The sequence below is a fragment of the Fulvimarina uroteuthidis genome, from assembly GCF_034321785.1.
Lineage (GTDB): Bacteria > Pseudomonadota > Alphaproteobacteria > Rhizobiales > Rhizobiaceae > Fulvimarina > Fulvimarina uroteuthidis.
This window is the reverse complement of sequence record NZ_JAXLPB010000005.1, coordinates 113,572-227,318: the sequence shown is the minus strand read 5'-3', so window position 1 is coordinate 227,318 and position 113,747 is coordinate 113,572. Positions and strand designations below refer to the sequence as shown.

Annotated in this window: 104 protein-coding genes, 1 tRNA gene and 1 riboswitch (2 of these 106 only partly in view); of the genes, 62 read left to right on the top strand and 43 right to left on the bottom strand. The window is 64.1% G+C overall.

Translation table 11 applies throughout. From position 1 onward, the window contains the following. From U0C82_RS15375 to U0C82_RS15325, 11 genes are all read left to right on the top strand, one after another. Positions 1 to 1,067: the 3' portion of an aspartate kinase gene (locus tag U0C82_RS15375; protein WP_322188210.1), read on the top strand. Its footprint begins 187 nt before the window's first position; 1,067 of the gene's 1,254 nt are visible here — the last part of the coding sequence; its start codon lies beyond the left edge, outside the window; the stop codon is at positions 1,065 to 1,067. A 312-nt stretch (positions 1,068 to 1,379) separates the two neighbouring features. Further along, positions 1,380 to 3,641 carry a phosphoenolpyruvate--protein phosphotransferase gene (gene ptsP, locus U0C82_RS15370; protein WP_416186700.1) on the top strand — a complete coding sequence of 754 codons (2,262 nt, stop codon included), beginning with the start codon at positions 1,380 to 1,382 and terminating at the stop codon, positions 3,639 to 3,641. A 162-nt stretch (positions 3,642 to 3,803) separates the two neighbouring features. After that, entirely contained in the window at positions 3,804 to 4,883 is a 1,080-nt protein-coding gene (prfA, locus tag U0C82_RS15365; protein WP_322188206.1) for a peptide chain release factor 1, read from the top strand. Further along, a complete protein-coding gene (gene prmC, locus U0C82_RS15360) occupies positions 4,876 to 5,754 on the top strand; it encodes a peptide chain release factor N(5)-glutamine methyltransferase (RefSeq protein WP_322188205.1) in 879 nt (292 codons plus the stop codon). The genes prfA and prmC overlap by 8 nt, the downstream gene beginning before the upstream one ends. Before the next feature lie 373 nt (positions 5,755 to 6,127). Further along, the gene (locus U0C82_RS15355; protein ID WP_322188203.1) at positions 6,128 to 7,336 is read left to right on the top strand and encodes a DUF4167 domain-containing protein; all 1,209 of its coding nucleotides are present in this window, start codon (positions 6,128 to 6,130) and stop codon (positions 7,334 to 7,336) included. Positions 7,337 to 7,626: 290 nt separating this feature from the next. Further along, complete coding sequence (locus U0C82_RS15350; protein WP_322188201.1) at positions 7,627 to 8,007, top strand: hypothetical protein; 381 nt, start codon at positions 7,627 to 7,629, stop codon at positions 8,005 to 8,007. A 207-nt stretch (positions 8,008 to 8,214) separates the two neighbouring features. Then, positions 8,215 to 10,833 carry an ATP-dependent chaperone ClpB gene (clpB, locus tag U0C82_RS15345; protein ID WP_322188199.1) on the top strand — a complete coding sequence of 873 codons (2,619 nt, stop codon included), beginning with the start codon at positions 8,215 to 8,217 and terminating at the stop codon, positions 10,831 to 10,833. A gap of 182 nt (positions 10,834 to 11,015) precedes the next feature. After that, positions 11,016 to 11,852, top strand: a complete 837-nt coding sequence (locus U0C82_RS15340; protein WP_322188197.1) for an aldo/keto reductase — start codon at positions 11,016 to 11,018, stop codon at positions 11,850 to 11,852. A 237-nt stretch (positions 11,853 to 12,089) separates the two neighbouring features. Continuing rightward, complete coding sequence (gene rpsD / locus U0C82_RS15335) at positions 12,090 to 12,707, top strand: 30S ribosomal protein S4 (protein WP_322188196.1); 618 nt, start codon at positions 12,090 to 12,092, stop codon at positions 12,705 to 12,707. Positions 12,708 to 12,849: 142 nt separating this feature from the next. Further along, positions 12,850 to 13,752, top strand: a complete 903-nt coding sequence (ttcA, locus tag U0C82_RS15330; protein WP_322188195.1) for a tRNA 2-thiocytidine(32) synthetase TtcA — start codon at positions 12,850 to 12,852, stop codon at positions 13,750 to 13,752. A gap of 6 nt (positions 13,753 to 13,758) precedes the next feature. Continuing rightward, entirely contained in the window at positions 13,759 to 14,601 is an 843-nt protein-coding gene (locus U0C82_RS15325; RefSeq protein WP_322188193.1) for an inositol monophosphatase family protein, read from the top strand. Positions 14,602 to 14,721: 120 nt separating this feature from the next. Here the strand turns inward: U0C82_RS15325 and U0C82_RS15320 are convergent, their stop codons facing one another. Together U0C82_RS15320 and hemF are read right to left on the bottom strand one after the other, a co-directional pair. After that, positions 14,722 to 14,919: a DUF1059 domain-containing protein gene (locus U0C82_RS15320; protein ID WP_322188191.1), complete on the bottom strand. Its 198-nt coding sequence runs from the start codon at positions 14,917 to 14,919 to the stop codon at positions 14,722 to 14,724. 187 nt (positions 14,920 to 15,106) lie between these two features. Continuing rightward, on the bottom strand, positions 15,107 to 16,015 hold the full coding sequence (gene hemF, locus U0C82_RS15315) for an oxygen-dependent coproporphyrinogen oxidase (protein WP_322188189.1): 909 nt from the start codon (positions 16,013 to 16,015) through the stop codon (positions 15,107 to 15,109). A gap of 251 nt (positions 16,016 to 16,266) precedes the next feature. On the opposite strand from hemF, the gene U0C82_RS15310 reads away from it, so the two are divergent. Then, the gene (locus U0C82_RS15310) at positions 16,267 to 16,524 is read left to right on the top strand and encodes a hypothetical protein (RefSeq protein WP_322188187.1); all 258 of its coding nucleotides are present in this window, start codon (positions 16,267 to 16,269) and stop codon (positions 16,522 to 16,524) included. A 165-nt stretch (positions 16,525 to 16,689) separates the two neighbouring features. On the opposite strand, the gene U0C82_RS15305 is transcribed toward U0C82_RS15310, so the two are convergent. From U0C82_RS15305 to U0C82_RS15295, 3 genes are all read right to left on the bottom strand, one after another. Further along, positions 16,690 to 17,277: a HupE/UreJ family protein gene (locus tag U0C82_RS15305; RefSeq protein ID WP_322188185.1), complete on the bottom strand. Its 588-nt coding sequence runs from the start codon at positions 17,275 to 17,277 to the stop codon at positions 16,690 to 16,692. Between the two features lie 30 nt (positions 17,278 to 17,307). Beyond that, positions 17,308 to 17,488: riboswitch (cobalamin riboswitch) on the bottom strand. An 86-nt stretch (positions 17,489 to 17,574) separates the two neighbouring features. Next, on the bottom strand, positions 17,575 to 18,483 hold the full coding sequence (locus tag U0C82_RS15300) for an oxidoreductase (protein WP_322188183.1): 909 nt from the start codon (positions 18,481 to 18,483) through the stop codon (positions 17,575 to 17,577). Positions 18,484 to 18,605: 122 nt separating this feature from the next. Then, entirely contained in the window at positions 18,606 to 19,064 is a 459-nt protein-coding gene (locus U0C82_RS15295) for a tRNA (cytidine(34)-2'-O)-methyltransferase (RefSeq protein ID WP_322188181.1), read from the bottom strand. Between the two features lie 212 nt (positions 19,065 to 19,276). Here U0C82_RS15295 and U0C82_RS15290 point away from each other — a divergent pair, with 212 nt between their 5' ends. Both U0C82_RS15290 and U0C82_RS15285 read left to right on the top strand, forming a co-directional pair. Continuing rightward, positions 19,277 to 21,145 carry an ABC transporter ATP-binding protein gene (locus U0C82_RS15290; protein WP_322188179.1) on the top strand — a complete coding sequence of 623 codons (1,869 nt, stop codon included), beginning with the start codon at positions 19,277 to 19,279 and terminating at the stop codon, positions 21,143 to 21,145. Further along, positions 21,145 to 23,055 carry an ABC transporter ATP-binding protein gene (locus tag U0C82_RS15285; RefSeq protein WP_322188177.1) on the top strand — a complete coding sequence of 637 codons (1,911 nt, stop codon included), beginning with the start codon at positions 21,145 to 21,147 and terminating at the stop codon, positions 23,053 to 23,055. The genes U0C82_RS15290 and U0C82_RS15285 overlap by 1 nt, the downstream gene beginning before the upstream one ends. Positions 23,056 to 23,212: 157 nt before the next feature. Here U0C82_RS15285 and U0C82_RS15280 read toward each other — a convergent pair whose 3' ends face one another. The 11 genes from U0C82_RS15280 to U0C82_RS15230 form a co-directional block, all read right to left on the bottom strand. Further along, the gene (locus U0C82_RS15280; RefSeq protein ID WP_322188175.1) at positions 23,213 to 23,569 is read right to left on the bottom strand and encodes a hypothetical protein; all 357 of its coding nucleotides are present in this window, start codon (positions 23,567 to 23,569) and stop codon (positions 23,213 to 23,215) included. A gap of 167 nt (positions 23,570 to 23,736) precedes the next feature. Then, positions 23,737 to 24,477 (bottom strand): nucleotidyltransferase family protein, encoded by a 741-nt coding sequence (locus U0C82_RS15275; RefSeq protein ID WP_322188173.1) that lies wholly within the window; start codon positions 24,475 to 24,477, stop codon positions 23,737 to 23,739. Positions 24,478 to 24,503: 26 nt separating this feature from the next. Beyond that, on the bottom strand, positions 24,504 to 26,021 hold the full coding sequence (gene tsaE, locus U0C82_RS15270; RefSeq protein WP_322188171.1) for a tRNA (adenosine(37)-N6)-threonylcarbamoyltransferase complex ATPase subunit type 1 TsaE: 1,518 nt from the start codon (positions 26,019 to 26,021) through the stop codon (positions 24,504 to 24,506). Between the two features lie 80 nt (positions 26,022 to 26,101). Further along, complete coding sequence (locus tag U0C82_RS15265) at positions 26,102 to 28,768, bottom strand: sensor histidine kinase (RefSeq protein ID WP_322188169.1); 2,667 nt, start codon at positions 28,766 to 28,768, stop codon at positions 26,102 to 26,104. 221 nt (positions 28,769 to 28,989) lie between these two features. Further along, positions 28,990 to 30,390 carry an adenosylhomocysteinase gene (gene ahcY / locus U0C82_RS15260; RefSeq protein ID WP_322188167.1) on the bottom strand — a complete coding sequence of 467 codons (1,401 nt, stop codon included), beginning with the start codon at positions 30,388 to 30,390 and terminating at the stop codon, positions 28,990 to 28,992. Between the two features lie 345 nt (positions 30,391 to 30,735). Beyond that, positions 30,736 to 31,083, bottom strand: a complete 348-nt coding sequence (locus U0C82_RS15255; RefSeq protein WP_322188165.1) for an HPr family phosphocarrier protein — start codon at positions 31,081 to 31,083, stop codon at positions 30,736 to 30,738. A gap of 3 nt (positions 31,084 to 31,086) precedes the next feature. After that, on the bottom strand, positions 31,087 to 31,488 hold the full coding sequence (locus U0C82_RS15250) for a PTS sugar transporter subunit IIA (RefSeq protein WP_322188163.1): 402 nt from the start codon (positions 31,486 to 31,488) through the stop codon (positions 31,087 to 31,089). A 171-nt stretch (positions 31,489 to 31,659) separates the two neighbouring features. Next, a complete protein-coding gene (locus U0C82_RS15245) occupies positions 31,660 to 32,115 on the bottom strand; it encodes an HPr kinase/phosphorylase (RefSeq protein WP_322188162.1) in 456 nt (151 codons plus the stop codon). Between the two features lie 10 nt (positions 32,116 to 32,125). Then, on the bottom strand, positions 32,126 to 33,925 hold the full coding sequence (locus U0C82_RS15240; RefSeq protein WP_322188160.1) for a sensor histidine kinase: 1,800 nt from the start codon (positions 33,923 to 33,925) through the stop codon (positions 32,126 to 32,128). 136 nt (positions 33,926 to 34,061) lie between these two features. Next, positions 34,062 to 34,772 (bottom strand): response regulator transcription factor, encoded by a 711-nt coding sequence (locus U0C82_RS15235; RefSeq protein ID WP_322188159.1) that lies wholly within the window; start codon positions 34,770 to 34,772, stop codon positions 34,062 to 34,064. Between the two features lie 535 nt (positions 34,773 to 35,307). Beyond that, positions 35,308 to 35,691, bottom strand: coding sequence for a septal ring lytic transglycosylase RlpA family protein (locus U0C82_RS15230; RefSeq protein WP_322188157.1), 384 nt, complete (start codon positions 35,689 to 35,691; stop codon positions 35,308 to 35,310). A gap of 449 nt (positions 35,692 to 36,140) precedes the next feature. Here U0C82_RS15230 and U0C82_RS15225 point away from each other — a divergent pair, with 449 nt between their 5' ends. The 3 genes from U0C82_RS15225 (at position 36,141) to U0C82_RS15215 (ending at position 38,509) form a co-directional block, all read left to right on the top strand. After that, positions 36,141 to 36,842 carry a helix-turn-helix transcriptional regulator gene (locus tag U0C82_RS15225; protein WP_322188505.1) on the top strand — a complete coding sequence of 234 codons (702 nt, stop codon included), beginning with the start codon at positions 36,141 to 36,143 and terminating at the stop codon, positions 36,840 to 36,842. After that, positions 36,839 to 37,465, top strand: a complete 627-nt coding sequence (locus U0C82_RS15220) for an alpha-ketoglutarate-dependent dioxygenase AlkB (RefSeq protein WP_322188156.1) — start codon at positions 36,839 to 36,841, stop codon at positions 37,463 to 37,465. The genes U0C82_RS15225 and U0C82_RS15220 overlap by 4 nt, the downstream gene beginning before the upstream one ends. Positions 37,466 to 37,771: 306 nt before the next feature. Next, positions 37,772 to 38,509 (top strand): SDR family oxidoreductase, encoded by a 738-nt coding sequence (locus U0C82_RS15215; RefSeq protein WP_322188154.1) that lies wholly within the window; start codon positions 37,772 to 37,774, stop codon positions 38,507 to 38,509. 13 nt (positions 38,510 to 38,522) lie between these two features. Here U0C82_RS15215 and U0C82_RS15210 read toward each other — a convergent pair whose 3' ends face one another. The 5 genes from U0C82_RS15210 to U0C82_RS15190 all read right to left on the bottom strand — a co-directional run bounded on the left by U0C82_RS15210 (position 38,523) and on the right by U0C82_RS15190 (position 44,588). Next, on the bottom strand, positions 38,523 to 39,254 hold the full coding sequence (locus U0C82_RS15210; RefSeq protein ID WP_322188152.1) for an SDR family oxidoreductase: 732 nt from the start codon (positions 39,252 to 39,254) through the stop codon (positions 38,523 to 38,525). Between the two features lie 37 nt (positions 39,255 to 39,291). Beyond that, positions 39,292 to 40,782 carry a UxaA family hydrolase gene (locus U0C82_RS15205; protein WP_322188150.1) on the bottom strand — a complete coding sequence of 497 codons (1,491 nt, stop codon included), beginning with the start codon at positions 40,780 to 40,782 and terminating at the stop codon, positions 39,292 to 39,294. A gap of 32 nt (positions 40,783 to 40,814) precedes the next feature. Beyond that, complete coding sequence (locus U0C82_RS15200) at positions 40,815 to 42,455, bottom strand: TRAP transporter large permease (RefSeq protein WP_322188148.1); 1,641 nt, start codon at positions 42,453 to 42,455, stop codon at positions 40,815 to 40,817. A gap of 121 nt (positions 42,456 to 42,576) precedes the next feature. Continuing rightward, positions 42,577 to 43,437, bottom strand: a complete 861-nt coding sequence (locus U0C82_RS15195; RefSeq protein ID WP_322188146.1) for a TRAP transporter small permease subunit — start codon at positions 43,435 to 43,437, stop codon at positions 42,577 to 42,579. Positions 43,438 to 43,523: 86 nt separating this feature from the next. Beyond that, positions 43,524 to 44,588, bottom strand: coding sequence for a TRAP transporter substrate-binding protein (locus U0C82_RS15190; RefSeq protein ID WP_322188144.1), 1,065 nt, complete (start codon positions 44,586 to 44,588; stop codon positions 43,524 to 43,526). Positions 44,589 to 45,338: 750 nt separating this feature from the next. Here U0C82_RS15190 and U0C82_RS15185 point away from each other — a divergent pair. The 11 genes from U0C82_RS15185 to U0C82_RS15135 all read left to right on the top strand — a co-directional run bounded on the left by U0C82_RS15185 (position 45,339) and on the right by U0C82_RS15135 (position 57,001). Then, on the top strand, positions 45,339 to 46,430 hold the full coding sequence (locus U0C82_RS15185; protein ID WP_322188142.1) for a septal ring lytic transglycosylase RlpA family protein: 1,092 nt from the start codon (positions 45,339 to 45,341) through the stop codon (positions 46,428 to 46,430). Positions 46,431 to 46,563: 133 nt separating this feature from the next. After that, on the top strand, positions 46,564 to 47,763 hold the full coding sequence (locus U0C82_RS15180) for a D-alanyl-D-alanine carboxypeptidase family protein (protein WP_322188140.1): 1,200 nt from the start codon (positions 46,564 to 46,566) through the stop codon (positions 47,761 to 47,763). Between the two features lie 38 nt (positions 47,764 to 47,801). After that, positions 47,802 to 48,464 carry a dTMP kinase gene (gene tmk / locus U0C82_RS15175; RefSeq protein ID WP_322188138.1) on the top strand — a complete coding sequence of 221 codons (663 nt, stop codon included), beginning with the start codon at positions 47,802 to 47,804 and terminating at the stop codon, positions 48,462 to 48,464. A 5-nt stretch (positions 48,465 to 48,469) separates the two neighbouring features. Continuing rightward, positions 48,470 to 49,519, top strand: a complete 1,050-nt coding sequence (locus U0C82_RS15170) for a DNA polymerase III subunit delta' (protein WP_322188136.1) — start codon at positions 48,470 to 48,472, stop codon at positions 49,517 to 49,519. Between the two features lie 153 nt (positions 49,520 to 49,672). Then, on the top strand, positions 49,673 to 51,229 hold the full coding sequence (gene metG / locus U0C82_RS15165; RefSeq protein WP_322188133.1) for a methionine--tRNA ligase: 1,557 nt from the start codon (positions 49,673 to 49,675) through the stop codon (positions 51,227 to 51,229). After that, a complete protein-coding gene (locus U0C82_RS15160; RefSeq protein WP_322188131.1) occupies positions 51,229 to 52,026 on the top strand; it encodes a TatD family hydrolase in 798 nt (265 codons plus the stop codon). Before metG ends, U0C82_RS15160 begins: the two co-directional genes overlap by 1 nt. A 6-nt stretch (positions 52,027 to 52,032) precedes the next feature. Then, entirely contained in the window at positions 52,033 to 52,866 is an 834-nt protein-coding gene (locus U0C82_RS15155) for an MBL fold metallo-hydrolase (protein WP_322188129.1), read from the top strand. Between the two features lie 651 nt (positions 52,867 to 53,517). Next, the gene (gene mazG / locus U0C82_RS15150; RefSeq protein WP_322188127.1) at positions 53,518 to 54,351 is read left to right on the top strand and encodes a nucleoside triphosphate pyrophosphohydrolase; all 834 of its coding nucleotides are present in this window, start codon (positions 53,518 to 53,520) and stop codon (positions 54,349 to 54,351) included. Positions 54,352 to 54,644: 293 nt separating this feature from the next. Beyond that, a complete protein-coding gene (locus U0C82_RS15145) occupies positions 54,645 to 55,283 on the top strand; it encodes a TetR/AcrR family transcriptional regulator C-terminal domain-containing protein (RefSeq protein WP_322188125.1) in 639 nt (212 codons plus the stop codon). 56 nt (positions 55,284 to 55,339) lie between these two features. Then, a complete protein-coding gene (gene ilvC / locus U0C82_RS15140) occupies positions 55,340 to 56,359 on the top strand; it encodes a ketol-acid reductoisomerase (protein WP_322188123.1) in 1,020 nt (339 codons plus the stop codon). Between the two features lie 189 nt (positions 56,360 to 56,548). Further along, positions 56,549 to 57,001, top strand: a complete 453-nt coding sequence (locus tag U0C82_RS15135) for a PilZ domain-containing protein (RefSeq protein ID WP_416186698.1) — start codon at positions 56,549 to 56,551, stop codon at positions 56,999 to 57,001. Positions 57,002 to 57,164: 163 nt separating this feature from the next. On the opposite strand, the gene U0C82_RS15130 is transcribed toward U0C82_RS15135, so the two are convergent. Next, on the bottom strand, positions 57,165 to 57,980 hold the full coding sequence (locus U0C82_RS15130; RefSeq protein ID WP_322188119.1) for a quinoprotein dehydrogenase-associated SoxYZ-like carrier: 816 nt from the start codon (positions 57,978 to 57,980) through the stop codon (positions 57,165 to 57,167). Positions 57,981 to 58,243: 263 nt separating this feature from the next. Between U0C82_RS15130 and U0C82_RS15125 the strand changes: the two genes are divergently transcribed. Then, positions 58,244 to 58,319: transfer RNA gene (locus U0C82_RS15125), tRNA-Lys, on the top strand. A gap of 66 nt (positions 58,320 to 58,385) precedes the next feature. Here the strand turns inward: U0C82_RS15125 and U0C82_RS15120 are convergent. Continuing rightward, positions 58,386 to 58,793, bottom strand: coding sequence for a YbaN family protein (locus U0C82_RS15120; RefSeq protein ID WP_322188117.1), 408 nt, complete (start codon positions 58,791 to 58,793; stop codon positions 58,386 to 58,388). A gap of 186 nt (positions 58,794 to 58,979) precedes the next feature. Between U0C82_RS15120 and U0C82_RS15115 the strand changes: the two genes are divergently transcribed. Both U0C82_RS15115 and U0C82_RS15110 read left to right on the top strand, forming a co-directional pair. Next, complete coding sequence (locus U0C82_RS15115) at positions 58,980 to 59,585, top strand: LOG family protein (RefSeq protein ID WP_322188115.1); 606 nt, start codon at positions 58,980 to 58,982, stop codon at positions 59,583 to 59,585. Between the two features lie 132 nt (positions 59,586 to 59,717). Beyond that, positions 59,718 to 61,268: a carbon-nitrogen hydrolase family protein gene (locus tag U0C82_RS15110; protein ID WP_322188113.1), complete on the top strand. Its 1,551-nt coding sequence runs from the start codon at positions 59,718 to 59,720 to the stop codon at positions 61,266 to 61,268. 109 nt (positions 61,269 to 61,377) lie between these two features. Here the strand turns inward: U0C82_RS15110 and rarD are convergent, their stop codons facing one another. The 4 genes from rarD to cysS form a co-directional block, all read right to left on the bottom strand. Then, complete coding sequence (rarD, locus tag U0C82_RS15105; RefSeq protein ID WP_322188111.1) at positions 61,378 to 62,325, bottom strand: EamA family transporter RarD; 948 nt, start codon at positions 62,323 to 62,325, stop codon at positions 61,378 to 61,380. Between the two features lie 91 nt (positions 62,326 to 62,416). Continuing rightward, complete coding sequence (locus U0C82_RS15100; protein ID WP_322188109.1) at positions 62,417 to 62,908, bottom strand: GFA family protein; 492 nt, start codon at positions 62,906 to 62,908, stop codon at positions 62,417 to 62,419. 50 nt (positions 62,909 to 62,958) lie between these two features. Further along, positions 62,959 to 63,915: a prolyl aminopeptidase gene (pip, locus tag U0C82_RS15095; RefSeq protein ID WP_322188107.1), complete on the bottom strand. Its 957-nt coding sequence runs from the start codon at positions 63,913 to 63,915 to the stop codon at positions 62,959 to 62,961. A 233-nt stretch (positions 63,916 to 64,148) separates the two neighbouring features. Further along, positions 64,149 to 65,639, bottom strand: a complete 1,491-nt coding sequence (cysS, locus tag U0C82_RS15090) for a cysteine--tRNA ligase (protein ID WP_322188105.1) — start codon at positions 65,637 to 65,639, stop codon at positions 64,149 to 64,151. A 315-nt stretch (positions 65,640 to 65,954) separates the two neighbouring features. Here cysS and U0C82_RS15085 point away from each other — a divergent pair, with 315 nt between their 5' ends. Continuing rightward, complete coding sequence (locus tag U0C82_RS15085) at positions 65,955 to 66,137, top strand: hypothetical protein (RefSeq protein ID WP_322188103.1); 183 nt, start codon at positions 65,955 to 65,957, stop codon at positions 66,135 to 66,137. A 191-nt stretch (positions 66,138 to 66,328) separates the two neighbouring features. On the opposite strand, the gene U0C82_RS15080 is transcribed toward U0C82_RS15085, so the two are convergent. Continuing rightward, positions 66,329 to 67,111, bottom strand: coding sequence for an SOS response-associated peptidase (locus tag U0C82_RS15080; RefSeq protein ID WP_322188101.1), 783 nt, complete (start codon positions 67,109 to 67,111; stop codon positions 66,329 to 66,331). Between the two features lie 91 nt (positions 67,112 to 67,202). Here U0C82_RS15080 and U0C82_RS15075 point away from each other — a divergent pair, with 91 nt between their 5' ends. The 4 genes from U0C82_RS15075 to U0C82_RS15060 all read left to right on the top strand — a co-directional run bounded on the left by U0C82_RS15075 (position 67,203) and on the right by U0C82_RS15060 (position 69,632). After that, positions 67,203 to 67,622 carry an NUDIX domain-containing protein gene (locus tag U0C82_RS15075; RefSeq protein ID WP_322188099.1) on the top strand — a complete coding sequence of 140 codons (420 nt, stop codon included), beginning with the start codon at positions 67,203 to 67,205 and terminating at the stop codon, positions 67,620 to 67,622. An 81-nt stretch (positions 67,623 to 67,703) separates the two neighbouring features. Next, complete coding sequence (locus U0C82_RS15070; protein ID WP_322188097.1) at positions 67,704 to 68,174, top strand: TIGR02301 family protein; 471 nt, start codon at positions 67,704 to 67,706, stop codon at positions 68,172 to 68,174. 106 nt (positions 68,175 to 68,280) lie between these two features. Beyond that, positions 68,281 to 68,541, top strand: a complete 261-nt coding sequence (locus tag U0C82_RS15065) for a hypothetical protein (protein ID WP_322188095.1) — start codon at positions 68,281 to 68,283, stop codon at positions 68,539 to 68,541. A gap of 143 nt (positions 68,542 to 68,684) precedes the next feature. Next, positions 68,685 to 69,632, top strand: a complete 948-nt coding sequence (locus U0C82_RS15060) for a hypothetical protein (protein ID WP_322188093.1) — start codon at positions 68,685 to 68,687, stop codon at positions 69,630 to 69,632. Between the two features lie 19 nt (positions 69,633 to 69,651). On the opposite strand, the gene U0C82_RS15055 is transcribed toward U0C82_RS15060, so the two are convergent. After that, the gene (locus U0C82_RS15055) at positions 69,652 to 70,347 is read right to left on the bottom strand and encodes a glutathione S-transferase family protein (protein WP_322188091.1); all 696 of its coding nucleotides are present in this window, start codon (positions 70,345 to 70,347) and stop codon (positions 69,652 to 69,654) included. Positions 70,348 to 70,675: 328 nt separating this feature from the next. Between U0C82_RS15055 and U0C82_RS15050 the strand changes: the two genes are divergently transcribed. Next, positions 70,676 to 72,601, top strand: coding sequence for an ABC-F family ATP-binding cassette domain-containing protein (locus tag U0C82_RS15050; protein ID WP_322188089.1), 1,926 nt, complete (start codon positions 70,676 to 70,678; stop codon positions 72,599 to 72,601). A 227-nt stretch (positions 72,602 to 72,828) separates the two neighbouring features. Further along, the gene (locus U0C82_RS15045; protein ID WP_322188087.1) at positions 72,829 to 73,572 is read left to right on the top strand and encodes a hypothetical protein; all 744 of its coding nucleotides are present in this window, start codon (positions 72,829 to 72,831) and stop codon (positions 73,570 to 73,572) included. A gap of 59 nt (positions 73,573 to 73,631) precedes the next feature. Here the strand turns inward: U0C82_RS15045 and U0C82_RS15040 are convergent, their stop codons facing one another. Then, a complete protein-coding gene (locus U0C82_RS15040; RefSeq protein WP_322188085.1) occupies positions 73,632 to 74,084 on the bottom strand; it encodes a DNA polymerase III subunit chi in 453 nt (150 codons plus the stop codon). A gap of 20 nt (positions 74,085 to 74,104) precedes the next feature. Further along, positions 74,105 to 75,604 (bottom strand): leucyl aminopeptidase, encoded by a 1,500-nt coding sequence (locus tag U0C82_RS15035; RefSeq protein WP_322188083.1) that lies wholly within the window; start codon positions 75,602 to 75,604, stop codon positions 74,105 to 74,107. 313 nt (positions 75,605 to 75,917) lie between these two features. Between U0C82_RS15035 and U0C82_RS15030 the strand changes: the two genes are divergently transcribed. The 6 genes from U0C82_RS15030 to rsmA all read left to right on the top strand — a co-directional run bounded on the left by U0C82_RS15030 (position 75,918) and on the right by rsmA (position 83,686). Then, positions 75,918 to 77,114 (top strand): LptF/LptG family permease, encoded by a 1,197-nt coding sequence (locus U0C82_RS15030; RefSeq protein WP_322188081.1) that lies wholly within the window; start codon positions 75,918 to 75,920, stop codon positions 77,112 to 77,114. Further along, positions 77,111 to 78,193, top strand: a complete 1,083-nt coding sequence (gene lptG, locus U0C82_RS15025) for an LPS export ABC transporter permease LptG (RefSeq protein ID WP_322188079.1) — start codon at positions 77,111 to 77,113, stop codon at positions 78,191 to 78,193. The genes U0C82_RS15030 and lptG overlap by 4 nt, the downstream gene beginning before the upstream one ends. Before the next feature lie 34 nt (positions 78,194 to 78,227). Beyond that, on the top strand, positions 78,228 to 80,696 hold the full coding sequence (locus U0C82_RS15020) for an LPS-assembly protein LptD (RefSeq protein ID WP_322188503.1): 2,469 nt from the start codon (positions 78,228 to 78,230) through the stop codon (positions 80,694 to 80,696). Positions 80,697 to 80,820: 124 nt separating this feature from the next. Further along, positions 80,821 to 81,771, top strand: a complete 951-nt coding sequence (locus tag U0C82_RS15015; protein ID WP_322188077.1) for a peptidylprolyl isomerase — start codon at positions 80,821 to 80,823, stop codon at positions 81,769 to 81,771. Further along, positions 81,771 to 82,850, top strand: a complete 1,080-nt coding sequence (pdxA, locus tag U0C82_RS15010) for a 4-hydroxythreonine-4-phosphate dehydrogenase PdxA (protein ID WP_322188501.1) — start codon at positions 81,771 to 81,773, stop codon at positions 82,848 to 82,850. Before U0C82_RS15015 ends, pdxA begins: the two co-directional genes overlap by 1 nt. After that, entirely contained in the window at positions 82,847 to 83,686 is an 840-nt protein-coding gene (gene rsmA, locus U0C82_RS15005) for a 16S rRNA (adenine(1518)-N(6)/adenine(1519)-N(6))-dimethyltransferase RsmA (protein ID WP_322188075.1), read from the top strand. The genes pdxA and rsmA overlap by 4 nt, the downstream gene beginning before the upstream one ends. Positions 83,687 to 83,725: 39 nt before the next feature. Here the strand turns inward: rsmA and gmk are convergent, their stop codons facing one another. The 7 genes from gmk to fabD all read right to left on the bottom strand — a co-directional run bounded on the left by gmk (position 83,726) and on the right by fabD (position 90,139). Further along, positions 83,726 to 84,394 carry a guanylate kinase gene (gmk, locus tag U0C82_RS15000; RefSeq protein ID WP_322188073.1) on the bottom strand — a complete coding sequence of 223 codons (669 nt, stop codon included), beginning with the start codon at positions 84,392 to 84,394 and terminating at the stop codon, positions 83,726 to 83,728. Beyond that, the gene (locus U0C82_RS14995; protein ID WP_322188071.1) at positions 84,391 to 85,275 is read right to left on the bottom strand and encodes a YicC/YloC family endoribonuclease; all 885 of its coding nucleotides are present in this window, start codon (positions 85,273 to 85,275) and stop codon (positions 84,391 to 84,393) included. Before U0C82_RS14995 ends, gmk begins: the two co-directional genes overlap by 4 nt. Positions 85,276 to 85,392: 117 nt before the next feature. Beyond that, the gene (gene mltG, locus U0C82_RS14990) at positions 85,393 to 86,499 is read right to left on the bottom strand and encodes an endolytic transglycosylase MltG (protein WP_322188069.1); all 1,107 of its coding nucleotides are present in this window, start codon (positions 86,497 to 86,499) and stop codon (positions 85,393 to 85,395) included. 108 nt (positions 86,500 to 86,607) lie between these two features. Continuing rightward, on the bottom strand, positions 86,608 to 87,873 hold the full coding sequence (gene fabF / locus U0C82_RS14985) for a beta-ketoacyl-ACP synthase II (RefSeq protein ID WP_322188067.1): 1,266 nt from the start codon (positions 87,871 to 87,873) through the stop codon (positions 86,608 to 86,610). Between the two features lie 153 nt (positions 87,874 to 88,026). Further along, the gene (locus tag U0C82_RS14980; protein ID WP_116681448.1) at positions 88,027 to 88,266 is read right to left on the bottom strand and encodes an acyl carrier protein; all 240 of its coding nucleotides are present in this window, start codon (positions 88,264 to 88,266) and stop codon (positions 88,027 to 88,029) included. 132 nt (positions 88,267 to 88,398) lie between these two features. Next, a complete protein-coding gene (fabG, locus tag U0C82_RS14975) occupies positions 88,399 to 89,136 on the bottom strand; it encodes a 3-oxoacyl-[acyl-carrier-protein] reductase (protein WP_322188064.1) in 738 nt (245 codons plus the stop codon). A gap of 64 nt (positions 89,137 to 89,200) precedes the next feature. Further along, a complete protein-coding gene (gene fabD, locus U0C82_RS14970) occupies positions 89,201 to 90,139 on the bottom strand; it encodes an ACP S-malonyltransferase (RefSeq protein ID WP_322188062.1) in 939 nt (312 codons plus the stop codon). A gap of 447 nt (positions 90,140 to 90,586) precedes the next feature. On the opposite strand from fabD, the gene rpsF reads away from it, so the two are divergent. The 10 genes from rpsF to U0C82_RS14920 all read left to right on the top strand — a co-directional run bounded on the left by rpsF (position 90,587) and on the right by U0C82_RS14920 (position 100,609). After that, a complete protein-coding gene (gene rpsF / locus U0C82_RS14965; RefSeq protein ID WP_322188060.1) occupies positions 90,587 to 91,039 on the top strand; it encodes a 30S ribosomal protein S6 in 453 nt (150 codons plus the stop codon). A gap of 6 nt (positions 91,040 to 91,045) precedes the next feature. Next, a complete protein-coding gene (gene rpsR, locus U0C82_RS14960) occupies positions 91,046 to 91,294 on the top strand; it encodes a 30S ribosomal protein S18 (protein WP_322188058.1) in 249 nt (82 codons plus the stop codon). A gap of 172 nt (positions 91,295 to 91,466) precedes the next feature. Further along, positions 91,467 to 92,414 (top strand): hypothetical protein, encoded by a 948-nt coding sequence (locus U0C82_RS14955; protein ID WP_322188056.1) that lies wholly within the window; start codon positions 91,467 to 91,469, stop codon positions 92,412 to 92,414. 53 nt (positions 92,415 to 92,467) lie between these two features. Continuing rightward, a complete protein-coding gene (gene rplI, locus U0C82_RS14950; protein WP_322188054.1) occupies positions 92,468 to 93,091 on the top strand; it encodes a 50S ribosomal protein L9 in 624 nt (207 codons plus the stop codon). Between the two features lie 318 nt (positions 93,092 to 93,409). After that, positions 93,410 to 94,900 (top strand): replicative DNA helicase, encoded by a 1,491-nt coding sequence (locus U0C82_RS14945; RefSeq protein WP_322188052.1) that lies wholly within the window; start codon positions 93,410 to 93,412, stop codon positions 94,898 to 94,900. Continuing rightward, the gene (alr, locus tag U0C82_RS14940) at positions 94,869 to 96,077 is read left to right on the top strand and encodes an alanine racemase (RefSeq protein WP_322188050.1); all 1,209 of its coding nucleotides are present in this window, start codon (positions 94,869 to 94,871) and stop codon (positions 96,075 to 96,077) included. Before U0C82_RS14945 ends, alr begins: the two co-directional genes overlap by 32 nt. Before the next feature lie 6 nt (positions 96,078 to 96,083). After that, complete coding sequence (gene radA, locus U0C82_RS14935; RefSeq protein ID WP_322188048.1) at positions 96,084 to 97,472, top strand: DNA repair protein RadA; 1,389 nt, start codon at positions 96,084 to 96,086, stop codon at positions 97,470 to 97,472. A gap of 141 nt (positions 97,473 to 97,613) precedes the next feature. Continuing rightward, a complete protein-coding gene (locus U0C82_RS14930; RefSeq protein WP_322188046.1) occupies positions 97,614 to 98,195 on the top strand; it encodes a CvpA family protein in 582 nt (193 codons plus the stop codon). 146 nt (positions 98,196 to 98,341) lie between these two features. Next, entirely contained in the window at positions 98,342 to 99,793 is a 1,452-nt protein-coding gene (purF, locus tag U0C82_RS14925; protein ID WP_322188044.1) for an amidophosphoribosyltransferase, read from the top strand. A gap of 75 nt (positions 99,794 to 99,868) precedes the next feature. Beyond that, positions 99,869 to 100,609, top strand: coding sequence for an SDR family NAD(P)-dependent oxidoreductase (locus U0C82_RS14920; RefSeq protein ID WP_322188042.1), 741 nt, complete (start codon positions 99,869 to 99,871; stop codon positions 100,607 to 100,609). A gap of 41 nt (positions 100,610 to 100,650) precedes the next feature. On the opposite strand, the gene U0C82_RS14915 is transcribed toward U0C82_RS14920, so the two are convergent. Beyond that, positions 100,651 to 100,863: a hypothetical protein gene (locus U0C82_RS14915; RefSeq protein ID WP_322188040.1), complete on the bottom strand. Its 213-nt coding sequence runs from the start codon at positions 100,861 to 100,863 to the stop codon at positions 100,651 to 100,653. 331 nt (positions 100,864 to 101,194) lie between these two features. Here U0C82_RS14915 and U0C82_RS14910 point away from each other — a divergent pair, with 331 nt between their 5' ends. Beyond that, positions 101,195 to 101,728: a gamma carbonic anhydrase family protein gene (locus U0C82_RS14910; RefSeq protein ID WP_322188038.1), complete on the top strand. Its 534-nt coding sequence runs from the start codon at positions 101,195 to 101,197 to the stop codon at positions 101,726 to 101,728. 62 nt (positions 101,729 to 101,790) lie between these two features. Then, positions 101,791 to 102,897, top strand: coding sequence for an aminotransferase class I/II-fold pyridoxal phosphate-dependent enzyme (locus tag U0C82_RS14905; RefSeq protein ID WP_322188036.1), 1,107 nt, complete (start codon positions 101,791 to 101,793; stop codon positions 102,895 to 102,897). Between the two features lie 445 nt (positions 102,898 to 103,342). Here U0C82_RS14905 and U0C82_RS14900 read toward each other — a convergent pair whose 3' ends face one another. Further along, positions 103,343 to 103,861 carry a hypothetical protein gene (locus U0C82_RS14900; protein WP_322188034.1) on the bottom strand — a complete coding sequence of 173 codons (519 nt, stop codon included), beginning with the start codon at positions 103,859 to 103,861 and terminating at the stop codon, positions 103,343 to 103,345. A gap of 365 nt (positions 103,862 to 104,226) precedes the next feature. Here U0C82_RS14900 and U0C82_RS14895 point away from each other — a divergent pair, with 365 nt between their 5' ends. Next, complete coding sequence (locus U0C82_RS14895) at positions 104,227 to 104,604, top strand: DUF2147 domain-containing protein (protein ID WP_322188033.1); 378 nt, start codon at positions 104,227 to 104,229, stop codon at positions 104,602 to 104,604. 134 nt (positions 104,605 to 104,738) lie between these two features. Next, on the top strand, positions 104,739 to 105,098 hold the full coding sequence (locus U0C82_RS14890) for a DUF2147 domain-containing protein (protein WP_322188032.1): 360 nt from the start codon (positions 104,739 to 104,741) through the stop codon (positions 105,096 to 105,098). Positions 105,099 to 105,202: 104 nt separating this feature from the next. On the opposite strand, the gene U0C82_RS14885 is transcribed toward U0C82_RS14890, so the two are convergent. Continuing rightward, on the bottom strand, positions 105,203 to 105,616 hold the full coding sequence (locus U0C82_RS14885; RefSeq protein ID WP_322188030.1) for a regulatory protein RecX: 414 nt from the start codon (positions 105,614 to 105,616) through the stop codon (positions 105,203 to 105,205). A 361-nt stretch (positions 105,617 to 105,977) separates the two neighbouring features. Here U0C82_RS14885 and U0C82_RS14880 point away from each other — a divergent pair, with 361 nt between their 5' ends. Both U0C82_RS14880 and U0C82_RS14875 read left to right on the top strand, forming a co-directional pair. After that, positions 105,978 to 106,628 carry a TRAP transporter small permease subunit gene (locus tag U0C82_RS14880; RefSeq protein ID WP_322188029.1) on the top strand — a complete coding sequence of 217 codons (651 nt, stop codon included), beginning with the start codon at positions 105,978 to 105,980 and terminating at the stop codon, positions 106,626 to 106,628. Further along, positions 106,625 to 108,607: a TRAP transporter large permease gene (locus tag U0C82_RS14875; protein ID WP_322188027.1), complete on the top strand. Its 1,983-nt coding sequence runs from the start codon at positions 106,625 to 106,627 to the stop codon at positions 108,605 to 108,607. The genes U0C82_RS14880 and U0C82_RS14875 overlap by 4 nt, the downstream gene beginning before the upstream one ends. A 4-nt stretch (positions 108,608 to 108,611) precedes the next feature. Here the strand turns inward: U0C82_RS14875 and U0C82_RS14870 are convergent, their stop codons facing one another. After that, a complete protein-coding gene (locus U0C82_RS14870) occupies positions 108,612 to 109,316 on the bottom strand; it encodes a chromosome partitioning protein ParA (RefSeq protein WP_322188025.1) in 705 nt (234 codons plus the stop codon). Between the two features lie 258 nt (positions 109,317 to 109,574). On the opposite strand from U0C82_RS14870, the gene U0C82_RS14865 reads away from it, so the two are divergent. Next, positions 109,575 to 110,513, top strand: a complete 939-nt coding sequence (locus U0C82_RS14865; protein ID WP_322188023.1) for a ribokinase — start codon at positions 109,575 to 109,577, stop codon at positions 110,511 to 110,513. A 281-nt stretch (positions 110,514 to 110,794) separates the two neighbouring features. Here the strand turns inward: U0C82_RS14865 and U0C82_RS14860 are convergent, their stop codons facing one another. Beyond that, a complete protein-coding gene (locus U0C82_RS14860; RefSeq protein ID WP_322188021.1) occupies positions 110,795 to 111,637 on the bottom strand; it encodes a hypothetical protein in 843 nt (280 codons plus the stop codon). A 251-nt stretch (positions 111,638 to 111,888) separates the two neighbouring features. On the opposite strand from U0C82_RS14860, the gene U0C82_RS14855 reads away from it, so the two are divergent. Next, positions 111,889 to 113,747 carry the 5' portion of a propionyl-CoA synthetase gene (locus U0C82_RS14855; protein ID WP_322188019.1) on the top strand. Its footprint extends 43 nt past the window's final position, so 1,859 of the gene's 1,902 nt are visible here — the first part of the coding sequence; its start codon is at positions 111,889 to 111,891; its stop codon lies off the right edge, out of view.

Here is a 113,747-nt window from a genome sequence, read left to right as displayed (position 1 = left end):
CGCGTGAGTACGACGCGATCGTGGCCAGCGGCGAACAGGTCACGGCCGGACTCCTGGCGATCGTCCTCCAGTCCATCGGCATCAATGCGCGGTCCTGGCTCGGCTGGCAGATCCCGCTGAAGACCGACGACGCCCATGGCGCGGCGCGGATCGGCGAGATCGACGGCGGCGAGATCGTGCGCCGGTTCGGCGAAGGGCAGGTGGCGGTCGTCGCCGGCTTCCAGGGCATTGCTCCGGACAATCGGATCGCGACCCTCGGTCGCGGCGGCTCGGACACGTCGGCCGTGGCGCTCGCTGCCGCACTCAAAGCCGACCGCTGCGACATCTACACCGATGTCGACGGGGTCTATACGACGGATCCCCGCATTGCGCCGAAGGCGCGCCGCATGAACAAGATCGCGTTCGAGGAAATGCTCGAAATGGCCTCGCTCGGTGCGAAGGTCCTCCAGGTCCGTTCGGTCGAACTGGCAATGGTCCACAAGGTCCGCACCTTCGTGCGGTCCTCGTTCGACGATCCCGATGCGCCGGGCATGGGAGATTTCGACAATCCTCCCGGTACGCTGATTTGTGAAGAGGAAGAGATCGTGGAACAGGAAGTCGTCACCGGAATCGCGTTCTCGAAGGACGAAGCCCAGATTTCGCTCCGCCGGGTGCGCGACCGCCCCGGTGTCGCCGCCGCGATCTTCGGTCCGCTGGCCGATGCGGGTGTCAATGTGGACATGATCGTCCAGAACATCTCCGAATCGGGCGAATCGACCGACATGACCTTCACCGTGCCGGCGGGCGATCTCGCCAAGGCGGTCGAGGTGCTGGAGCGGACGAAGGCGGAAACCGGTTTCGATGCGATCCAGAGCGAAGCCGGACTGACGAAAGTCTCCGTCATCGGCATCGGCATGCGCAGCCATACGGGCGTCGCCGCGACCGCGTTCAAGGAGCTTGCGCAGATTCCCGTCAATATCCGCGCGATCACCACGTCGGAGATCAAGATCTCGATCCTGATCGACAGCGACTTCACGGAACTCGCGGTACGCCGGCTCCATTCCAAATACGGCCTCGACAGGGTCTAAGCCGATAGCCCCGCCACGGGGCGAATGCGTCCGATGATCCGGATCGAAGTGGCATCGAAGCTGCCGCGATGCGGCGTGCACCCCCTGCCTACACCGTAAGTAGTTCTCGCCACGGTCGCATGCGGACTTGAAGCCATTGGGAAGCGTGGCTAAAGACAGTTTCAGCGTAAGCAACGATGATCGATTGCGGGACGCATCCGGGGAAATCTGTGCCAAATCCGGGCAGTTGACGACGAGACCGGGAACAGTGTCAGGCAACGACCGGTTTCACGGAAAATATTGGAAGTCAGTGGAAGACGGGCGGGTCGCGTGATCGGAAGTGACATATCAGGTCCTCGCGTTCTGATGCGCAGCGTTCGGTCCTTGATGGCCGAATCGCTCGATCGTCAGACACGGCTCGATCGCATCGTCGAGCTCATCGCGCGCAACATGGTTGCGGAAGTCTGCTCGCTCTACGTTCTTCGCGCCGATTCCGTGCTGGAACTCTACGCCACCCAGGGCCTGAACCCCGGATCGGTGCATCTTGCACAGCTGCGTCTCGGCGAAGGTCTCGTGGGCACGATCGCGGCGACGGCGCGTCCGCTCAATCTTCCGCAGGCCCAGCATCATCCCGCCTTCACCTACATTCCCGAGACGGGGGAAGAGGTCTACAACTCGTTCCTCGGCGTCCCGATCCTGCGGGCCGGGCGCACGCTTGGCGTTCTGACCGTTCAGAACAAGGTGGAACGGCTATACCGGGAGGAAGAGTCCGAAGCGCTCGAAACCGTGGCGATGGTCGTCGCCGAGATGATCGCCGCCGGCGGCCTTGAGGGCCTGTCGCGTCCGGGCGTGACCCTCGACCTGTCGCGGCCGGTGACCTTCACCGGCCTGCCGCTGTCGGACGGAATCGGGCTCGGCCACGTCGTGCTGCACGAGCCGCGGGTGATCGTCACCAATCTCTTCAACGAGCATGTCGCCGACGAGATCGAACGGCTCAACGAGGCGCTGGCGCAACTGCGGACCTCCATCGAGGACATGATCTCGCGCCGCGACGTGTCCGGCGAGGGCGAGCACCGCGCGGTTCTCGAAGCCTATCGCATGTTCGCCTACGATCGCGGCTGGGTGCGGCGTCTCGAAGAGGCCGTGCGCAACGGCCTGACGGCGGAAGGCGCGGTCGAAAAGGTCCAGTCCGACATGCGGGCCCGGATGATGCATCTGTCCGATGCCTATATTCGCGAGCGGCTGCACGATTTCGACGATCTCGCCAACCGTCTGCTGCGCCAGCTCATCGGCCATGCCAATTCGGCGATCGACGATATCGACGACGCGGTTCTCGTCGCGCGCAACATGGGCGCCGCCCAGCTTCTCGACTACAGGCGCAACCGCCTGCGCGCCCTGGTGCTGGAGGAAGGCGCCGCGACGAGCCACGTCGTCATCGTCGCGCGGGCGCTCGGCATTCCGGTGGTCGGACAGGCCGCCGGCATCGTCTCGATGGCGGAGAATGGCGACATCGCGATCGTCGACGGCGAGGAGGGCTGCGTTCATCTTCGCCCCATGAGCGAAGTCGCGGGCAACTACGCCGAGAAGATCGCATTCCGCTCCAAGCGCAAGGAGCGCTATGCCGGCCTGCGCGACAAGCCAGCGGTGACCCGCGACGGCGTCGGCGTCGATCTCCAGATCAATGCGGGGCTGCTTGTCGACCTGCCGCATCTGGACGAGGCGGGGGCACAGGGGATCGGCCTGTTCCGCACCGAGCTCCAGTTCATGATCGCCTCGACCATGCCACGCGCCAACGACCAGCAGAAGCTCTACGAGGCGGTCTTCGAGGCCGCGCACGGCAAGCCCGTGACCTTCCGCACGCTGGATGTCGGGGGCGACAAGGTGCTGCCTTATCTGACGAAGGTGGCGGAGGAGAACCCCGCGCTCGGCTATCGTGCGGTCCGCCTCTCCCTCGACCGGCCGGCGCTCATCCGCACCCAGCTTCGCGCCCTGATGAAGGCCGCGGCGGGGCGCGATCTGCGGTTCATGGTTCCGATGATCGCCGACGCCTACGAGCTGCATGCGGTTCGCGAGATCGTGGATCTCGAACTCGCCCATCTGAGCCGTTTCGGCTACGAGCCGCCGCGGCGATTGCTGTTCGGCGCCATGCTCGAAGTGCCGAGCCTGCTGTTCCAGCTCGACGATATCATGCCCCATCTGGATTTCGTCTCGGTCGGCTCGAACGATCTCTTCCAGTTCTTCTACGCGGTCGACCGGGGCAATCCGCGCGTCGCGAACCGGTTTTCCGACCTGTCGTCGAGCTTCCTGAAGGCGCTGAAGTCGATCGCCGACGCGGGCAAGCGTCACGACGTTCCAGTGACGGTGTGCGGTGAGATGGCGGGGCGGCCGATCGCCGCAATGGCGCTACTCGCGATCGGGTTTCGCTCGATGTCGATGGCACCGCCATCGCTCGGCCCGGTGAAGGAAATGATCCTTTCGCTGGATGTCGAAGCGGTGCGCGAGCTTGTCGAGGCCTGTCTTTCCGAACAGGATCCGGCGTCGGACCTCAGCCCGGTGCTGGCCCGGTTTGCCAAGGCGCAGGGCGTTCCCCTATAGCGACGGCGGCGTTTTTCGCGCGTCGAGGCCTTTCGCAGATTGGCCTGGAGGCTTAATTACGCCGTTACGTCGACGACGTTCCCGTCTCGAAGACCCGATGATAAGGCGCGAACGAAACGGACGTGCCGGTCGATCCGCATCATTCGAAAGCTTTCCTGCCTCATGGCCAATCTGCCGACCGCCGCACTGAATGATATCCTCAATCGATTCGAGCGCCTCGAAATGGATATGGCGAAGGGCCCCGAGCACGAGATCTATTCCAAGCTCGCCAGCGAATATGCCTCGCTCGAAGACGTGGTGCATGCCATTCGCGAATTTCGCGATCTCGAACGACAGCTGATCGACGCACAGGCGATCCTCTCCGATCCGGAGGCCGGTCGGGACATGCGCGATCTGGCCGAAGCCGAGGTGGACGATCTGAAGGCGCAGCGGGATGCCCTGCGCGGCCGGATCCAGCTTCTGCTCCTGCCCAAGGATGCAGCGGACGCAAAGGGTGCGATCCTGGAAATCCGCGCCGGCACGGGCGGCTCGGAAGCCGGGCTCTTTGCCGGCGATCTTTACCGGATGTATCAGCGTTATGCCGAGGTGAACCGCTGGAAGGTGGAAATCCTTTCGGCGAGCGAAGGCGAGATGGGCGGCTTCCGCGAGGTGATCGCCTCGATCAAGGGAAACGGCGTATTTTCCAGGATGAAGTTCGAGTCCGGCGTCCACCGGGTGCAGCGCGTGCCCGAAACGGAATCGGGCGGGCGCATCCATACCTCGGCAGCCACGGTCGCCGTGCTTCCGGAAGCGGAGGATATCGACGTCGAGGTTCGGCCTGAGGATATCCGGATCGACACGATGCGCGCGTCGGGCGCCGGGGGCCAGCACGTCAACACGACGGATTCCGCCGTGCGGATCACCCACCTGCCGACCGGCATCGTCGTCACCTCCTCGGAAAAGTCCCAGCACCAGAACCGGGCGCAGGCGATGCAGGTGCTGAAGGCGCGTCTCTACGACATGGAACGTCAGAGAGCCGACGACGAGCGCTCGGCCACCCGCAAGGGTCAGGTGGGTTCGGGCGATCGCTCCGAGCGCATACGAACCTACAACTTTCCGCAAGGACGGGTCACCGATCACCGCATCAACCTGACGCTGTACAAGCTCGACAAGGTCATCGAAGGCGAGATGGATGAACTCGTCGATGCATTGGTGTCGGATCACCAGGCGCGGCAACTGGCGGCCGTTGGCGTCGATGACTGATCGCGGGGGCGCCGCGGCGTCGAGCGTCACGATCGGCGCTGCGCTCCGGCAGGGAACCGCCCGGCTGCGCGCCGCGAACGTCGCGACCCCCGATCTCGATGCCCGCCTGTTCATGGCCGAGGCTCTCGGTCTCGAAATGTCCTCGCTTCTCGCACGGCGCGAACGTTCCCTCGAGGAGCCGGCGCGGCTGCGCTTCTCGACCTTCGTGGAACGCCGCGAGACCGGGGAGCCCGCGCACCGGATCATCGGGCGCCGCGGCTTCTACGGGCACGAATTCGCTTTGTCGCAAGGCACGCTCGAGCCGAGGCAGGATACGGAAACCCTCGTCGACTTGGCGCTCGAGACCCTCGCGGCGTTCGGCACAGATCGTCGCTTGCGCATTCTCGATATCGGGACCGGTTCGGGTGCTATCGCTCTTTCGCTGCTGGCCGCCTGCCCGAACGCGACCTGTATCGGCACGGATATCTCTGCCGACGCCTTGCGAACCGCCGAACGCAACGCGCTGGCGCTCGGGGTCGCCACGCGCTTCGAAGCGATGCTCGGGGCCTATTGCGCCGATGCCAGGGGGCCTTTCGATCTCGTCGTGTCGAACCCGCCCTATATTCCGTCGGCCGATATTGAAGGTCTTTCGCCCGAGGTTCGCCTGTTCGACCCGATCGAGGCGCTCGACGGCGGCGGCGACGGATTGACGGCCTACCGCGCCATCGCCGCACGAACGCGCGACGTCCTTCAGAAGGACGGATCGGTTATTGTCGAGATCGGGCAGGGGCAGGACGCCGATGTCGCGGCGATATTCGCAAGCCAACGGTATGAATTGACGGAGTCGCGCGCGGATCTCGGCGGTATCGTGCGCGCCATGCATTTTCGATAAGGAACCCACGGGATCCACGAATTGGGACGTTTTCGCGCGAATGTTGCGCAAAACCCTTGGCAATCGGGGGTGGGAGGGCTTGTCGGGGAGGCGTTTCCCCATTACGATCCATGGAACAGCGAACTGAATCGGCCAAGTATTTCTTGCGTCACGCCGGGCCCCGTCCCCGAGGCGCGAGACGTTCGAAGCGCTGGAAATCGCGCGCCTCGGATGCCGAGTTGCCCCTTTGGCGATCGGCTTATCGACGGAATCAGACAGTGATGGATCGCGGTGCGCCTGACGCAGCCGCACGCTCGGGCCACATGCGCCCCTCCCACGTTAAAAAGGATGATGATCGACCATAGCGCGATCATTGGTAAAAAGTAGGATGAACATGAGGCCAGGACAGCAGAAGAACCGGATGCGCGGGCGTGGACGCAAGGGTCCCAACCCGCTTTCCAGGAGCTATGAGTCGAACGGTCCTGACGTCAAGATCCGCGGGAACGCCCAGCACGTTGCAGACAAGTACGCCCAGCTGGCGCGCGATGCGTCCGCTTCGGGCGATCGCGTGATGGCGGAGAATTACCTTCAGCACGCCGAACATTATTATCGCATTATCGCTTCGGCCCAGCCCCAGGGGCAGAACCAGAGCGACGATCGCGACCAGACCAATGACGACGATGACGACGACGCCAATTCGGGCAATGATCGTTTCGACCGCCGCGAATTCGGAACCACCAACGCCGGCAACGACCAGCAGTCGGACAATGGCGGCAACGGCCACTCCTACAACAATGGCAATGGCGATCGGCAGGATCGCCAGAACAACAATGGCGGGGGCGACCGCAACAACCGGCCCGATCGCAACGATCGTAACGAGCGCAGCGACCGGCCGGTACGGACCGATCGCATGGATCGCAACGATCGGGGCGAGCGCAACGACCGGGGCGAGCGTAATGACCGCAACGATCGCGGCGAGCGCAACGATCGGCCGGACCGCGGCGACCGCAGCAATGAGCGTCGTGACCGGGAGGCTGGCGATCGCAACGAGCGTCGCAATCGCGAGGGACGCAACCGCGACGGCAATCGCGAGCGGAACAATCGCGACGACCGGCCGCGCCGTGACCGCGAGACCGTCGCCGAAGCCGAGCCTGTGGCTGGCACCGGCCCCCAGCCGGTGATCGCCGATCAGGCGACGGCCCGCGACGAGGCTCCGCGTCATGGCAACCGCGACGTGGCGAACGAGCCGAACCGCGCCCGCGACGACAATGGCGACGAGGCGGTCCGGGACACGGCCGCATCTGCCGACATTCAGGGCCATTCCGAGACGGGCTCGGCCCAGCGGGATTCGGTCGAGGATGCAAAGCCGCGCAAGCGCGGACGTCCGCGCAAGGCTGCGGTCGAGGCCGACGCGTCCGAGCCGTCCGCCGATGCGAAGCCTGCCGATCAGGCCGACGGCGTTGCCGATGCGGACGCGCCGGCGCCGAAGCGGCGCCCCGGCCGCCCGCGCAAGGCCAAGGCCGAGGAGAGTGCTGCGGACGGTGATCGGACCGGCGAAGATCCGGACAAGTTGCCGGACTTTCTCCTTGCATCCAACGGCTGAAGAGCGGTGACCTTGAAGGCCCGGAAATCATGTACGATTTCCGGGCCTTCGCATGTTCGGATCTGGCTGGCGGAGGAACGTCCGCCTGTCATTCGACCTGGACCTTGGCGGCCAGCGGATGACGACCGGTTCATCGCCGCGGGAGGGGGAGCCGGCGGCCGCGACATTGCGCGTGGGAATTATTGACATCCTCGATCCGCTTCGTAGGTGTCACGCGATAGGAGAGTGCGTCGCGCGTTTTTCGGTCCTCCGTGCCGAGGAGCCGATCGCGGCTGCGGGAGGAGATTGACTTGACGCTACGTATCATTCTTGGAATCGTCCTCGGGGGCATTCTGGGCTGCATCGCAACCGGGGCGGCAGTCGCCCTCATCGCCGGCGGAGATTTCGCCGCCTTCGTGACGGATCCCGGCAAGCACGGCGTATCGATCGCGATTGCCGTCGTGCTGCCGGCCTTCTTCCTCAGCATGTCGATGGGCTGGGCAATCTTGGTCGGCATTGTCTGGTGCGACGTGGTCGCCGCGGTCCTGACCAAGTTCGTGTTCGGAGGCGCCGATGCGCCGTGGAGCATGTTGCTCGGCTTCAATCTGGTCTACGCGGTCGTCGCCGTTCTGGTGTTTGCGGCGCTCGCGGCCGATCCGCTGCAGGCAAGACGGGCGTTCCGCCGGGGCTGACCGGCGAAACTCGGCGCTGAAAGGTGTAGGCGGGCTCCTTGGGGAGCCCGCTTTTTTGTGTCCGGGCGGCCAGGATCTGCTTTAATCGCCAAGGCGGAATATCCATATGTTTCGAGGGCGGCTTGCCGAGACGATCAGGGGGCCGCGCTTCCGAAACATGATCGAGCAGTGCCTCTCGCAGGGCCGGGTCGATAAGGGAGACGATCGATGAATATCGAGAAATACACCGAACGCGTCCGCGGCTTCATCCAGGCGGCCCAGACCATGGCCGTCTCGCGCGATCACCAGCAATTCACGCCGGAACATCTCCTGAAAATCCTTGTCGACGACGAGGAAGGGATGGCGGCTGGCCTCATCGAAAAGGCCGGTGGGCGGCCGCAGGATGTGCGGCTCGCCGTCGATGCAGCGCTCGACGCCCTGCCAAAGGTGACCGGTGCCGGACAGATGTATCTGGCGCAACCGCTGGCCAAGGTCTTCGCCACGGCCGAGGAGATCGCCAAGAAGGCGGGCGACAGCTTCGTTTCCGTCGAACGGCTTCTTCTGGCGATGACCATCGAGAAGGCCGCGAATACGTCGGACATCCTGAAACGCGCCGGTGTCACCGCAAGCGGTCTCAACGATGCGATCAACGCACTGCGCAAGGGTCGGACGGCCGACAGCGCGACCGCCGAAAGCGGCTACGACGCCCTGAAGAAATATGCCCGCGACCTGACGGCGGTGGCCCGCGAGGGCAAGCTCGATCCGGTGATCGGGCGGGATGACGAGATCCGTCGCACGATCCAGGTTCTGTCGCGCCGCACCAAGAACAATCCGGTGCTGATCGGCGAACCCGGCGTCGGCAAGACGGCGATCGCCGAGGGTCTGGCACTGCGCATCATCAATGGCGACGTGCCGGAATCCCTGCGCGACAAGCAGCTGATGGCGCTCGACATGGGCGCGCTCATCGCCGGCGCGAAATATCGCGGCGAGTTCGAGGAACGGCTGAAGGCCGTCCTGTCCGAGATCTCCACGGCTGCAGGCGGCGTCATCCTGTTCATCGACGAGATGCACACGCTGGTCGGGGCAGGCAAGGGCGATGGTGCGATGGACGCCTCGAACCTCCTGAAGCCCGCGCTCGCCCGCGGCGAGCTCCACTGCGTGGGCGCCACGACGCTCGACGAATACCGGAAGCATGTCGAGAAGGACGCCGCGCTCGCCCGCCGCTTCCAGCCGGTCTTCGTCAGCGAGCCGACGGTGGAGGACACGATCTCCATTCTTCGCGGCCTGAAGGAAAAGTACGAACAGCACCATCAGGTCCGGATCTCGGATTCGGCCCTGGTCGCTGCGGCACAGCTTTCCAACCGCTACATCACCGATCGATTCCTGCCGGACAAGGCGATCGACCTGATCGACGAGGGCGCGGCCCGGCTGCGCATGCAGGTGGATTCCAAACCCGAGGCGCTCGACGAGATCGATCGCCGCCTGATGCAGTTGAAGATCGAGCGCGAGGCGCTGCGCAAGGAAACCGACGACGCCTCGAAGTCCCGGCTTGAGCGCCTCGACAGCGAACTTGCGAACCTCGAGGAAGAGTCCGATCGCATCACGCAGACCTGGCAGGCCGAAAAGTCCAAGCTCGGCAGGGCCGCCGACCTGAAGCGCCAGCTCGACGAAGCGCGCAACGCGCTCGCCATCGCGCAGCGCGGCGGCGAGTTCCAGCGGGCCGGGGAGCTCGCCTATGGCGAAATTCCCAAGCTCGAGGCCGAACTGCGGGACGCCGAAGCCGGGGACCAGTCGGGCGCGTCCTCCATGGTCGAGGAAACCGTGACCGCCAATCACGTGGCTCAGGTCGTCTCCCGCTGGACCGGCATTCCTGTCGATCGCATGCTCGAGGGCGAACGCGACAAGCTGCTGCGCATGGAAGACGCGCTGGCCAAGCGCGTCGTCGGGCAGGGCGAGGCGGTGCAGGCGGTGAGCCGTGCGGTGCGGCGCTCGCGGGCGGGTCTGCAGGATCCGAACCGGCCGATCGGCTCGTTCATCTTCCTCGGGCCGACGGGTGTCGGCAAGACGGAGCTGACCAAGGCATTGGCGCGGTTCCTGTTCGACGACGAGGCCGCGATGGTTCGCCTCGACATGTCGGAGTTCATGGAGAAGCATTCCGTGGCACGGCTGATCGGAGCCCCTCCGGGCTATGTCGGCTATGAGGAAGGCGGCGCCCTGACGGAAGCGGTTCGCAGGCGGCCCTATCAGGTGATCCTCTTCGACGAGATCGAGAAGGCGCATCCGGACGTTTTTAACGTCCTGCTCCAGGTGCTCGACGATGGACGCCTGACCGACGGCCAGGGGCGCACCGTCGACTTCCGCAACACGATGATCATCATGACGTCGAATCTTGGCGCGGAATTCCTGACGGCGCTTCAGGACGACGAAGATGCCGAGGTCGCCCGCGACCGGGTGATGGCGGTCGTCCAGTCGACGTTCCGGCCGGAGTTCCTGAACCGGGTCGACGAGACGATCCTGTTCCATCGGCTGCACCGTTCGGAAATGGGCGCGATCGTCGATATCCAGATGCAGCGCCTGGAGGCGCTTCTGGCGGATCGCAAGATTCGGATCGAGCTGAGCCCGGACGGTCGGGAATGGCTGGCGCAGAAGGGATATGATCCGGCTTACGGTGCGCGTCCCCTGAAGCGGGTCATCCAGAGGGAGGTGCAGGACCAGCTTGCCGAGGAAATCCTTCTCGGTAAGCTGAAGGACGAGGACGTCGTCAAGGTTTCGGCAGGATCCGATCGGCTGATCTTCCATGTCGTCGGATCGAAGTCCGCGGCGGACGGCGAGCAGATCGCCGCCTGAACCAACGTTCGAACGTCATGCTTGAAAAGGCGGCGAAAGCCGCCTTTTCCGCAGTGGGGCCCCGCCTCTCCCCATCGGGCGTTGAGGGTTCGGGATGAAGAACATTCGACGAGACTTTGCCGGATGGACCGCCGCTGGTCGTCGGGCATGAAACGCAACGAAACGTCTGGGACGAAAACATCATGAGAACAGTCGAATTTGCCGATGGGCTGACAATGTCCGTACTGGGGCAGGGGACGTGGCGAATGGGCGAGGACGAGCGTCGCCGCGAGAGCGAGATCGCCGCTTTGCGCCTCGGCGTCGACCTTGGCATGACCACCATCGACACCGCCGAGATGTACGGTTCCGGCCGATCGGAGAGTTTGGTGGGCGAAGCCATCGCACCAGTGCGGGACGACGTCTGTCTCGTCTCGAAGGTGCTGCCGTCCAACGCGTCCTATCGCGGCACGATCGCGGCCTGCGAGCGGTCCCTCGAACGGCTCGGCACCGATCGGCTCGATCTCTATCTTCTCCACTGGAGCGGTTCGGAGCCTGTGTCCGAGACCGTTCGTGCGTTCGAACGGCTGAAGGAGGACGGAAAGATCCGGAATTGGGGCGTTTCCAATCTCGATCGGAACGATATCGAGACCGGCTTCGACCTCGACGACGGTCTCGCTCCCGTGATCAATCAGCTTTACTACAGTCTCGAAGAGCGCGGCATTGAGTTCAGATTTCTCGACTGGATGCGTAGCCGGGGGATCGGCGTCATGGCCTATACGCCTCTCGGCGAAAGCGGAACGCTGCGCACGAATCCGGTCTTGGGCGAGATCGCCGCGCGCCACGGTGCGACGCCCGCCCAGATCGCGCTGGCCTTCGCCTTGCGCCAGCCCAGCCTGTGCACGCTGGTCAAGGCGTCCTCGCCCGAGCATGTGCGCGAGAACGCGGGCGCGGCCGATATTGCGTTGACGTCCGCGGATCTGCGTGCCCTCGATGCGGCGTTTCCCCCGCCGGACCGCGAAAAACCCCTCGCCATGATCTGATCCACCCCGCTCCGGGGCGCGCTCGGCTTGACCCGGCGGTCACTCTCGGTTAGCAACGCCCATCGTTCCGGTTTCAAGGCCGGCGCGGTAAATCAACGTGTCCCGTGGGCCTGAAGCGAATTTGCTGTTCGCAGGCCCTGTCGGCTTTTCCCACGGAGGAGAGCAGAGGAGGGCGCGTTTCCTTGAACGCCCGGCGGCGCGAGCAACCGGGCTTCTTTATTTGTCAAAGGAAATGCGATGACAAAGCGCACATCTGCGAAGTACAAGATCGATCGCCGCATGGGCGAAAACATCTGGGGGCGTCCCAAGTCTCCGGTGAACCGCCGTCAGTACGGCCCCGGCCAGCACGGCCAGCGCCGCAAGGGCAAGATGAGCGACTTCGGCGTGCAGCTGCGCGCCAAGCAGAAGCTCAAGGGTTATTACGGCGACATCCGCGAGAAGCAGTTCCGCGGCATCTACGCCGAAGCGGCCCGCCGCAAGGGCGATACCTCCGAGAACCTGATCGGCCTCTTGGAAAGCCGCCTCGACGCGATCGTCTATCGCGCCAAGTTCGTGCCGACCGTGTTTGCCGCGCGTCAGTTCGTCAATCACGGCCACGTCAACGTCAACGGCGTTCGCACCAACATCCAGTCCTACCGGTGCAAGCCGGGCGACGTGATCGAGGTCCGCGAAAAGTCCAAGCAGCTGGCGATCGTCCTCGAATCGATCGGCCTCGCCGAGCGTGACGTGCCTGAGTACCTCGTCGTCGATCATAACAAGATGGTCGTGACGTTCCAGACGGTTCCGGGCCTGCACGACGTGCCGTATCCGGTCCAGATGGAACCGAACCTCGTCGTCGAGTTCTATTCGCGCTGATCGATCTCGATCCGCCGCACGCATTATCGGAAGGCCGTCCCCCGGGGCGGCCTTTTTTCGTCGCGGGGGCTCCGGGGGCGATTTCGAGACCGGCGCCGATAGGATAAGACGATCGCCAATCGCAAAAAAGGACCCGAGCCCGATGCTTGAGGACAGAGCCGCGAAAGACGCGAACCCGGTGACCGGGTTCGATCCCGATGGGGAGTCGGACACCGATGCCGGTGCGCATCCTCTGTTTGCCGGTGCGCCCTCGTCCGTCTCCTTCAAGAAGCTCCGCAAGCGCCTGCTGCGCGAAGTGCGCGAGACGATCGCCGCCAACGCCATGGCGCGACCGGGGGCGCGCTGGCTGGTCGGGGTGTCGGGAGGCAAGGATTCCTACGGCCTCCTGGCGATCCTGCACGATCTGAAATGGCGCGGGCTCCTGCCGGTGGACATTCTGGCCTGCAATCTCGATCAGGGCCAGCCGAACTTTCCCAAGCACATCCTGCCGGAATGGCTGTCGCGTTTCGGGATCGCCTATCGCATCGAATATCGCGACACCTATTCGATCGTGACAGAGAAAGTGCCGGAGACCGCCACCTATTGCGCGCTGTGCTCGCGCCTCAGACGAGGCAATCTCTACCGGATCGCGCGCGAGGAAGGCTGCGAAGCCCTCGTGCTCGGGCACCATCGCGACGATTGTCTCGAAACGTTCTTCATGAACCTGTTCCACGGCGGGCGGCTTTCGGCGATGCCGGCAAAGCTGCTGAACGACGAAGGCGACCTTCTCGTATTGCGGCCGCTGATCAATTCGGCGGAGGAGGATCTGGCGCGTTTTGCGCAAGCCATGGCGTTTCCAATCATTCCCTGCGATCTATGTGGAAGCCAGGATGGCCTGCAGCGCAACGTGACGAAAGCGATGCTGAGCGATCTGGAGACGCGGTTTCCGGGCCGCAAGGCGGTGATGATGCGGGCGCTCGCCCATGCGAAGCCTTCCCATCTGCTCGATCCGTCCCTGTTCGACTTCGCCGGCCTGATGCCATCGAACCAAATGCACGAGGAGTGACCCGACTTGGCTGACAATCCCATCGATCTCGATCGACTGACCGAAATTCTGAAGCGCGCCGGTGCCGAGACGATCATGCCCTCTTTCCGAAATCTCGAGGACGGCGCGGTGCGCGAGAAGAGTTCGGCGATCGACCTGGTGACCGAGGCCGACGAGGCGGCGGAACGCTTCATCAAGACGGAGATCGACAGGCTGTCCTCGGGGATCCTGTTCGTCGGCGAGGAGAGCACCGCGAAGGACCGCAGCCTTCTGGACAAGATCGCGGACGCAGATGTCGCGGTCATCGTCGATCCGATCGACGGAACGTCCAATTTCGCGGCGGGCATCGCGATGTTTTCGGTGATGGCGGCGGTGACGGTCAAGGGAGAGGTGGTCAGCGCGGTCGTCCACGATCCGGTCACCGGCGATACCGTGCGCGCCGAGAAGGGGGGCGGCACCTACTGGCTGCTGGCCAATGGCGACAGCCGCAAGACCCGGGTCAACTGGCCGGTACCGCTCGACGAATCGATCGGGATCGTGTCGTCGACCTATTTCGAGCCGAAAGCGCGATCGGCTCTGTTCAGACGTCTCGATCAGGTGAGGGTCGTTGCGAACTATCGCAATTCCGGTCACGAATACCGCATGCTGGCGACCGGCGGATGCCATTTCAACCTGTATGGCCAGGTCATGCCCTGGGACCATGCACCGGGAACGCTGCTCGTGTCCGAGGCCGGGGGGCACGTCGCGTTCGCCGATGGCGAACCGTACCACCCGTCGCGCCACCACGGCGTTCTCGTCAGCGCCTGCAGTCGGCAAACCCACCGGTCCGTGACGACCAAGATCCTCGGCATCGAGCGCCCGCTGTCCTGACCGGCAGCGGTCGCGCTGACGTCCACAGACAAAAAGAGCGGCATGTCGTGCGACATGCCGCCTGATCATTCGGTGCGTCTGGGTCCTGTTCGTGCCGTCGGCAGGACGGAAAGCTCCGGCCTAGCCCGCGAGCTTCGTCGCCTCGGAATCGACGTCAATCATCTCATGGCGAAACCGATCGAGCATCGTCGTCGGCACCCGGTTGTAACCCATGCGTTCCGCCTGAATCACGGCGCGTCGGAACACTTCGGATTCGCTGTCGGCCCGAATGACTCGCGCGCATCCAGGAATAATTCCCGAGCAGTCCAATTCATACATGTTCATCCTCCCAGATGTATCAACCAATAGGAAAAGGCATAACGCTTCAGATGCTTCCGTCGTTCCCTTTCAGTCTGTGAATGTCTTATTAACTTATAGAAAAAGAGCGCGGTCAATACCGTAGCGGGCAAAGAACCCGATTCTGACGCAAGCGTGTTTGAAAGTCCGGGCTGCGATCCGCGGGGCGTCAGGGCCATTTCACCACGGGCGGCATGGACGAGAGAATCGACTGGACGTTGCCGCCGGTCTTCAGACCAAAAAGCGTGCCGCGATCGTAGAGCAGGTTGTATTCGACATAGCGGCCGCGCTTGATCAGTTGCTCCTCGCGGTCTTCGTCCGTGAAGGGCAGGTCGACGTTCTGCTTGACGATGTGCGGGTAGACGACGATGAAGGCCTTGCCGACATCGCGTGTGAACGCGAAATCGGCATCCCAGCCGCCGTTCTCGTTGGACGAGTGCAGGTAATCGTAGAAGATTCCGCCGACGCCGCGGGTTTCCTCGCGATGGGGAATGTAGAAATATTCGTCGCACCACGCCTTGTAGCGGCGGTAGTCGGCGACCTTGGAATGACGGTCGCAGACGAACTGCAGCGCCTTGTGGAAGGCGCGCGTGTCGGCATCGTCCTGCGTGCGCCTGCGCTCCAGCGTCGGGGTCAGGTCGGCCCCGCCGCCGAACCATTGCCGCGTGGTGACGACCATGCGGGTGTTCATGTGAACTGCCGGCACGTTGGGATTGCGCAGATGGGCAATCAGCGAGATGCCCGAAGCCCAGAAGCGCGGATCGTCTTCGGCCCCCGGAATGTTCTTGCGGAATTCCTCGGAAAATTCGCCATGGACGGTCGAGGTATGGACGCCCACCTTTTCGAAGACGCGCCCGTGCATCATCGACATCAGGCCGCCGCCGCCATCGTTCTCGCGGCTCCACTCGGTGCGCTTGAACTGCCCCGGCTCCAGACCGGTTTCGGCGCCATGGGCCTTTTCGAGGTCCTCGAAGACTGCGCAGATGCGATCGCGCAGGGCTTCGAACCAGGCCTGGGCGGTGGCCTTCTTCGTCTCGATGTTCTCCGGCAGCCCCTCGGGCAGGTTCGGCCGTTCCATATGCTCACGCTTTCTCGTCTGCCGCGATCTCCGGGAGATCGGTGTATCATCTTCGGTATGGCGGTTGCCTGCCGCTCTGGCAATGAAAACTTGATGGAATGGCCGGCTTTCAACCGCTTGCGGAGCCTTTCCGCCCAGGGTGCGCCATCACCCGTTTACCGATTCGCAATCATGTCGAGCGCACGCTAGATAGGACATGTGGAAAATCTGCCGATCCACATTTTTTGCCAAGTGAAGGACATGCGAGCGCGATGATGCCCGGCCAATTCGACCCGCCGCTGAACGGACTGCGCCGGCAGCTGCATCGTACGCGCGCGACCGGCGGCGACCAGTCGGGCGAATTCGTCCGCGAAACCTATGTCCTGCCGAGGGATGAGGCCCGCACCAAGGCGCGCGAATGGTTCGACCGCTATCCGAAAGCCGCTTACTGGACGCAGGTCGAGAGCTGGCGGGTGGTCGATGGGGATGCCGTCGAATTCACCATGCGCCGACTGCCGAGCGCGGACTGACGGCGTTCCGCGGCAAGATTCCGGGCGACTGATTCACGTTCGCGCACGGCCTACAAGGTCGCAAGGTCGATTATCGAAGGGCGCGCAGGTCGCAGGACCGCTGCCGGATCGAAGCGGAAACCGCCTCGCAGGGATCAGGGGCCGGAAAACCGGCCCCTTGCAGTTTCAGAGCCAGCCCGAAAGGACGCCGAGGCCGCCGACGGCGAACAGGCCGCCTGCGGCACGCGCCACCATTTGGCCGTGCCGGCCAATCGCCCGCGCGGCTGCAAGGCTTGCCAGGACGCCGGCGGCATGGAGCAGGGCGGTCGCGAGAACGAAGCCGAGCGCATAGGTCAGCCCCCCGGAATTCGCCGGCATCTCAGTGCCATGCGCATGTCCGTGGAAAATGGCGAAAACCCCGACGAGGGCCATGGCGAGACCGAGCGGCAGGGAGCGGCCGAGGGCGGCCGCGCCGCCGATGACGACGATCGACAGAGCGATCCCGAGTTCCACCATGGGCAGATCCACGAGATTGATCCCGAGAGCGAAGCCCACGACCATCATGGCGACGAACGCCGCCGGCACGAGCCAGAGAGCCCGTCCCCCGAGGACGAAGGCAAGAATGCCGACGCCGACCATGGCGAGCACGTGATCGAGACCGCCGACCGGGTGGCCGAACCCGTGCAGGAAACCACTCGCTTCGCCGCCGCCCGTATGGGCGAACGCGACCGCCGGGGTCAGGACAAGTCCGAGGGTTAAGAGAATTTTGCGCATGCTGCTCCTTTGTGGGACCCGCCGTCCCATGGGCGTTGGTATTCGACGGCCGGTCTCCTGACTCTGGACGTTTCGACCCTCCAGCCTTCCCGGATATCTCCAGTGGCGATGTCGGAAGGGCGCTGGTCCATCACAGTCGCGGGGGCGGTGCCGGTCTCTCACCGGCTTCCCGTTTCACTTCGAACGAAGCACCGTCGCGCGCATCATAACGGACTGCGGGCCGAAAGCGAGCCCGGATCCCCTCGTCCACAACCGGGCGGCATGAACGCCATGCGTCCCGGGCAACAGCGGAGCCCGTCACACGGGATATTCGACACCGGTCAGCTCCGTCGACACCGCCCAGAGCCGCGCCGCGAGTTCGGGGTCCCGTGCCCGCTCCGTGGATTTTGCAAGGCCGGCTGGACCTGCCGTTTCGCCGCGTCTGCTCGGCCCGACGTAAGCGCCGCCGGAAACCGCCTGCGACGTCGCCGCCGCAAGCGCCGGCCAGGCGCCCTCGTTTGCGCTGTTCAGGAAGAGACGTCCCGGCACCATGAGAAGCCTTGCCGGCCCGGGCAGGAACCGCATCAGGTTCGTGTCCGCGACGCCCGGATGGCAGGCGAGTGCCATCGTCTCCGCTCTCGCCGTTCTCAGCCTCCGGTCGAGTTCGTACATGTGCAGGAGATTGGCGAGCTTGCTCATCTGGTAGCGCTTCAGCCGGCTGTAATGGTCGTGCGCGTGCAGATCGCAAAAGTCGATGCGGCCGTTTCGATGGGCGATCGAACTGGTCAGGATCACGCGCGACTTGGGCCGGTCCTTCAGCGTCCGGAGCATGAGGCCCGTCAGGGCAAACGGTCCGAGGTGATTGACGCCGAACTGGAGTTCGAACCCGTCCTTCGTGCGTCCGAGCGGCGGCACCATGACGCCGGCATTGTTGATCAGCACGTCGATCTCCTCGTCGGCGTTCGCCCGTGCCGCGGCGTCGCGGACCGACGAAAGATCAGCCAGATCGATCTCGATAAAGCCGAGATCGGCATCCGGGCATTCGAGACGGATTTGCGCAACGGCCGCATCGGCCTTCGCGGCCGACCGGCAGCCGAGAACGACCCGCGCGCCGCGGCCAGCAAGAGCTTTCGAGACTTCCAGGCCGATGCCCGAATTGGCGCCGGTGACGAAGACGGTGCGCCCGGTCTGATCCGTGACGTCGGCGGCGGTGAAGTTGTTCAGCATGGTGATTGTCCAGGATGGTTCGTGTGCGCTCTCGTCATGCCCGCCGGACCGGGAGAAGAGATCGATCCGCCGCGATCGTCCGGTTCGGTCCGCCCGCAGCCCCGTCACGGGGCGTGGGCCTGTCAGCGGCCACGCAGTTGCCGGACCGCTTCGCCGGCGACGAGCGCGACGGACGCCGAAAGGTTCATCGAACGCGCGCCCGCGCGCATCGGAATCGTCAGGCGGGCGTCCGCCGCAGCGTGCACTTCGTCCGGAACGCCGGCGGTCTCGCGTCCGAACATGAGGATGTCGCCGCTTTTGAAATCGAAATCCCAGACCACGGCGTCGGCTTTCGTCGTCATCAGGAGCAGGCGTCTTGCCTCCGCCTTTCGCCAGGTTTCGAATGCTTCGAAATCGACATGCTTCGTCAGCGTGGCAAGGCTCAGATAGTCCATCCCCGCCCGCTTCAGCGAGCGATCGGACAGTTCGAACCCGGTCGGCTCGATAATCTCGATGCGCAGGCCGAGGCAAGCGGCCGTGCGCATCACCGCTCCCGTATTGCCGGCAATGTCGGGCTGATAGAGCGCGATCGAAATCGTCATGGAGCCTCGTATCTCGTCATCTTCATGTTTAGTGCCGTGCGTAACAGGGCGCACTGGAGGGGCTGGAAAGCCGGGTGTGATCGGCTGACCAAAGCGCCTATATCACCGAGGAGCCCGGTACGCATCGATGACGCCGTCGAACGCTCCGGCGTTCCGTTCCCCGCTCCTTGATTTCGAGCCCAACGACACGCGAACGCAGAATGGTTTTTCATATGTTTGGCTTCTTCGAACGGATGGTCGATCCGTTTCCGGACGCACCCGTCGGCGCGCCGCCGACCCATTCGGTTCGCGCTTTCGTCTGGCATTTCGCGCGTCCGTTCTCGCGGGCTCTGTTCGCGCTTGCGGCCCTCACCATCGTCTTCTCGGCCATCGAAGTCTCCTTGTTCTCGTTTCTCGGCGAAATCGTGGACTGGTTCGCCAACTCCGATCCGGACACGTTCCTGGTCGATTACGGCTGGCACCTCTTCGGCCTCGGCATTCTCGTTCTGTTCGTCATGCCGGGTCTCATACTGATGGACGGGCTCCTCAGCTTCCAGGCGATTTTCGGCAATCTGCCGATGCGGTTCCGCTACACCATGCATCGCTGGCTGCTCGGCCATTCGGTCACGTTCTTCCAGGACGAGTTCGCCGGACGGGTCTCCCAGAAGCTGATGCAGACGGCGCTCGCGGTGCGCGAGGTGATCACGAAATCGATCGACGTCTTCCTCTACGTCGCGGTCTATTTCACCGGCATCCTGTTCGTCGTCGGCGCAACGGACTGGCGGATGGCGCTGCCCTTTCTCGGCTGGCTTGCGCTCTATCTCTGCGCGCTGGTCTATTTCGTGCCGCGCCTCGACCGGGTCTCCGAGCGCCAGGCGGATGCGCGCGCGGAAATGACCGGCCGCGTCGTCGATGCCTATGCCAACATCCAGACGGTCAAGCTCTTCGCGCACACGCGGCGCGAGGCCGACTATGCCCGCACTTCGATGCGGATCTTCCTCGATCCGGTCTACGGACAGTCGCGTCTGATGACGCAGCTCATCGTCACGCTGCAGCTCCTCAACTCGCTGCTCCTGTTCGGCGTCGGCCTGGTCGGCGTCCTGTCGTGGACGTCGGGCGCGGTGACGGCCGGCATCATCGCGGCCGCGATCGGCCTCGTCCTCAGGGTCCAGGGCATGAGCCAGTGGATCATGTGGGAGGTCTCGGCGCTTTTCGAGAACCTCGGCACCATCCGCGACGGCATGGCGACGTTCAGGCTCAAGCACCAGGTGACGGACGGATCGAAGGCCGAAGAGCTGGCAGTCAAGAAGGGCGAGATCCGGTTCGATTCCGTCGACTTCCACTATGGCAAGCAGGGCGGCGTTCTCGATCATTTCTGCCTCGACATCCGCCCCGGCGAGAAGATCGGTCTCGTCGGGCGGTCGGGGGCGGGCAAATCGACGATCCTCAATCTTCTCCTCCGCTTCCACGACGTGGAGCGTGGCCGGATCCTGATCGATGGCGTCGATATTCGCGACGTGCCGCAGGACGCGTTGCGCGAGAAGATCGGCATGGTGACGCAGGACACCTCGCTGCTGCACCGCTCGATCCGCGATAACATTCTCTACGGCCTTCCCGATGCGAGCGACGCCCAGGTCGAGGAGGCGATCCGGGCCGCGAAGGCCGACGACTTCATCGCCGAACTGGTCGATCACAAGGGCCAGCGCGGTCTCGATGCCGAAGTCGGCGAGCGGGGCGTCAAATTGTCCGGCGGCCAGCGCCAGCGTATCGCGATCGCCCGCGTTATGTTGAAGGATGCGCCGATTCTGCTGCTCGACGAAGCCACCAGCGCGCTCGATTCCGAAGTCGAAGCCGCCATCTCCGACAATCTCTACCGCCTGATGGAGAACAAGACCGTCATCGCCGTCGCCCACCGCCTGTCCACGATCGCAGCGCTCGATCGGCTGATCGTCCTCGATGAGGGCCGGATCGTCGAACAGGGCACGCACCGGGAGCTTGCCGCGTCCGGCGGGCTTTATGCCCAGCTCTGGGCGCGCCAGGCGGGCGGCTTTCTGCCGAGCACGGAGCCGGTCGCAAACGACGAAGCAAGGGCCGCCGAATAATGATGGACGGGTTTTTGAAGCGGTTCGAACACGTCCTCGACCCGTTCGAGGATCAGGGCGATCCTGCGAGCCGGGAGGATGGGGCGAACGGCGTCAACCGCATCGGCCATCTGGAACCGCTGCCGGACACGGCGAACGCGTTCATCTGGCATTTCGCCAAGCAGGCCAAGTGGCCGCTGATCGGGCTCCTCGTCATCGGGGGGCTGACCGGCCTCATCGAAGCGGTCATGTTCACCGGCGTCGGCTGGCTGATCGATGCGATGGAAAGTACGGAACCCTCGCAGCTTCTCGCCGAACATTTCTGGCTGATCGCCTCGCTCTTCTTCGTCACGCTGATCGGACGGGCGCTCGTGCTGTTCGCCGGATCGGTGCTCGAGGAACAGATGATCGCTCCCAGTTTCTTCAACCGCATCAGGTGGCAGAGCTACCGGCGCGTGATCGAGCAAAGCTACACGTTCTTCCAGAACGATTTCGCCGGGCGGCTTGCACAGAAAGTGCAGCAGGGCGGCCAGGCCACCGGCGATTTCGTCATCACCATCCTGCAGACCTTCTGGTCCTTCGTCACCTTCGTGATCCTGACGGCGACGATCCTCGGCGCAATCGACTGGCGGATGACCGCCGTTCTGGCGCTCTGGTCGCTCGGCTATGTCTGGATCATCCGCAACATCCTGCCGCAGATCCGGATCCTCGGGCGCGAACGGGCGAACGCCAATTCGGTGTGGACGGGCCGCGTCGTCGACAGCTTCACCAACATCCTCTCGGTCAAGCTGTTCGATTCGACGCGCAAGGAAGATGCCTTCGTCAAGAACGGTTTCGCCAACTATGTCGAGGCTGTGCGCCGGCTTTGCCGGGCGCTGACGACCATTCGGACCGCGATCGCCGTTCTCAACGGACTGATGATGACGGGTGTCGGCTGGGTGGCCGTCATCGGCTGGCAGGCTGGATCGATCTCGACGGGCGGCGTCGCCGCCGCGCTCGGGCTCGTTCTGAGGCTGAACCAGATGTCGGGCTGGATGATGTTCAACATCAACGGGCTGGTGCGCAATTACGGAACGATCCAGGACGCCGTCGCTACGATCAGTCCAAGACCGACGCTGGTGGACAAGCCGGACGCCGCGGTTCTGTCCGTCCGGAAGGGCGGGGTTTCCTTCGAGGACATCACCTTCCATTACGGCAAGGGCAGCGGCATCATCGAGCATTTCAACCTTACCATCCGGCCGGGCGAGAAGGTCGGTCTGGTCGGCCGGTCGGGCGCGGGCAAGACCACGCTCGTCAATCTTCTCCTGCGCCTCTACGATGTCGAATCCGGACGGATCACGATCGATGGGCAGAACATATCGGCGGTGACCCAGGCCTCGCTGCGCGCGGCGATCGGCGTGGTCACGCAGGATACCGGGCTCCTGCATCGCTCGATCCGCGAGAACATCGCCTATGGGCGCAGCGATGTCAGCGACGCCGAGATCTACGAGGCGGCGCGGCGCGCGAACGCCGCGTCCTTCATCCCGACCTTGCGCGATCCGAAGGGCAATGCCGGATACAAGGCGACCGTCGGCGAGCGCGGCATCAAGCTGTCCGGCGGCCAGCGCCAGCGCATCGCGATCGCCCGCGTGCTGTTTAAGGATGCGCCGATCCTGATCCTCGACGAGGCGACGAGCGCGCTCGATTCCGAGGTCGAGGCCGCGATCCAGGAGAACCTCAACGTCATGATGCAGGGCAAGACGGTGATCGCGATCGCCCACCGCCTGTCCACGATCGCATCGCTCGATCGGCTGATCGTCATCGACGAAGGCCGGATCGTCGAGGAAGGACGCCATCAGGACCTGATCGGGAAGGATGGGCTTTACGCCCAGCTCTGGCGCCGGCAGTCGGGCGGCTTCCTCGGCGAACTCGCGGCCGAGGCCGCGCAATAGGCGCCCGGCCATTCCAGACCATTTGCCGGCGCCCGCGATCGGCCGCACTCGCAACGGTGTCAGGTCCACACGGGTCCGGCGCCCCGAAGGGCCCCGCCCGGCGATCGAGAGACGTTGCGTCCCGGGGCTTCGACACCGACCCGTCGAACGCCGCGTCCTACTGCTGCGCGGTCCATGTCTCCACGGCCATGGTTTTCGAGCCGAGGAAGGTCCAGACGCCCTCGAAGCCGTTCTCGCTCTCCACCATCAGGGCAACGCCCACATCGTCGTTGCCGGACGTATATCCGACGGCCAGCACCTCGTCGTCCCCCAAGGCGGTTCCGGTAAACGTGTCGTCGCCGATCGTGTAGGAGAGCGCGAACGTGTCGCCGACACGGGAGACGAGAACCTCTCCCTCATAGCTCGATCCATCGGGATTGTAGCCGGACACGGCGTAGACGCCGGAGGGATCGGCAAGGGTCGGCGTTGCGAGCATCAAGGTGGCGATGGCGCCGCCCAAAAGAAATCTGAGCATGAATGTCTCTCCAAAACGGCGCCAAAGACGGGCCGCAACGCCCTTATATCATCGGCCGAGCGAAGATCACGCTTCCCATGACGAGAGAATTTTTCGGCGATCCGGCCTTGCGCCGTCGCGCGCAAGCCGTCGCATTGGGAGTGGAGACAGGCGCTTTGCGGAACCGGTCAGGCGGCGCTGGCGAGAAACGCGGCTTCGGCCTGCTTGATCGCCGGCGGCGTGCCGACGGTCAGCCACAGCCCGCTCAGCCGAACGCCGTAGAGACGTTCCGATTCGATTCCCGCATCGAAGATCTTGTTGAGGGAGAACGGTTCGGCTTCGTAGCCTTCGAAGACGTCCGGCTTGAAGATGCCGGCCCCGGCATAGATGAAAGGCGACATGTCCCGCTCTTCGCGCCGGGTCAGCTTGCCGCTCACATCCATCACGAAATCGCCGCGTCCCTCATAGCCGGTCGACTGCGCCATGTCGGCGATGAGGAGGCTGACATCCATGAGGTCCGGCCGCCAAAGATCGGCCAGCACGTCGAGATTGGCCCGGTAGCTCTCGATCCAGAACGTATCGGAGTTAAGGACGAAGAACGGGTCCGAACCCAAGTAGGGCAGGGCATTGACGATGCCGCCACCCGAATCGAGAAGCTCGTCCGGTTCTTCCGAGATGACGATTTCGAGGTCGCGTCGCTTGCGCAGATGGGCCCGCATGAGGTCGGGGAGATAATGAACGTTGACCACCACGCGCTCGACCCCGGCGCGCGCCAGCGAATCCAGCCCGTAATCGATCAGCGCCTTGCCGCGCACTTCCACGAGAGGCTTGGGGACCGTCGACGTGATCGGCCGCAGCCGCTTGCCGAGACCGGCGGAGAGCATCATCGCCGTTTTCGGCCTGACAGGTTGAACGTTTGGGATGGTCATAGCTGCCATTGCCTGCCCGAGTGAGTTCAGTGCTTTTCGACGATGCCCCAATCGCTGTAAAGCGATTTGACGGCCGAGAGCGTTGGGTGATCGAGGGTTCGTTTCAGATAGCTTATAATGTGTGGCATGTGACGCCGGTAATTCGGTTTGCCGTCGCGCACCGCGAGCCGGACGAAGATGCCGAGGATCTTCGTCGCGCGCTGCGCCGCCATGACAGCATAGTCGCGTTCGAAGAAGAAAGCGTTGAAGTCCGGATTGTCCTTGCGCCGCGCGGCGACGTAGGCGGCGACGAGCGAGGCCTCGAGTTCCGGCGACATGGCGACCCGCGCATCCTGGGCCAGCGAGGCGACGTCGTAGGCCGTCGGACCGATCATCGCATCCTGGAAATCGATGACGCCGATCCGCGACGTGCCGATCGCATCGGGCTGCCAGAGAATGTTCGGGGAGTGGAAATCGCGAAGCACCAGCGAACGCTCGGTGTCGGCGAGTTCCGAGAAGGCCATCGACCAGGCCTCGGCGAACCGGTCGCGTTCGTCGGCGCTGGCCTTGCGGCCCAAAACGTCCGGCACATACCAGTCGACGAGAAGTTCGGCCTCGATCATCATCGCACGCGCGTCGTAGTCGGGCACGCTGTGCTGGCTGGCGTCGTCGACGGGCAGGTCCCGCGACCAGATCGTCAGATGAAGGGCCGTGAGAAACTCCATGGCTGCGCGGTATCGCTGCGGATCGGGCTGGCCCGTATCGTCGAGGAGCGTCCTTGCGCCGAGATTGTTCGTCACGAGAAGGCCGCGTTCGAGATCCTGCGCGATGATGCTGGGCGCGCAGAAACCGGCATCGCGCAGCGCCCGGGACACCGCCACGAAGGGGCGCACGTCCTCGGCGAGATGAACGAGCTGGCTGTAGGGCAGGCCGTCGCGGATGGGCGGGCCGTCGGCCTGCCGAGGCGAATCCATGACGACGAGATCCGCACCGTCCGACAGGATGGTCTCGTAGCGCCGGCTCGATGCGTCGCCGGTCAGGTGACGGCGTGCCGCCTGCGCACGATCGATGCCCGCGAGGAACGTCCGGATCTCGAGGGTTCGCGTGACGCGCTGGACGGCGTGACCGCGCGCCGCGACCGCGGCGCGGCGCCCGTCGTGATCCTCGCTCGTCTGGAATTCGATGACGATGTTCGCCCGGGACAGAACCGCAGGCACCTTCTGCGGCCACTCGACGATCGCGGCACCCGTCTCGAGCGCATCCTCGAAACCGAGCTCTTCGATGTCGGCCTCGTCGCCGAGCCGATACAGATCGAAATGCGAGACGGGAACCCGCCCGCCATAGGCCTGGACGAGCGTGAAGGTCGGCGAGGGCACCTCGAGATGCGGATCGTCAGCCAAGGCGCGGATCAGCGCTCGCGAAAGGCTGGTCTTGCCGGTGCCGAGGTCCCCGATCAGGGCGACCACGTCGCCCGGCTTCAAGATCAGGGCGAGATCGGAGCCGAGCCGTTCGGTGGCAAGGTCGTCGGCGAGGTCGATGACCGCAATCGTCGTCAAATCGGTCATGGCCGCGATACCGTTCCCATTGTCCGCTGTCTGAAGAGCGCTGCCCTCGGGTTCGGCGCTCGTACGGAACTGCTTTAGGTTCATTCGGCGGCATCGCGATAGGAGGATGGGCTGCGCCCCGCCGGTTTGCCCTGGCCTGTTGCATCGCTGCCGACGGGACCCTGCGGACTGGATCCGGTCTGGCGGGCGGGCAACGCACAGACGATCCGTGTTCCGCCACCTTCGGGCGTCTCGACGGAGATCTTTCCGCCGTGCAGTTCGACGAGGCTCTTGACGATCGAAAGGCCGAGGCCCGGACCCGACGATCGGCCGCCTTCGGCGTTCGCCTCGAAGCGTTCGAAGATCTTCTCCTGCTTGTGCGCCGGAATGCCCGGTCCCCGGTCGGTGACCGCGAAGCAGATCTTCGCCTCGTCCTCGCTCCGATAGGCCGCCAGCGCGATCTCGGAGCCTTGCGGGGCGAAGTTCGCGGCGTTCGACAGGAGGTTGTAGAGGATCTGCGTCAGGCGGGCGCCGTCGGCTTCGAAAGCGCCGCCGCTGCGTTCCAGATCGATGCGCAGTTTCAGATCGTTTTCGTGCAGCCGCTCCTGGACGCCTTCGACGGCGTTCTCGACCCGCGAGGCGATGTCGACCGTCGAGACTTCCAGCTCCATGATATTGGCGTCGATCGTGGCGAGATCCAGCGTGTCGTTGACCATCGCCAGGAGCGAGCGCGTGGACGAGTTGATATGTTCGAGATATTCGCTCTGGCGCGGGTTCAGGGAGCCGAGTTCCGGCTCGCCGAGCAGCTGCGAGAAGCCGATGACGGTGGTCAGCGGCGAGCGCAGCTCGTAGCTCATGAACGACACGAAATCGTACTTGATGCGATTGGCTTCTTCGAGCGCGTCGTTCTTCTCCAGCAGCATCCGCTCGGCGGCCCTGGCATCGGAGACGTCGGAAAATGTCAGCATGGTCTGGGCATTGGGGAGCGGCACGGCCTTGTAGGCGAGCGTCAGACCGCTGGAGAGCTGGATCTCGCCGGCTTCCGGGTCGCGCCCCATCTCGTCGATCGAGGTCACGAGAACGCTGAGCCCGTGCCAGCCGTCGCCCGATGCCGGACCCAACTCGATCGCGACCTTCGCAAGCTCGCCGAATGTCTGGATGCGCGGCTTGGTTTCCAGATAGCTCTCGTCGAGGCCGAACATCGTGCCAAAAATCGGATTGGACAGGCGCAGCCGTCCATCGCTGCCGAACACGGCGACGCCTTCGCCGAGATAATCGAGCGTCTCGCGCTGAAGCTGGGCGACCGTCTTGACTTCCATTTCCAGCTTCAGGCGCTCCGTGATGTCCTCGAACACGAAGGTCGCCCCGCCCTGGGGATGCGGCGTCGCCACGACGCGCAGCGTCTTGCCGCCCTTGAGGTGCCACATGGTCTCCGTCGGCCCCGTCGCCTTGTAGGCGGCCAGATCCTCCTGGCGGCGCTGGCTGGGAAACGCGGTCTCGGTCGGCAGCACCCCGGCATGGCGCAGATGGTCGAGAAAGGCGACATGATCGGGATCGGAATTCAGGAACTCGTCCTTCAGCCCGAACAGCTCCTTGAACGCCGCATTGTTGTAGGCCAGACGCGTGTCCGGATCGAAGCGCGCCACCGCCGTCGCCAGCTTGTCGAGGGTTTCGGACTGGCTTTCGATGGTCTGGCGCAGTTCGCGGCGGATATTCTCGGTGTCGGAAATATCGATGGCGAGCCCTGCCGAGCCGAGCGGGCCGGCGATTTCGGTGATCTCGAAGATATGCCGGTCGGCGTTGACGACCGTCGACAGCTTTCCGGTGAACATCGAATGCTCGCGAACCGCGGCGGCCACGGCCAAGCGGTCGGTCTCGCCGAGAAACTCGGTGCGGCTGGCGATCGTATCCTCCGGCGAACCGCCTTCGACGGCCGCGGAATAGGCCTGGTTGACCCAGAAGAGGCGGCCCTGGCCATCGCGCAGCCAGGCCGGGATCGGCACCGTGTCGAGGAGCGCCTGCATGGTATCGACCGTGCCGAGCGCTTCGGCGAGTTCGTTTCCGGCGCGCTGCAGCTTCGCGCGCAGACCGGCCATGTGGGTGAACCGGACCAAAGCGAGATCGCCATGGGTCCGCCCGTCCACCTCGATCAGCTCGTCGGCCCGGGTATGAAGCGAAATCAGGAAGGGGGTGGCGCGATCGATGAGGCGTTCGATGTGCACGGCAAGTTCGCCCGCGGCGTCGCTGGGCAGCCAATCCGCAAATTCCAGAAAGCGCTGCGGCGTGTGCGGCGCCGCCGCTTCCTTCGGCAGTTCGCCGAAGACCCGCGGCGCATCGCCGGCCTTGTAGGCGAGAAGGCGCTGGTCACTCGCGGACAGGATCGCCGTGAGATCGTTGTTGGTCTGGTCGAGGCTCTTGATCTTCGCGATCAGCGCGTCGTTCTCGCGGGTCAGCGCCGCGCGATACTGCATGAGGTAAACGGCGCAAACCATGGCGACGCCGACCGCGATCGCGATCAGTGCCAGGATCGTGACCGAGGCCGACCCGTCGAAGGGCGTGGACTGCGCATGGGCGGGTGTTGCCGATATGAAACCGAGCGAAAGCCCGAGCCCCCCGGAGGTCACGAAGAGCAGCGTGTCGGATCGGGTGCCGTGGCGCGAGTGGGGAGATTCTGCGAACGCCGCGCTTGTCGTATGTTTCCCGTTCGAAGCCGAACCACGACGATCGGTCCAGTCCTTTCGACGCAGAATCCCACACTCATCGCCCATCGTGTCGATCCTCAACTTCGCTATCAATTTGAAACCGGACACACTGTCGAACGCAACACTCACAGGGCAACCGTCCGCAACCGCAATTGCCGTCCTGCCAGCATTATTAAGCATACCCAAAAACGGTGCAACGCAGCGCCTGTTGGAATTCAAAAAGAAAAAGCCGCCGAAGCAATTGACTTCGGCGGCTCTCGCAAGTTCGTCGGGGCGAACGACTGGACTTAGTAGCGGTAATGTTCCGGCTTGTAAGGGCCGCTCGGCGAAACGCCGATGTAATCAGCCTGGCTCTGGCTGAGTTCGGTCAAGTTTGCGCCAAGCTTGGCAAGATGCAAACGGGCAACTTTCTCGTCCAAATGTTTCGGCAGAACGTAGACTTCGTTCCGATACTGATCGGGCTTCGTGAACAGCTCGATCTGCGCGAGCGTCTGGTTCGTGAAGGAGGCCGACATGACGAAGCTCGGATGTCCGGTGGCGTTGCCGAGGTTGAGAAGGCGGCCTTCCGACAGGAGGATCATCCGCTTGCCGTCGGGGAATGTGATCATGTCCACCTGTGGCTTGATGTTCGTCCACTGGTGGTTCTTGAGCGCGCCGACCTGGATCTCGTTGTCGAAGTGGCCGATGTTTCCGACGATCGCCATGTCCTTGAACGAGCGCATATTGTCGATCGTCACGATGTCCTTGTTACCGGTCGTCGTGATGATGATGTCGGCTTTCGGGCCGGCATCCTCGAGCGTGACGACCTCGAAGCCGTCCATGGCGGCCTGAAGCGCACAGATCGGGTCGACCTCGGTAACCTTGACGCGAGCGCCGGCTCCCAGGAGAGACTGGGCCGCACCCTTGCCGACATCGCCGTAACCGCAGACGACCGCGACCTTGCCGGCCATCATCACGTCGGTGCCGCGACGGATGCCGTCGACGAGGCTTTCCTTGCAGCCATACTTGTTGTCGAACTTCGACTTCGTGACGGAATCGTTGACGTTGATCGCCGGAAACGGAAGGAGACCCTTCTTCTGCAGCTGGTAAAGGCGGTTGACGCCCGTCGTCGTCTCTTCCGTCACGCCGATGATCGCGTCGCGCTGTCTGGCGAAGAAGCCCGGCGTCTCGCCCATGCGCTTTCTGATTTGGGCGAAGAGGACTTCCTCTTCCTCGCTGCCGGGATTGGACAGGACGTCCTCGCCGGCCTCGGCGCGTGCGCCGAGCAGGATATACATCGTGGCATCGCCGCCATCGTCCAGGATCATGTTGGATGGCTGGCCGTCCGGCCACTGGAAGATGCGGTCCGTGTAGGTCCAGTATTCCTCGAGGGTTTCCCCCTTGATGGCGAAGACCGGGACGCCGGTCGCGGCGATCGCGGCCGCGGCGTGATCCTGCGTCGAGAAGATGTTGCACGAGGCCCAGCGAACCTCGGCGCCGAGGGCCGTGAGGGTTTCGATGAGAACGGCCGTCTGGATCGTCATGTGAAGCGAGCCGGTGATGCGCGCGCCCTTCAGGGGCTTTTCGGCGCCGAACTCTTCGCGGCAGGCCATCAGGCCCGGCATTTCCGTCTCGGCGATGTCGATTTCCTTGCGGCCGTAATCGGCGAGCGAGATGTCGGCAACGATATAATCGTTCTGTTCGGCCATGGTCGGCATCCTTCGTTTCGAAAAGTCGTTCGCGATCGATGGGAGAACCGCGTGTCCACGGCTCCTTACCAGCAGGCAGCCCGGATCTCAAGATGATATAAAGAAATCTTTATGTCTTGATGTTAACGAAGGGTGCCGAGGCGGTCGGTGGACCCTCGAGCGTGGCTGCCGCGACCGCGCGGCGGCTCACCCTTTGCCGGCGCGGCAAGAAGGCGCGCCGTCGCGATATGATGGCAAGTTGTGAACCGAACCCTGGTCGTTCGGCAGGCCGCGTGCAGGACGTCGCCTGAAGTCGCGTCGGTTGCGCGTGGTCCGCCCCGTCGCGACGCCGCCGCGGGGAACCAGTCAGCTCTCCTCGCCGAACCGATCGTCGACAAGCGTCTTGAGTGCGGTGAGGACGGCGGTCGCATCGCGGCCGGTCGCCGATACGTGGACGTCGCAGCCCTTGGTGGCCGCAAGCATCATCAGCCCCATGATCGACTGACCCCCCACCGTCATGCCGTCCCGCTTGACGGTGACTTCGGCATCGAAGAGGTCGACGGTCTGGACGAACCGGGCGGATGCCCTGGCGTGCAGCCCGCGGCGATTGCAGATGGTCAGCACCCGCTCGACCTTCGCGTTCGGCTGATCGGGCGCTTCGTCTTCCAGAGGATAGGCGCCGCAGTCGCCGGATTGTTCAGAAACTTCTCTCATGGTTTACGCTCCGCTGAGCACACGGCTCGCGATGTTGATGTATTTCCTGCCCGCTTCCTGAGCGTCCGCCAAGGCCTCGGCGATCGGCTTGTCGACGCGGACGCTCGCCAGCTTGATGAGCATCGGCAGGTTGACGCCGGCAAGCACGTCGACGCGCGTTCCGTCCATGACGGAAATGGCGAGGTTCGATGGCGTGCCGCCGAACATGTCGGTCAGGATGATGACGCCTTCCCCGCGCTCGGCCAGGGCGACCGCCTCGATGATATCGGTGCGTCGCTGCTCCATATCGTCTTCCGGCCCGATGGAGATCGTCTCGAACGCCTCCTGCGGCCCGACGACGTGCTCCAGCGCGTTGCGGAATTCCTCTGCCAGCCTGCCATGGGTAACGAGTACGAGACCAATCATGTAAGCGTTGACGCTCCGTACGAAGTCAGCGGCATCGTGTTCTCCGAATATTGGGGTCCGCACACGCAACGGTTCTGCGCGTCCGGACCATGACTCTAGCCGGGATGGCTGGCGCGAGGATCGCCTCTGCCGGGAAGCTTCACAGTTTCGAATGAGTTTGCAAGGCGAGTCTCAGCGAACCTGCAAGTTATCATCAGTTAGAAGCGATAAAATCACATCCGCCGTGAACGCTGCGTCTCGCCTTGGGACGGCGATCCGACGAATGGCCCGCCCCAGGAGTTCGCATTCTTGCATGGTTTTCTCGGGAAGACGCATGAGGTCTTCCGCCGCGACGAGATCAACAATGAGTGATAAGGCGGCAGGTGCCGTCGGCGTTTCGCGGATGATGCCCACCCCGGAAATCTCGATCAGACCCATCAGGACCGGCGGTGCGGACATGATGACGTTGGCCTCGCAGCGCTTGAGATCGACCCGGTCGTCGCTGATTAGTCCGGCGTCGAGCGACAGCGAGGCGGCTCGGCGAAGCAGCGAGATGCAGAGGCTCGATTTCCCGCTGCGGGCCGCACCGCGAATGAGGATCCCGTAGGACCCGACACGAAGCGCGGTGCCGTGTATGTTCTCGCCCATGATGGTCCCGTCAGATCCCGGTCGGTATCGATACGATGAATCGTGCGCCCTTCACGTCCGTCCGCTCGATGACGTTTTCCGCCCGGATCGTACCGCCATGGGCCTCGACGATCTGGCGGCTGATCGAAAGGCCGAGACCGGAGTTCTGGCCGAACGCTTCGGCGCCCGGGCGGTCGGTGTAGAACCGCTCGAAGATCCGGTCGATGTCCTCGGCTTGGATGCCGGGGCCATTGTCCTCGACCGACACGACGAGGCGGTTCGTTCGGCGGCGGACGTCGATGTCGATCCGCCCGCCATCCGCCGGGACGAAGGATCGGGCATTCTCGATCAGGTTCGTGAACACCTGGCTGAGGCGAAGATCGTGCCCGATCACCTGAGTTCCGCCCTTCATGTTGGGCGGCACCGGCTGAACGCGCAGATTGATCGCCGTCGCGCGGTCCGGCTTGACGCGCCCGCGAATGCCTTCGACGACCGATTCCAGAAGTTTGGCGACATCGACCACGTGCGCCTCCTGGCGCGCCAGCTCGGCGTCCAGCCGCGACGCATCCGAGATGTCGGTGATCAGCCGGTCGAGGCGACGCACATCGTGCTGGATGATTTCGAGGAGACGCTCGCGGCTCTTCTCGTTCTTGGCCAGTGGAAGGGTTTCGACCGCGCTGCGAAGCGAGGTGAGGGGGTTCTTCAGTTCATGGCTGACGTCGGCGGCAAAGGATTCGATCGCGTCGATGCGGGCGTAGAGCGTCCGGGTCATGTCCTTGAGGGCGACGGCCAGATTGCCCACTTCGTCCGCCCGGTCGCCGAAATCGGGGATCTCGGCCCGGTCGTTGACGCCGCGCCGCACCCGCACGGCGGCGGCCGACAGCTTTCTGAGCGGGGTCGCGATGGTCGACGCGAGCAGGACCGACAAGGCGATCGTCACGAGCGCCGCGACCGCGAAGGTGCGCACGATCGCAGTCCGCTCGGCCTGGACGATCTTGTCGATATCGCCGCCCTGGGTCGAAAGGAGGAGCACGCCGAGTACGGCCCGGAAGCGTTGGATCGGCACGGCGACCGAAACGATCAGTTCGCCGTTTTCCGTCGCGCGAACCACCGTGGCGGGTCCGCCCGTCAGCGCGTTGACGACTTCCGGATAGGTCGTGCCGGAACCGCCGGGTGTTTCCTGATAGGTCGGCAACCTGTTGCTGGAAAACAGCCGTTCGAACCAGCCGACGACGTCGCCGATCAGCGTGCCATCGTCGAGCTCGACCGGGGGCAGATCGTAGCGCAGCACCTGACCCTGCGCATAGAGATGGCGGGTGTCGAGAATGAGATTGCTGTCGCGATCGTAGAGCCTTGCGCGGGTGCGCGTCGGCGAGATCAGACGTCCAAGAAGCGGCGCGATCCGCTCGGGTTCGATCGGAAAATCGAGGCTCTCAGAGCCACGCGACGAGGGCGTCAGCGTGTCGCCGGCCTGAAGCTCCAGCAGGCGCTCTGGATCGAGCGTGATCGAGTTCGTATCGATCGTCGCCGAGGAGGCGATCGCCGCCGCCATGATCTCCCCTTGCGTCAACAGGCTCTCGACCCGCGCGTCGATCAATCCGGCGCGGAACTGGTTGAGATAGAGAATGCCGGAGACCAGAACGATCAGTGCGACGAGATTGAGGAAGACGATGCGCCGCGTCAGCGACGAGAACACCGTATGCGACAGAAGCCAGCGCAGCCGGAACAGCGATCTGCGAACCACGGGAAAACGCCGCAAGCGCCTGCGCCGCGACAGGCCGCGCCTCGGGATCGTCTTGTCGTCCTTGCTTGCGTCGGAGACGGATGCCATCGATGCCGCGCAATCCTTGAGTTCGAGAGAGCGGATACGATCGAGATATCCGGCCTGTGTCCACGGGGTCTGTGACGTCATGCGCCGCGGGACGGGGCGCAAGGCTGCGTGCAGCCTTTAAGAACCAGCGGCAACGCTACATCTCGCGGAACCGGTAGCCCACCCCATACAGCGTTTCGATCATGTCGAAATCGTCGTCGATCGACTTGAACTTCTTGCGCAGGCGCTTGATGTGGCTGTCGATCGTGCGATCGTCCACATAGACCTGTTCGTCGTAGGCCGCATCCATCAGCGCGTCGCGCGATTTCACGACGCCCGGACGCTGGGCGAGCGACTGGAGGATGAGGAACTCCGTCACCGTCAGCGTTACCGGCTTTCCCTTCCAGGTGCAGGTGTGACGCTCCTGATCCATGACAAGTTGGCCGCGCTCGAGGGACGTTTCCGGATTGGTGACGTTGCCGGGCCTGACCGGGCTCGCCTCGCGCGCTGCCCCGCGCCGCAGGATCGCCTTCACCCGTTCGACGAGGAGACGCTGGGAAAACGGTTTGCGGATGTAATCGTCCGCGCCCATTTTCAGACCGAACAGTTCGTCGATCTCCTCGTCCTTCGATGTCAGGAAGATGACGGGAATATCGGATTTCTGGCGCAGGCGCCGCAGAAGTTCCATGCCGTCCATGCGCGGCATCTTGATGTCGAAGATTGCGAGATGCGGCGGGCTTGCCTGAAGTCCATCGAGAGCGGACAGGCCGTCCGTATAGGTCTCGACCTTGTAGCCTTCGCTCTCGAGCGCGATCGCCACGGATGTCAGAATATTCCGGTCGTCATCGACAAGCGCGATGGTCGGCATCGAGTCTCTTCTCCTCTCGCCGGCCGTTCGATGGTCATCGATCGCCGACGGTACAATTCCAAGTGGCCGACGATCCGGTCGATCGGCGCAATCCTGTTCGTCCCAAACGTTTGGCACGGCTTCGCACGACCGCACTCACTGCCTTCAAATGTGGCAAACCCAGCTGTTTTCAATCCATGGGTATCATGCGGCAGGGCGAAAACAAGCTGCAGACGGCGCGCGAGCCTCAGGTGCCGGGGTGATTTGCGGGCCGTTCTCGCGTTCGCGGCCGGTCGGATCCCGCGAGGAATACGACTTCGATCCATCCTCACGGTCGCGCGCCGAAACGAACCGTCGGGCCGAACGAAAAAGGCGGCGGTCCTGTCCGGATCCGCCGCCTGAGATGTCGCACGTGTCGCGCTCTTCCATGCGGGACCCTCGGGCCCCTGCGCCGCCAAACGTCCCGATGGACGAACTTGGCGGCGTGTCATTTGATTTGACGCTAGCGCTTCCTGTCTCTTCTCCGGAAGATCAGCGCTAGCGTGAAGTCGAATTTTTACAGGATGTCGATCTTGACGTTGGCGGTGCCGGACTTGACCATGCCGATCTTCGAGGCAGCGCCCTGGGACAGGTCGATCACGCGTCCACGAATGAACGGACCCCGATCATTGATGCGCACGACGACGGACTTGCCGTTGTTGCGGTTCGTCACCTTGACCTTGGTTCCGAAAGGCAGCGTCTTGTGGGCGGCGGTCATGGCGTTCATGTTGAACGTCTCGCCGTTCGCCGTGGTCCGACCGTGGAAGCGCTTGCCATAGTAGGAAGCATGTCCGCCGCTGGCGGAAGCGGCCGACACGATGTCGGTCGTCGCAACGGTCGTGCCTGCGGACGCGAATGCCAGCACGGCTGCGGTGAAGACGGTCTTTGCGGAAAGTTTCATGCGGTATTCTCGTATGTTCTCGCGCGCAGCGTCGTTTCCGACATTCGCGCTACCCCAGTTTCATCGGCCACCGACCCCCAAGGTCCCTCGTTGCCGCCGACGGATGCTGTATCCTTAAGCTTCTTGACGAGAACGTGATGACTTTGCGACGAGGACAAGGTCATTCTGTGCGGTGCGGGAACTTTTTCAAATTTTCGGTAAGCGATTGAAACTTCGTTAGGAAAGAGGCGGCTCGGCGTTCGGTCGCGGGATTTGGCGCTTGCCAAGCGGGGCAGACTCTTGCTGAATCCGGCCAAGGCCCATGCTGACCGCCGGACGGGCGCGAGGCTGCCGGCCGAACCGAGAGGCAGCGCAGTCATGACGATAGACGTTCCGGAGCCGGCGACAAAACTGCGTCGGTCGGCTTTTCATCGGCTGGCACGTTCGCGCTCGGAGGGGCCGTCTTGATCGTGCTTCCCGACCTTGCCAGCCTGCCGACGCCCTGGACGGAACATGGCCTCAGGGACGCGCTCGCGAGTGCGGCGGTCGCCGCCGGTTTCACGCATGTGGCCGCCCTCAGCCTGCCCGCCACCGACGAACAGGGCCTTCAGACCCGCTATCTCATCGGAAACTGGTCTGCCGCGTTCCGGCGTTCCTACGAGCAGGCAGATCTTCACAAGCACAAGGTCGTCGCCTCGATGCTGACCGCCGATCCGATGCCGTTCGAATGGGATATCGACACGCTCTACGGAATTTCGGACCCGCAACCTTCCCCGGGCGCGCGGCTCCTGGCCGGAGCCGGCTGGTCGGAAGGGGTGTTCCTGCCGGTCCACGGGCTGACGGCCTTTTCCGGTGCTTTGTGTTTTGCCGGGCCCGAGCCGCTGCCGCCACGCCCGGCGATCCGGGCGCTGCATAGTTTCGCCTTTGCCTTCTTCGGGATGCTGTCGGCCGTAAGGTTCGAGGAAAACCGCAGGAACAATCCGCTGAGCGCGCGCGAGCGCGACTGCCTGCGGCTTGCCATGCTGGGCAAGACCTCGTCCGAGATCGGCACGGTCCTCAGCCTGTCGGAATATACGATCTCGCAATATCTGACGGCCGCCCAGCGAAAGCTCGACGCGTCGAACCGCACCCACGCCGTCGCCCTGGCCGCGCAGCTCGGCTACCTGTCGTGAACGTGCTGCCGAAGGGCGTTCGGCACATCCCGGCCCATCTTTCGCGCACGGATCAGGAAGCGCTCGTCGACGACATCCGACGCGTGGTCGAGGCAGCACCCTTGTTCCAGCCGGCCATGCCGAAGACCGGAAAGCCCCTCTCGGTTCGCATGACGAATTGCGGCGCGCTCGGTTGGGTCGCCGATCGCGCGGGCTATCGGTACCAGCCGCACCATCCGCGCACCGACGCGCCCTGGCCGGCGATCCCGGAACGCCTGCTGGCTCTTTGGACGGAGGTCAGCGGCCATGACGTCCCGCCGCAGGCCTGTCTCGTCAATTTCTACGACGATGCCGCAAAGATGGGACTGCATCAGGATCGCGACGAACGCGATCTGACCGCCCCGGTGGTCTCGATCTCGCTCGGCGACGATTGCCTGTTCCGGGTGGGCGAGACCACGCGCGGCGGCCGGACCACGTCGATCAGGCTGCGGTCGGGAGACGTGGTGATTCTCGGCGGGGCCGGGCGGCTCTGCTATCACGGGGTCGATCGCATCTATCCGGCCACATCCACCCTGTTGAAGAAGGGTGGCCGCATCAATCTGACCCTTCGCCGGGTGACGGCGCCGGGCGAACCCTTTGCCTGAACGTTCGTGGGTGGCACGCAAGAGGCGGCCCCGCACCGAAGGCCGGGCGCGGTGCTTCGAAAGGCCGGCGCCAGGGCATGGGTTTTGCGTCGTTCGGTTCCCGGCAACGGCGATCGCAAGGGTGCCTCTGCGGGGCGGAACGCGTTTTCCCGTTCGCCGCCGATGCGGCCGGGACCTTCCGCGAACGAGCCGTTTTTTCCGTGACCGCGCCGATATTCTCTATAGATACCCGGTCCTGGATCATCCATCGATCGCGTGCGCGCCACCATACTGGGGGTGCGTTCGAAACCAAAAGGGGGGAAATGCATGCAGACCATTCTCGTGACCGGGGCCGGTAGCGGAATCGGCCGGACGACGGCTCGAACGTTTCTGGAAAACGGATGGCGCGTCGCGCTCGCAGGGCGCCGGGAGGAGCCGTTGCGCGAGACGGCGGAAGGCTTCGAGGACAGCGCGGTGGTGCTGCCGTTCGACGTGACCGACCCGAAGGCGGTCGAGAGCGCCTTCGTGGAGATCGCCAACCAGTTCGGGCATCTCGACGTCCTGTTCAACAATGCCGGCGTCAATCTTCCGGCAACGATGATCGACGAGATCGCCGTCGACGACTGGCTCAACCTCGCCTCCACCAACATCACGGGCATGTTCCTGTGTGCCCGCGCGGCGTTCGCGCTGATGCGCCAGCAGGATCCCCAGGGCGGTCGCATCATCAACAACGGGTCGATCTCGTCCCATGTGCCGCGCTTCGGATCGGTGCCCTACACCATGTCGAAGCATGCCGTGACCGGGCTCACCAAATCCCTCAGCCTGGACGGGCGGAAGTTCGACATTGCCTGCGGCCAGATCGACATCGGCAACGCACTGACCGACATGGCGCAGAAGATGACCGAAGGCGTGCCACAGGCCGATGGCTCGATCGCGATCGAGCCGGTGATGGACGTGTCGCACGTCGCCTCGTCGGTCCTCCACATGGCGAAGCTGCCGCTTTCGGCAAACGTCCAGTTCATGATCGTCATGGCGAGCGCCATGCCGTTCATCGGGCGCGGCTGACGTCCCGCCGCTCTCAGCCCGCCGACCAGCCGCCGTCGATGATGTGCGCCTGGCCGGTGGTGAAGGCGCTCTCGTCGGATCCGAGATAGACGGCGAGGGCGGCAATCTCCTCCGGGCGGCCGATACGGCCCATGGGCTGGCGTGCGATGAAGGCTTTCTGGGCCGCTTCATAGTCGCCCGTCGCGCGCCAGCGATCGTGCAGGGAGGGACTCTCGACCGTTCCAGGACAAATGCAGTTCACGCGCACGCCCGTTGTGACGTAATCGAGCGCGACCGATTTGGTCATGGCCACGATGGAGGCCTTGCTGAGCCCGTAGATGAAGCGGTTCGGCGCACCGATGATCGAAGAGACGACCGAGGCGATGTTGACGATCGAGCCGGACCCACGCTCCACCATGGTGGGAAGGGCGGCGGCCATCGAGTGGAACTGCGAACGCACGTTGAGGTTCATTGCGAAATCGAACTCTTCGTCGGTCGCCTCCGCGATCGTGCCGGAATGGACGAAGCCGGCGCAGTTGACGAGAATATCGGGGTTCGCCTCCCTGACCGCGGCCTGGAGCGCGGACTTGTCGGTGACGTCGAGCGCGAACGTCCTGGCGTCGAGGCCGGCCAGCAGATCGGATTTCAAATCCGTCGCGGTCACCTGCGCGCCTTCGCGCACATAGGCTTCGGCGATGGCGCGGCCGATGCCTTGGCCTGCGGCGGTGATGAAGGCGCGTTTTGCGTTCAGTCTCATGATACTCATCCCGGAATCTGCACGTTTCGATGATTCGGCCACGACCTCACATCACGGCCCCGACCTGCCAGGGCACGAATTCGTAATCGCCGAGCCCCTGGGCCTCGGATTTCGTCTTCTCGCCGGAGGCGATTCGCAACCACATCTCGTAGATCTCGCGGCCGACCTCTTCCACGCTGCGAGCGCCCGAAAGGATGCGCCCCGCATCCACGTCCATGTCGCCGGACATCCGCTGGTACATTTCGGTGTTGGTGGCGATCTTCATGGAGGGCGAGGGCTTGGCGCCGAACGCCGATCCGCGTCCGGTGGTGAAGGCGACGAGATTGCAGCCGGACGCGATCTGCCCCGTCACCGAGGCCGGATCGTAGCCGGGGGAATCCATGAAGACGAAACCGCGTTCGGTCACCGGCTCGGCATAGCGGTAGACGCCGTTGAGCGGCGTCGTCCCGCCCTTGGCGGCCGCGCCGAGGCTCTTTTCGAGGATCGTGGTCAGGCCGCCGCGCTTGTTGCCGGGCGAGGGATTGTTGTCCATCGAACCCTTGTTGCGGGCGGTATAGTCTTCCCACCAATGGATCAGCTCGATGAGCTTGTCGCCGATCTTCCGGTTGGCGGCGCGGGCGGTCAGAAGATGCTCGGCGCCGTAGATTTCGGGGGTTTCGGCGAGCACACCGGTGCCCCCCTGGGCGACCAGAAGGTCGCAGGCATAACCGAGCGCCGGGTTCGCGGTGATCCCCGACCAGGCATCCGACCCACCGCATTGCAGCGCCACCATCAGCTCGGACGCGGGGCACGCCTCGCGGCGCACGTCGTCGACCAGGGGAAGCATCGTCTCGATGGTCTCGATCCCCTTCGCGATGGTCTCCCGAAGCCCGCCTTCGTCCTGAATGTTGAAGGTGCGGAACAGCGGGCCGGGCGTCAGGCCGTAGGCCTCGATCAGCCAGTCGATCTGCATCATCTCGCAGCCGAGGCCGGCCATCAGCACCCCGCCCACATTGGGATTGCGCGCATAGCCCCAGAGCGTGCGCTGCAGGATGCCGAAGCCGGTTCCGTCGCCGCCCATGGCGCAGCCCGTGCCGTGGACGAACGCCGTCACCCCATCGACGTTCGGATAGGCGGCCAGCTTCTCCGGCGTGAAATGCGAGGCGATCATCCGCGCGGCGGTCGCCGAGCAGTTCACCGAGGTCAGGATCGCGATGTGGTTGCGGGTTCCGACCCGGCCGGACGCCCGGCGATATCCCTGGAACGTGTCGGCGGTCTCGGCGGGCGCGACCGGCCGCAGGTTCGTCGAGAACTCGTAGTCCATGTCGACATTGCGGAATTCGAGATTGTGCGTGTGGACATGGGCACCGGCCGGAATGTCCTCGCCGGCATAGCCGATCACCTGCGCATATTTGACGACCGGCGCACCCTTGGCGATGTCTGCGGTCGCCATCTTGTGGCCGCGTGGAATCAGCTGTTTTGCGCCCTCGACGCCGACTTCGAGGGGCGCTGCGGCGGTGACGACATTGTCGTTTGGGGACAATCGAACGGTTTTCATGAGAGGCCTTCTACACCACAATTGCCGGGCGACTACAGGAACACCGTCGTGATCGGCGGGAAGAGGAAGATGACGGCAAGGATCAGCAGCTGCATGCAGATGAACGGCAGGAAGCTCTTGAAGATTGCGGGCAGCGTGATGTGCGGCGGCGCGACGGACTTCAGATAGAAGGCGGCCGGCCCGAACGGGGGCGAGAGGAAGCTCACCTGCATGTTCACGCAGAACAGGATGCCGAACCAGACCTTCACCAGCGTCGCCGATTCCAGCTCGCCGAACATGCCGAGCTCGTTGATCGGCAGCTTGAGAACGATCGGGAGAAACACCGGCATGACGAGAAGCACGATGCCCGTCCAGTCCATGAAGGCACCCAGGAACAGGAAGATAATCATCATGACGAGGAGCACGCCCATGGTCGGCAGCTCGTAGCCGATGATGAGATTGGCGACATAGGTCGGCCCGCCGGCAATGGTGTAGGCCCCCGCCAGCGCGGTCGCGCCGAAGGTCACCCAGATGATCGTGCCGGTCGACTTGAACGTACGCATGGACGCTTCGCGCAGGAGATTGAACGAGAATTCGCGTCGCAGGCAGATGAGCGCGAGCACCGCGATCGAGCCCATGGCTGCCGCTTCGGTGATGCCGGTGATGCCGCCATAGATCGAGCCGAGCACGACGAGCACGATCAGGAGAGGCTGCACCATGCCCTTGCCGCGCTTCCAGGATTCGCGCGCGACCTCGGCGCCGGCGCCGAGGACGATCCAGCCGAGGCAGGCGAGCGCCAGCGGAACGGCCCAGTAGAGGGTTCCGGGGTCGCGGAACCATGAATCGTCGTCGCCCCAGCCGGCGAACTGGATCAGCAGGTTGCGCACGATGACGATGGCGGCGAAGACGCCGATGATCTCGGCGAGGAGCGTGCCGCCGTAAAGCTTCTTCTCGCGCCCGTCCATGTCGTCGGGCGAGGGTTCCGGGAGCGGGGCGAGGCTCGGATTGATGCGCGTGCGGACGAGAATGTAGATGATGTAGCAGAGCGCGAGCATGAAGCCTGGCAGGAAGGCTGCCTGGAACAGGGCCTGGATCGAGGTTTCGGTGATCAGACCGTAGAAGATGAGGACGATCGAGGGCGGAATCATCGTCCCGAGCGAGCCGGACGCGCAGATCGTGCCGATCGCAAGATTCTGATCGTAGCCGAGCCGCAGCATCTGGGGCAGGGCGATGAGGCCGAGGAGCACGACCTCGCCGCCGATGATGCCGCTCATGGCGGCCATGACGATCGCCATCAGCGCGGTGACGACGGCGATGCCGCCGCGGGTCCGGTTCATCCAGATCGAGAGGGACGAATACATGTCCTTGGCGATGCCGGACCGCTCAAGAAGCACCGCCATGAAGATGAAGAGGGGGACGGAGATCAGGACGTAATTGGTCGTGATGCCGTATAATCGCTGGGCGAGCACGTTCAGCGGACCCGAGCCGAACGATCGGGTGAGGATGCCTTCGCCGAAGCCGTAGCTGGCGAAATCGATGCCGTGGACGAACGGATCGGTGATCAGCGTCGGCTCGAACTTGAGAACCATGACAACGACCGCGAGAAAGCCGGACGCAAAGCCCAGCGGCATGCCGATCGCCAGAAGCACCAGCATGCCGACGAGCAGGATCATCGAGATCGTGCCGATATCCATGGTATGAAGTCCCCCAATTGGTCCGCCCGCGTTCGCGGAACGATCTGCCCCGGAACGATCTGCAGCGACGCGTCTCGACGCGTCCTATCCTGATGAAACCGGCCTCGTGACGCCGCCGGCCCTATTGCTTGACGGACCGCTCGCTTGGTCGTGGATCGCGCATGGGATCGACACCCCCGGCGGCCTCGTCGACCGGCGGCGGCCTGCCTGCGAGAACCTCGCCGGGCGCGTCGTTCCGCGCGTCGGCAAGACCGAGATCCTCGAGCGGATCGTATTCCTCGACGATCGGTTCGGGCGTCGTGTTGAAGTCACGCACCAGGCCGACGAGGCACAGGACGACGGAAATCACCAGGAGCGCGCACAGGACGATGCGCCAGACCATCGGGACGCTCGAGCCCTCGCCGGCCACATCGAGCACGAACGGCAGGGCGGCAAGGCAGAGGCCGATGATCAGGATCCCGCAGACGACGTCGAAGGTCTTGCGAACGGCCGGAGAGGCCGGCCAGTCGCGGATTAGGTTCGAGAAGGCCTGAAGCGAAACGAGGAAGAGCGTGATCAGGACGAGCGGCTTTATCGTTGCCGGAAGGGGCGGATCCCATGCGGTCCCGAACGCCTCCCAGCGCCAGAACTTGGCGAGAGCTTCGCCGAACGCCCCCCACAGAACCGCGATGAAGAAGATCGCGACGCACAGCGTCGAAATGACATCGAAGATCCGGCGAAGCCAGAGCGGCGCCATGTCGTAGAGCACGAAGATGCGGATATGGCTTCGCTGCTGCATGGAGTACAGCCCCGCGGTCACGTAGACCGCACCGGCCGCCCACAGGCTCAACTCGTTGACCCAAAGGGTCGGAGCCTGGAACATGTACCGCATCACGACTTCGTAGAACATGATGCAGACGATGAACGCCGGCCCCCACATGGTGACGCGGCTGAACGTGAAGCTCAGCCGATCGACCGGACCAGTCGGCTCGTGCTCGACCATCGGATCGCTCCCGATAAAATGTGGAACAAGGTGGTCGGCCGGACGGGCTCCAGACGGGCCCGGTCCGGCCGACCATGGCGTGGCGGCTAGTTCGCGCTTTCGCTCGCCGGGGCTGCGGCATCCGACGCGGCAGCGTCCTTCACGAGACCGAGCTGCGTCAGGTAGGCCAGATGGCTTTCGACGAGGGCCTCGGCTTCGGGGGACGTGGCGAATTCCGGCCAGGTTGCCTGCGCCGCGTCGCGGAACACCTGCCGGTCCTCCGGCGACCAGTCGTAGAGGGTGACGCCCTTGGCCCGAAGATCGGACGCGGCCTGCGCGTTCTTCTGCTCGAAGGTGAGGGCGGTGCGCAGCGCGAGGGACTCCATCGCGGTGTTCAGGATCGCCTTGTGATGGTCCGGCATGGCGTCATAGACGGACTTGTTGCAGGCCAGATGATCCGACGGCATCGAGTGGAAGCCGGGATAGGTCGCGTGCTCCACGATATCGTAGAAGCCGAGACCCACATTGTTGGCGAGGCCCGATGCGTCCGCGCCGTCGATGATGCCGGACTCGAGCGCCGTGAAGATCTCGGTGAAGTCCATGACGATCGGGCTTGCACCCAGCTTCTCGAAGATCTTGGTCTCCATGCCCGGAGGCGAACGGAACTTCCAGTTCTTGAGGTCCTCGGGGCCTGCGAGCGGCTTCGACGAGGACATGGATTCCTGGCCGTAGATCCACCAGCCGATGAGCTGCATGTCGAATTCGTTGTAGAGCTTCTGCGCCTCTTCGAGGCCGCCGCCATAATAGAGCCAGGACAGCTGCTGATAGGGCGTGTCGTAACCGCCCATGATGTCGCCGACGAACTGGAAGGCCGGATTCTTGCCGGTCTGGTAGGCGCCGCCCGTCATGTCGCAATCGACGATGCCCGTCGCGGCCGCGTCGAAGGTTTCGACGGTCGGAACGACGGCGGAGGAGAAGAACGGCTCGATCGTGATCTCGCCGTTCGACATGGCCTCCACCTTGTCGAAGAACTCCTGCGCGAGCTGCCCCGAGGGCGTCTCCGGAGCGTAATGGGTCTGAATGCGAAGATTGGTGGACTGCGCGAACGCTGTTCCTGCAAGGCAGGTCGAGGCTGCAAGCGCAGCCGCTGCGGTCAGATGACGGATCCTCATCGAAATACTCCTCCCGAAGGGCTCTCGGCCCCATTTCCAGATCGATCAGGCTATGCCTGCCGACGGCAATCGTAAGATTGCCCGATGGCCGTCCTCCCAGACTTCTCGCCATCGAACGGAACGGTAGCCGAACAACCGGTCCGCAAGCAACCGCTTGATGGCGAACTCCACGGATGTCTGACGGATTGTCCGGGCTGGACCATGGCGCTCCCAAAGCGTTCCGGCCGCCCGATCGCGGATCGCCATCGACCGTTCGCGCCGTGCGCGACGTCACGCCGTTCAAGGTCGTTGGCGGTCGATTCGCCCGTTGCGCAGGCGGCACATGTCAGGTGCGAACGGCAAAAAGCATTTATCCTTGAAACTTTCTTCATCTTCGTTGCCGATCATGCCGCGCGACCGCCGCGCATGGGCCAGGGGACGTCTCGCTAAACGGCGGGGGATCTCGCGATGCGGTCCGCGCAAGCGCTTGAAAAGGGAAGCCTTATACGCCTCGGCCATCCGCCGTGGCGGCGAACTTCGGCGAGGCGTGAGAGGTCGATCGTCCACCGAACTGCAACGGGTCCGCCACGCCCATTTTGCGGCATTCGGCCGGCTTCAGACATGACGCGGCAAGCTTCGCGAAGCCTCGAACGCAATTTCGCCGCTTGATCCATGTTCATCCGCCTTGTTAGACAATCGGGCAGCGGGATGGCCGGACGATGGGGATCGTCCTCATCCGCGCAGCCGGAAAATGCTCAAGGGGGAAATGGCTTGACAATTTTCGACGGGTCGACGGCGTTTGGACGCCCGGTGTTGTTCGCATCCCTCATCGGAGTGGGCATCACCCTTGGCGGATGTCAGGACAAGGGCTCGGCCGTCGGATTGGACGACGTCACCTCATCGGTGAAATTCGACGAAAAGACCTATGGCGTGCCGGCATCTCCCCGGGTTGCCGAACGGACCGCGCGCAACATCGAGAAGGGCGGCGGCCGGGCGATGGTCGGGAAGCCTTACAAGATCAAGGGCAAGTGGTACTATCCCAAGGACGAACCCGGCTATGTGGGGACGGGCACGGCATCCTGGTACGGCCCGAACTTCCATGGCCGGCTGACCGCAAACGGCGAAACCTACGACATGCGGCACCTCTCGGCCGCGCACAAGACATTCCCCTTGCCGTCCTACGCGATGGTGACGAACCTCGACAACGGCCGCAAGGTCAAGGTCCGCATCAACGACCGGGGGCCCTATGCCCATGGCCGCGAGATCGATCTGTCGCAGAAGGCCGCCGAACTTCTCGATTTCAAGCACAAGGGCGTCGCGAACGTCAGGGTCGAATATATCGGCCGGGCACCGGTCGAGGGCGACGATACCCGCATGCTGATGGCAAGCTACTCGGACGGTGGCGGCCAGCCGCAGGACATGATGGTCGCATCCTCCCAATTGCAGGAAAGCCCGCCCGTCGGCGCTTCGGCCTACAGCGCGCTTGACGCGGCTCCGGTGCCGGGCGTTCGACCGATGCGGGAGCTTTTCCAGAACCAGCCCTCGCGAACCGGAGACCTGATCGACACGCTGAGCTCCTTCAGGTCGGAAGCGAACGCGTCGGGAGCCACGCAGGCGCTCAAAGCGCTTGGAACGGCCTCCGGACCCCGCACGGAGAAAATCCATCTCGGCACGATCGACCGCGCGCTCATGGCGACGGTCGGCAAGGTGATCGGCGTCGGCACCAGCGCCCGCGCCGAGGATACCGGCCGTCCAGGCCTCGTGTCGGCAACCGTGACCGCGGCGCCGAACGTCGACAAGGACAGGCTTCTGCAGAAGCTCTGGTCGGCCGGCTTCACCGACGCGTTCCCCGTTCGCGACTGAGACCAGCCATGCCGGCGCCGTCGGCTGCGAGATGTTTGCGCCGATCCGGCGTCGCACCGCTTTCGCGAGGCGACAGATGGCATTAGGGTGGACCAACGGCAATCCTATCGAACGTTCCGGTCGCACGCCCATCATGTCACTGTCTTCGCCTTTCCGCCTGTCCCTTTCCCTCTGCTGCCTGTTGGCGTTCGCCGCGCCGACCGCTGTCTGCGCGCAGGAGGGCGCGCGAAGCGGATATGGTCTCGAGACCGCCGCGCCGCGGGCGCTTCTCGTCGAGGACCAGACCGGCACGGTCATTCTCGACAAGAATGCCGATCAGACGTTCGAGCCCGCATCCCTCGCCAAGCTGATGACGATGGAAGTCGTGTTCGAGGCGCTGAAGGCGGGCGACATCACTCTGGCGACCGAATTTCCCGTCAGCGAACATGCCTGGCGCACGGGCGGCGCACCGTCGGGCGCCGCGACCATGTTCGCGGCCATCGGATCGAGCGTGCCCGTCGCAGATCTCATCCGCGGCACCATCGTCCAGGGCGCCAACGACGGCGCGATCATCCTTGCCGAAGGGCTCGCCGGCTCGGAAGACGCCTTCACCGAGCGGATGAATGCACGGGCGAGCGAGCTGGGTCTGGAAAACACGCAATACGCCAATCCCACCGGACTTCCGGTCGCAAACGGTGTGCAACACACCAGCGCGCGCGATCTCGTCACGCTGACGCGCCATCTGCGCGCCGAACATCCCGAACTCTACGCAATCTTCTCCGAGCCGGCCTTCGAATGGAACAAGATCTTCCAGCGAAACCGCAATCCGGTCCTGTCCGCCGATCTCGGCGGGGAGGGCGTCGGAACCGGCTTTTCGGAGAAGAGCGGATACGCATTGATGGGCGCAGCTTCCAAGGGCGGCAGGACGTTCCTGTTGGCGCTGTCCGGCCTTGCGACGCCCGCCGAGCGGGCGAGCGAGGCGGAACGGCTGCTGAATTTCGGGTTCGACGATCTGGTCTCGGCCAACGTGCTCGAGGCCGGCGCGATCGTCGGCCGGGTCCCGGTCTTCAACGGGGTCGTCGAGACCGTTCCGGTGCGCATCGACGGGCCGATCACGATCCTTCTGCCCGAGGATGCCCTTGCCGACGTCACGGCAGAAGTCCGCTTCGAGGGGCCCGTCATCGCGCCGGTCGCGAACGGTGATCTGATCGGCGTCGTCGATGTTCAAGTTTCCGGCGAAACTGTCTATAGCCAGAACGTATTCGCGAACGCTTCGGCGGCCGTCGGGAGCTTCCCGGAGCGGGCGCGCGGCGCGCTCGAGGAATTGGCATTCGGCTGGACCCGTTCATTCTGAACGAAGGGCCCGGCTTCGGGCGACAGGTTGGAGTTTTCGTGGCCGGACAGTTCATCACATTCGAAGGCGGCGACGGAAGCGGCAAGACCACGCAGGTTCGGCGGCTGGCGGACGCACTTGCCAGAAGCGGCATCGAGGTGGTGACCACCCGCGAGCCCGGCGGCACGCCGGGCGCGGACGCGGTTCGCCACGTGGTGCTGTCGGGGGCGGCGAGGGCGCTCGGCGCAACCATGGAAGCGGTCTTGTTCGCGGCAGCGAGGGCCGATCATCTGGCTTTGGTGATTCGTCCGGCCCTGGCGCGGGGCGCGACCGTCATCTGCGATCGCTTCCACGATTCGACGCGCGTCTATCAGGTGGCAGCCAGCGAGAGCGACGAACGCTTTCTCGACCGGCTCGAAGATGCGACCCTCGACGGCGCGTTTCCGGACCTCACCATCATTCTCGACGTTCCGGCGGAGATCGGTTTCGAGCGCGCCCGCGCCCGCCGACAGGACGCCGTGGCCGATCGGTTCGAAGCCGACGAGCTGAGCGTCCACGAAAGCCGGCGCGCGCTGTTCCTGTCGATCGCAAACGCCGAGCCGGAGCGCTGCGTCGTCATCGACGGGCGCGGCGACGAGGACGAGATCGCTGCCGACATTCTGGCGGCGGTCGAGGACCGGCTCGGGCTTTCGCTTGCCGATGCAAGCGAAGCGATGCCCTGAGCGCCATGGAGATCGCGACGCAGGCCGAGCACGACGATCTGGAGGGGGTTTCGCCGCCGAAGGCCCAGTCGCGTCTGATCGGCCATAATGAAGCGTTCGCGGAATTCCGAACGGCCTTCGAAGGCGAGCGGATGCATCATGCGTGGTTGCTGCAGGGCCCGCGCGGCGTCGGGAAGGCGACGGCGGCGTTTGCGTTCTCGCGACTGCTCCTCGGCGCGGAGGCGGACGTGACCGCAAAGGGCGTCGCGTTCGACGAAGGCGGCTCCGTCTTTCGCCAGCTTGCCACGGACGCGCATCCCGGGCTCATCCATATCAGCCGTGCGGCGCAGGAGCGCGGCACCGGCTTTCGCAGCCAGATCACCGTGGATGAAGTGCGGCGGCTCGCCCGCTTCTTTCACGCCACCGGGGCGCGGAACAGTTTCCGAATCGCGATCATCGATCCGGCCGACGACATGAACCGCAGCGCCGCGAACGCCTTGCTGAAGATGCTGGAAGAGCCTCCGCAACGGGCCGTCTTCTTCATCGTGAACCACATGCCGGGCCGGCTTCTCCCGACCATCCGCTCGCGCTGCCGTTTCCTGCGGTTCAATTCGCTCGCCAAGGACGATCTCGCCCGCGCGATCCGCGCGACCGGACCGGGTGCCCCGGCCGATCATTCCGATCTCCTCATCGAGGCCGCCGAGGGATCGGTTCGTCGCGGATTGCAGATCGCCGAATATGGCGGCGTGGAGATCCTCAGGACGCTTCAGCCCCTGCTGCAGGCCGAGCGTCCCGACTGGAACGGGTTCGGCGCGATCGCGGACCAGCTGTCCCTTCGGGGCCGCGAGGCCGCCTACGATCTGGCGATCGAATCGGTGACCGCGACGATCGCGCGCGCAAGCGAAGCCGCGCTCAAGGCCGGCGCGCTCGGCGATGCGTCCGACCTGTCCGCCCTGTGGCAGAGCGAGAAAGCCCGAATCGCCGAGGCCGGCGCCTACAATCTCGACCGCAAGCAGGTGTTGCTGACGCTTTACGACCGGTTCCACGAGGCGAATGCCGCTCGCTACCTTGCGTGACCCGCGCGATCGTCCGACGCGCGGGCGTGCGGCCGTCCCTGCGGGTGAACGGATATTCCTTGCGGCGGGCGAGGGTGGTTCATTGAGGGGCGGAGGGTTTTCCGCTATCCGACACGACGAAGAACTCAAGCCGAAGCGAGCGCACAATTCACCATGGCGGAACGGTACTATCTGACGACGGCGATCTCATATCCGAACGGCAAGCCGCATATCGGCCATGCCTACGAGCTGATCGCGACGGATGCTCTCGCCCGATTCAAGCGGCTCGACGGCTACGACGTCTTCTTCCTGACGGGGACCGACGAGCATGGCATCAAGATGCTTCAGAACGCGCGCGCGCAAGGCCTGACGCCGCGTGAACTGGCGGACGCGAACTCGGCCGCGTTCCAGCGCATGTCGGTCGCGCTCGGCGGATCGAACGACGATTTCATCCGGACGAGCGAGGCCCGCCACAAGGCCACGTGCCAGGCCATCTGGAAACGGATGGAGGAGGCGGGCGATATCTACAAGGACAGCTATTCCGGCTGGTACTCGGTTCGCGACGAAGCCTATTACGGCGCGGACGAAACCGTCCTGAAGGAGGATGGCTCCCGGATCGGGCCACAGGGCTCGCCCGTCGAATGGATCGAGGAGGAAAGCTATTTCTTCCGCCTGTCGAAGTTCCAGGAGCCGCTCCTGAAATTCTACGAGGACAATCCCGATTTCATCGGCCCGAACGAGCGCCGCAACGAAGTCGTGTCGTTCGTGAAGTCGGGCTTGCGGGATCTGTCGATCTCGCGCACGACGTTCGACTGGGGCATTCCGGTTCCGGGCGACGAACGTCACGTGATGTATGTCTGGGTCGATGCTTTGACGAACTATCTCACGGCGACCGGCTATCTCGAAGATCCGAACGGCGAGCGTTCCGGGTTCTGGCCGGCCGACCTCCACGTCATCGGCAAGGACATCACCCGGTTCCATTCCGTCTATTGGCCGGCGTTCCTCATGTCGGCCAAGCTGCCGCTGCCCAAGCGCGTGTTCGCCCACGGCTTTTTGTTCAACCGCGGCGAGAAGATGTCGAAATCGGTCGGCAACGTCATCGACCCGTTCGCGCTGGTCGAAACCTATGGGCTCGATCGCCTTCGCTACTTCCTCCTGCGCGAGGTCCCGTTCGGCCAGGACGGCAATTATTCGCACGACGGCATCGTCAACCGGACGAATTCCGAGCTTGCCAACGATCTTGGCAATCTGGCCCAGCGATCGCTTTCGATGGTCGCCAAGCATTGCGAGGGCAAGGTGCCGCAGCCCGGCGCATTCACCGCGAACGACGAGGAGATCCTGGGCGCCGCCGACGGCCTTCTGGCGATCGCGCGCACATGCGCCGACCGCCAGGAAATTCACAAGATCCTCGACGCCATCATTTCGGTCGTGTCGCAGGCCAACCGCTACTTTGCGGGCGAGGAGCCCTGGGCGCTGCGCAAGAGCGATTTCGACCGAATGCAGACGGTGCTCTACGTCACCGCGGAAGTGCTGCGCAAGGTGGCGATCCTGTTCCAGCCCTTCGTGCCAGAAAGCGCATCGAACCTTCTCGACATACTCGGCGTCCACGCGAACGATCGCGGCTTCGACGAACTGACGAATACGGCGCGTCTGGCGCCGGGCGCCGCGCTTCCGGCCCCCAGACCGATCTTTCCGCGGTTCGTCGAGGAAGAAGGCGATAGCGCGAACTGATGTTCATCGTCGATAGCCACTGCCATTTCGACTTTCCCGATTTCGAGGACGAGCGCGACGCCGTCATCGCGCGTGCGCGCGAGAACGATGTCCGGTTGTTCGTCACCATCTCGACGAAAGTCGCCAGGATCGACCGGCTTCTCGCCCTGACGGACCGCTACGACAGCGTCTATGCGTCCGTCGGCACGCATCCGAATTCGGCCGGAGAGGAGCCCGACGTCGAGACCGGGACACTCGTCGCGCTGGCCGGACGCCACGACAAGATCGTCGCCATCGGCGAGGCGGGTCTCGACTACCATTACGACCATGCGCCGCGCGACGTGCAGGAAGCCGTCTTCCGCCGCCATATCGCGGCTGCGCGCGAAACGCAGCTTCCTCTCGTCATCCATTCGCGCGACGCGGACGAGGCCATGGCCGCGATCCTGCGTGACGAAACCGGGCGAGGGGCGTTCCCCTTCGTTCTCCACTGCTTCTCTTCCGGACCCGCCCTCGCCGAGACCGGTCTCGAACTCGGTGGCTTCGTGTCGTTCTCGGGTATCCTGACGTTCAAGCGATCCGACGCGTTGCGCGCCATCGCGGCGCGTGTGCCGATGGACCGCCTGCTGGTCGAGACGGACGCGCCCTACCTTGCGCCGATGCCCTATCGTGGCAAACGCAACGAACCTGGCTATACCAGACACACGGCCGAGGTTCTGGCCGGCGTCAAGGGCGTATCCATCGAGGAGATTGCGCAGGCGACGTCCGACAATTTCTTCGGCCTGTTCTCGAAGGTTCCGGATCCGAGACGGGCGAACTGACACGCGATGTCGGGCGACGCTTCAGAAAAACGTCTGCGGCTGACGATCCTCGGCTGCTCGTCCTCGCCGGGCGTTCCGCGCATGTCCGGCGACTGGGGCAATTGCGATCCGTCGAACCCGAAGAACCGTCGGACGCGCACCGCGGCACTCGTCGAACTGATCGCCGACACCGGCATTACGCGCCTTGCCATCGACTGCGGCCCGGATTTCCGCGCGCAGATGATCTCCGCAAGGGTCGATCGCCTCGACGCACTTCTCCTGACCCATTCCCATGCCGACCATATCCACGGCATCGACGACGTCCGGCCCTTCATGCAGACGCAAGGACGGCGCATCGATATCTACGGCGATGCCGCAACGTTCGAGCGTGTGGTCGCCGCGTTCGGCTATATCTTCAGGACGCCGCGCGACAGCGCCTATCCACCGGTCGCCGTCCGGCATGTCGTCGAGCCGGGAAGGGCGTTCTCTATCGACGGCCCCGGCGGCTCGATCCCGATCATGCCCTTGTCGCAGATCCACGGGTCGATCCGGTCGCTGGGGTACCGATTCGGCACGCTTGCCTATTGCACCGATGTCAGCGCGTTCCCGCCGCAGACCGAGGCCGGGCTTCAGGACCTCGATCATCTGGTCCTCGGCGCGCTCCAATATCGGACTCATCCCAGTCATTTCTCCCTCGATCAGGCGCTCGGCTGGATCGACCGGTTGCGCCCGAAGGCCGCGACGCTCACCCACATGCATACGCCGCTCGACTACGACACGGTCCAGCGCCAGACACCGGACCATGTCCAACCCGGCCATGACGGGCTGATCATCGAAGTGCCGTTCAACAGCGAACCGTGACGGATGTCCGACGGCTGATCCTTCGCTCGTCATGGACGACCGTTTCACATCGGCAAGACGATCCTTCCGGCTCCGTTTCGCCGCCGCACGCCAGCAGAGCCGATGTCTGCCGAGGCACGGCGCCATCCTCTCAACGAACCGATGGGCCTCGCAACGAACCGGTGGGAGAGACCCTGGGGCGATGACAGATCCGGAACGATACCCGGCAGACGCCGATCAGATACGAGTTGCATAATATAGATTATGGAACTGATGGACGTCCTGCAACGCTGGATGCGCCCCTTCGGCATGTTCCGTTAACCATACCGTCTCGACGATGACGACTACGGACCGCCGCGCCACCGACCCGTAAAGGCAACCTCATTACGAAACCGTTCGTTGTCCGGCAGCCGAACGGCTCGGCGCGTTGGTTCTTGAGGCCGCCGACAGTTCCCGACGATCATCATCGCGCCGGCATATGCGTCGGCATCGCTGTGCGAGGACCGGCACGGATGACTTTCGATCACAGGCTCCGCGAAATGGCGGCGATCGTCCATGGGGATCGCGTCCGACTTCGCTTTTCGGTGGATGCCGCCCGTCGGACGCTTGATCGTCCCGCCGCATGGGCTTTTGGATGTCCGGGATAAAGGATCCGCTGCAAGGAGCTGCGTCATGGAGCCGTCTCGCGACATCAACCGCCTGGTCGAGATCATGGCTGCGCTGCGCAATCCGGACGGCGGCTGCCCCTGGGACCTGGAGCAGGATTTTTCCACGATCGCGCCCTACACGATCGAGGAAGCCTATGAAGTCGCCGACGCGATCGAACGGGACGATCCCGTCGACCTCAAGGAGGAGCTCGGCGATCTTCTGCTGCAGGTGGTCTACCATGCACAGCTCGGCGCGGAAGCTGGATGGTTCAGCTTCGAGGACGTGGTCGAGGCGATCACCAAGAAGATGATCCGCCGCCATCCGCACGTCTTCGGCGATGCGCAGGCGCGAACGGCCGGAAGCGCCAAGGGCCAATGGGAGCGTATCAAGGCGGAGGAAAAGGCCGAAAGAGCTGCGGATCGGCTTAAAATCCTAGGAGAAAAAGCCGCGCTTCAAAAGGCCATGCGATTGGATAACATTCCTTCCGGCTTCCCTGCCCTGACCCTTGCCCTGAAGATCCAGAAGGAAGCCGCCAGGGCCGGGTTCGATTGGGCCGAGGCGGAGCCGATCTTCGGGAAGATCGAGGAGGAAACGCAGGAGTTTCGCGAAGTCGCCGCGAGCGGCAGCGCCGAACAGCGGGAAGAGGAGCTGGGCGATCTCGTCTTCAGCGTCGTCAATCTCGCCCGTTTCTACGACGTCGACCCGGAAAAGGCGCTGCGAACCTGCGTCGCCAAGTTCCGCAGGCGGTTCGAACATATCGAAACGGCGCTTGCCGCCGAGGGAAAGACGCTCGAGGACGCCAGTCTCGACGAGATGGAGGCCCATTGGGTGGCGGCCAAGAGGCCCGGGGGTCGCTAGAGCATCGGCTTGCAGAGCGGAATCGATTTTCGGAAAGTCTGATGCGTGCAATCAAACGATCACTGGAGCATCGCACGCCCGACGAGGCGCACGATGCTCCTGGATATCCGCGCGGCCAGCCATCGTTCGAAGGACAGGTCTCGATCCTTCCCACCAGACGCCGCTGACGTTTCTTCGGGAGATAAAAGCCCCACTTGCAGCCGGCCGCGCGATGATCTATCCACCGTTTCCACGAGAGAACCGTACCGTACGGTTCGGCGTGAAATGGGCGACGGATGCATGCATTTCGCAACATGATACCGGTCGAAGACGGCCCGGTCGAGGGCTGGAGCGACCGCCAGCGCGACGTGCTGGAGGCAACACTCGACCTCATCGTCAAAGGCCAGCGTCCGCTTTCCATGATCGCCGTCGCGCGTTCCGCCTCCTGTTCCAAGGAAACGCTCTATCGCTGGTTCGGCGATCGCGACGGCCTTCTCACCGCGACGGTGCGCTGGCAGGCGGCCAAGGTGAGGGGCATCGAACTGCCGAACGGGCCGATCGATCGCGCGTTCCTTGAAGATGCCCTCACCCGGTTCGCGAAGGACTGGCTTCGCGTCCTGTCCGGACCGACATCGGTCGCCCTGAACCGGCTCGCCATCGCGGAAGCCGGATCCGAAACCCTCGATCTCGGGGCGATCGTCCTCAGGAACGGACCGGCCGAAATGGCGCGCCGCATCGCGCCGCTGTTCGTCGCCGCGCGTGCCAGCGGGCTCGTTCGCTATTCCGACGACGGGAACGCCTTCTCGACATTCTTCGGCCTCGTGGTCGGAGACCTTCAGATACGCCTGCTGCTGGGAGATGATTCCATCGGCGACATCGATCTCGACCGCGCGGCCGAACAGGCTGCCGGTCGCTTCATGATCCTTTATGGATCGCCCACACGCGGGGACTGAGAAACCGAAACGGGTGCCAACACCCCTCCCCGGTCAAAACCAAGGAAGGAAACGCCATGCGCGTCTATTACGATCGCGACGCCGATCTCAATCTCGTCAAGGGCAAGAAGGTCGCCATCGTCGGCTACGGCTCGCAGGGGCGCGCCCATGCGCTCAACCTGAAGGATTCCGGCGCCGCCGAACTCAAGGTCGCGCTGCGGCCCGGATCTGCGACGGCCAAGAAGGTCGAGGCGGACGGTCTCGAGGTTCTGTCGGTGGCGGACGCTGCCAAATGGGCCGATCTTCTCATGATGGCGACGCCCGACGAGCTCCAGGCCGGCATCTGGAAGAACGAGATCGAGCCGAACATTCGCGATGGTGCGGCGATCGCGTTCGCGCACGGCCTCAACGTCCATTTCGGCCTCATCGAGCCGAAGTCCTCCATCGACGTGGTCATGATCGCGCCCAAGGGCCCAGGCCATACGGTGCGCGGCGAATACCAGAAGGGCGGCGGCGTCCCCTGTCTCGTCGCCGTCCATCAGGACGCATCCGGCAATGCGCTCGATCTCGCCCTCTCCTATGCCTGCGGCGTCGGCGGCGGCCGGTCCGGGATCATCGAGACGACGTTCCAGGAAGAGTGCGAAACCGATCTCTTCGGTGAGCAGGTCGTCCTGTGCGGCGGTCTCGTCGAACTGATTCGCGCCGGCTTCGAAACGCTCGTCGAGGGCGGTTATGCGCCTGAAATGGCGTATTTCGAATGTCTGCACGAGGTGAAGCTGATCGTCGATCTCATCTATGAGGGCGGCATCGCGAACATGAACTACTCGATCTCCAACACCGCCGAGTGGGGCGAGTACGCGACAGGGCCCCGCATCATCACCGCCGAGACCAAGGCCGAGATGAAGCGCGTCCTGACCGACATCCAGACCGGAAAGTTCACCTCCGAATGGATGCAGGAATGGCATTCGGGTGCCGCCCGCTTCAAGGGCATCCGCCGCGTCAACGATCGCCATCAGATCGAGGAAGTCGGCGAGAAACTGCGCGCGATGATGCCGTGGATCAAGTCGAACGCGCTGGTCGACAAGGACCGCAACTAAATCCATGCGAAGGGGCCGCGGCGCGCGTTGCTGCGGCCCTTCTTTCGCGCCGGATCGATCCGGCCCCGGTCTTCGGTGCGTTCGCTTGCCGAAGACCACGGCAAGGGCCCGCCTGCCCGCCCGTTCACCCGATGGTAACCAGCCTGCATCATTCTTGGATCGAATGATTTCAGTTTGGATGACCGAGCGATGGCACTGCCCGAACATGAACCGGATGGCTCGGAACGACGGATCGCTCCGCGAATGCGCGTTCTCAAGCGCGCCAAGATCATCTTCAACAACGGGTTTTCCACGTTCGATTGCGTGGTGCGAAACGTGTCCGCAACCGGCGCGCTCCTCACACTCGCCGAATCGGCGCACATGCCGAAGGAATTCCAGATCAAGATCGGCGACGATCCGGTCCGCCCTGCCCGTCTGGTGTATCGCCGCACGATGTTTGCCGGCGTGCGCTATTCCGACATTCCCGGCGAGGACGAGGAACCCGGCGATGGCGGGCGTGACACGAAGCTCGCGGGCTCGCCGCAGATCGTGACGTCCCAAGCCGACTACCAGCCGGTGGCACCCGGTGCTTCGATGGATATCGAGAAGATCAGACCGGTCCAGCTTCCTCTTGCCGTGAGGGTAAACCTACCCTGGGCGTAAGGAGCGATGTCGTGATCCGCAGAGCCGCCCTGGCCCGCGACCGGTTTCCCGGCCTTGGGGAAAGGTGACCGCAATCGGTTTCGAGACGGGCCGGCAGCGCACCGTTCCGGCGTCGCGGCGACGATGACGTGCCCTCGGCCGAAGAAAACGGACGCGACAGCCGTCAGCTTCCGCCGAGACTGAACGTTTTCTGGAACATCGCGCCCTCGGTGTCCGTCATGCGGACGCGCAAGGCCGAAACGTCGCGCTTCGGCACGTTGAACCGGATCTCGGGATCCTCGCTGAGACTGATGCTGCCGGTCATGGTGAAGAGCGGTTCGTCATCGGCGAACGCTTCGACGGTCTGGACATAGCGAGCCAGAATATAATGCAGCGTGATCTGGTCCATCTGCATGCCCGAATGCTGGGGATGGCTGATATCGAGCGCCACCTCCCGGGGCTTCGGACCAGCGCCACGGAGGATCGTCGGCGCGTCCAGCGTCATGTCTCCGAGCGTCGCGAGCGCTTCCTCGACACCGGTCGTGGGCGGTGCGGCGCACGCCCCGACACCGGACGTCTTCACCATGGCCTCGCTCACCAGGAGGTCGCCCGTCGCCGTTTCCACGACGGCGTGGACCATGGTCGGTCCGTTGAAACGCATCGAGACCTCGGCGGTGAAATCGTTCACCGGCGTGTTCATCTCGAAGTCCGCCGACACCGGCATTGGATTCTCGTCGATGATCAGCGTCACCCGCTCGATCGCCTCACCGCTCGGAAGATCGACCGTCACGCGCATGGGGACGCGCAGATCGTTTTCGGCGCGGTATGGCGTTTCGAGCGTGACGGCCGGGCTTGCCGCGATCATCTCGCGTTCGCCGTACAGCGCGCCGCGGATCTCGGACCAGGCGGTCTGCGGCACCGTGCCGTCCGCGGCCAAAGCCGGCGTTGCGGCCGCAAGAAGCAGCGCCGAGACCGACGCCGTCAGCAAATCCCGAACCATTCCATTCCTCCCAGAATCACGAACCGGCCGCACGGCAGACGCCGACGGACGGTCCGACCGCGGATTCATAGCCGGATTTGCCGTGAGATTCCAGCAAGCGGCAAGGATAAACCGGCAGGGGCGGACATGCCGGCAGCGCCGATCCGCGACGCGAAAGCGCGGCACCATGCGAATTATTCCGATGGGGAGCCGCTCGAACGGGTAGACATCGCGAAAACCGCTCTTTATAGCGGACCACGAAACGGCATGCACCGCTTCGGCGTGGGTGATTAGCTCAGTTGGTAGAGCAGCTGACTCTTAATCAGCGGGTCGTAGGTTCGAACCCTACATCACCCACCATCTCAATCTTTCTCCGGCCAGGTCCCGACAAGATGCTGCAAGCGGCGTCCGGCCCGCCGATCGGGTCTAGGGTTCGACGGTCCCGTTGCCTGCGGCATGACCTTGAGGGCGCGTCGGCTCGGACCGTGTCCACAGAAAGACCAGCACCACCGTGAAGACGGCGGCCTGGACGGCGAGGATCGCGCCGGAGAGCCCGACCCCCCAGCCGACGCCCCACGACAGCGCCATGACAAGCGTCGCGAGCCATTTGGGTTTGCGGCCGATCGCGCGCTCCTCGCGCCAGTTGCGGATGGCGCCGCCGAAGCGGGGATGGGCGATCAGCCATCGCTCGAGGCGCGGCGAACTCTTCGAGAAGGCGAACGCGGCAAGGATCAGGAACGGCGTCGTCGGCAAAAGCGGCAGGACCGCGCCGATGGCGGCGAGGACGACGGAGGATCCACCCAGGACGAGCCAGAGAAACCGTGCAACTGCCATCGCCTGTCCTGCCATTCTTCGTCGTGAAACCGGAGACCATTCCAGGGAGCGGAACGCCGAACCATCCGGCGGAGTTGCCGCTTCGGCTGACCCGTCGTCTCATGCGGCATTGACCGGTGACGATAAAGCCCGGTTTTTCACTTTCCTGCGCTTGACGATGACACCCGCACCGCCGATTTTCGAACCATGACATCGATTCGAACAATCTGCGTATATTGCGGCTCCGCCAAGGGCCGCGATCCCCTTTATCTCGACGCTGCCCGCGCGCTCGGCCGGGACATGGCGCATGCCGGCATCCGGCTCGTCTACGGCGGTGGAACGCGCGGCATCATGGGCGCCGTCTCCGATGGCGTGATCGAAGCCGGCGGCCAGGTCACGGGCATCATCCCGCGCTTCCTGATCGACATGGAAGCCACCGAGAGCGAGTTGAAGCGCCTCGACGAACTCGTCGTCACCGAGGACATGCACGAGCGCAAGCATCTGATGTTCCAGCGCTCCGACGCGTTCGTCGCGCTGCCGGGCGGCATCGGCACGCTCGAGGAGCTGATCGAGATCCTGACCTGGGGCCAACTCGGCCGCCACCAGAAGCCGATCGTCATCGCCAATCTCAACGGATTCTGGGATCCCCTGACCGCCCTTCTCGACCATATGGACGAGCAGGGCTTCATCCACCGCTCGCAGCATGTGCGGCCGATCGTGACGCGCGACATCGCCTCGATCCTTCCCGAGATCAACAGGGCGCACGACCTGTCCAGCGGCGTCGGCCGAACCGAGATCATCGAGAAGCTCTAGATCCGTCCGGCACATCGACGTACCCGGCCGCAGCGACCCGGAGCGCGACTTCGGGCGCCGGCCTTTGCCTGACCGCGCGCCGAACCTAGATCCCGCTTTCAACACCCGATCATACAGGACGTCCCCTCTCCCATGGCCGAAAAGCAAGTCAGCCCGAAAATCGAAGTCCGTGTCGCGGTCAAGAAGGATGTGGATGCGATCATCGCGCTGTCCTCGAAAGTCTTCCGCGACGAATCCCCCTATACGCGCGGCATGATCCTCGGCCAGATGTCGGCGTTCGAGGAAGGCCAGTTCGTCGTCGTCTTCGAAGGCGAGATCGTCGGCTATGCCGCGACGATGATGCTGCCCGAGCGAAAGGCGCTCGCGCAGCACACCTGGGCCGAAGTCACGGGCGGCGGCTATGCGGCCATGCACGACCGCAAGGGTGAATGGCTCTACGGCATGGAGGTCTGCGTCGATCCCGAACGGCGCCGCCTGCGCATCGGCAAGCGCCTCTACGACGCACGGCGACGCCTTGCGACCGACAAGCATCTGAAGGGCATCGCCTTCGGCGGCCGGATGCCGGGGATGAAACGCAATCTGAAGAGGTTCGGAACCGCCGAGGCCTATCTCGAGGCGGTCAAGGCCAACGACGTGAAGGATCCCGTCGCGACGTTTCACCTGAACAACGGCTTCGAGCCGCTCCGACTGTTGAAAGGCTACTATCCGGCCGACGTCGAATCCGGCGGTTACGGCGTGCTGATGGTCTGGCGCAATCCCTATTACGATCCGCAGCGCGAGGAGCAACCTGTCAATCGCGGCAATCCGGACATCGTACGGGTCGTGACGGTCCAGATGGAGGCGCGCACGATCGCCAAACCCCAGGATTTCTACGATGCGGTCGAATATTTCGTCGAGGTCTCTTCCGAATATGGCGGTGACTTCGTCGTGTTCCCCGAGCTCTTCACGCTCATGCTTCTGTCCTGCGAGCCGGAGGAGTTGAAGCCCGATGCGGCGATCCAGCGCCTGACCGAGCACACGCCGGAATTCGTCCAGAAGATGACGGACATGGCGATCCGCCGGAACATCAACATTATCGGCGGCAGTCACGCGACGAAGACCGAAACCGGCGACATCCAGAACGTCGGCTACGCTTTCCTGCGCGACGGCTCCGTCCATGCGCGCGAGAAGATGCACCCGACCCCCAACGAGCAGACCTACTGGCAGATCAAGGGTGGTGGCCCGATCGACGTGATCGAGACCGATTGCGGTCCGATCGGCATCATGATCTGCTACGATTCGGAGTTCCCGGAGATCGGCCGCCGTCTCGCCGACCAGGGCGCGCGCATCCTGTTCGTGCCTTTCAACACCGATACGCGGCACGGCTATCTGCGTGTGCGCTATTGCTGCCAGGCCCGTGCGGTCGAGAACCAGTGCTACGTCGTCACCTCCGGCATGACCGGCAATCTCGGCAATGTGGACAATCTCGATATCGAATATGCCCAGTCCGGCATCTTCACCCCGTGCGACTTCCCGTTCGCGCGCGATGGGATTGCCGCCGAAGCGTCAGAGAACGTCGAGATGGTGACGGTCGCCGATCTCAACCTCGCCACCCTGTCATGGGCACGCTACGAGGGATCGGTGAAGAACCTGCGCGACCGAAGGCTCGACCTCTACCGCACGACCTGGTCCGACGGCGGCTGATCGATCGTGGGCGAAACTCCGGCTTTCCATGGGAATGCCGGAGTTCGGCTCTTGCGCGAAGGCGGATGAGGCGGCGAAACACTCGCAGGCGTTGCGGTGGTGGAGCGGCTCACGCGTCGGTCTTCGGGTCCGGGAACTGCGCGCCGCCCTGGGTGCTCGCGCCGCGGCGACGCCGCCTTTCCTCCCGCGCCTGGCGGATCAGCGTCACGGCGTAAAGGACCAGTGCGGACCAGATGAAGGCGAACGCGACGAGTTGCCAAAATCCGAACGGCTCTCCGAACAGGAAGACCGCCGTCAGGAACAGCATGGTCGGCACCGTATATTGCAGGATGCCGACCGTCGCGAAGTCGAGGAGACGCGCACCGGCTGCGAACAGGATCAGCGGGATGGCCGTCAGCGGACCGGCGATCACCAGCATGACGGTCTCGTAGGGGATCGCGCCGAAATGGACGTCCGTCACGAAGGCCAGCGTTCCGATCGCGATCGGAAACAGGATGGCGACTTCGAGGAAGAAACCCTCGCTGGCGTCCACCTTCACGAGCTTTCGCAGGAGGCCGTAGGTCCCGAAGGTCGTTGCCAGCACCAGCGCGATCCATGGCAGCCCGCCCGCCTTGATCGTCATGATCGCAACGCCCACGACGGCAAGGGCGATGGCAACGCCCTGCAGCCTGCTCGGGCGCTCGCGCAGAAAGATCGCTCCAAGGGCGACGTTGAGAAGCGGATTGATGTAATAGCCGAGCGCGGCGTCGATCGCCTGGTTCGACACGATCGCATAGACGTACACGCCCCAATTGATCGAGATCAGCACGGCCGTGAGGGCTGCGAGCGAGAGCGTGCGCAAGTGCCCGAAATAGCGCAGCGTATGCGCAAGACGACCCTGGTGGACGAGGATCAGCGCGGCGAACGGGAGCGCCCAGATGATGCGGTGGGCGACGATTTCCAGCGGTGAGACATGGTTCAGCGCCTTCATGTAAAGCGGCAGGACGAGGCCCCAGATCGCGTAGGCACCCAAGGCGAGAAACAGCCCCCGGCGTGTATCGGTTTCGGATGTCTGCATGGGAGGGCCTTGCCGCGATCGCTCTTCGGTATGATCCGGCTTCTAGCAGGCCAACAGTCCGAAGGCGCTCGATTCTTTGTGATCGGAGCGATCACGATCTTTCATGGGACCCTCGCAGACGTCGCCCATCTTCGTCCGCACCCGGCTCGTCGGGATGCTGGTACGAAACGATATCGTTCAGAAAGGCCTGGACGTCCCCATCCTCGATGGTCGTCGTCGCCTCCATCCCGCCCGGATCGTCCATGAAGCCGAGATCGGCTTCGATGCCGTGCTGGCGCAGCGGCCGCAGGTCCTGCGGACGATCGAAGGCGCCGATCGTCAGGCATTGGCCGTCCGGCGCCTCGTAGAGCAAGGGTGTGCCGCATTCGGGACAGAAGCCGCGAGACGCGTGGTTCGACGATCGGAAGCGCTTCGGTTCCGCCTTCGTCCAGACGAGGCTGTCCGGTTCGATCCCGACGAGCGCCGCAAAAAGGTTGCCCACCGCCTTCTGGCACATCCTGCAATGGCAGATGTGGGCGCTGGAAAGATCCGGCTTGCAGACGAAGCGCACCGCCCCGCACTGGCATCCGCCCGTCGCTGTCATCGGCCCGGTCCCGTTCCAGATTCTGTCGGGCACAGCCTAGCGCGAACGCGTCAGTCTGCAAACCGGTCGGTGGCGGCAAGCAGTTCCTGCAGGACGCCGGGCTCGGCAAAGGCGTGGCCGGCACCCTCGACCATGCGATAATCCGCCCGTGGCCAGGCCTGTGCCAGCTGCCATGAGGTGATCGCCGGCGTGACGATGTCGTAGCGACCCTGCACGATCACGCCGGGAATGTCGGCGAGCCGATCGGCATTCGCGATCAGCTGGTCGCCGTCGAGCCACAGCCCGTGGTAGAAGTAATGGTTCTCGATCCGCGCAAAGGCGATCGTCGAATCGGAGGCGGATCGCGAACCGTTCGGAACGGCGTTCGAACGCAGCATCACGGTTGCCGATTCCCATTGGGTCCAGCCGGCGGCGGCCGCGGCGCGCACTGCCCGGTCGGGATCGGTCAGTCGCTTGCGATAGGCGCCGATGATGTCGCCCTGCTCATCGGCCGGGACCTGTGCCAGAAAGTTCTCCCACTGATCGGGAAACAACCGGTTCGCCCCGCTTTCGTAGAACCAGGCAAGCTCCGACGGCCGGCCGGAGAAGACGCCCCGCAGGATCATCGCCAAGACGTGCGCGGGGTAGGCTTCGGCATAGGCGAGCGCCAGCGTCGCGCCCCAGGAGCCGCCGAACAGCACCCACCGCTCCACGTCGAGCGCGGTCCGCAGCCGCTCGAGATCGTCGACGAGATGCCAGGTCGTGTTCGCCTCGAGACGACCGAGCGGCGTCGAGCGCCCACAGCCGCGCTGGTCGAGAAGAATGATGCGGTAGCGGTCGGGATCGAACAGCCGGCGATGCTGGGGCGAGGCGCCACTGCCCGGGCCGCCATGCAGAAAGACGACCGGCTTGCACCGGGGATTGCCGCAGACTTCGTAATAGATCTCATGCCCGTCGCCGACGTCGAGACGACCCGTCTCGTAAGGGTCGATCGCCGGATAGGCCTTGCGCGGGGTCTGATTGTCCATGCCGTATCGAATCGTCTCTGAAGTGGGATTGTGCGTCTCGATCAACTCGCTCACATCGGGTATCTGTCTGACGTTTCAAGCGTTTATACGATGCTCCCCGGGGTCATTATGGTTAGTCGCCCATGCCTTGCGACGGGCGAACCATATGACGGGGAAGATCCCGCGGCTGCGTTGGGCGAGTTGACGACCTTCCCTTCCCGTCAGGCCCTTCCCGTCGGGTGCTCCCCGTCCGGTCAGCGCCTGATCTCGAAGGTCGTGGTGCGCTCGCCGGTTCGGGGGTCCTTGCCATCCTTCAGCTGGATGCCGCTCTCCAGAAGCGTGTCGCGGATGCGATCGGCCTCGGCCCAGTTCTTGTCGCGGATGAAAGCGAGCCGTTGTGCGATCGCGGCTTCGACGGCGTCGGGGAGCGGGTTCCCTGCCCGTTCGGTGTCGTCCGAAACCGCCTCGAACGCGGAAAGGTCGAGGCCCAGAAGGTCGAGCGAGGCGCGAAGCGCCTTGGGATCGGATCTGCGCAAGGCGTGGAGCTCGGCGACCACGGCGGCGCTCGCCAGATCGTCCGAAAGGGCCTCGATCAGCTTCGTGCTGGGATGGCCGGGCGCGACCCCCGCCGCGACCCTGGCCCAGCTCGCCAGCGCGTTCTCGGCCTCCTCCAGTCGTTTGACCGAAAAATCGATCGGCTCGCGATAGTGCGTCATCAGCATGGCGAGGCGCAGCACGGCGCCCGGCCATTTGCGGCCGCCGAAAGTCTCCGTGTGCAGGAGATCGTGGATCGTGACGAAATTGCCCTCCGACTTCGCCATCTTCCGGCCTTCCACCTGAACATAGCCATTGTGCATCCAGATCTCGGCCATGCTCTTCGTGCCATGGGCGCAGCGCGACTGGGCGATCTCGTTCTCGTGATGGGGAAAGATGAGATCGAGGCCGCCGCCATGAATGTCGAACGTCTCGCCCAGATGGGCGGCGCTCATCACCGAGCATTCGATATGCCAGCCCGGACGTCCCTTCGGCATGCCGGTGCGGCCGGAGGCGGTCCACGCGGCCTGCCCCCAGGGAGCGTCCCAGCCCGGCTCACCCTTCGACGACAGTTTCCACAGGACGAAATCGCCCGGGTTCCTCTTGTGGCTGTCGACAGCCACCCGTGCCCCGGCCTGCTGGTCTTCCAGCCTGCGGCGGGACAGGGCGCCATAGTCCGGCATCGAGGTGACGTCGAAGAGAACCTCGCCGTCCACCTCGTAGGCGTTGCCCTTGTCGATCAGGGTCCCGATCATCGAGATCATGTCGTGGCCGCCCGCGCGCCCGGTGACGTAATCCGTCGCGCGCGGCTCGGCCGAGGGCGGCAGGCAGCCCAGCGCCGCGACATCCTGATGGAACTGCTCGGCGGTTTTCGTGGTGACCTTCCGGATCGCCTCGTTCAGCGGCAGATCGGGATAGTCGCGCGCTGCGCGCGCATTGATCTTGTCGTCGACGTCCGTGATGTTGCGGACATAGGTGACATGATCCTGCCCATACAGATGCCGCAGCAGCCGGAAGAGAACGTCGAACACGATGACCGGCCGCGCGTTGCCGATATGGGCAAAGTCGTACACCGTGGGTCCGCAGACATACATGCGAACGCGTTTGTTGGCCTCGGATATCGCCGCATCGCGCCAGTCGAGCGGCGAGACATCCTCCTTGGCGCGCGTCATGGTGTTGGTCAGCCGAAGCCCGCGAAAGCCGTCGCTCATGCCGTTCTATCCCGTCGAAGTCGCTCATGTTCCAGATCGCCCGTCTGGTTAGCGCAAACGGTCGTCGATTCAAATGTCACGGCATGCCTCGCGGGTGACATACGAAGTGATCGCCGACGCGGTTGGACGATCTTCATTCCGCCCGCACCATTAGCTATTTCGTAAGCCTGTTCGGGGGTGGCGTGGCAGATCGGTCACACCGCAAGCAGGCGCGATCGCCGATCGGGTAATCCCAACGGGTACGGACAAACTGCCCTCAAAGCGTCTCAATTCTGGAGCGGCTGTGGTGGGTGTTCAACCAGCAGGCACGAGGCCATGAAGCACAACGAAATCCAGTTCCGTTCGAAGCGCGAGCGCGAGAGCGAAGTCCGTCTGGAAGACAATTACCGCCAGCTCGGCAATCCGACGCTTCTGACGGCCGCGCGCTATGTCGCTGCCAAGCGTGCGGCGCAGCCGAAGGCGCGGGTTCTTCCGCAGTTCGCCATGTCGGCCGAGTGACGAGCGATCGAGCGGGGCCGACGACCAGCGCAGCGGCGGACGGTCCCCTCACCTTTTTCGATGCCTCGGGCGCTTCGCGTGCGCTCCGAAGACACGTGGCGGCGACGTTCCGCTTCACGTTGAGGCGCCTCAAGCCCTGAGCGTCCGACCCGACAACGGGCCCCTCTGCGCCACGGCAAGCCCGGCGCTTCTCAGAGAAGCGTGAGTTGATCGCCGGTGCCCTTTCCGGTGCCGGCCGCCTCGCCCGCTCCATCGTCGTTCCGCTCGCTCTGCCTTTGCGGGACCGACGTCGGTTCCTGGATGGACGGGCCCGCATTGGCGACCTTGTTCACCGCGGTCGAAATGGGAACGATATCGAACTCCGGCACCTGCGATGCGCCGAAGATCCCGGCGACATCGCCCGGCGCATAGTCCCGACAATTCAGCCAGCGCTCGAAATGCGCCTCTTCGATCGTCACCGGCATCCTGTCGTGAATTTTTCGGGCAGCGCCCGTCGCCGCCGCGGTGATGATCGCCGCCGTGTCGATCTCGCCGCCGTCCTGGTCGATGGCCGTTTCCATCAGCGCCGCGAAGGCGAAGGGCCTGCCGCTTTTGGGGCGGAACAGGAACGGTTCGGAGGGGCCGGAGGCGGAGCGGCGCCACTCGTAGAATTCCGTTGCCGGAATGAGGCAGCGCCGATATTTCAGGGCGGCACGAAACGAGTTCTTCGTCGCGGCGGTTTCACTGCGGGCATTGATCAGCAGCGGAAACTTCGAGGCATCCTTCACCCAGGGGGGGATCAGACCCCAGCGCGCGAGTTGCGCGGAGCGATTGGCCGCGTTCGCGTCGGGTCTCGAATCCCGACCGCTGATCGCGATGAGGATCGGCTGCGTCGGCGCGATATTGTATCGCGGGGGGAAAGCCTCGATCTCCTCGAGCGACAGGAATTCTGCAATAAGCTCGGGAGAGGCATGAAGGGCAAAGCGTCCGCACATGGGACGCGATGGAACCCTTACCCGTGATCCGCGTCAAGCGGGTTGAACGCCATTCCCACTGCCGGCCCACTGCCGGGACGACCGAGAGCGCATGACGACACTGCCGCAACTTGCCGTATCCGCCGCCCTCATCCGCGGCGACGACGTGCTTCTGATCGAGCGCAGCCGGGGCCAGACGCTCGAAGGCCTCCTCTCCTTTCCCGGCGGGCGCGTCGGCTTCGGCGAAACAATGCGCGCGGCCCTCTCACGCGAGATCTTCGAGGAGGTGGGCCTGACCGTCGATTCCGGCGCCCTCACCTTCGTGACGAACCACGAGGCGATCCATCGGGACTTCCATTTCGTGATCTGCGTCTTCGTGGCAAGGATCGGACGCGACGCGGTCCCGGTCGCGGGAACCGACGCCGCGTCGGTGCGATTCGAATCGATCGGTTCGGTGCGGGCGTTCGAACGCGATGGCCTGACGACGCCGGGGCTTGCGACGATCCTCGATCTGGCTCGAAAACTGTTGTAGAACTGCGACAGGATGTGTTGAAACGCCTCGTCGTCGCGGTTCGTCTTGAAAACGACGAAACGGGCCCGCACACGAAGGACCATGCTCATCTGTCGCAAGCTCATCCTCTCCGGCTGCCTTTCGGCCTTCATGCTGGTTACGCCCGGCGTGTGGAGCGCTGCCAATGCCCAGGACGCACCGGCCGAGACCGAAGCGAGCGAAGAGGGCGAGCAGGCGGAAGAGGCAGAGGAGCCGGAGGCGCGACCGAGCGAAGGTCCTTTCGTCGAGGCGCTGAGCCGGTTCTCCACCATTCTCGGCTCCATGCACTTCCTTCGGGAGCTCTGCGGCGACAAGGACAAATCGGTCTGGCGCGGCGAGATGAATGCGTTTCTGGAAGCGCAGAAACCGAACGAGGCGGACCGCCGCAGGTTCGTCGCCAGTTTCAACAGCGGATACCGCGCGTTCGCGTCCACATACCGTCACTGCACGCCCGCCGCGCGCCTGGCACACAATCGCTATCAGAAGGAAGGTGCGGCGCTCTCGCGGGACATGCTGACGCGCTATGGAAATTAAGCAAGCCGCAACGATCTTTGCAGGGCCGAGGCGACAAACGTACGGATCGTGGTAAGAAAACGTAAACGGATCTGAAAGTCCGAACATCACAACAGGGATTCCCGTCATGCTCGACCTGCCGAAAAACGAACTCGACGAGATCATCCAGGCCGAGAAGAAACAGGTCGCCCTCGAATACCACAACGAGGCATGGGCCGACGGCATCAGCGAGGGGATCGAATCGGAGATCCTCGCGGAGACCGCTCTTGCGACCGCGATGACGGAACTCGTGCGCCTCTATGGCGAGGATCATGCGATCGACATGATCGACGGCCTGCGTCGCCGCGTTGAGTTCGGGGAATTTCGCGCCAACCAGACCATCCAGTGACCGGACGTTTGCCGGCGCTTGGCGCTGGGCAGACCCTTCGATCTCTTTTCTCTCAGAACGCGGCCGGGGATAGTGTGATCGACAACTCGACCCATGCATCGAAGACGAGGATATCACGCGTCCGGTCTCTGCGCGTCGCGGCCTTGATCGCAGCCTTGACCGCGACGACGAGCGCCCATGCCCTCTCCCAGATCGTCGACGACAACGGGGATGGCGCGGGCAATGTTCACGAGGGGATCGTCGCCGTTCCCCTGCCCCCGCTTCCCGGTGCGGAGATCGCGCCGGAAGCCGTTCGCACCGCCCCGACCGATCGCGGCGCCGATCCCTCGTCCTCCGGCGTGCCGGATGATGCGCCCATGCCGCCGGCGACCGATCCGGTCGCGCCCGTGCCTCCGGCAGCACCCCCCTTGGAGCCTCCCGCGACGCCGCCGCCTCCAGGCTCAGAAATCGAGACCGACGGCTCGACCGGCGATCGGCTCGACGCCGTAACGCCGACGGGCGAGGACGGCATCGAGACGCCGGCGGACCGCGACACCGATGAGGGCGCGGAAGAGGCTCCCGCGGTGCCGCCGCGGGAACAAGGCGTCGACACCATCCCGGACGGTCTTGCCGCACCGGTTTCGGTTTCGCCGGTCCGCTACGACACGGATGCGCTTCCGGCACCGGTCCGCGATCTTCGCAGCACGCTGATTCGGATTGCCGAGAGCGGCGAGATCGAAAGGCTGCGTCCCTATATCGAGGAAGGACCGGACGGAACGGTGCTGTCGTTCGGCGATGATATCGGCGATCCGATCGCCCATCTGAAGGCGCAATCGGGAGACCCCGATGGCTTCGAGATGCTGGCGATTCTCCTCGAGGTTCTGGAAGCCGGCCATGTCGCGGTGGAGCCCGGAAGCGAGAACGCGATTTTCGTCTGGCCGTACTTCGCCCAGACGCGCCTCGACACGCTGACGCCGCCGCAGAAGGTGGAGCTCTTCGAACTCGTGACGGCCGGCGACTACCAGTCGATGGTCGATTTCGGCGCCTACAATTTCTATCGGCTCGGCATCACGCCCGAAGGGGAACTGGCCTATTTCGTCGCCGGCGACTGAGACGGATCAGACCATCGTCTCAGTCGCTGCGCGCCGCGACGCTCCTGCCCTCTCCGTCGTAAAGATCGAGGCAGCGTTCGAACCATTCGTTGATCGGGTCGTCGCGCAGCAGGATCGGATATTCGGAAACGATCCGCACCCATTGCAGCGCGCCGAAGATGACGAAGTCGGCAAAGAGCGGACTCTTGCCCCCGAGAAACGGTGTTTCGCTCAGAACCCGCCTGACGGGTTCGAACGTCTCGCGCAGGGCGGAGACGAGTTCTTCCCGATGCGCGCCGATATGTTCGAGCGAGCTGCCGAACCGGGCCTCACGGGAGCGGCGGAAATGTTCCTGGTCCGGCAGATCGAGGAGCTCCAGGATTTCGAGTGCGGCGATCCTGGTCAGGGCCAGATGGACGTCGCGCAACGCCCAGCCTTCCAGAAACCGCGCATAGTTGCGCCCGTTCTCGCCCCCGAAAAGGCTCGGACGATCCGGGTACCGGGTTTCCAGATGGTCCGCGATGCGAAACGAATCGATGATCAAATGGTCTCCATCGCGCAGGATCGGCAATGTCCGAGCCACGCCGCCTTCGATGTGCGGGATTTCTGTGAACCGCACGCTTTCCGTCCGGAATGCGAGACCTTTGTGCCGGAGGCACATCCTCACCTTCCAGCAGTGCGGCGAAAACGGTTTGGCATCATCCGTGCCGACGAGTTCGTAAAGGGTGATGGCCATGCATCCGCACTTGCTCCCGGTTCGTCCCTGACGGGGTTCGGGACCAATCTTTCCTAGTCGAGAGTGAAAACGAAAACGTGAACAAGGGTTTGAAAGGCCCGGTATGGATTGGCAAACTGAAACTGGGTAGCCGGCCAACAAAATCCTTCTGACGATCGGTGTCCGCAATCTGCGATCGGCGAAACGCAACGGTTCGATCTGACGAAACCGGCAGGCGGCCTTCGCCTTCGGGAGCGTCCTTCCCACAAGCGCCGGGTCTGCCGCAGACGGACGCTGGTTTTTTCGCGCGCCTTCTTCACGCCGTCGCCCGGCCATGCCAAAAGCGGCCATGCTTCAGATCAACGACCTTTCCGCGCGCGTCGCCGGACGCCTCCTCATCGACCATGCGACCCTCAATCTGCCGTCGGGCACCAAGGCAGGTCTCGTGGGGCGGAACGGCGCGGGGAAGTCGACGCTCTTCCGGGTCATCACCGGGGAACTCGCATCCGAAACCGGTTCGGTGAGCATTCCTCGCAATCTGTCGATCGGACAGGTCGCGCAGGAAGCGCCGGGCACGGAGGAATCCCTGCTGGAGATCGTTCTTGCGGGCGACAGCGAGCGCTCCGAGCTGCTGGCGGCCGCCGAGACCGAAACCGATCCGATGAAGATCGCCGACATCCACACCCGGCTCTTCGACATCGACGCGCACTCCGCCGAATCGCGTGCCGCGTCGATTCTCGCCGGTCTGGGTTTCGACGAGGACGCGCAGGCCCGGCCCGCCTCCTCATTCTCCGGTGGCTGGCGCATGCGCGTCGCGCTCGCGGCCGTGCTGTTTGCGAGCCCCGATATTCTGCTTCTCGACGAGCCGACCAACTATCTCGATCTCGAAGGCACCCTCTGGCTCGAGAGTTTCGTCGCCCGCTATCCGCATACGGTTCTCCTGATCAGCCACGACCGCGACGTCCTCAACAATGCGGTGACCTCGATCATCCATCTGGACCAGAAGAAACTCGTCTTCTATCGCGGCGATTATGATTCCTTCACCCGCCAGCGTGCCGAGAAGATGGAGCTGCTCCAGAAGCAGAACGTGAAGCAGGCCGACAAGCGCAAGCACATGGAGGCGTTCGTCGCCCGTTTCCGCGCCAAGGCATCCAAGGCCAAGCAGGCGCAATCGCGCCTCAAGGCGCTCGAGAAGCTCGGCCCCCTGCAGGCGATCCTCGAAGAGAGCGTCACGCCGATCGTCTTTCCGGAGCCGGAGAAGCAGCCCGCCTCCCCGATCATCGCGATGGAGAAGGTCAGTGTCGGCTACCAGCCCGGATCGCCGATTCTCTCCGGTCTCGACCTCCGGATCGATACGGACGACAGGATCGCGCTCCTCGGCCAGAACGGCAACGGCAAGTCGACCTTCGCCAAGCTCCTGGCGGAACGTCTCCAGTCGGAAGACGGAACCGTCACGAAGGCGCCGGGGCTGAAGGTGGCGTATTTCGCCCAGCATCAGATCGACGATCTGAGGCCCGACGAGAACGCCATCGAACATGTCCGGCGTCTGATGCCGGATGCGGCGGAACCGCGCGTGCGGGCGCGGGTCGCCCAGATGGGCCTTCCGCGCGACAAGATGGAAACGGTCGCCGACAAGCTGTCGGGCGGCGAAAAGGCGCGCCTGCTCCTGGGTCTTGCGACGCTGCATGCACCGCATCTCCTGATCCTCGACGAGCCGACGAACCATCTCGACATCGAGGCGCGCGAAAGCCTGATCCACGCGCTCAACGATTATCCGGGCGCGGTCGTGCTGATCAGCCATGACCGGCACATTGTCGAGGCGACGGTCGATCGTCTCTGGCTGGTGCGCAACGGAACGGTCGAACGCTTCGAAGGCGACCTTTCGGAGTACAAGCGACTGGTTCTGTCGGGCAGCAAGCCGGGCAAGGCGGACAAGTCCGGTTCGAAGAAGTCTCAACCGGCCGATGCCGTCGCGCGCGCCGCCCCGGAGCCGTCGCTGCCCAAGGCCGACCTGCGACGACAGACCGCGGAGGCACGCGATCGTCTGAAGCCGATGAAGCGCAAAATCGACAAGTTCGAAGCCGAGATGGCGAAGTTCCAGAAGGTCGTCGCCGAGGTGGACGGGCAACTGGCGGACCCCGACATCTACCGGAGCGACCCGAACAAGGTCACCGAACTGAACCGCAAGCGCGCGAACGCCGAACGCTCCCTGCGGTCTGCCGAGGAGGAATGGCTTGCCCTCACGGCGGAGTACGAACAGGCGCTCGGCGCCTGAGATCGAAAGGCTCGCCATCACCGCGCGCATGAGGCGGCCGCTTTCGGACGGGACTTGATCCGCTCGGGCCACTGCTGGTATGGCTCAGCCCTGGGCGGGCCGTAACTCATTGGAACGAAACCCGTTTCGGCCAGACCACGGGCTTTGTTGCGATCGACGGCCCCGTCTCCTTCCACTGATGGGATGATTTGCGTCATCGCCTTCTTGCATCGACGGGATGTTTGTTCTTGGATTCCAGATCCCAAAACCCGGCCCTTCATCGGCGCGTGATCGGCTTCGTCGCGACGGGGCTTCGAACCTTTCTCGACGCCCGCTCGGGCCTTGAGATCACGATCTTCACGGTCTATGCGCTTGCCTGCGTCGGATTTGCCGTGCTGACCGCCCTCCTCGTCGCGCCTTACGATGCCAGAGACTACGGCCCGGTGGAGAATGGCTATTACGAACTGATCCAGGCCGGCATTCTCGCGGTGACCGCCTTGCTGTTCTTCACGGCGCTGATCCGTTTCCGGCGCGAACTGTTCTACTTCGCGGCGATCGTGACGTTCGTCAGCGTGCTGGCGATGACGCGGGAAACCCCCGTCTGCGATTCCGCCTTCTATGAAAGCGGGCCGTGCTTTTCGGCGAACGGAAAGACCATGCTCATCCTCGCGACGGGTCTGATCGTCTTGTGTGCTTTGGCGATCAAGCGCGAACCGTTCGCCAGACGCTGGAGCGAGCTCAACTTCTTCTATGCCGTCCCCGTCGCCCTGACCGTTCTGTTCCTGCTGGCGAGCGCGATGTTCGAGACGATGATCAATGTCTGGCTCGAGGAAATGTCCGAGATGTCCGCCTATCTGAACCTTCTCGGCCTTGCGGTCATCCTCAATGTCCGCCCGCAATGGTTCGACAGGCAAGATCGGGATCGCGCGTCCGGCGTCGAACGGAATCATCCCGACAAGGTCGGCCAAGCGTTCGGCAATCGCGTTCGATAGGCCGGGACTGCCGTTCGACCGCTGCGGACGCCACGCGTCTCAAGCCCCGGATCTGGCGATCAGGCCTTCTTGATCCAGCGCCGATCGTCGGCCTGCTGCCAATAGGTCAGCGCGTGGCCGGCGGCCTTTTCCGACGTCCATCGGCTGCGCGCGTGCAGCATCTGCTCTTCGTCCGAGGCATCGAACATGTAGACGGCACGCGTGTATCGGCCGAGATCCTGCGCCGTCGCACCATCCACCATGAATCGCACGTCGGGGGCGTTGCCGTTCTGGTCGGCCCTGGTCGTCAGCAGGATCGGCTGCCGCTCGGCTGCGTCCTCCGCATCGGTTCCGTGTGGCAGGAAACTATCGTCCCTGAACGTCCACAGCACATGGTCGAGCGCATCGCGCCGTTCGACCGAACGGCACTGGACCACGACGCGCCAGCCGCGTGCCAGCGAGCGCTGGAGGAGATCCGGCAGGGCCTCCTCCAGACGGCTCTCGGTCAGGTGATAGAACAGAACCTCCGTCACCGGTTCGCCGACCCTTCCCGTCAGCGGTTTTCGTAATGGTCGCGCACGAGGCGCTCCAGCAGCCGCACGCCGAAGCCGGACGCCCAGGACTGGTTGTAGGCATTGGACGGTGAGCCCATCGCTGTGCCGGCAATATCCAGATGGGCCCACGGAACGTCGTTCACGAAGCGCTGGAGGAACTGGGCGGCGGTGATGGACCCGGCGGCGCGCCCGCTGCCGATATTCTTGATATCGGCGAACTTGCCCTCGATCATCTTGTCGTATTCCGGCCCGAGCGGCAGCCGCCAGACCTTCTCGCCGCTGACCTTCCCGGCGGAGAAGAGACGGTCCGCCAGCTCGTCATTGTTGGAGAACAGACCGGCCTGATGATTGCCGAGCGCGACCACGATCGCCCCGGTCAGGGTGGCGAGATTGACCATGAACTTCGGCTTGAACCGGTCCTGGCAATACCAGAGCGCATCGGCGAGGACGAGCCGGCCCTCCGCATCGGTGTTGAGGACCTCGATCGTGGTGCCCGACATGGCGGTGACGATATCGCCCGGACGCTGCGCGTTGCCGTCGACGGAGTTCTCGACGAGACCGACGATCCCGATCGCGTTCACCTTCGCCTTGCGCGCGCCGAGCGCATGCATCAGTCCGACGACCGCGGCCGATCCGCCCATGTCTCCCTTCATCTCGTCCATCGAGCCTGCCGGCTTGATCGAGATGCCGCCGGTGTCGAAGACCACACCCTTGCCGACGAAGGCGATCGGCTGTTCGCCCTCCTCGCCGCCGTTCCAGCGCATGATGACGAGACGCGGCGGACGCGGCGAGCCTTGGCTGACGCCGAGAAGCGCGTGCATCTTGAGGGCTTCCATCTCGCCTTGTTCAAGGATCTCGACCTTAAGGCCGAGTTCGCGCAGCGCTTGCGTGCGCTCGGCATATTCGACGGGTCCGAGAATGTTCGCCGGCTCGTTGACGAGATCGCGGGCGAGCATGGTCCCCTCGGCAACGGCGCGTTCGGCCTCGAACGCGGCTTCGGCCCCGCGGACATCGGATACGAGGATCGCGACGTCGCTGGCCGTCGTCGTTTCCTCCTCGTCGTCCTCCTTCGTCTTCTTCGTCTTGTAACGGTCGAAATTGTAGGTGCGCAGCAACATGCCGGCGCCGATCATCGCAGCTTCCGCAGCCGATACCTGGCGGTCACCCGGCATCGACGTCGAGATCGTGACGGTCTCGGCGCCCTTGGTCGCAGCTGCGATCGTGCCGCCGAGCTTCAGCCAGTCCTCCTCGAGCGGATCCTGGTCGAGATGGGTGCCGATCACCAGCAGCCGGTCGATGGCCTCCGCGGCCGGGGCGACGAGATCGAGCTTGGACAGTGCCTTGCCCTTGAACTTCGTGGATCTGGAAGCCTTGGCGACGAGTTCGCCGAAGCCGTCATGGGCGTCGGCGAGCCGACCGTCTTTCCCGGCCAGAATCACGAGCACGCCCCGGGCGCTCTCGTCGAGGGAGGAGAATCGAAGATTGGGAAGGCTCGCCATGTTTCATCCAATATGTACAAGAGATCCGTCGGTGCGGGAGCACGTGGCCCCGCTTTGTCCGTGAACGACTATCATGCTCGCTCGAGGAGGGAAAACCCGCTTGGGCGACGGACCGTGACGATCGCATGTCGCATTGCCATGCGGGACGGATGACGCGCATACGCCGAAGAGGCTTTGTCAGAATTCGTCAACTCTGTGTATAGAAAATGTCGGATGGCGAGGCGTTGCCGGTTCCGGACGCTGCAGAAGCGAGCCGCAATTAAGACGCGTTGAGAACGGATGACACGCATCCGAAACGCCAGACAGGGTCCGGATGACGCTTTTAGAACGCTATATTTTCCGCCGTGCGCTCATCTCTTCGGCAGGCGCCCTCGTGTCCCTGTCGCTCATCGTCTGGATCGTGCAGGCCCTGTCGCGGATCGACATCGTCAAGACGAGCGCGTCGGCCGCCGGGAACATTCTCTGGATCGCCCTGATGCTGCTGCCGGATCTGGCGGCCGGCGTCGTGCCGTTCGCGATCCTGATCGGCGCGATCCAGACCCTGAACGGTCTGAACGCCGATTCCGAGCGCGCCGTCATCTCGGCATCGGGCGGGTCCATGATGATCGTGGCGCGCCCCATCCTCCTTCTCGGTTTCCTCGGCGGTCTTCTCACGCTCACGGTCGCACACGGGCTCGGCCCGATGGCATCGGCAGGGTTCTACAACGGCATCCGCTCGATCAATGTCGACACGATCACGGTGTTCCTGCGTCCGGGGCGCTTTGAGCGCGTGCAGTCGGACCTCGTCCTCTCGGTCGGCGAGAGCAATGGCGGCACGATCAAGAGCCTCTTCATCCAGGACACGCGCGATCCGCAGCTCGATCTGACCTATTTCGCCAAGGAAGCGGCGATCATCGACAATGAGGAGAGCCCTGTCCTGATGCTGTTCGACGGGCAGCTCCACCGCAAGGAGCGCGAAAGCGGGTCGATCTCCGTCATCGAGTTCCAGACCTATGCCTTCGATCTGGCCGACCTGAAGCCGGCCACAGAAGAGCGCTGGACGCGCACCTCCGAGCAGTCGACCCTGCAGCTTCTGACGCCCGACGTGAACGATCCCTCCTACCAGCGCCAGCCGGGGCGCAACGTCGAGGAGCTTGCCGACCGTTTCACGTCCTGGCTCTACTGCATCGTCTTTGCCCTGTGGGCGGTGGCGGTGGCCGGCCAACCACAGACGAATCGACAGGCCTCCAGCGCCGCCATGACCTTCGGGCTCGCCGGCGCGATCGGGCTGAAGGCCCTCGGCTTCGTGACCTTGAGTTTCGTGGGGGACAATCCGTCGTCCGCCGTTTTCGTGTTCGCCGTTCCGATCGTGGCGGCCATTCTCGACATCGTCCTCATCCGCCGCGGCCTGAACTTCGCCCAGCTCGCGATCGTGCAGACGATCGTCGACTGGCCAAGGCGCATATCTTTGATGCTGGGCCGCCGGAGCAAGGCGGGACCGGCCGATTCGGCCGGGAGGGCGGGCTCATGAACCGGTGGACGCTCAATCGATATTTCTTTCGCCTGTACGTCACGAACTTTTTCTCGACGCTTGTTGCCATTTTCGCGCTCATCCTTCTGATCGACCTCATCGAACTCGGTCGCAGATCCGTCATGGCGGACCAGTCCTTCGGTGTGGTCGTGCTCTTTTCGGCCCTGCGGGTGCCCTCCTTCATCGAGCAGGCCTTTCCCTTCGTCATCCTGTTTTCATCGATCTTCACGCTCCTCTCGCTGAACCGGAAACTGGAGCTCGTCGTTGCCCGTGCCGCGGGTATCTCGATCTGGCAGATCCTGATGCCGTTCATCGTCGGATCCCTGCTGATCGGGGCATTTGCGACGTTCGCCTACAATCCGCTGTCCGCCGCAGCCAAGGCGATGGCGGCCAATCTGGAGGCCGAAGCGCAGGGCGAGGTCAACGCATCCGATGCCCTGCAGACGCCCTGGCTGCGTCAGAATGCCGAGGGCGTCTCGTCGATCATCGGGGCAAGGCAGATCTCGGAAAACGGTCGCGTCCTGACCGATGTCACCGCCTTCGTCATGGGCGAGGATGGCACGGTCGAGACGCGGATCGACGCGCCGCGGGCGCAATTGCAGAGCCAGATGTGGCTTCTGCTGGAGCCCAGAGTGACGCGTATCGGTTACACTCCGCGCGATCTCGTCGAGTACAGGCTCCCGACGAGCCTCAGACCGGAGTATATCGAGCAGAGACTGGCTGATCCGGAGACCATTTCGATCTGGGAGCTCGGGTCCAAGATCGAAATCGCAGCGAGTCTGGGTTTTAACTCAATGGCATTTTCCATGCAGTATCATACCCTGATCGCACGGCCTGCCCTGTTCGTGGCGATGACGCTCCTGGCGGCGACCGTCGCCACGCGCTTCTCGCGAACCGGACAGTCCGGACGGGTATTCATCGGTGGCGTGCTGGCCGGTTTCGTGCTGTACGTCGTGACGTTCCTGGCAAAGGCGCTCGGCAGCAATGACGTGGTGCCGCCTCTCGTCGCGGCTTGGTTTCCGGTTCTGGCGGCAGGACTTTTTGGCGTAACGATCCTGCTGCATCAGGAGGACGGGTAGAGTGAATATGTTGAGGGGATGTGATCGTTTGGCGGTGGGGACCGGCAACAGGTCGCGCAAGTCGGTTCTTCTGTGCGGGACCGCGCTGGCGCTGTCGGCAATGTTCGTTGCCACAGGCGCCGATGGCGCTCGCGCCCAGGAGATATCCGCCATCGGCGCGGACGTTCCGAGCGACGCCCAGCTCTTCCTGGAAGCCGACACCGTCACCTACGACAGCGACCGCTCCGTCGTCACGGCCGCCGGCGGCGTCCAGATCGACTATGGCGACTACAAGGTCGTCGCGCGCAATCTCGTCTATGATCAGAAGACGCGGCGCCTCATGGTCAGCGGCGACGTCGAACTGCAGCAGCCGGACGGCAATCGGATCTATGCCGACCAGCTCGATCTGACCGACGATTTCCGTGATGGCTTCGTGCAGGCGCTCCGAATCGAGACGCCCGACAATACCCGGTTCGCCGCGGCATCGGCGACCCGTGCCGACGGAAGCGTCACCACCTTCGACCGGGGCGTCTACACGGCCTGCGAGGCCTGCGAGGAAAACCCGGATCGACCGCCGCTGTGGCAGGTGAAGGCACGCAAGATCGTTTGGGATCAGGAAGCGAAGGAGATTCGCTACTATGGCGCCCAGTTCGAATTCTTCGGCGCGCCGATCGCCTACCTGCCCTATTTCCAGTCGGCCGACCCGACGGTCAAACGCAAGTCCGGCTTCCTGGCGCCTTCGTTCAAGTCCGGCAGCGATCTCGGCTACGGTCTGCGCGTTCCCTATTTCTACGCCCTGTCGGACGACAAGGACTTCACCGTAGCCGGCACCTATTATACCAAGCAGGGCTTTCTCGGCGAGATCGAGTACCGACAGGCCTTCGAGAACGGCATCATCACCTTGCAGGCGGCCGGCATCAGCCAGCAGGATCGCTTCGCGTTCGACGGCGACAACATCGTCCAGAACGGTCAGATCATCGGCGAGTCGCCGGACTACGCCAACACCGATCGCGGCATGGTGGGAACCAAGGGCCGGTTCGCCCTCTCGGAACAGTGGGTCTTCGGCTGGGAATGGCTTTTCCAGAGCGACGACAATTTCTCGAACACCTACGACATTCCCGGCTTCTCGGACACGATCCACACGTCCGAAGTCTATCTGACCGGTCTCGGCGACCAGAGCTTCTTCGACCTGCGCATGCAGGAGTTCGACTATCAGTCGACCGATCCGCTGCTCGACGATCGCCAGCCCTTCGTCCGGCCGCGATTCGATTACGAGCGGATCGAGCAGGAGTCTGTCCTCGGCGGCGAGGTCACGTTCAACATGAACGTCGTGTCGTTGGAGCGGGAAGCCGACGACCTGACCCTCATCTGCGACACGACGTCGGCCATCGACGATGGCGTGCGGCAGAGCTGCGTGATCCCGAACAACGGCTATCAGTTCAATCCGTTCTTCACCCGCCACAACGGCCTCGAAGGCGACTATTCGCGCGGCTCCGCCGATCTGCGTTGGTCCGATGTCTACACGCTGCCGTCGGGTCTCGTGCTGACGCCCACCGCGGGGCTGCGGGGAGATCTCTACACCGCCGACATGCAGTCGGCCGGCTTCACGAATCCCCTCTATGCCAATGGCAACCTCATCGACTCGATCCTGAACCAGGGCGCCGAGGATATCGACATTTCCGGCACCCGCGGCATGGCGACGGCCGCCCTGGAGGCGCGCTATCCCTATCTGATCCAGGTCGGCGGCGTCAGCCACGTCATCGAGCCGATCGCCCAGGTGATCGCCCGGAACGACGAGCAGGACATCGGGTTGATCCCGAACGAGGATTCGGGAACCTTCGTCTTCAATGCCACCAACCTCTTCGATCTCAACAAGTTCAGTGGCTACGATCGAATCGAAGGCGGCCACAGGGCCAATGTCGGCCTGCGCTATTCGGGCGATCTCGGAAACGATTGGGTGGTCAACGCGGTCGCCGGCCAGTCCTATCACCTTGGCGGCAGGAACTCGTTCGACGAGGTGGATCTGACGCTCGTCGGCTTCAATTCCGGCCTCGAGAAGGACATTTCGGACTATGTCGGCCTCGTCTCCCTGCAGACCCCGTACGGACTCACCGTCGGTGCCCAGGGGCGTTATGACGAGGAAGACCTGTCGCTCGAACGGCTCGACGTGTTCAGCGAGGTCAGCTTCGAACGGGTCACCGCGAGCGTCTCCTACTCGAACATTGCGGCGCAGCCGATCTACGGATCCCTGGACGACAGAAGCCAGGCCACGGCCTCGGGCTCGCTTCAGTTCGCCGAAAACTGGACCGCTTTCGCCGGCGCCAGCTACGATATCGAGAACGGCGCGCTCATCGACCAGAACTACGGCATCCGATATGCCGACGAATGCTTCAGCCTGCTGGTCGGCTATCGCGAGCGTACCGACAGGTACTCTCTGGAATCCGACGAACAGACCTTCACCTTCAATGTCGGCCTTCGCACGATCGCCGAGTTCGGCCAGTCGCTGAATGCCGGTGGGTTCTGATGAAAGCCAGCCGGCTCTTTCGTTCCAGCGCCCGAGAAAGAGCCGGTGCACCATTCTTTTGCCCAATCGGACCGCTAGGCGCATCGGTAAAGACGACGACCGGACTTTGAGGAAACCCCTGGGTATGCAACGACTGACCTCCTGGATGATGCGCGGCGCCATGTTGGCGGTTCTCGGTGTAGCCGGCCCGGCTTCGATCGGCGTCGGCACGCCGTCCGCCTACGCGGCGACCTCGATCAAGGCCGTGGTCAACGGCCAGCCGATCACGACCTACCAGATCCGCCAGCGCGCAGCCTTCCTGAAGCTGCGCCGCGTCGGCGGAAACACCACGCAGAAAGCGACCGAGGAACTGATCGACGAGGCCCTGAAGAAGCAGGAGATCGAGCGTCAGGGGGTTACGATCCCGGATCAGGCGATCGAAGCCGCCTACGAGAACTTTGCCAAGGGCAACAAGCTGTCGACGGCGCAATTGGCGCAGGTCCTGGGACAGGCAGGCTTTTCGCCCGAGGCCTTCAAGGATTATATCCGCGTGCAGATGGGTTGGGGCCAGGCGGTCGCCAAACGCGTGCAGCGCGAGGAACGCCTGAGCGAACAGGACGTCGTCCAGCGCATGCTGGCGCGCGGCGGCGAAAAGCCGTCGACGACGGAATACAATCTCCAGCAGGTCATCTTCGTCATTCCCGAGGGCCAGCGCGGCGCGCTGCTCGCCAACCGCAAGCGCGAGGCCGCTGCCATGCGGTCGCGTTTCCGGTCGTGCGATACGACCTACGACATTGCCAAGGGCCTGCGGGACGTGACCGTCCGCGACCTCGGACGCGTCGCACAGCCGGAGCTGCCACCGATCTGGAAGGACGACGTGATCGGCACCGATCCCGGACGCGCGACGGCGCCGAAGGAAACCGACCGGGGTGTCGAATTCATCGCCGTGTGCAACGCGCGGACGATCTCGGACGATCGCGCCGCCCAGATGGTCTTCCAGATGCAGGACATGGAGGCGTTGAACAAGGGCCAGGACGGCCCCGATGCAGCCGTCCTGAAGACGCTTCGCGAGGAAGCGCAGATCGTCCGGCGTTGATGCGGACGGGTCCGTCGACGTCCGGCGACGGCAACCGGGCATCCGTTCTGGCTTTCACCCTCGGGGAGCCTTCGGGCGTCGGTCCCGACCTCGTTCTCGATCTTCACCGGTCGGGTGTTCTGGCGTCGATCCCCTATTTCGTGATCGCCGATCCCGAAATGATGGCGAGCCGGGCGAAGCGTCTGCGCCTCACCATCCCGATGGTCCGCATCGACACGCCTGCCGCATACGCATCGGTTCCGCACGGGGCGCTTCCGGTTCTGCCCCTGGTCAACCGTCATCTCGACGAGCCGGGGCACGTCGATCCGGCCAATGGGGCGGGGACCATCGAAGCGATCGACCGTGCGACCGCGCTCGCGCTGCGCAGCGAAATCGGCGGTATCGTCACGGGGCCCATCGACAAGAAGGCGCTCTACGATGTCGGCTTCCGGCATCCCGGCCATACGGAATATCTGGCGGATCTGTGTTCGCAGGCGACCGGCAGGCCGATCACGCCCGTGATGCTCCTGGCAGGTCCCGACCTGTCCTGCGTGCCGGTCACGATCCACGTGCCGCTTGCCTCCGTCTCGAGGCTGCTGACCTGTGACCTCATTGTCGAGACCTGCCGCATCGTCAACAGGGATCTGAAGGCGAAATTCGCGATCCCGCATCCTCGGCTGGCGCTGGCGGGCCTCAATCCCCATGCCGGCGAGCGGGGCTCGATCGGTCTCGAGGACGAGACGGTGGTCCGCCCCGCCGTCGAGATCCTGAGAAGAGACGGGATCGACGCGACCGGTCCGCTGCCCGCCGACACCATGTTCAACGCCCGCGCCCGTCGTGCCTACGATGTCGCCATATGCATGTATCACGATCAGGCGCTGATCCCCGCCAAGACGCTCGCCTTCGACGAAACGGTCAACATCACGCTCGGCCTGCCGATCATCCGCACGTCGCCCGACCATGGGACGGCCGCCGACATCGCCGGCAGGGGCGTCGCGCGCCCGGACAGCTTCCGGGCCGCCGTCGAGAAGGCATGGATGATGGCGCAGTCGTCCGCGACAGCCGGTCCGCTCGATCGGTCCGAAACGGTTTCGCATTGAGCGTCCTCGACGATCTGCCGCCGCTGCGCGACGTCATCGCGCGCCACGATCTGGCGCCGCGCAAGCAGCTCGGCCAGAATTTTCTTCTCGATCTCAATCTGACCTCGAAGATCGCGCGCCAGGCCGCTCCGCTCGCCGATGCGACCATCCTCGAAATCGGTCCGGGACCGGGCGGCCTGACACGGGCGCTTCTTGCCAACGGCGCCGAACAGCTCGTCGTCGTCGAGAAGGATCCGCGCTGCATCCCGGCGCTGGACGAGATCGCCGCCTATTATCCGGGACGGCTCAGGATCATCGAAGCCGACGCGCTCGACATGGATCTTGCCGCGATCGCAGGCGACAGGCCGCTGAAGATCGTCGCGAACCTTCCCTACAATGTCGGCACGCAGCTTCTCCTCAACTGGATCGCGGTCGAGGCCTGGCCGCCGCGTTGGCAGAGCCTGACGCTGATGTTCCAGAAGGAAGTCGCCGAGCGGATCGTCGCCAAGCCCGACACCGATCATTACGGTCGTCTCGCCGTTCTGGCCGGCTGGCGGACCCATGCCCGGATCCTGTTCGACGTCCCGGCGCAGGCCTTCACGCCGCCGCCGAAGGTGACCTCGGCGATCGTGCACGTCACGCCGTCCCTTGCGCCCTTTCCCGCATCGCTGACGGCGCTGGAAACGGTGACCGCCGCAGCCTTCGGGCAACGGCGCAAGATGCTGCGGCAGAGCCTCAAGCCGCTGGGCGGAGAAAGCCTGCTCGATCGCGTCGGCATCGATCCGAGACGGCGCGCCGAGACGCTTTCGGTGGAGGAATTTCTCGCACTCGCCAACGCGCTCGGGCGCGACGAATAGGCCGCCCCGACCGGCTCCGACCGGCAATGCGATGCCCGGCTATTCGATCGGTTCGTTCAGAAGCATCTGGGTGAAGGCTTCGAGACCCGGGCGTCGCTCCCGGCGCAGGCGCTCGGCCGCGATGATCGCGCGCACGGCCGCGTAGGCCTGATTGAGATCGTCGTTGACGATCACATAGTCGTAGTCCCGCCAGCGCTCGATCTCGACGCGCGAATTGGCGAGCCGGATCGCGATCGTTTCGCTGGAATCCTCGGCCCTTCGCAACAGCCGCGCCTTCAGCTCGGCCATGGAAGGCGGGAGGATGAAGATCGAGACGACGTCGGCGCCCGCCTTGTCCTGAAGCTGCAGCGCGCCCTGATAATCGATGTCGAACAGCATGTCGTGGCCGTTCCGCATCGCCTCTTCGGCCGGTCCGCGGGGTGTCCCGTAGAAATTGCCGTGGACTTCGGCCCATTCGAGAAGGGCATCGCCATCGCGCAGCCTGATGAACTCGTCCCGATCGATGAAGCGATAGTGGATGCCGTCGACTTCGCTGCCGCGCCGCTTTCGGGTGGTGACGCTGATCGAGAGCGAAAAGCTCCGGTCGGCATCCATCAAGGTGTGGGCGATCGTCGATTTTCCAGCGCCGGAGGGCGAGGAGATGACCAGCATCAGGCCCCGGCGTCCAATCGTCACATCCGTCGGTGTCTTCGCGTCCGTCTTGCTCATTCGATATTCTGAACCTGTTCTCGCAATTGATCGACCGCCACCTTGAGATCGAGGCCGATGGCGGTCAGAGCGACCGAATTCGACTTGGAACAGATCGTATTCGATTCGCGATTCATTTCCTGCGCCAGAAAGTCGAAACGCCGTCCAACCGGCTCGTTCTTCACAAGCAGTTCGCGCGCGCTGGTCACGTGACTGGCCAATCGGTCGATTTCTTCGCCGATATCGGCCCGCACGGAGATGAGGGCGAGTTCCTGCAGAAGACGCTGCTCGTCGAGCGTCTGCTCGACGAGGCGTTCGGCCTGATCCTTGATGCGCTGCCTGACGATATCGGGGTTTCGGCTGCGTTCCACGCGAGCGGCCTGCGACAGGGTCTCGATCCTGTCGATGAAGGCGCCGACGACGGCGGCGAGGTTCGCCCCCTCGTCGGCCCGCGAACCTTCCAGATCCTCGACGGCCCGTTCGAACGAAACCATCGCTGCGTCGAGCGCGGCGTCGGGGATGGCGCGCGCCTGCCGGCTCTCGTCATGGCTGTCGATGACGCCTTTCAGGGCAAGAAGGCCATCGGCGCTCGGGCGTGTCGCGCGACCCTCGGCGACCAGGCGGTCGCACATCGCGGCATAGGCTTCGAGCCTTGCCTCGTCGATCGCGCCGGCGCGCGCCGCAACGGCCGTCTGCGTGGTGAGAGTTGCCTGAACATTGCCCCGGAACAGCCGCTTTCCGGCGATCGCACGCAAAGCGAGTTCGAGGCTGTCATAGCCGGGCGGCAGCCGGAAGCGCAGTTCGAGATTGCGGCCGTTCACGCTCTTGAGTTCCCAGCGCAACGCCAGCTCGTCGGTTTCGCGATCGACCCGGGAAAACCCGGTCATGCTCCTGATGCCCACGCTCGGCTCCTCGGTCATTTCTCGATATTGCCGGATGGCGCGGCCTGTCGGGATCGTCGTTCCCGAACGCAAAAGAGCCGGGATGGCGATCCCGGCCCTTTTCGGAGTTCAGCCATCCTATTGAGCGTCGGCCCGGCGCTCGCGTTCGATGGCGCGGTATTTCTGGACGTTCCGGTTGTGCTCTTCGAGGGTTTCGGCGAACACGTGCCCGCCCGTCCCGTCGGCCACGAAGTAGACATCGTCGGTGTCGAGCGGATGGGCCACCGCCTCGAGCGCGTCCCGGCCCGGGATGGCGATCGGTCCGGGCGGCAGGCCGTTGATCCGGTACGTGTTGTAGGGTGTGTCGCTTTCGATGTCGGCTCGCGTGATCGGAGCGTCGGACGGCTTCCCGGCCCCTCCATAGATCCCGTAGAGGAAGGTCGGATCGGACTGCAGCCGCATGCCCTGGCGCAGCCTGTTCACGAAGACCGAGGCGACGTGCGGACGTTCCGACGCAATGCCGGTTTCACGTTCGACGATCGAGGCCAGGGTGACGAACTGGCCGATATCCTCGATCGGCAGGCCCTCCTGGCGGCCCTCCCAGATGCTGCGGACCATCGCTTCCTGAGCGTCGCGCATGCTCTGGACGAGCTGTTCCCGTGTCATGCCGCGCTGGACCATGTGGGTTTCGGCCTGCAGCATGCCTTCGGGCGGCATGTCGGGCATCTGCCCGGTCAGCACGTCGGAATCGGCGATCCGCTGATAGGCGCGCTGGACGGTCCAGCCTTCCGGAACCGTGATCGCATGCTGGACGGAATCGCCGCGCGCGATCTTTTCCATGACGTCGCGCATGGAGACGCCGGCGTCGAAGGCGTATTCGCCGGCTTTCAGCTGGCTTCCCACGCCCGCGATCTTCGCGCCGATCTTGAAGATCTGCGAGCTGGAAACGACGCCGCGCTCCTCGAGATTGTCGGCGATGGCGTTCAGCGAACTGTTCCGCGCGACGACGAAGCTGGTCTCGGATCTCAAGGGACCGGCGTTCTCGAACTCGCCCTTGCCCCAATACATGGCGGCACCGGCGGCCAATGCGCCGAAGAAGACGAGCGAAAGGCAGAAGTTCAGGAAAATCACCAATTGGCTGCGGGCAAGCCGGGATCGGCGTTTGGGTCGGGTCTTCGCTCTCGTGTCCGCATTCGCGTTCGATGGATCGGACTGATAGACCCCGGCGTCTTCGTCTTTTCTCAAAAGTCTGCCCCCAAAACGAATTCCCGTTCCTGGAAATCGTCCATCACGGCAATGTGGCAAAAGCCCGGCGCTTGAGGGCGTCGGACCCTTGTGAACGAACCGCCGTTGTCAGTCGGCCACGCGGCGCATGACGAGCGAGGCGTTGGTTCCGCCGAACCCGAACGAGTTCGACAGGACGATGTCGATCTGTTTCTCGCGCTTTGCATTCGCGCAGAGATCGATCTTCGTTTCGACGGACGGATTGTCGAGGTTGATCGTCGGCGGCGCGACATTGTCGCGGATCGCCAGAACCGAGAAGATCGCTTCCACGGCACCGGCCGCACCCAGAAGATGCCCGACGGCGGACTTGGTGGAGGACATCGTGATCCGGTCGGCCGATTCGCCGACGAGACGCTCGAAAGCGCGCAGTTCGATCTCGTCGCCCATCGGCGTCGAGGTTCCGTGCGCGTTGACGTAGTCGAGCTGGTCCGGAGACAGGTTGGCACGCTTCAGCGCGGCCGACATGCAGCGATAGGCGCCGTCGCCATCGGGTGCCGGAGCGGTGATGTGATAGGCGTCGCCCGACATGCCGTAGCCGATGACTTCCGCGTAGATCTTCGCGCCGCGCGCCTTGGCGTGCTCGTATTCCTCAAGAATGACGATGCCGGCACCCTCGCCCATCACGAACCCGTCGCGATCCCTGTCGTAGGGACGCGAGGCGCGTGTCGGATCGTCATTGTAGCGGGTGGACAGCGCCTTGCACGCCGCAAAACCGGCCAGCGACAGCCGGCACACGGGAGATTCGGTTCCGCCGGCGACCATGATGTCGGCATCGCCAAGGGCCACGAGCCGCGACGCGTCGCCGATCGCATGGGCGCCCGTCGAGCAGGCCGTGACCACGGAATGATTGGGGCCCCTCAGCTTGTGCCGGATGGACACATGGCCGGAGGCCAGATTGATGAGACTGCCGGGAATGAAGAACGGAGACAGCCTGCGCGGGCCCTTTTCGGCGAGCAACAGCGAATTTCGCTCGATGCTTTCGAGCCCGCCTATCCCCGAACCAATGAGGACGCCGGTGCGGATCTGCTCGTCGTAGGTCTCGGGATGCCAGTCGGCATCGTCGAGTGCCTCGGCCGCAGCGGCGACCGCGTAGACGATGAAATCGTCGACCTTGCGTTGTTCCTTCGGCTCCATCCAGAGATCGGGATTGAATGTGCCGTCCTGTCCGTCGCCGCGCTTGATTTGGCAGGCGATCTTGCAGGGTAGATCGTCGACCTGGAACGATTCGACACGCGCAGCGCCGCTCTCGCCTTTCAGCAGCCGCTTCCACGTATCTGCGACATTGGCCCCGAGCGGGGACACCATGCCGACGCCAGTGATTACAACTCGTCTCATCTGCTGCACTATCGTCGAACCATCCGCACGCATCATCGATCGAATGAAGTACGGCCCCGCCGCGCCAGGCGCTTCCGAGGCCGAATCCGCTCGGGCAAGCGACCGGCGATCCCGATGGGATTTCGACCGACGCGCCCGCCCGCGGGTGTTTTCTTAGGACGCTTTGTTCTTCTCGATGAAGTTCACCGCATCGCCGACCGTGAGAATGGTCTCAGCCGCATCGTCCGGAATCTCGACACCGAATTCTTCTTCGAATGCCATGACGAGTTCAACCGTATCGAGGCTGTCAGCGCCCAGATCGTCGATGAAGCTCGCATTTTCGGTGACCTTGCTCTCTTCGACGCCGAGATGTTCGACGACGATTTTTTTCACCTTGTCAGCGGTTTCGCTCATTGTCAGTCCTCTATTGCAATGACCCTGTCGTCGCCTTCGTTAGACGTGCGACAATCGATTATCAAGCGTGCTGCCACGAAGGTGAGCAGCATAACGCAGCGTGTTCGACGTGTTCCCCAGGATTATACGACCTCAAATCATCGCCATTCCGCCATTCACATGGATTGTCTGGCCGGTGATGTAGGCTGCTTCGTCGGATGCGAGGAAGACGCATGTCGAAGCGATCTCGTTCGCCTCGCCCATCCGTTTCATGGGAATGGCACCCATGATCGAATCGCGCTGCTTGTCGTTGAGACTATCAGTCATCGGGGTCGCGATGAAACCGGGCGCGACGCAGTTCACGGTGACCTTTCGCGACGCGATCTCGCCGGCGAGCGATTTCGAGAAGCCGATGATGCCCGCCTTGGCCGCACAATAGTTCGCCTGGCCGGGATTTCCGGTCACGCCGACGATCGAGGTGATGTTGATGATGCGGCCGTGGCGCTTGCGCATCATCGGATGGGCCAGTTCGCGCGTCAGCCGGAAAGCGGCCGTCAGGTCGATCTCGATGACCCGGTCCCAGTCCTCGTCGGACATGCGGACGGCCAGACCGTCCTTGGTGATGCCTGCATTGTTGACGAGGATATCGATCCCGTCGAGCGCCGCCTGGGCTGCTTCCGCAAGGCCCGTCTGGCCAGCGCGCTCGGACAGGTCGGCCGGCAGGACGTGGACGCGGTCCGACAATTCGGCGGCCAGTTCGTCGAGAGCGGCCCGGCGCGTGCCGTGGATCCCGACCGTGGCCCCGGCCGCGTGGAGCGCGACCGCGATGGCCTTGCCGATGCCGCCGCTGGCTCCCGTGACCAGAGCCTTTCGTCCCGTCAGATCGAACATGATACTTCCTCTTCGTTTGGTCGCACTGGCGCGCAAGGCGCCCGTTCGGCGAACCCTTGGCCTGTTAGGAGCGTTCTTTCAAGAAGGCCGCGATGTCCTCGGGCGTGCCGACGGGCCGTGCACCGAGGCGCTTGTCGATACGGCGCGCCAGACCGGAGAGCACCTTGCCGGATCCGATCTCGGCAAGGTCCGTCACGCCCTCCCCGGCGGCGAACATCATCGTCTCGCGCCAGCGGACCGATCCGGTGACCTGTTCGACGAGACGGGTCCGTATCGCATCGGGATCGCGGGTCGCATCGGCCGTGACATTGGTGATGACGGGAATGACGGGCTGCGAGATCGTGACGTGCTTCAGCGCCTCCGCCATGCGGTCTGCCGCCGGCTGCATCAGGGAGCAATGGAACGGCGCCGATACCGACAGCGGGATCGCCCGCTTCGCTCCGCGGGCCCCGGCAAGTTCGACCGCCCGTGCGACCGCGGCCGCGGTTCCGGAGATCACGATCTGACCGCCGCCATTGTCGTTGGCCGGCTCGCAGACCGAGCCTTCGCGGATCTCGTCGCAGAGCGCCTGCACCGCGTCGAGGTCCAGCCCCAGAATCGCCGCCATCGCACCCTCGCCCTCCGGAACCGCGTCCTGCATCGCCGTGCCGCGAATGCGCAGCAGCCTGGCGGTTTCCGACAGGCCGAGCGAACCGGTGGCCGCGAGCGCCGAATATTCGCCGAGCGAATGGCCGGCGGCATAACCGGCATCGGACACGTTGAAGCCCTCGCTCTCCAGCGCCCGTAGCGCTGCCATGGACACCGCCATGAGCGCCGGCTGCGCGTTGGCGGTACGGGTCAGTTCCTCGATCGACCCGTCGAACATCAGGGCGGAAAGCTTCTCGCCGAGCGCGTCGTCGACCTCGCGAAAGACCTCGCGGCTCTCCGGATAGGCATCGTGCAGCGCCTTGCCCATTCCGATCGCCTGACTTCCCTGACCCGGGAATATGATTGCCAATGACATGAAGGGCCTCCTAGAATGAAACACGTGCCGGCATCCTGCGGCGATCCGGTCCGGCCGAGCGCCGCCGTTTCCCCGCATCTTCGGCATTTGGCGGGTGTGTCAAGCGCACGAACGTGCAAACTTCGTGACGCGCAGCAGCATCGCTGCGCGCCAAGGCGACTGTTCCGGCCGGGTCAACGGTTGCAATGGAGACGCAAAACGGCTAACTGCCGCCCGTTGACGTTTGAGAACCCGACTGGGGGCTGAACGGAAGGCGTCCGGTTCTTTCGGACTCATGGAACTCAAGAAGGGTTCCGGCTTCCCGTGTCTCCGCTCTCGACCGTTTTTCGCAGATGCGCCTTTCCTTTTCACCGCCACACGCGGTTCTTGAGAGAAAGGTCGCTGAGGCTTAGCCGTCGGGTTCTCTTTTCGTGCGTCTTCAGAACGAAACCGGAAAGGCGAACCGATATGGCTCTTTACGAGCATGTATTTCTCGCGCGTCAGGACGTTTCGAACAGCCAGGTTGAACAGCTGGTCGAAACCCTGCGCGGCATCCTGGAGTCCGGCGGCGGAAGCGTCGCCAAGGTCGAGAGCTGGGGTCTCAAGACCCTGGCTTACCGGATGGATAAGAACCGCAAAGCGCACTACACCCTCATGAACATCGATGCGCCTTCGGCCGCGGTTCAGGAGATGGAGCGCCAGATGCGCTTCAACGAGGACATTCTCCGCTTCATGACCATCCGCGTCGAGGAGCACGAGGACGGTCCGTCGGCCATGATGCAGAAGCGCGACGATCGCGGCCCCCGCCGTGGCGGACGCGACGACCGGGGCGGCCCGCCGCGCCGTGACCGCGACGACCGCCCGCCGCGCGGCGACCGTGAAGATCGCCCTCGCCGCGACCGCAACAGCGACTCGGAGTAAATCATCATGGTTGATATCGCACAGCTTCCGACCCGTCGTCCGTTCCACCGTCGGCGCAAGTCCGATCCGTTTTCGGGCACCGACGCCCCGAAGATCGACTACAAGGACGTTCGTCTCCTGCAGCGCTACATTTCCGAGCGTGGCAAGATCGTTCCTTCGCGCATCACGGCCGTTTCGCAGAAGAACCAGCGCGCACTCGCCAAGGCGATCAAGCGCGCCCGTATCCTGGGTCTTCTGCCCTACGTCGTAAAGTAAGACGAACGCGGCGCGAGCCGCCGCAAACGACACGATTTGGACGGAGCCGGGCAACAGCCCGGCTCCGTCCAGGGTTTCCCTCCGCAAATCGGCGGCGGTCGGAAGCTTGGTTCTTCGAGACGCCGGGTTGGGGCCCGTCCCCTAACTGCTCGACGCAGGACAGCGACATTTCATGAAACTCACCACGATCCTGATCGCGATCGGCGCGGCTTTGACGAGTGCCCTCCTGTTCGCGGGATTGGCCACCCAGTCGGCCTTCGCCGTCGGCTTTGCGCTGGCGACGCCCGTTCCGGTCGTCATCGCCAGCCTCGGCTGGGGATCGTCCGTCGGTTTCCTGGCGGCCCTCCTGGCGCCGGCGCTCCTCTTCGTCCTGACCGGCAATGCGCCGAGCACCATCACGCTTGCGCTTGCCATGACGGTTCCGGCGGCGATCTGTTCGAGCCTTGCGCTGCGCCGCTTCGACGGGTCCGACCCGGCCGCCGCGACAGCAGCGTCGAGCCAGTGGATGCCGGTCTCGCGCGTCCTCTTCGTCCTCACCGTTCTGGCGGCGACGGCGTGCGTCCTGATCGGCTGGCTCCTGGGCTTCGACCCGGCTTCGATCGAGCCCGCCCTGCTGGACGCCTTCGTCGATCCGACCGTCACGCTCGACCCGGCCGAAGAGCTTCAGCTCAAGAACCTCGTCAGCATCATCGTCGATATCGTTCCGCTCGTTCAGCCGGCGATCCTGACGATGACGCTGGTCGTCTGCCTGCATTTCGGCGCGGCCGTCGCGCGCCGGTCGGGGCGGCTCGAAAGACCGAAGGACGACCTGCCGGTGGTGACCTCGCTTCCGCAGGATGCGTTGATCCTCTTCGCGTTCGCCCTCGGCGGGACGTTTCTGTCGGGCGCGGGCGGTCTCGTCGCCACGGTGTTTGCGGGCGCACTCGGAACCGCGTTCGCCCTCGTCGGGCTTGCCCGCTTCCACCGGCGCACGCGCGGCCGGCCTGCCCGCGGCCTGGCGCTGTTCGTGGTCTACGCCACGATCCTGTTTCTTACCTTCCCGATCTTCGTCTTCGTCGTGATCGGCCTCGTCGATGTCTGGCGGCACGGCGAAAGACTTCGCCCCACCCGGCCGGACTAGGGTCCGGACCAACCCCAGAGAACTGCAAACCCCTTCAACAAAGGACACGTACCATGGACGTTATTCTTCTCGAGCGAATCGGCCGTCTCGGCCAGATCGGCGACACCGTTCGCGTCCGCGACGGCTATGCCAGAAACTTCCTCCTGCCGTCGGGCCGCGCCCTTCGCGCCAATGCGGCGAACCAGGCCCGCTTCGAAGCGCAGAAGGACCAGATCATCCAGCGCAACGAAGAGCGCAAGGCCGACGCGCGCCAGATCGGCGACCAGATCGAAGGCAAGACCTTCATGGTCGTCAGGTCCGCCGGCGAAAGCGGCCAGCTCTACGGCTCGGTTTCGGCTCGCGACATTTCGGACCTGATCGGCCATCAGGGCTTCAAGGTCGGCCGCAACGAGGTCGCACTTCAGCAGCCGCTCAAGCAGATCGGCCTGCACGAGGTCACGATCGCGCTCCATCCCGAGGTCGAGGTCATCGTGAAGGTGAACATCGCCCGTTCGGCGGAGGAAGCCGAACGCCAGGCGGCGGGTGAAGACCTCACCTCCTACGAGGCGATCTACGGCGAGGAAGAGCCGGACTTCGGCGGCGACGAGAACGCCATGGACGAAGACCGCGACGATGACGACGACCGTCAGCCAATCGACGAAGACGCGGAAGCCGAGAGCGAGAGCCAGCCTTCCTGAGACCGGTTTTCACATTCCGGCTTACTTGAACGATCGTCGTTCGTTCCCGTTCGGAACGGCCGCTCGATACGCGATGGGTCCTGCGATGCGGGACCCATTTTCGTTTGCGGGGCGCGCGATGCCCGGATCGCCGGCGGGCGGTCGCATCCGCGCGCGGACCTGGCGTTCGTGCGGCTTCGTCCCCATAGTTATGCACAGAATATCCCGCAGCGCACAGACCTGACCCGGCCCTTGCCCCGGGCGTGAGGGATCGTTTCCAAAGGGTGTCCGGGTCGTGTATTCCATGCGCTCACGGCGGCGGATGAGGAGTGGTCGAGGATGGCTCAGGCACTGAAGAAGCTGGAGCAGGACGAGCAGGCGCTCTATCGCGTGGCTCCGAACAATCTGGAGGCGGAACAGGCCCTTCTGGGGGCGATCCTCGTCAACAACGACGCCTATTACATCGTCCATGATTTTCTGAAGCCGGATCATTTCTACGAGCCGCTTCACCGGGAGATCTTCGGCAAGGCGTCCGAAATGATCCGGATGGGCAAGATCGCCAATCCGGTGACGATCAAGACGTTCCTCGCCGCCGACCAGCGCGTCGGCGACATGACCATCGCGCAATATCTGGCACGGCTTGCCGCCGAGGCGACGACGGTCATCAACACCGGCGATTACGGCCGCGCGATCTACGATCTCGCGATCCGGCGCTCGCTGATCCGCATCGGCGAGGACGTGGTCAACGTCGCCTTCGACGCCCCGCTCGACATGGAGCCGAAGAGCCAGATCGAGGATGCCGAGCGCCGCCTGTTCGAACTGGCCGAGACCGGCCGCTACGACGGCGGCTTCCAGTCGTTCCGCGACGCGATCGATCTCGCCGTTCAGATGGCGACGGCGGCCAAGGACCGCGACGGCGGTCTGTCGGGCATATCGTGCGGTCTGCGGACCGTCGATCGCAAGATGGGCGGCCTGCAATCGTCCGATCTGATCATCCTTGCCGGACGTCCCGCCATGGGCAAGACCTCGCTTGCGACCAACATCGCCTTCAACGTCGCGGCCGCGTACGAGCCGGCGGAACAGGCGGATGGGTCGTTCAAGGCGCGGAACGGCGGCGTCGTCGGCTTCTTCAGCCTCGAAATGTCGGCGGAGCAGCTCGCCACCCGCATCATATCCGAGCAGACGGAAATCTCCTCCTCCAAGATCCGGCGCGGCGAGATCAACGACTCCGAGCTGCAGAAGCTCATCGCCTGCACCGAGATGATGAGCAAGATCCCGCTCTACATCGATCAGACCGGCGGTATCTCGATCGCCCAGCTCTCGGCCCGGGCGCGCCGCCTCAAACGCCAGCGCGGGCTCGACCTGATGGTGATCGACTACGTGCAGCTGATGACCGGGTCCTCGAAGAACGCGTCCGCGAACCGGGTGCAGGAGATCACCGAGATCACCACGGGCCTCAAGGCCCTGGCAAAGGAACTCTCGGTTCCGATCATCGCGCTCTCCCAGCTCTCGCGACAGGTGGAAAATCGCGAGGACAAGCGGCCCCAGCTGTCGGATCTGCGCGAATCGGGCTCGATCGAGCAGGATGCCGACGTGGTTCTCTTCGTCTATCGCGAGGAATATTACCTCGCCAACCGCGAACCGAAGCCGGGCTCCGACGAGCACCTGAAATGGGAACAGGCGCTGAACGACGCGCGCGGCAAGGGCGATGTCATCATCGCCAAGCAGCGTCACGGGCCGGTCGGCACGATTCCGCTCGCCTTCCAGCCCGAATATACGCGTTTCTCCGATTTGGCCGATGACAGCTACCTTCCGGAACAGCACTATTGAGTTGAGGGCCGAGGCTTCGATCGGCGGGGCTTCGGACGTCGAAGCCCGCCGCATGCCGCGCGTCGATATCGACCGGGGCGCGCTCCGGCGGAACTGGCGGCGGCTGGCCGACCGCCATTCGAGCGCGCGCACCGGCGCGGCGATCAAGGCGAACGGCTACGGGCTGGGGGCCTGCGAGGTCTCCCGCGCCCTGTTCGCGGCCGGATGCCGCGATTTCTTCGTGGCCTGGCCTTCGGAAGGGCGAACGGTTCGGCGATCGCTGTCCGACATTGCCGGCTCGAAGGCGCGCATCTTCGTGCTTCAGGGCCTCGAGCCCTCGGCCGTCGAACCGTGCCTCACCGATGACCTCGTACCCGTGCTCTCGAGCCTTGACGATCTTCGGATCTGGTCGACCGGCCTCGCCCGGCTCGGACGCAGTGCGTCCTGCGCCCTGCAGTTCGAGACGGGCATGAACCGTCTCGGCCTCGACGAGCGCGACCTGGGCGAGGCGGCGAGGATCGCCGCGGCGGCCGGCTCCCCGATCGCGCTCGTGCTGAGCCATCTCGCCAATGCCGACGAATCGATCGCCGATTCGCAGATCCAGCGCCGGCGATTTTTCCGGATGGCGGCGCAGTTTCCGGGCGTTCCGCGTTCCCTCGCCAATTCCGCGGGGCTGTTTCTCGGCGACGAATTCGCCTTCGACCTCGCCCGTCCGGGCATTGCGCTCTACGGCGGCCGCGCGGGCGTGCCCGAAGATGTCACGATTGAACCGGTGGCCCGCCTGACCGCCGCCGTGCTGCAGGTTCGCGAGACGGAGGCCGGCGAACGCGCGGGCTATGGGCGCGCCGCGCAGCTTTCCCGCCGAACGCGCATCGCGACCGTCGGGATCGGCTATGGCGACGGATATCCGCGCGCGCTATCGGGCTCGGGCACTTTGTCGCGGCCGGACAGCCCGGCTCCGGTCGCCTTCCTCGCCGGCCGGCGCGTCCCGATTCTCGGCCGGATCTCGATGGACCTGACGCTTCTCGACATCACGGACGTTCCCGAGAACGCGGTCTTGCCCGGCGACCGGGCCGAGTTCTTCGGACCGAACGTCCCCATCGACGATGTGGCGCGAGCGGCCGGCACCATCGCCTACGAACTTTTGACCGGACTCGGGGCGAGGGTCTATCGTTCATGGAGCGAAGGTCCTATCTGACGGGACATGGCGAAAACCAAGACAAGCTTCATCTGCCAAGCCTGCGGCTCGGTCTATTCACGCTGGCAGGGCAAGTGCGAAGCCTGCGGCGAGTGGAACACGATCGTCGAGGAATCGTCGGCCGGCGGCGTCGCCGGAGGCCCCCAGCGCTCCCGGCGCAGGGGAACGCCGTCCCAGCTCCTTGCGCTTTCGGGCGAGAGCGAGGAGGCGCCGCGCATCGCCTCGGGCATCGCCGAACTCGATCGCGCGACGGGCGGCGGCATCGTGCGCGGCTCGGCCATCCTGATCGGCGGCGATCCCGGTATCGGCAAGTCGACCTTGTTGATGCAGGCGGCTGCGGCGCTGTCGCGCAAGGGCGCGAAGGTGATCTACGTTTCCGGCGAGGAGGCGGTCGCACAGGTTCGCCTGCGCGCTGAGCGCCTGAAGGCGTCCGATACGAGCGTCCAGCTCATGGCGGAGACGAATGTCGAGGACATTCTCGCCACGCTCGCCGAAAGCGGTCGGCCGGATCTCGTCATCATCGACTCGATCCAGACGCTCTGGAGCGATCAGGCCGATTCGGCGCCCGGCACGGTCACCCAGGTGCGCACCGGCGTCCAATCGCTCATCCGCTTCGCCAAGGCATCGGGCGCGGCGGTCGTCCTCGTCGGGCACGTGACGAAGGAAGGCCAGATCGCCGGGCCCCGCGTCGTCGAGCATATGGTGGACGCGGTCCTGTACTTCGAGGGCGAAGGCGGGCACCACTACCGGATTCTGCGCACGGTGAAGAACCGCTTCGGCCCGACCGACGAGATCGGCGTGTTCGAGATGGGCGACAAGGGCCTTCGCGAAGTGCCGAACCCGTCCGAACTGTTCCTGGGCGAGCGCAACAACAAGGCACCGGGGGCCGCGGTCTTCGCCGGCATGGAGGGGACACGCCCGGTGCTCGTCGAGATTCAGGCGCTCGTCGCGCCCTCCTCCCTCGGCACGCCGCGACGGGCCGTGCTGGGGTGGGATTCGCCACGGCTCGCCATGGTTCTCGCGGTCCTCGAAGCCCGGTGCGGGGTCCGGCTCGGACAGCACGACGTCTATCTGAACGTCGCCGGCGGTTACCGGATCTCCGAGCCCGCTGCCGATCTTGCCGTGGCGGCGGCGCTCGTCTCGTCGCTGTCGGGCGTGACGCTGCCGGCCGACGCGGTCTATTTCGGGGAGATCAGTCTTTCCGGCGCGACCCGGCCCGTCGTCCATTCCGGCCAGCGGCTGAGGGAAGCGGAGAAGCTCGGCTTCTCTCTCGCGACCATTCCCGCCAACATTCCGGACCTGCCCAAGAGCGGCATGGGCCTCAGCGAAATCGAGAACGTCGGGGATCTCGTCGCCACCATCGCCGCCGGATCCGGCGCCCTCGATTCAGAATGACGGCGTCTGGCCTTTCGTCACGTCTTGATCTTGACGCAAGGAAGTTGTGAAACGCCTCACAGACGCCAAATCGACCGTCGATCGATCCCGCAGACCGCGCTCACGCCATTTTCGCCAACCGACCACGGACCAGAACCAGCGATGTCCCTGACCATTCTCGATGCAATTCTCGTTGCGATCATGCTCGTCTCGGCGCTTCTCGCCATGGTGAGAGGCTTTTCACGCGAAGTTCTCTCGATCGTGGCCTGGGGAACGGCAGCCGTCGCCGCGTTCTACTTCTACGAGCCGGTGACGCCGTACGTCGCCGAATATGTCAGGTCCGAGACGGTCGCGATGGTGGTCGCCGCGGCGATCGTCTTCTTCGTCGTTCTCATCATCGTGTCCTTCATCACGCTGAAGATCGCCGATTTCATCATCGACAGCCGCGTCGGAGCGTTCGACCGGGTTCTCGGCTTCGTCTTCGGCGCCGCGCGCGGCCTTCTCCTCGTCGTCGTCGCCATGCTCTTCTTCAACTGGCTGACCCCTGAAAACCAGCCGCAATGGGTCGCGAACGCCGGCTCCAAGCCGATGCTCGACGACTTGGGTCAGAATCTCATCGCCGCCCTGCCGGAGAACCCGGAAAACTCGTTCATGGAACAGATCGGCGGGCTGACGGAAAACCCCGATCCGGCGGCGGAGACGGGTGGCGAGTCTGTGGAAGGCCTCATCGAAAACGCGGAGTAGATCCGCATGTCGGTTGCATGACGGAACCGATCGGGCGTATGGCAGGAATGAAAGTGCGGGTCGAACGGTCGATGCGCGCACTTGGGCTTCTTATGTAACGGCCATAGGTCGACATTCCACGCCGTCGGCAGGCAGTGAGAAAAGCAATGGATGAAACGCCATTCGGCGACGATACGCTGCATGAGGAATGCGGCGTTTTCGGCATTTACGGACGAACCGATGCGGCGGCTCTGGTCACGCTCGGGCTGCACGCGCTGCAGCATCGCGGTCAGGAGGCCGCGGGAATCGTGGCCTTCGACGGAACCCAGTTCCACGTCGAACGCCATCCCGGCCTGATCGGCGACACGTTCACCAAGCAGGCGGTCCTCGAACGCCTTCCCGGCGAATCCGCGATCGGTCACACGCGCTACGCAACGACCGGCGGCGGCGGCTTGCGCAATGTGCAACCCTTCTTCGCGGAACTTGCCGTCGGCGGCTTCGCCGTCGCCCACAACGGCAACATCACGAATGCGATGACCGTCCAGCGCGAACTTCAGCGGCGCGGGTCGATCTTCTCCTCGACCTCCGACACGGAGACGATCCTGCACCTCATCGCCACTTCGGGTGCGCGGGAGTTCAAGGACAAGCTGATCGACGCCCTCTCGCGGCTCGAAGGCGCATTCTCGCTGGTGGGCCTGTCGGCAAAGAAGCTCGTCGGCGTTCGCGACCCTCTCGGCATCCGGCCGCTGGTTCTCGGCACGCTCGAAGGGTCCCCGATCCTCGCTTCGGAAACCTGCGCGCTCGATATCATCGGCGCCGATTTCGTGCGCGACATCGAGCCCGGCGAGATGGTGATCGTCACCGACGACGGCATCGAAAGCCTGTTCCCGTTCCAGAAGCGCAAGAGCCGTTTCTGCATCTTCGAATATGTCTATTTCGCCCGGCCCGATTCCAACGTCGAGGGCCGAAACGTCTATACGATCCGCAAGAACATCGGCGCGGAGCTGGCGCGCGAGAGCCATATCGAAGCCGATCTCGTCGTTCCCGTCCCCGATTCCGGCGTGCCTGCCGCGATCGGCTACGCCCAGGAAGCCAATCTGCCGTTCGAGCTCGGGATCATCCGCAATCATTATGTGGGACGGACGTTCATTCAGCCGAGCGACTCGATCCGACACATGGGCGTCAAGCTCAAGCACAACGCCAACCGCGCGATGATCGAGGGCAAGCGAATCGTCCTCGTCGACGATTCCATCGTCCGCGGCACGACGAGCCAGAAGATCGTGCAGATGATGCGCGATGCGGGCGCGTCGGAAGTTCACATGCGGATCGCATCGCCGCCGACCAAGGGCGCGTGCTTCTACGGCGTGGATACGCCGGAAACCGCGAAGCTCCTGGCCTCCCGCATGACCGTCGAGAAGATGGCGGAGTTCATCAAGGTCGACAGCCTCTCCTTCATCTCCATCGACGGACTCTACCGGGCCTGTGACGAGAGGGAGCGCGACAGGCATCAACCGCAATATTGCGACGCCTGCTTCACCGGGGACTATCCCACGGCGCTGACGGACAACGACACGACCGACAATGTGCGCCAGCTGTCCCTGCTCGGCGGGTTCGCCTGACGGCCGGGCGGACGGGCGGCACGAGGCGCGACGCGTTCTCGTCGCCTTGAGCCACAGACTTCATCGAGGAACGGCATGACGGGACAATTGGACGGACGGATCGCCCTGGTGACGGGAGCGTCCCGCGGGATCGGCTGCGAGCTGGCGGAGCATTTCGCCGCCGAAGGCGCGCATGTCTATTGCGTGGCGCGGACGGTCGGCGCCCTCGAGGAACTCGACGATCGGATCAAGGCCAAAGGCGGCAGCGCGACGCTGGTACCGCTCGATCTCCTCGATTATCCGGGGATCGACCGTCTGGGCGCCGCGATCCACGAGCGACACGGCAAGCTCGACATCATGGTTGCCAATGCCGGCATGCTCGGCGTGCTGTCGCCGATCGGCCATATCGAGGCGAAGACATTCGAGAAGACGATGGCGACCAATGTCACGTCGGTCTGGCGGCTGATCCGATCCCTCGATCCGCTGCTGCGCAAGTCGGACGCCGGACGCGCGATCCTGATGTCCTCGGGTGCGGCCCATTCCGCCAAGGCGTATTGGGGGCTCTATGCCGCGACGAAGGCGGCCATGGAAGCGCTCGGCAGATCCTGGGCGAACGAGACGATGAACACCGCCCTCAGGGTCAATCTGGTCAATCCCGGCGCGACCGCGACCCGTATGCGGGCGACCGCGATGCCGGGCGAAGATCCGAAGACGCTGCCGCAGCCGCGTGACGTGGCCGCAAGGATCGTGCCGCTCGCCCTGCCCTCGCTGCAGGAGACCGGCCGATTGTTCGACGTGCGGGAGAACCGCTTCTTGGACGTTCACATGCCGGGGTGACCCGGGCCGGCCTGTGGGAAGGCCGAGATCGTCTTCGATCGTCAGGCCGCTTTCGCGTTTCGCGCAGTGGCTTGCGCCTGCACGGATCGCAGCGCCTTGACGTAGCAGCTGGCCAGAAGATCCAGATCGACGGGTGCGTAACGGACCAGGGCCTTCTCGATCGTCCTGCGGTCCAACCCGTCGCCCAGCAGGCCGAGAACCGTGTGATACAGCACGGTCTCGTCGTCCAGCCGGGGCAATTCTCGTCGGAACATGGCGGGTTTCCTTCCCTCGTCGCCGCGAGCCGGTCCTTGCAGGTGTGACCATAACCGCGTGAGAATTACTCTAAGTCAGCTCGGCTTGCCCGAGGCTGGAGATGGCGGCCGATGTCATCGCGCATGGCCGGTCCCGGCCCGCGAGCGACACCATCGCCGCGCGACGCTTCATCCCGCTTCGTCGCACCGGATGGCCGGGAAGCGGATGTCACTTTCTCGCCGGACGGTGTAGCCTCGCTCCTCGACAATGCACCAGGTCCCTCGCGCGCATCTTGCGTGTCGTGCCGAGCGCGCGCGAGTGGCATTCACGGAAAACGCAGGAGGAACACCCATGCCGATCTATTCGCTCGAAGGCGATGCGCCGGAATTTCCGCAGGATGGCGCACCGTTCGTCGCGCCCGGCGCGCGGATCATCGGACGTGTCAGGCTCGGCAGCAATGTGGGCGTCTGGTTCAATGCGGTCATTCGGGGCGACAACGAATGGATGACCATCGGCGACGACACGAACATCCAGGACAATTGCACACTGCACAGCGACCAGGGCTTCCCGCTCACCATCGGCAAAGGCTGCACCATCGGCCACAATGCGATCGTCCACGGCTGCACGCTGGGCGACAATGTGCTGATCGGAATGGGCGCAACGATCCTCAACGGCGCGGTGATCGGTGACAATTCGATCGTCGGAGCCAACGCGCTGGTGACGGAGGGCAAGGTCTTTCCACCCAACTCGCTGATCGTCGGCGCGCCGGCCAAGGCGGTGCGGGAGCTCGACGCGGCGGCGGCCGAGAAGCTGAAGCAGTCGGCGCGCCATTACGCGGGCAATGCGGCACGCTTTGCGGCAGGCCTGCGCAAGACCAAGGCTTGACGGGACCGGTCTTCCAGACCGCGAACACGTGACATATGCAAGACATGGCAGGGCGTTCCAGCATGACCGGACCTTTCTCCCCGCGCATTCGCGCGCTGGCTTCGATTTCGCCGTTCACCGGCCCCGAAACGCTGGAACGGCAGCATGGCCGGGCGTTCCAGGCGCGGCTCGGCGCGAACGAAAGCGTGTTCGGACCCTCGCCGAAGGCGATCGACGCAATGGCGCGTGCGGCCGAAACGAGCTGGATGTACGGGGACCCCGAACAGTTCGCATTGCGCGAAGCGCTTGCCTCCAAACTCGGAATCTCCAGGGATTGCGTGGTGTGCGGCGTCGGGATCGACGGGCTGTTGCGCGATCTCGTGGCGGCGGCCTGCGATCCCGGCAGCACCGTGCTTGCGAGCCTCGGCGCCTATCCGACGTTCGGTTATTTCGCGGTGGCGGCCGGCGCGGCGGTCGAGACCGTTCCCTATACGCCCGATTACCGGCAGGATCTGCCGGCGCTTGCCGCGCGCGCGAACGAACTTGGTCCCAGGATCCTCTATCTCACCAATCCGGACAATCCGACGGGCTCATGGGCCAGCGCGGACGAGGTCGAGGCGCTGGTCCTAAAGGTTCCGGAGAATACGCTGATCGTGCTCGACGAAGCCTACTGCGAATTCGCGCCCGCGCGGGCGACGCTTCCCGCGCATTATCTCAGGCCCAATTTCGTCCGCCTGCGGACCTTCTCGAAAGCCTACGGCATGGCCGGCGTGCGTGTCGGCTACGCGTTTGGCGATCCGAACGCGATCGCCCAGATCCACAAGGTACGCGATCATTTCAGCCTGTCCCGCATCGCACAGGCGGGCGCCCTCGCGGCCCTTTCGGACGCCGATCATCTGGCGTTCACGATCGATGCGGTCGAGAAAGGCCGCAGCCTCCTCGGGAAGGTGGCGGAGCGGTTCGGCTTCCGCGCCCTCCCGTCAGCCACGAATTTCGTCGCCATGGACCTCGGCCGGGGAGAGGAACATTGCCGGGCGCTTGCCGAGGACATCGCGAAGCAGGGCGTTTTCGTGCGTCGGCCCGGCGCGCCATTCCTCAATCGCACCCTGCGGGTCAGCGTCGGAACGCCGCAGGATGTCGAATGTTTCGAAGCGGCCTTGTCGAAGGCGGTCGAGGCGATCGACGGCTGATGGTCCGCCTCTGGCATCGGTGTCGATGTTCGCTCGGCGCAGACTTGGATGCACAAGGATATGATGTAGAGGTCAAACGCTCTGACGTTCCATACCGACCTTAGGAGCCATTCTCTGTTGGCAACTTATAATTTGATTTCCTCCTTGGCGCCGATCCAAACTAGCATCACCGCTCAAAACCGTTCCGAGACTGCCTGCGCATGCCCATAATACTGAGACGCATGGTTTTGTTGCATCTTGAGCGTCGTGCTCAAAACCGGTCGTTTATGTGCATAGCTCGCACGTTTTAGTGAAAACAGGCCATGCATGCAGAAGGAGCACCCATGGCCTGCCAGGACGTTGCACTCGAGCGTTACACATCTGACGTTGAGCGGTGCATTTAATTCATCACGTGTCATCTTGTAATTCCCCTATGGGGACGGACATTGGAGTACATGAGGCCATTTTACTTCATGTATACTAAATCGCCACGATGCCATATTCTACTTCCAGTTTGCTGCTCCCAGGCGATGAGAGATTCAGTGCCATCTATCTCTTCTTTCTGAGCCACAAGGTAGACCAAGACACCATTCGCATGGTCTTCATGGTGCAGAGTATTACAAGGACTTATGTGTTCAACATAAACATCAATCTCTTCTGATCGAATTACATCCGGATTCGATTCAATAAGCTTTATGAAGCCGACCTTATATAGACTTGATTCAATTTTTTTTATCGGTTTTATGCTCGTAAAAATACCGTGGTATAAATCTAACCCGGAAGATGATAAATCAACTGATGGAGGTCGATCAAATAATACTAAATCATAACCGCTGATGCACGCGAATGCGGGACAAATGCTTGAAACTACAATATAACTCGAAATACTGAAGCCAATAATATTGTTGGTTACTCGACTCGATAGTGAAACATTGCATATACGCTTTGGTCGCGCGGGCTGACAACCACAGGAAGTCAGTTTCATAATTAATCTTTGGGTGCAGGGCATGGGGCTTTTCCTGAAGGCCTCCGAGCGCGATGAGAATGCTAATAAAGGTGGAGCAGATTCGGCCCGAATAGTCCACCAGGGTTAGCGTATTGGAATTTTGAGTTGTCGATCCAAGAGCCGTTTGCGGCCTCCTTTGGAGTTAAGGCTTTGCGGCGATTGTTTTCCGTCTTTCAGCCGCCGGCCCGCGTCTCTGCCGAATAGAATGGGCGAGGTTGCAGATCATATGGGCCGGCAATCCGATCGAGGCGATCCGTCCCGCTTCATTGCCCTGTTATGCCCACGTTCATGTCCTAGCCGATAATCTCATCTCGAAGACGTCGAAGCGGTTTATCAACAACGCCATGTCACAGTTTGTCTCACCGTCTCGCCGCCGATCGGCCCGCATCGGCCTCGCGCTCGCGGCCTTGCTGTTTTCCGCCGGTGCGGGTCAGCCGCAGTCCGGGCTTGTCGGCACGTGGACGACATCCGATGGCGGGACCATCGCCATCGAAAGCTGCGGATCGGGCTATTGCGCCGTCGTCGCGAGCGGCCCTTACAAGGGCGCGGCCGTCGCCGAGGTATCCGGCACCGGTCCGACGTTCGACGGGCGCGTTCACGATCCCATAAACGGCAAGAGCTATCCAGGCTCGCTTACCTTGAACGGGCAGCAGATCGCCCTCAAGGGCTGCATCATGGAAGTGTTCTGCAAGACGGTCCAGAACTGGAACCGCGCCGGGTGAACGGCGGTTCGCCGCCAGGGTCTTTGGGCGCCTCGGGAAACGGCCTTCGCGGATCGGATCCTCCGCGGGCGCACTTCACTCGTGCGGCGCCTCGTCTATCTCCTTCACAAACAACAAGCAATCGGGAGTGAGCCATGAAGAAGCAGATGTCCGTCCTTGCAGCAGCAGGACTTTTCGCAATGTCCGGATGGGCGTCGAGCGCCGTGGCGGCCGAGCCCATCGTTGGCCAGTGGCGCGCGCCGGGCGGCGGTATCGTCGAGATCGCGCCCTGCGGCGGAGCCTACTGCGCGACGGTGATCAGGGGCGAGCACAAGGGAAAATCGGTCGGCCAGATGAGCGGCTCGGGCGCGAGCTATACGGGCACGGTCACCGATCCGCGCGACGAGAAAACCTATGCGGGCACAGTCGAGGTGGCGCCGGGTGGAGCGAGCCTGAAGCTCGAAGGTTGCGCGCTGAAGATCTTCTGCAAGACGCAGACCTGGACGCGTCTCTAGGACATCGGCCCGTGGATCGGAATCGATCCCCGGGCCGCCTGACGCCGGAAATCAAAGCGTGAGCCGGAACATCGTGCGTCTGCATGGACCGCCGGTGCTCCTGCTCAGTTCGGATCGGCCTTATCAAGGAGATCGGCCGGCACCTCGCCGTCGATCACCATCGTCGCGAGACCATAGGTGAAACCGGCCCGCATCATGGCGGCGATATCCTTGTCGCGACGCTCCGTGCGATCGCGAATCCGCCAGGGCCCGAGCCGGCGCCGCCTCGCATAATTGACGGCCGCATCCGCCTCCGGCGTGTCGTCCTCGGCGACGACCGCTTCGATCGTCTCACGATCAACACCCTTTTCCGACAGCTTCGCCGCCACCATGCGGGTCGAGAGACCCTTGCGGCGAAACGAGCGAAGCCGTGCTTCCGCGAAGCCCCGGTCGTCCAGAAAGCCGAGTTCGGCAAACCGCGACACCGTCTCGGCGATCAGAACGGAATGGTCCGCCTCCTCGTCTCCGCGCAGTATCATCCGGCGACGAACCTTGCGTTCAAGGACCCTCCTGAAGTTTTCCGACGAGGTCGCATAGCGTTCAAGATAATGCGCGCCGGCCCGCATGAGATAATCCGGGCTGACCGGGCCCGGCGGCTTTTTCGGTTTTTCGGCGATCGTCCCGATCCTCCAGATCATCCGTCGTTCGGCAGACCGCGTCCTGTCCCAGGGACGAAGAGCTTCCGCGCGGCAAGGGACCGATAAGCTTGCCCCGGCCTTGCGGAAAGCCCGTCAAATCCTTAACGAACGGACGGTTTTATTCGCAGGCCCGTCGCTTGAGACGGGTCTGGAGACTGAATCCTATTCGTTTCAGGCGCAAATTTCGAGGAAGACGGACAGGATGCAAGCGCTTTTGAGCTTCTCGCGGGGCATCGACCGGGTGACGACGTTCGTGGGTCGAAGCGTCTCTTGGCTGGTGCTGGTCGTCGTTCTCGTCAGCGCGGGCAATGCCGTGATCCGCAAGACCTTCAACATGTCGTCCAATGCCTGGCTCGAGGTCCAATGGTACCTGTTCGGCGCGATCTTCATGCTGGCCGCCGCCTGGACGCTGCTGCGCAACGAGCATATCCGGGTCGACATCGTCTCCAACTATCTGTCCAAGCGAACGCGCGACTGGATCGACTTTCTCGGCCATATCTTCTTTCTCCTGCCGTTCATGATCCTCATGGTCTGGCTGCTGGTTCCCTATGTCATCAGCTCCTACGAGCGCCAGGAATTCTCGTCGAATGCCGGTGGCCTGATCGTCTGGCCGGCGAAGGCGCTTCTCCTGACCGGTTTCATCTTGCTGCTGCTGCAGGGCTTGTCCGAGATGATCAAGCGCGGCGCGATCCTCTTTGCGGGCGAACCCGATACGACGCCGCTCGCCAAGCCGGCTCCGCTGGCCGGCGAAATGGCGACCCTTGCGCCCGATGCGCAGGTCCCGCCCGACGGGCCGGCCCCGGACGAAAGACCCGCTTCCAACCCCCTCAAGAACGGGACGCAGACGCCATGATCGAGTTCATCGCGCACAATCTGGCGCCGATCATGTTCGCGTCGCTGGTGATCTTTCTCCTGCTCGGCTATCCGGTGGCGTTTTCGCTCGCCGCCAACGGGCTGCTGTTCTTCTTCATCGGCGTCGAACTCGCGCCTCTCTCCTCCGAGATCAATCTCTTCTATCCGCTGCTCGGCGCCCTGCCCGACCGGTTCTTCGGCGGCGTCATGTCGAACGACACGCTGCTCGCCATTCCCTTCTTCACCTTCATGGGGCTCATCCTGGAACGCTCCGGCATGGCCGAGGACCTGCTTGAAACCGTCGGCCAGCTGTTCGGCCCGCTCCGGGGCGGTCTTGCCTATGCCGTCATCTTCGTCGGCGCCCTGCTTGCCGCCACCACCGGCGTCGTCGCCGCGTCCGTCATCGCCATGGGTCTGATTTCCCTGCCGATCATGTTGCGCTACGGCTATGATCGGCGCCTCGCCTCCGGCGTCATCGTCGCGTCCGGCACGCTGGCGCAGATCGTACCGCCCTCGCTGGTCCTCATCGTCCTCGCCGACCAGCTCGGCCGTTCGGTCGGCGACATGTATGCCGGAGCCCTCGTGCCGGCTCTGGTCCTGACGGGTCTCTACCTTCTCTATATCTTCGGCATGACGATGTTTCGGGCGAGTTCCGCGCCGGCCCTGCCGCCCGAAGCCCGCACACTTGGAAAAGGTGTCACCTCGCTGATCGTGGCGCTCGCGCTCGCCGGCCTGATCGGCTGGGCGGCGTCCGTCTATCTCGAGGAACGGGTGCCGCAAGGCGCCCTCATCTGGGGCGCCGTCGTCGGCGTCGTCGCCGTCTACGCCGCGGCCGCGCTGAACAAGGCCTTCACGCTGAAGCTCATGTCCAACCTCGCGCAGCAGGTGATCATCGTCCTGATTCCGCCGCTGGCGCTGATCTTCCTGGTGCTCGGCACGATCTTCCTCGGCATCGCGACGCCGACCGAAGGCGGCGCGATGGGCGCCGTCGGTGCCCTGGTCCTCGCCTTCTCCAAACGGCGCCTCAATCTCGACCTGTTGACCCAGGCGATGGAATCGACGGCGAAGCTTTCGGCCTTCGTGCTATTCATTCTCATCGGAGCGCGGGTCTTCTCGCTGACCTTCTACGGCGTCAACGGTCACATCTGGGTGGAAGAACTCCTGACGGCCGTACCGGGCGGCGAGACCGGGTTTCTGATCGTCGTCAACGTGCTGATCTTCCTCCTGGCGTTCTTCCTCGATTTCTTCGAACTCGCCTTCATCATCGTGCCGCTGCTGGCACCGGCCGCGGAAAATCTCGGCATCGATCTGATCTGGTTCGGCGTGCTGCTCGGCATCAACATGCAGACGAGCTTCATGCATCCACCCTTCGGATTTGCGCTGTTCTTCCTGCGTTCGGTCGCGGCCAAGGTGCCCTATCTCGACCGGGTGACCGGCAAGCGGATGGAGCCGGTCACCACCGGCCAGATCTATTGGGGGGCGGTCCCGTTCGTCTGCATCCAGCTTCTCATGGTCGGCCTGACCATCATGTTCCCGCAGATGGTCATGCGCTACAAGGACGAGGCGCCGAAGACGGACCCTTCCCAGATCGAGATCGACGTTCCCTCGTTCGGGGGCCAGGACGGTTTCGGCCTTCCGCCGCTGGGCCCGAACGGCGGTGCGGGCGAAAACAATCCGTTCGGCCTGCCGCCGCTGGGTATGCCGGGTTCGACGCCGGGCGGCGCGAACGCCCCCGCCGCCGATGGGGCGACGGAGCCGGGCTTCGGATTGCCACCGCTCGAACTCGGCGAGCCAAGCGACGAAAGCGTGCCGGGAACCGTTCCGGCTGAGGAGGACCAGGCGCCGACCTTCGGTCTGCCGCCACTCGATCTTGACGGGACGACCGATGGACGAGCCGGCGATGCGGATGCGGCGGCGCCGGGGGACGATCGGGGCGCGCCGCCAGCCGTCGACCTGTCGCAGCCGCCCTCCTTCGACTGATCCGTCAGGCGGCGATCCGGGCATCGAGGCGGGCCGGCGCGTCCCGGCGCGTTCCCGCGACCTGCAGCAGACCGACTTCATAAGCGAGCATCGCAGCCTCCGCGCGAGCGCGGTCGAGGCCGGGGGCCTCGTCGTCGTCGAGCGAAAACAGGCTGCCACCATTGAGGAACGGAGCCTCGTAGGCCGCCCGCAGCGAAAGACCCACCTGCAGGCGTTTCGTCGCACTCGACGCGATCAGGCTCTCGACGACACGCGCGATGCGGCTGTGGATCGGTGTGATGGCGCTGGCGACGAAGGCTCTTTCCCGCCCCGGTCGCCCGAGCCCGGGTGTCGCGTCGAAAAGCGCGTCGGTCGCGATCGCAGCGTCCGCCGACAGCGGCGAAAAGCGAACCGGAATAAGCGTCTTGTCGGCCATGCGCTCGGCCAGCCGCAGCAGCTCCGGGTTCGTCCCGCAATCGATGATCATCGCCTCGCCGCGCCGGCGGGCGCCGCGAACCATGGTTTCGATCTCGGACGGGTTCGTCTCGCGAACGACGCCAAGGCGCCGCGGAAGGCTGCGTTTGCCGGCCCAGATCGCGGCATCGGGATCATGCGCGCCGTCGATGATGGTCACGGGGATGTTGGCCGCCGCGGCAACGCCGGCAAGGGTCAGGCCGAGCGTGGTCGAGCCGGAGGATTTGAGCGAGCCAATCGCGATAACGGGGATCATCTGCCGGCCATTCCCTTTGAAATCCAAAGTGTTAGAGATCGATACGGGTCGATCGTCGAGGACAGGTTTCGTGGGATATGGTTAACGAATGGTTAACGAGACCATTCTTAGGAAGGCCTCGCGCCAGCCTGTCGTTCAAACGTCGGCCCTCTTGACGGTCCGATGAAAGGCTTGACCCGGGAGGCGTTTTTCACGATCGCTTCGGCTCATGACCGCACAGATCGCGAGTGTGGATCGGCATGGGAGAGGAAAGCGACAATGACAGGTGACGTTCTCGTCTTCGGCTCGCTCAACGTCGATCTCGTCTGCCGCGTGGAGCGGATCGCAAGCCCCGGTGAAACCGTACTCGGTCCGACCTATGAAAGACTGTTCGGCGGCAAGGGCGCCAACCAGGCGGTCGCGGCGGCGCGCGCGACCTCCTCGGAAGTCAGCGTGCGCATGGCCGGCGCGGTCGGCGCCGACGAACTCGGCGATGCGGTGCTTGCGAATCTCAAGACCCATCGGATCGATGTCACCGCCGTGACGAGAGCGTCCGAGGCGACGGGCGCCGCGTTCATTTCGATCGATGCCGAGGGCGAGAACGCCATCACCGTCGCGAGCGGCGCCAATCGCACGCTCTCGGCCGATCGTCTCGAGGGGATGCCGCACGGCGAGGGAACGGTTCTCCTGCTTCAGATGGAGACGCCGCATGCGGCGTCCATCGAAGCGGCGCGCTCCATCAAGGCCGGCGGCGGGACGGTCGTTCTCAATCTCGCACCCGTGCCGGCCCGTCCGGCACCCGCCTTCATTCGCGCGCTCTGCGACCCTGTCGACTGGCTGATCGTCAACGAGATCGAACTTTCGGCGGCCGGTCAGGCGATCGGCATCGCCGATGGTTCGCTCCGCGATCGAGCGTCGAGGCTTTCGGACGCACTCTCCCTCGGGGTCATCGCGACGCTCGGTGCGCGCGGCGTCGTCGTTGCGGAACCGGGCGCCGAGCCGTTCACCCAGGCCGCGCTCGACATATCGGTGGAAGATACAACGGGTGCCGGCGATACGTTTTGCGGGGTGTTCGCCGCAGGGCTCGCGGAGGGCCTGGACGTCCGGCTCGCGGTTCGCCGCGCCGCGATCGCGGCGTCTCTCGCCTGTCGGCGGCTCGGCGCGCAGACGGCCATGCCGACCCGCGGCGAGATCGAGACCTTCATCGACCTACAATGACGTCCCTCTCATTCGCGTGACGCCTTAGGAAATGTCGTTAATAGGTTGATCTCTATACAGGTTCGTCCGCCCGACGCGGCGGAATTTGGTTCGATCCTAGCCTTCGGCCCTGCCGGTCACGCTTGCGAAACAATCAAAGCGATCACGCCGATCGACCTGACTGGAGCGATGGCGATCGTCCTCCTTTCCAGCTTGTCGTCGCTTGAAGGAGACTGGACGCCGCGCCTGGAGCATCCCGCGTCTGACTGGCCGCGCGATGCTCCATCCAACTTATGGACGCACTAGAACCGGTACCACAACGCGGCGAAGGCGCCGCGTTCCGCAAGCACGTTTTGCCCGGCGACTGTCGCGAAGCCGCCGGTCTGCAGCGACCATGCTTCCGAGAGATCGTAGACCACCGAAGCCTGCGCCTTCTGCCGCACGGAGATTGCGGCAATGTCGCCGTCGGCGACGGTCGTGAAACTCTGGAAGAGCAAGGTGACTGGGTCGAACGCCCTGACGCCGAGCGTCGCATCGAGAAGCACCTCGTCCGGCCCCTCGCCCGTCCGGTAACGATAGCCCGCCGAAACATCGGCGAAGGATGCTCGGCCGAACAGCTCGAAATTCGCGCCGCCGGACCAGCGGGCTTCGAGCAATGGTGAATCCCACCCGAACGTGTCGACCAGGCGATCGGCTTCGCCATAGGCGTCTTCCGTGCGTCCCCCGATCTCGACGCTCATCGCATATCGATCGGACCGGTAGACCTGCGCGCGCACCGAGAGGGCCGCGTTGGAAAGGCCGGGACGCCGAAACGGCAGGCGCTCGCTCGTGTCGGAGCCGAATTCCGCAGTGCCGGACACGGTCAACCAGGAAAGGACGCCGTAATCAATGAGGAGGGAGACCGCGCCCTTCTGGAAATCCACCGCCCCGGTCTGCGAACCGTCGTCGGAGAACGCTTTGTCGGCGCGCGCGTAGATCCCCGTGACGATCGCCTGTCCCGCGCCTTGCTCCTGAACCCAGGCCGCTGAATGGGAAACCTCGGCATAAAGCGCTGCGCACATGGCCGCGAGAGAGGCGACGGCGAACGAACGGCGCCCGCCGCTTGCGCCGCTCCTGCGACGGGTTTGCCAAAGCCTCGCTTGCACCGAACCGAACTCCTCGCCTGAAACGCTGCAACCCGCCGACCATGCGTCAGCATGGATATGCTACCGAAGATTTATAAACGCTTCCTCTACGGACAGCGTCTCGCCGCTCGCCCGGAGCGCGCTGAACGGGGCGAGAGATCGGCCGACATTCCCGGTTTGCGTGGGCCCCGTTACCGCCTAGATTGACCGGACGCGAGTGGCCGGCGCGCAATGTGCGGGCTCGGCCCCGCAAAGGTTTGGGAGGACCGGGGATGGCACGCAATTTTCGAGAGCTCTATCAGGCATCGAAAGACGACCGGGAGAGCTTCTGGCTGAAACAGGCCGAAGCGATCGACTGGTTCGAAGCACCAACGCGTGCCTTCGACGAGACCCAGGGCGTCTATGGCCGCTGGTTTCCCGACGCCGTCTGCAACACCTGCCACAATGCCGTCGATCGGCATGTCCTGGCGGGCCACGGGGACCGGCTGGCGATCATCTACGATTCTCCGCTGACCGGGTCGAAGCAGGCGATCACCTATGGCGAACTCCTCACCGACGTGAAGGCGCTGGCCGCGGCCATGCTGGACCTCGGCATCGTGCGCGGTGACCGGGTGGTCATCTACATGCCGATGGTGCCCGAGACGGCGGTCGCGATGCTGGCCTGCGCACGCATCGGCGCCATCCATTCGGTGGTGTTCGGCGGTTTTGCCGCGCATGAACTCGCCAAGCGCATCGACGACGCCGAACCCAAGCTGATCCTGTCCGCCTCCTGCGGGGTCGAGCCGAACCGCACGGTCGAATACAAGCCGCTGCTGGACAAGGCGTTCGACATCGCGGTCCGCAAGCCCGCCCATGCGATCGTCCTGCAGCGTCCCGAGCGTCCCTGCGATCTCGTCGAGGGGCGGGACCACGACTGGGCCGATCTGCGAGAGCGTTACCGCCAAGAGATCGCCGATGGACGCGCGGTGCCGTGCGCGCGCGTGAAGGCGACCGATCCCCTCTACATCCTCTACACCTCCGGCACGACGGGAAAACCCAAGGGCGTCATCCGCGACAATGGGGGGCATCTCGTCGCGATGCACTGGTCGATGGGCAATGTCTACGGCATCGAGCCGGGCGACGTGTCGTTCACCGCGTCCGATGTCGGCTGGGTCGTCGGCCATTCCTACATCGTCTACGCGCCGCTGATCAAAGGCGCGACGACCATCCTGTTCGAGGGAAAGCCCGTCGGCACGCCGGATGCCGGTACGTTCTGGCGGATCATATCCGAACATGGCGCCAAGCTTCTGTTCACCGCACCGACGGCCATCCGCGCCGTGCGCAAGGAAGATCCGGACGGCAAGCTGTTCCAGCGTTACGACATGGCGAATTTCGAGGCGCTCTATCTCGCGGGCGAACGGGCGGACCCTGAAACGGTCAAATGGGCCGAACGGGTCCTTCGCAGGCCGGTCATCGACCATTGGTGGCAGACCGAGACCGGGTGGGCCATCGCCGGCAATCCGCGCGGGATCGAACTCCTTCCGGTCAAGCACGGCTCCCCCTCCGTTGCCATGCCGGGTTACGATCTCGCCATTCTCGACACCGACGGAACGGAACTGCCCGCCGGCGAGATGGGCGCGATCGCGATCAGACTGCCGCTCGCCCCCGGCAATCTGCCGACGCTCTGGGGCGCTGACGACCGGTTCCGCGACGGCTATCTGACCGCTTATCCCGGCTATTACGCCACTTCGGATGCCGGCTACCTCGACGAAGAGGGCTATCTTTTCGTGATGGGACGGACGGACGATGTGATCAACGTGGCCGGCCACCGCCTGTCCACGGGCGAAATGGAGGAAATCGTCGCGCGCCACCCCGCCGTCGTCGAATGTGCCGTGATCGGTATGGAGGACGCGATGAAAGGCGAGCTGCCTTGCGGCTTCGTCGTTCTGAAGGACACCGACCAGCACACGTTGGACACTCTGGAAGCGGACATCGTCCGGATGGTGCGCGACCAGATCGGTCCGGTGGCGGCCTTCAAGCGCGTCATCGTCGTCGACAAGCTGCCCAAGACACGCTCCGGCAAGGTTCTGCGCCGGACGATGAAATCCATCGTGGACGACAAGTCCTTCGAAACCCCTGCAACGATCGAGGA

What these genes read in the sequence shown, in the direction of transcription:
- prfA (WP_322188206.1), top strand. Translation starts at nt 3,804, where the DNA reads ATGGCCAATCTGCCGACCGCCGCACTGAATGATATCCTCAATCGATTC.
- prmC (WP_322188205.1), top strand. Translation starts at nt 4,876, where the DNA reads ATGACTGATCGCGGGGGCGCCGCGGCGTCGAGCGTCACGATCGGCGCT.
- U0C82_RS15355 (WP_322188203.1), top strand. Translation starts at nt 6,128, where the DNA reads ATGAGGCCAGGACAGCAGAAGAACCGGATGCGCGGGCGTGGACGCAAG.
- clpB (WP_322188199.1), top strand. Translation starts at nt 8,215, where the DNA reads ATGAATATCGAGAAATACACCGAACGCGTCCGCGGCTTCATCCAGGCG.
- U0C82_RS15340 (WP_322188197.1), top strand. Translation starts at nt 11,016, where the DNA reads ATGAGAACAGTCGAATTTGCCGATGGGCTGACAATGTCCGTACTGGGG.
- rpsD (WP_322188196.1), top strand. Translation starts at nt 12,090, where the DNA reads ATGACAAAGCGCACATCTGCGAAGTACAAGATCGATCGCCGCATGGGC.
- ttcA (WP_322188195.1), top strand. Translation starts at nt 12,850, where the DNA reads ATGCTTGAGGACAGAGCCGCGAAAGACGCGAACCCGGTGACCGGGTTC.
- U0C82_RS15320 (WP_322188191.1), bottom strand. Translation starts at nt 14,919, where the DNA reads ATGTATGAATTGGACTGCTCGGGAATTATTCCTGGATGCGCGCGAGTC.
- hemF (WP_322188189.1), bottom strand. Translation starts at nt 16,015, where the DNA reads ATGGAACGGCCGAACCTGCCCGAGGGGCTGCCGGAGAACATCGAGACG.
- U0C82_RS15310 (WP_322188187.1), top strand. Translation starts at nt 16,267, where the DNA reads ATGATGCCCGGCCAATTCGACCCGCCGCTGAACGGACTGCGCCGGCAG.
- U0C82_RS15305 (WP_322188185.1), bottom strand. Translation starts at nt 17,277, where the DNA reads ATGCGCAAAATTCTCTTAACCCTCGGACTTGTCCTGACCCCGGCGGTC.
- U0C82_RS15300 (WP_322188183.1), bottom strand. Translation starts at nt 18,483, where the DNA reads ATGCTGAACAACTTCACCGCCGCCGACGTCACGGATCAGACCGGGCGC.
- U0C82_RS15295 (WP_322188181.1), bottom strand. Translation starts at nt 19,064, where the DNA reads ATGACGATTTCGATCGCGCTCTATCAGCCCGACATTGCCGGCAATACG.
- U0C82_RS15290 (WP_322188179.1), top strand. Translation starts at nt 19,277, where the DNA reads ATGTTTGGCTTCTTCGAACGGATGGTCGATCCGTTTCCGGACGCACCC.
- U0C82_RS15285 (WP_322188177.1), top strand. Translation starts at nt 21,145, where the DNA reads ATGATGGACGGGTTTTTGAAGCGGTTCGAACACGTCCTCGACCCGTTC.
- U0C82_RS15280 (WP_322188175.1), bottom strand. Translation starts at nt 23,569, where the DNA reads ATGCTCAGATTTCTTTTGGGCGGCGCCATCGCCACCTTGATGCTCGCA.
- U0C82_RS15275 (WP_322188173.1), bottom strand. Translation starts at nt 24,477, where the DNA reads ATGACCATCCCAAACGTTCAACCTGTCAGGCCGAAAACGGCGATGATG.
- tsaE (WP_322188171.1), bottom strand. Translation starts at nt 26,021, where the DNA reads ATGACCGATTTGACGACGATTGCGGTCATCGACCTCGCCGACGACCTT.
- U0C82_RS15265 (WP_322188169.1), bottom strand. Translation starts at nt 28,768, where the DNA reads ATGGGCGATGAGTGTGGGATTCTGCGTCGAAAGGACTGGACCGATCGT.
- ahcY (WP_322188167.1), bottom strand. Translation starts at nt 30,390, where the DNA reads ATGGCCGAACAGAACGATTATATCGTTGCCGACATCTCGCTCGCCGAT.
- U0C82_RS15255 (WP_322188165.1), bottom strand. Translation starts at nt 31,083, where the DNA reads ATGAGAGAAGTTTCTGAACAATCCGGCGACTGCGGCGCCTATCCTCTG.
- U0C82_RS15250 (WP_322188163.1), bottom strand. Translation starts at nt 31,488, where the DNA reads ATGATTGGTCTCGTACTCGTTACCCATGGCAGGCTGGCAGAGGAATTC.
- U0C82_RS15245 (WP_322188162.1), bottom strand. Translation starts at nt 32,115, where the DNA reads ATGGGCGAGAACATACACGGCACCGCGCTTCGTGTCGGGTCCTACGGG.
- U0C82_RS15240 (WP_322188160.1), bottom strand. Translation starts at nt 33,925, where the DNA reads ATGGCATCCGTCTCCGACGCAAGCAAGGACGACAAGACGATCCCGAGG.
- U0C82_RS15235 (WP_322188159.1), bottom strand. Translation starts at nt 34,772, where the DNA reads ATGCCGACCATCGCGCTTGTCGATGACGACCGGAATATTCTGACATCC.
- U0C82_RS15230 (WP_322188157.1), bottom strand. Translation starts at nt 35,691, where the DNA reads ATGAAACTTTCCGCAAAGACCGTCTTCACCGCAGCCGTGCTGGCATTC.
- U0C82_RS15215 (WP_322188154.1), top strand. Translation starts at nt 37,772, where the DNA reads ATGCAGACCATTCTCGTGACCGGGGCCGGTAGCGGAATCGGCCGGACG.
- U0C82_RS15210 (WP_322188152.1), bottom strand. Translation starts at nt 39,254, where the DNA reads ATGAGTATCATGAGACTGAACGCAAAACGCGCCTTCATCACCGCCGCA.
- U0C82_RS15205 (WP_322188150.1), bottom strand. Translation starts at nt 40,782, where the DNA reads ATGAAAACCGTTCGATTGTCCCCAAACGACAATGTCGTCACCGCCGCA.
- U0C82_RS15200 (WP_322188148.1), bottom strand. Translation starts at nt 42,455, where the DNA reads ATGGATATCGGCACGATCTCGATGATCCTGCTCGTCGGCATGCTGGTG.
- U0C82_RS15195 (WP_322188146.1), bottom strand. Translation starts at nt 43,437, where the DNA reads ATGGTCGAGCACGAGCCGACTGGTCCGGTCGATCGGCTGAGCTTCACG.
- U0C82_RS15190 (WP_322188144.1), bottom strand. Translation starts at nt 44,588, where the DNA reads ATGAGGATCCGTCATCTGACCGCAGCGGCTGCGCTTGCAGCCTCGACC.
- U0C82_RS15180 (WP_322188140.1), top strand. Translation starts at nt 46,564, where the DNA reads ATGTCACTGTCTTCGCCTTTCCGCCTGTCCCTTTCCCTCTGCTGCCTG.
- U0C82_RS15170 (WP_322188136.1), top strand. Translation starts at nt 48,470, where the DNA reads ATGGAGATCGCGACGCAGGCCGAGCACGACGATCTGGAGGGGGTTTCG.
- metG (WP_322188133.1), top strand. Translation starts at nt 49,673, where the DNA reads ATGGCGGAACGGTACTATCTGACGACGGCGATCTCATATCCGAACGGC.
- U0C82_RS15160 (WP_322188131.1), top strand. Translation starts at nt 51,229, where the DNA reads ATGTTCATCGTCGATAGCCACTGCCATTTCGACTTTCCCGATTTCGAG.
- U0C82_RS15155 (WP_322188129.1), top strand. Translation starts at nt 52,033, where the DNA reads ATGTCGGGCGACGCTTCAGAAAAACGTCTGCGGCTGACGATCCTCGGC.
- mazG (WP_322188127.1), top strand. Translation starts at nt 53,518, where the DNA reads ATGGAGCCGTCTCGCGACATCAACCGCCTGGTCGAGATCATGGCTGCG.
- U0C82_RS15145 (WP_322188125.1), top strand. Translation starts at nt 54,645, where the DNA reads ATGATACCGGTCGAAGACGGCCCGGTCGAGGGCTGGAGCGACCGCCAG.
- ilvC (WP_322188123.1), top strand. Translation starts at nt 55,340, where the DNA reads ATGCGCGTCTATTACGATCGCGACGCCGATCTCAATCTCGTCAAGGGC.
- U0C82_RS15135 (WP_416186698.1), top strand. Translation starts at nt 56,549, where the DNA reads ATGGCACTGCCCGAACATGAACCGGATGGCTCGGAACGACGGATCGCT.
- U0C82_RS15130 (WP_322188119.1), bottom strand. Translation starts at nt 57,980, where the DNA reads ATGGTTCGGGATTTGCTGACGGCGTCGGTCTCGGCGCTGCTTCTTGCG.
- U0C82_RS15120 (WP_322188117.1), bottom strand. Translation starts at nt 58,793, where the DNA reads ATGGCAGTTGCACGGTTTCTCTGGCTCGTCCTGGGTGGATCCTCCGTC.
- U0C82_RS15115 (WP_322188115.1), top strand. Translation starts at nt 58,980, where the DNA reads ATGACATCGATTCGAACAATCTGCGTATATTGCGGCTCCGCCAAGGGC.
- U0C82_RS15110 (WP_322188113.1), top strand. Translation starts at nt 59,718, where the DNA reads ATGGCCGAAAAGCAAGTCAGCCCGAAAATCGAAGTCCGTGTCGCGGTC.
- rarD (WP_322188111.1), bottom strand. Translation starts at nt 62,325, where the DNA reads ATGCAGACATCCGAAACCGATACACGCCGGGGGCTGTTTCTCGCCTTG.
- U0C82_RS15100 (WP_322188109.1), bottom strand. Translation starts at nt 62,908, where the DNA reads ATGACAGCGACGGGCGGATGCCAGTGCGGGGCGGTGCGCTTCGTCTGC.
- pip (WP_322188107.1), bottom strand. Translation starts at nt 63,915, where the DNA reads ATGGACAATCAGACCCCGCGCAAGGCCTATCCGGCGATCGACCCTTAC.
- cysS (WP_322188105.1), bottom strand. Translation starts at nt 65,639, where the DNA reads ATGAGCGACGGCTTTCGCGGGCTTCGGCTGACCAACACCATGACGCGC.
- U0C82_RS15085 (WP_322188103.1), top strand. Translation starts at nt 65,955, where the DNA reads ATGAAGCACAACGAAATCCAGTTCCGTTCGAAGCGCGAGCGCGAGAGC.
- U0C82_RS15080 (WP_322188101.1), bottom strand. Translation starts at nt 67,111, where the DNA reads ATGTGCGGACGCTTTGCCCTTCATGCCTCTCCCGAGCTTATTGCAGAA.
- U0C82_RS15075 (WP_322188099.1), top strand. Translation starts at nt 67,203, where the DNA reads ATGACGACACTGCCGCAACTTGCCGTATCCGCCGCCCTCATCCGCGGC.
- U0C82_RS15070 (WP_322188097.1), top strand. Translation starts at nt 67,704, where the DNA reads ATGCTCATCTGTCGCAAGCTCATCCTCTCCGGCTGCCTTTCGGCCTTC.
- U0C82_RS15065 (WP_322188095.1), top strand. Translation starts at nt 68,281, where the DNA reads ATGCTCGACCTGCCGAAAAACGAACTCGACGAGATCATCCAGGCCGAG.
- U0C82_RS15055 (WP_322188091.1), bottom strand. Translation starts at nt 70,347, where the DNA reads ATGGCCATCACCCTTTACGAACTCGTCGGCACGGATGATGCCAAACCG.
- U0C82_RS15050 (WP_322188089.1), top strand. Translation starts at nt 70,676, where the DNA reads ATGCTTCAGATCAACGACCTTTCCGCGCGCGTCGCCGGACGCCTCCTC.
- U0C82_RS15035 (WP_322188083.1), bottom strand. Translation starts at nt 75,604, where the DNA reads ATGGCGAGCCTTCCCAATCTTCGATTCTCCTCCCTCGACGAGAGCGCC.
- U0C82_RS15030 (WP_322188081.1), top strand. Translation starts at nt 75,918, where the DNA reads ATGACGCTTTTAGAACGCTATATTTTCCGCCGTGCGCTCATCTCTTCG.
- lptG (WP_322188079.1), top strand. Translation starts at nt 77,111, where the DNA reads ATGAACCGGTGGACGCTCAATCGATATTTCTTTCGCCTGTACGTCACG.
- U0C82_RS15015 (WP_322188077.1), top strand. Translation starts at nt 80,821, where the DNA reads ATGCAACGACTGACCTCCTGGATGATGCGCGGCGCCATGTTGGCGGTT.
- pdxA (WP_322188501.1), top strand. Translation starts at nt 81,771, where the DNA reads ATGCGGACGGGTCCGTCGACGTCCGGCGACGGCAACCGGGCATCCGTT.
- gmk (WP_322188073.1), bottom strand. Translation starts at nt 84,394, where the DNA reads ATGAGCAAGACGGACGCGAAGACACCGACGGATGTGACGATTGGACGC.
- fabF (WP_322188067.1), bottom strand. Translation starts at nt 87,873, where the DNA reads ATGAGACGAGTTGTAATCACTGGCGTCGGCATGGTGTCCCCGCTCGGG.
- U0C82_RS14980 (WP_116681448.1), bottom strand. Translation starts at nt 88,266, where the DNA reads ATGAGCGAAACCGCTGACAAGGTGAAAAAAATCGTCGTCGAACATCTC.
- fabG (WP_322188064.1), bottom strand. Translation starts at nt 89,136, where the DNA reads ATGTTCGATCTGACGGGACGAAAGGCTCTGGTCACGGGAGCCAGCGGC.
- fabD (WP_322188062.1), bottom strand. Translation starts at nt 90,139, where the DNA reads ATGTCATTGGCAATCATATTCCCGGGTCAGGGAAGTCAGGCGATCGGA.
- rpsF (WP_322188060.1), top strand. Translation starts at nt 90,587, where the DNA reads ATGGCTCTTTACGAGCATGTATTTCTCGCGCGTCAGGACGTTTCGAAC.
- rpsR (WP_322188058.1), top strand. Translation starts at nt 91,046, where the DNA reads ATGGTTGATATCGCACAGCTTCCGACCCGTCGTCCGTTCCACCGTCGG.
- U0C82_RS14955 (WP_322188056.1), top strand. Translation starts at nt 91,467, where the DNA reads ATGAAACTCACCACGATCCTGATCGCGATCGGCGCGGCTTTGACGAGT.
- rplI (WP_322188054.1), top strand. Translation starts at nt 92,468, where the DNA reads ATGGACGTTATTCTTCTCGAGCGAATCGGCCGTCTCGGCCAGATCGGC.
- U0C82_RS14945 (WP_322188052.1), top strand. Translation starts at nt 93,410, where the DNA reads ATGGCTCAGGCACTGAAGAAGCTGGAGCAGGACGAGCAGGCGCTCTAT.
- alr (WP_322188050.1), top strand. Translation starts at nt 94,869, where the DNA reads ATGACAGCTACCTTCCGGAACAGCACTATTGAGTTGAGGGCCGAGGCT.
- radA (WP_322188048.1), top strand. Translation starts at nt 96,084, where the DNA reads ATGGCGAAAACCAAGACAAGCTTCATCTGCCAAGCCTGCGGCTCGGTC.
- U0C82_RS14930 (WP_322188046.1), top strand. Translation starts at nt 97,614, where the DNA reads ATGTCCCTGACCATTCTCGATGCAATTCTCGTTGCGATCATGCTCGTC.
- purF (WP_322188044.1), top strand. Translation starts at nt 98,342, where the DNA reads ATGGATGAAACGCCATTCGGCGACGATACGCTGCATGAGGAATGCGGC.
- U0C82_RS14920 (WP_322188042.1), top strand. Translation starts at nt 99,869, where the DNA reads ATGACGGGACAATTGGACGGACGGATCGCCCTGGTGACGGGAGCGTCC.
- U0C82_RS14915 (WP_322188040.1), bottom strand. Translation starts at nt 100,863, where the DNA reads ATGTTCCGACGAGAATTGCCCCGGCTGGACGACGAGACCGTGCTGTAT.
- U0C82_RS14910 (WP_322188038.1), top strand. Translation starts at nt 101,195, where the DNA reads ATGCCGATCTATTCGCTCGAAGGCGATGCGCCGGAATTTCCGCAGGAT.
- U0C82_RS14905 (WP_322188036.1), top strand. Translation starts at nt 101,791, where the DNA reads ATGACCGGACCTTTCTCCCCGCGCATTCGCGCGCTGGCTTCGATTTCG.
- U0C82_RS14900 (WP_322188034.1), bottom strand. Translation starts at nt 103,861, where the DNA reads ATGAAACTGACTTCCTGTGGTTGTCAGCCCGCGCGACCAAAGCGTATA.
- U0C82_RS14895 (WP_322188033.1), top strand. Translation starts at nt 104,227, where the DNA reads ATGTCACAGTTTGTCTCACCGTCTCGCCGCCGATCGGCCCGCATCGGC.
- U0C82_RS14890 (WP_322188032.1), top strand. Translation starts at nt 104,739, where the DNA reads ATGAAGAAGCAGATGTCCGTCCTTGCAGCAGCAGGACTTTTCGCAATG.
- U0C82_RS14885 (WP_322188030.1), bottom strand. Translation starts at nt 105,616, where the DNA reads ATGATACTGCGCGGAGACGAGGAGGCGGACCATTCCGTTCTGATCGCC.
- U0C82_RS14880 (WP_322188029.1), top strand. Translation starts at nt 105,978, where the DNA reads ATGCAAGCGCTTTTGAGCTTCTCGCGGGGCATCGACCGGGTGACGACG.
- U0C82_RS14875 (WP_322188027.1), top strand. Translation starts at nt 106,625, where the DNA reads ATGATCGAGTTCATCGCGCACAATCTGGCGCCGATCATGTTCGCGTCG.
- U0C82_RS14870 (WP_322188025.1), bottom strand. Translation starts at nt 109,316, where the DNA reads ATGATCCCCGTTATCGCGATTGGCTCGCTCAAATCCTCCGGCTCGACC.
- U0C82_RS14865 (WP_322188023.1), top strand. Translation starts at nt 109,575, where the DNA reads ATGACAGGTGACGTTCTCGTCTTCGGCTCGCTCAACGTCGATCTCGTC.